The following is a 113331-nucleotide window of genomic DNA, read 5'->3' as shown; positions in this document are numbered from 1 at the left end:
GAGGTGTTTTTGTACGTTGCCAAAAATTTTTCTAAAATTCATCGAGAAAACTGTCACGAACTCGCTGCTTATCTCGTTAGTTGTAGTAGAAGCCGTGCTTACGATATGCTTCGCAAGCAGCGAGAAGAACCGCTGGAAGAAGTCCCGGACGCACCAGATGATGCCCCGGTGCCGGATGATGCAGCAGTCAGCACCGATAACATCCAACACCTGACAGAACTGATCGGACAGATGAAGCCGATGTATCGTGATCCGCTGCGCCTTTTGGCAATGGGCTGCACCAACAGGGAGATTGCCGAATCGCTTGGACTGACGGATGAAGTGGTTCGGATGCGGCTTTTCCGTGGAAGAAAACTATTGTGGAAGGAGCTAAACAGCCATGAGTGAGCGGACAGAAGTTTCTTTTGACGCTGCATTGATGATGGCACTCCGTGCAGATGCACAAAAAGAACTGGACGAACTGCCAACTCCAGCACAGCTTAAGGAACGCTACCCGGACACGTCCCGATGGGATGCTCGCCTGAAAGCGGCATTGCATAAACGCCGCCGGTGCTGAAGCGAGTGCTTGTTGCGGCCCTGACGCTGATAATTCTGACCTTCGGTGCGCTTGCAGTAAGTGCAGACTTCCGCAAGGCGGTCTATACGATGATTCAGAAGTTCCTGCCCATTGAGATGCAGCTGACGTATCAAGTGGACGGCGAACCGTTGGAACGATTACCGGATGGATACAGCGATCATTATGTGCCGGACGGCTTTGAAATGGACGATGCGCAGAAATTTGAACGAGCAGAAAACTTTTTACATGTTTACTCGTCAAAAGAAACAGAGGAAAGCTACACTGTCCGTTGTTCAATTATCCAGCCGGGGCAGCAGTCCCTATTTGATAATGAGCATACAGTGTACGAAACCGTAAAGGTCGGAGAAGCAGATGCAACTTTGGGAACGAGTGCAAGCGAAAACGGAGACGCCGTTTATATTTTAAGCTGGGAGCGAGGAGGCGTTTCAAACACGATTATGGGAAACACCTCCCGAGATGAGATTATGAGAATTGCTGAAAACGTATTTTAATATGAGACACCATGCTGTTTGTTGAAATTGACAAATAGCATGGTGCTTTTTTGTATAAGCATACAAACATAACAATAAGCAGAAATTTTTTCAAAAAAGTTGTCACAAACACAAGGCAAACTACGTTGACTAATATATGAAGTAGGCACATGGGTATACGACACTGTTACTCAATGGTTTGCTGAACGAGCAGAACAAGCTTATGAAGATGCAAAAAATACTGGAGAACCAACAGATAAACATTCAACGCAAAGTACTTCTGAAGGCTCTTCTCTGCCTAAAACCGGAACCCCGTATTCGTCTAAGGATTCTCGAAGATAGTGAAGGTGTGAAGCAAAGAAGATATTACGATAAGAATGGAAATGCGGATATGGATATTGATTATCGCCACGGGGGAACAGGCCATACGTTTCCCCATAGACATGATTGGAACAATGGCGTACGAGGGCCTGCATATTAAGGAGAACAACTGTGAACAACGTACCGTTTAAGATGATTATTGAGGATTTAAATTGTGGACGCGAAATAGAGTTTGCTTATCATGGAAAGAAATATTCAATTACAAACAGTGAAGGCTATTGGAATTTTTGCTGTGACACTGACGGAATCATTATTGAAAGACTTTGCCCTTTCAATGATAAAACAAAACTTATAGAACGCGTTTCTAACCTAAATGTTGAGGGGGTTCTGCTTTCAACAATTTTTGATAAAGCAAAATATGACGCACAATCGCTTTGCATCTTATAAATTTTGCTTTTGATTCTAAATTATGAGAGGGTGATTCCGGTGCAGAAAAATAGAACACATATTTCAAAAATAAAGATGAAAGGAAAGGGTTGAAAATGGATTTTCTTAAGCAAAAAGGGCCATTAGCAAGAGACTTCTGCAACACGTTGATTTACATTATTTCGTTAGTGTCATTAAAGCCTGCAAGCCTTCAGAGTGTGTTGACAGAACTTCAATGGAATGGGATGTGGTTCTTTTCTCTGGCATTTTTCGCTGTCATCTTTATGGAAATGCTGTCCGATTTTTTGCTGGTTACAGATCGCTGCACTGCATGGAAAGCATTAAATGGAAATGTCAGCGAAGCCGAATTTCACAATCTTCAGCAGATTGTCCTATGCGAAAATCAGAAAGTTTCCATTGAGAAGAAACTTGCAAGTACGATACTACTGGTTCTGATGATATGTGCAACTGCTGCATTTGTGTGGTTTACCTTTTGGTATAAGGTTTTGTTATGAAAGAGATAATTATTATACCACATATTGGAATTGGACAATTAAAATTAGGCATGACGTCAGATGAGCTAGAAAATGCTCTTCTAGAAATGAAGAAACATTGGTCGAATTCTTCTGATGAAGCAATGCAAATGGAATGTTGTGCGGAAACCGATGACCCTAATTTGATAACCGGACGATATATGGATAACGCTTCGTTCTTTCTTGTGCAGTACCGGAACGGAAAAGCTACTGAAATCGGCATCCAGCGTGATTTGTCTAAAGTGGCATCAATAAAATTGTTCGGGATGGATATGTTTAATACAGCTGCCGAGTGTATTATTGATAGCTTAATGAAAAAGGACAACGTTATTTGCAACGAAAAGGACTTGCAACTGGGAACGGAATATTTTTTTCCCGAAATTGGAGTCCGACTCTGGAGAGAGCGAGCATTTCATCCCAAATTGTTGAAAGACCCGTTATACATGGAAGAAATGCAGGCGGTATTAGAAGACGAATATCAGTATCAGTATTTTCAGATGGTTACCATAATAGGTTGAACTACTAACTAACCATGAGCCCTCTATTTGTAACAACTGCAAGTAGAAGGCTCTTGGTTTACTTTGGATATTTTAATTAAAAGTCAGTATTTCAGTCTGCCATGGTCACAACCGAGTGAGAGATAATGCTCAATCTCACCACCTAGCACTAGCTGGGCATACTCCAAAGATTTATTCTAACGAATGAATATTTTGCGCTTTGAACAATTTGACGATTGACATATTGTGCAATATGGAGAATTTCAAATGTCACTTAGTTCTCGATTGACTTGTAATGCAGAAAGCATTACAATAAATTCGAGGTGATAACCATGGAAAAAACGATGATGCTGAACGTCAGGGTCAGCCCCAGCGTCAAACAGCAAGCCGAGGATGTGCTGAAGCAGCTTGGCATCCCAATGGCAACAGCCATTGATATGTACCTGCGCCAGATCACCCTGACTGGCGGCATTCCCTTCTCACTGTCTTTGCCGAAAGCTCCTGCGGCTCTGAACGCTGACACCATGACCGATGATCAGCTTCATGCAGCCTTGCAGGTAGGCATTAAGGAAATTCAGAACGGTGATACCGTGGATGCCGCAAGCGCATTCGCCCAGTTCAGGGAACAGCACAGATGAAACAGTATGATGTGAAAATTTCCCGGATGGCACTCAGCGATATGGAGCAGATCTACAGCTACATTGCCGACCGTCTGTTGGAATCTGACACCGCAATGCGACAGTATGACCGCATTGCAGAAGCAATCCAGTCGCTGAACATCCTGCCGGAACGCTGTGCGCTAGTGGAAAGCGAGCCGGAGCGCACCCAAGGGCTGCGGCAGATGCTGGTGGACAACTACTCGGTGTTCTACATCGTGAGCGAGGATGCGGTGTCGGTAGCCCGTGTGCTGTACAGTGCATCCGACCTTGTGCGCCGCCTGCGGAGAATGAAGTGAAAGGGGTGTTTGCATGACCGCCGTGATTTATGCTCGCTATTCCAGCGATAACCAGCGCGAAGAATCCATCGAAGGTCAGATTCGCGAGTGTACGGCCTACGCCGAAAAGAACGGCATTACCGTGGTCAAGCACTACATTGACCGCGCCCTTTCCGCCAAAACCGATAACCGCCCGGACTTCCAGCAGATGATCAAGGACAGCGAGAAACGGTTGTTTGACATTGTGCTGGTCTGGAAGCTTGACCGTTTTGCCCGAAACCGCTATGATTCGGCCCACTATGAGTATCAGCTGGAACGAAATCATGTCAAGCTGGTATCTGCCACGGAGCCTATCTCTGACAGCCCTGCAGGTATCATGGTCAAGAGCATGCTCACCGGCATGGCTGAATACTACTCGGCAGAGCTTTCTGAAAAAGTTGTGCGCGGCATGACCGAGAATGTTCTGAAGGGAAAGTACAACGGCGGCACGATTCCCATTGGTTTTAAGGTGGATGAGGAGAAGTTCTTTCAAGTCGACCCGCTGAAAGCTCCCTTTGTGGTAGAAGCCTTTCAGCGGTACAACGATGGCGCAACTATGAAAGAACTGATGAACTGGCTGAACGACAGTGGCGTGACCACCAACCGCAACCAGAAGTTTACCTACAACAGCATTCAGAAGCTGTTGACGAACAAACGGTACATCGGTGAAAACCGCTTCAAGGACATTGTGATGCCCGACAGCATTCCGGCCATCGTGGACAAGGACTTGTTTGAAGAAGTGCAGCAAAAAATCAAGAAGAACAGCCGCGCTCCTGCCCGCCACAAGGCCGAGGACGATTACTTGCTCACCACCAAGCTGTTCTGCGGAATGTGCGGCGCCATGATGTTCGGCGAGTGCGGCACGGGTCGGAACAAAGTCGTTCATCATTATTATAAGTGCGCCACCGCGAAGCGTTTCAAGACCTGCAAGAAAAAGACCGTCCGTAAAGAGTGGCTGGAAGATTTGGTCGTGGCTGAAACCATGAAGCTGATTCAGGACGATGCCGTGATTGATGCCATCGTTGCGGAAGTGATGGAGTTGCAGGATCAGGAAAACACCACTCTCCCTTTGCTGGAAAAGCAGATGCGCGAGGTAGAGAACGGCATTGAAAATATGCTGAACGCCATTCAAGCAGGTGTGCTGACCAACTCCACCAAATTACGTTTGGAAAAGCTGGAAGCCCAGCAGAAAGAGCTTGAGGTTCGGATTGCCGAAGAAAAAATCGCTCGGCCACGGTTGAGCGAAAATCAGGTTCGTTTCTGGCTGATCCGGTTCCGCAAGCTCGACCCGAACGTGAAAAGCCACCGGGAAACGCTTATCAACACGTTCGTGAATGCTGTTTATCTCTATGATGAAAAAGTTTTGATTACATTCAACTACAAAGACGGCACAAAAACCATCGCTTTCGATGAGATCGCCGCCAAAGATGCCCCAGAGGGCAATGGTTCGGATTTGGGTTGCTTCGCTCCACCAAAAAACCTCAACGTATGAAAGTACGCTGAGGTTTTTGTTTTACTGCAAAGTCAGACTCACTGGGCGGGTGGATTCGAACAACAGCGGAGCCGACCGCCGCCTGCGGCGGAAACAGGGAGGCGAGGCTGGGGCAGCGCTCCGCTTTTTCAAAGCCCTGCCAAGGGGCTGCAGAAAAAGCGGCAAGCGCAACTCGTAAGGCCCGCCGAATAGTCCGGCGGGCAAAAAAGCCCCTGCGGGGCTTTTTTAGATGCGCGGCTCGCGATATCCACCCGCGCCCACCAAAAAGACCAGCGTAGAAAATACGCTGGTTTTTTGTTTTATCCGGTATCTCAAGTTTCACTCTCAAGGGTGGATTCGAACAGCTGCGGCGACGTCGCTGAAGACGGCGCAAAAACAGCCCAGTGCAACAGCGACGACCGCTGCCAGCGGCAGAAGCAGGGAGGAGCTGTTGGGGCTGCGGCCAGCAGGATGCGCGTGCCGCCCAAGGCACGACACAGCCGCTGGGAGCCGCGACCCGGGTTCCTTTTTATTCTGCGCGGCTCGCGGCGTCCACCCTGCCAAACGCTCTTTCACCGCCTTCTCCTGAAAAATGCGCAAACAAAAACCACCGTCCGGGTGGATGGTGGTTCGGTAATCGCGTAAGAGACAGGCTTCACCTTGAAACGGGCGGGACGTCGGCGGGGTCAGCGGGCAAGAGCCTGCTGGATCTTGGCAAAATCCTCCAACGTGAGAGCCTCCGGGCGGATGCGGGCGTCAAACCCCGCAGCTTCAATGGCGGCAGTCACGGCGTCCTTGGGCATCCCCAGACCACTGGCAATGGCGTTGGCGGCGGTCTTGCGGCGCTGACCAAAGGCGGCACGCACCAGTGCAAAGTAGCCTTCTTCATCCTCCACCTGCACGGCGGGCTGCGGACGGATTTCCATGCGCACCACAGCGCTGGTCACTTTGGGTGCCGGGTAAAAGCTGCCGGGCGCAGCAGTGAACATCATTTTGGAGGTTGCGTAGTAGCTTACGGCGCAGCTGATGGCGCTGGAGGCCCGGGTACCGGGCGCAGCAGCCAGACGGTCTGCGGCTTCCTTCTGCACCATAACGGTCAGGCTCTCGATGGGCAGACGATCGCCCAGCAGCTTCATGACGATGGGGCTGGTGATGTAATACGGCAGGTTGGCGCACACCGCCACCGGCATTCCGGGAAACTCTTCTGCAATGAGCGCCTTCAGGTCCACTTTCAGTACATCCTGTAATACCAGCTTGAAATTGTCCACTCCGGCCATCGTTTCGGCCAGTAACGGCGGCAGGCGTTCGTCCACCTCGATGGACACCACCTTGGCAGCACGCTTTGCCAGTTCCCGGGTCAGCACGCCGATGCCGGGGCCGATCTCAATGACGCCATAGCGCCGGTCTACGCCGCTGGCATCCACGATCTTGGGCGGCAGACCCGGGTTGATGATAAAATTCTGTCCAAAACCCTTGGAGAGTGCAAAATCATATTTTTCGCACAGGGCACGGATCACCGAGAGGTCGGTCAGTTCGGGCATAGATTCCATCCTTTTTCAATAGTACGATTTGAATGCCCTCCGCGTCGCTTTGGGCATATTCAGCGGAAATATTATTATAATATGGCAACCCAGCCAGACCCGCAGGTCTGGCTGGGTTGCATTTTCACGAGAAGGGGTCGGTACGGTAAACGAGAGCGCTGCGGGGCGCTCCAAAACGCTTTTCCACGTGAGGAGTCGGTACGGCATGCGGCATCACCGCGCCCTACGAGCGCGCTCAAAAGCCGTTTCAAGAAAGGAACATGCGTACGGCAAACAGCACTGCAATAAACCGGGTTACTTTTTTACAAGAAGAAGCTCATGCAGCATTTCTGCCGGTTTTACCTTTTATTCCGCACTGGATGCAGCTTCACTGCTTGTTTCCGCTTGGGCAGAAGAAGCCGTTTCCTCAGAGGACGTGTTCTCCTGCTCAGCAGCGACGCTGTCCGCAGATTCGGATGCAGCCGCCGAGGAAGCCGCGTCGTTGACACCGCCCAGAGTCGTGGTACCGCTCAGCTGCTGTGCTGCGCTGACCGCACGCTGGATCTGCGGGTCGGTCTCCGGGGTGTAATCATAGAAATTAGTGGTCTCTTCTGCAGTCAGAGCCTTTTCCACATCCACACTCAGACCGGTGCCGTCAAAGCAGGAGCCGTCACCACAGATGAGCTTTGCCACCGTGATGCTCACCGCACTGCCATCCGAAAGGCGCTGGGGGCTGCTCTGGATGGTGCCCTTGCCCATGGTGGTGGTGCCCACCAGACGTGCACCGTTCATGGTGTGCAGGCTGGCGGCAAACAGCTCTGCTGCGCTGGCGGTGTTCCCATTCACCAGACAGACGATGGGCAGGTCTACCCTGCTCTCGTTATCACTGCTGCCAATGATCGTGCGGTTGCCGTTCTTATCCTCAGCATAAGCCACCGTGCCCTCCGGAGCGATCAGGTCGATGCAGCTGACGGCATCATCCAGCACGCCGCCGCCGTTGTCGCGCAGGTCGAACACAAAGCTCTGCGCCCCGCTGGCGGTCAGGGAACGAATGGCATAATCCAGTTCACTGGGCGTGCTGCCGTCGAACTGGCGGATCCTGATGTAGCCCACGCTGTCCAGCATCTGGTAATCCACGGTGGTGCTGGTATAGCCGGAGTGGGTCAGGTCTGCCGTTTTGGAGGCCGCTTCGCTGTTGAGCCATGTCACATTGACGGTCGTACCGGCCTCGCCCTGCAGGCGGGCCTGCACAGCGTCCACGCCGGAAAGGCTCTTCACCTCGGTGCCGTCAATGGCGGTGATGTAGTCCCCTGCCACGATGCCGGCCTCCTGTGCAGGCGAGTCCTCGTAGACCTTGGTCACCTTTGCGTAGCCGGTCTGGTCGATGCCCAGCTCCACGCCAATGCCCATCACCTTGCCGCTCTGCTGATTCATCAGCTCCGTGTAAGCAATGGCGCTGTAGTAGCGGGCGTACTTGTCGCCCGTGCCCAGCAGGTAGCCAGCCGTCAGGCGGTCATACAGCACCGTTTCGTCGATGGGATAGTAGTCGTTGCTGCGCACATAGCGGTCCACCTCGGCCACCTTGTTGTACATGCTCTCCTTTTCCTTCACGCTGCTGACGGTGCTGTCAAACAGCCGCATGGCGATCAGCATGGTGATGGAAAAGGTCACGGTCATAGCCAGGATCACAATGGTGACGGCCATGCCTACAGAGATCTTACGGTTCATGCCTTGCTCCCTCCTGTCAGAACAGCAGCATCATCAGCACACTGCCCAGCAGCGAAAGTGCAAACACGCCTGCCAGCAAAAGGCAGCCGATGCGCAGCAAACGCTTATGTTTTTGTTCGTTCATAGAATACCAGACTCCTTATAAATACACTCAGTTGTGCGGGAACGGGATATAACCACGCGGATTGACCGCATTGGCCTTTTTGCCGCCCTTCCAGACCTCCAGATGCAGGTGGTTGCCGGTAGAGTTGCCGGTAGAGCCAACGTAGCCGATCAGCTCGCCCTGCTTGACATACTTGCCTACGCTGGTGGCGACCGACCTCATGTGGCCATACAGGGTGCTGTAGGCATTGCCGTCCGACATGCTGCCGTGATAGATGATGACATAGTTGCCATAGCCGCCGCTGGACCAGCCTGCCACCTGCACATAGCCGCTGGCGGCTGCGTAGATGGGCGTACCGCCCGGGGCCGCCAGATCGATGCCGGCATGCAGCCTGTTGACGCCGGACACCGGATTCTTACGCCAGCCGTACTCGCTGGAAACGCGGGTATAGCTCTTCAGCGGGCAGGCAAAGCCGGTAAAGCTCAGCTGCGGCTTACTGGATGCAGCCGCTGCGATCGACTTCTGGATCTCTTTTTTGACCGCCTCATAGTTCAGCTCGTCCGATTCAATGGCCGCCTGCGCTGCCTTCTGGGCCTTCTGGGCGTCCTGTGCAGAGAGCTGTGCCGCAGAGATGCTGCTGTTCAGCTCGCTCTGCTTGGCCTTCATCTGGTAGTTCTGGGTATCCAGCTCTGCCTTCTGGCCCTTCAGCTCCTTGCGCTGGGCTTCCAGCTCCACCTTATCTGCTTCCAGAGCGCTCTTGGCGGCCTTCATATTGTCCATGATCTCGGTATCTTTGATGGAGATATCCTGCATGACCTCGTTGAAGGTCAGCAGCTCATACAGGTCGTTCACCGCGCTCAGCATGGCCACACTGCCGCCATCGCGCAGCTCCTGCATCGCCGCCATGTGCTTTTTGAAATCGTCCCACTGGCCGTCGATCTCGGTCTGCTTCTGGGTGATCTCCGCTTCCTTGGCGCTGATCTTCTGCTCGGTCTGGCCGATGCTGTTCTGCACCGCCGCGATCTGGGTGCTCAGCACACCGATCTGAGACTGAATGACGCCCACGCGCTCCTTCAGTTCACTTTCCAGCGCCTTTGCCGCAGTTTCCTTTTTCTTTGCGTCCGAAAGCTCCTTTTTGTGCTGGTCAATGGATTTGGAAAGGCTGTTCAGCTTGTTCTGCAGGCTGGCCATACTGGTGGCTGCCGTAGCCGGGTGAAAGCTTACGCTTGCCACAAGGCACGCGGCTGCCAGACACAGGCTGACGCCCCGCAGCAGCTTACTGCGGGCAGGCTCCGGCCGGGCATGGCGCGGCGTGTAGCCGGGCAGTTGAAGCCGGAAGGGCTTTGCATGAAGTGCTTTTTTCATGTGCGGCTCCTTTCCATCATACATTCAAGTGTTTGCGGATGGAGAACATGCTGCCCAGACCACCCACAACAGCACCGCCGATGAGGCTGTACGGGATGATAGTGGACCAGACGGCGCTCACCGGCACAAGGGCCTGACCCATGATCATTTCCCATACGCCGCCCAGACCATCGGAGGCCTGCACCATATAGGAGTAGCCGCCCAGACTGATCGCTGCAGTGAGTGCACCGGAGATCAGACCCATGGCCAGACCCTCCACAAAGAAGGGCAGGGTGACAAGGCTGTTGGTGGCGCCCACATACTTCATGATCTCGATCTCGCGGCGGCGGGCAAACACGCTCAGGCGGATGGTGCTGCCCACGGTGATGATGCTGACCACCATCAGCACCAGCACGATACCGCGGCCCACTTTGGTAACAGAGCGTTGCACCTGCACAAAGACGTTGGTCATTTCCACCGGAGCGGTCACGCTGTATACGCCTTGTATGGCCTGCATCTTCTTGCTCATTTCCTCCATCTGGCTCAGGTCTGCGATGGAGACGCGGTAGTTTGCCTTGAAGGGGTTGTCATTTTCAAACTCGTCCCACAGGGAGGAGTAATCTTCCATGTAATTGCGGTAGGTGTTCAGCACGTCCTGCTTGGAGACGAACTGCACATTGGTCACGCCGGGCATGGCAGACAGCTTTTCGCCCACAGCCTGAGCGGTGGCATCATCGCACTCCGGGTCCAGATAGACCACGGTCTCGTTCTGGCTGCCCAGATAGTTGACCATGCTGTCCACGTTCACCTCTGCAAGGCTTGCAAAGGTGTTCAGGGTCATACAGACGCTGAGGGACAGGATGCACACACAGGTCATGGCCCAGTGCTTGCCCAGATTGCACACGCCGCGCCGGACCAGGAAAAAGAAGGTAGAAGGTCTCATCATACGGTGGCCGCCTCCTTTTCTGCAGTGTTTTTCGGTTCCAGCTCGGTCTCAAACAGGCGCTCCCGGCGCTCTGCCCGCTCCCGGATGGCTTCCTTATCGGCAGGCACGTCCGAAATGATGCGGCCCTTTTTCAGGGTAACGACCCGCTGATGGAACTGACGCACCAGCTCGTGTTCGTGGGTGACGACCACAACGGTGATGCCCATTTCGCTCACCCGCTCCAGCAGTTCCATCATTTCCAGACTCAGCTCCGGGTCAATGTTACCGGTGGGCTCGTCCGCAATGACCAGCTTGGGGCCGTGGGCAAGTGCACGGGCCACAGCCACGCGCTGCTGTTCGCCGCCGGAAAGGGTGTCCGGGTAAGCCTTGGCCTTATCCTCCAGATGCACCAGTTCCAGCATGTACTCCACACGGTCACGGATCTCCTTGCGCTTGACATTGGTGACGTGCATGGCAAAAGCGATGTTCTCGTACACAGTCATGGTGGGGATCAGGCGGAAATCCTGAAAGATAATGCCCATCTGACGGCGCAGATACGGCACCTGATGGCGGCGCAGCCGGGCAACATCCTTGCCCAGCACAGTCACCTTGCCTTCGCTGGGCAGCTCCTCGCGCAGCAACAGCTTGAGCAGGGTGGATTTGCCTGCGCCGGAATGGCCCAGCAGGAACACGAACTCGCCATCGTCCACATGGAGGCTGATGTCGTCCAGTGCAAGCGGTCCGCCCCGTTTATATTCCTTGGAAACGTGTTCTAAATCGATCATAGGGTAATATTAGCTCCTGACATTAAAATCTGTTTTCACAGCAAAAAGAACCGGCCAGCATCGGTTGCGAGCGGCCGGTTCTGCACCGCAGGCAGAGCCTGCAGCCTATTAGTATTTGGCCGGATTGTTGGACAGGTACTTTTTGACCATCAATGCTACCTTGAAGACGATAGCATCGTCGAACTCACGCAGATCCAGGCCAGTCAGCTTTTTGATCTTTTCCAGACGATACACCAGCGTGTTGCGGTGCACGAACAGGCCGCGGCTGGTTTCCGACACATTCAGGTTGTTCTCAAAGAAGCGCTGGATGGTGAACAGGGTCTCCTGATCCAGGCTCTCGATGCTGCCCTGCTTGAACACCTCACGCAGGAACATCTCGCACACGGTGGTGGGCAGCTGATAGATCAGGCGTGCAATGCCCAGATTATCGTAGCGGATGATCTGCTTTTCGGTGTCGAACACCTTGCTCACTTCCATGGCGATCTGTGCTTCCTTGAAGGAGGTAGCCAGATCCTTCACGTTGGAAATGGGGGTGCCGATGCCCACCACAGCCTTGATGTAGTGCTCGCCGGACAGGGTATCCACGATGCTGGCAGCCAGCTTTTCCATATCCGTGCGGTCGATGCCCTTGCGGATCTCCTTCACCAGCACCGTATCCGTCTCACTGATGTTGAACACAAAGTCCTTCTGCTTATCCGGGAACAGGCTGCTGACCACATCATAGGCGGAGATGTCGCCGCCGGAAGTCACGCGCACGATGAACACCACGCGGGAAACATCGGTGGCAAAGTGCAGCTCACGGGCCTTGGCATAGATATCGCCGGGCAGGATATTATCCAGCACCACATTCTTGATGAAGTTGGACTTATCGAACTTCTCATCGTGGTACTGCTTGATGCTCTGCAGGCTGATGGACAGCATGGCGGCAAACTGACCAGCCGTCTCGTCCACGCCCTCCACGAACACTGCATAATCGTTATGCTTGGCGCTGGAGAACTGCTGATAGGTGTAGCCATCGCGCACGAAGCGGTCCCCCGCCGTCAGGCGCTCTGCCATGAAGCCCTCGCGCACCTCGCCGATCAGGTTCAGCTCCGAGCAGGAAATGACAGCGCCGGTCTCATCCACCACGCCGACCACCCGGTTGATCGCATCTTTCATCTGGTAGATCACGCTTTGAAATACTCTATTGGCCATAATGGATACCCCTTTTCCTCGTTTGTGCAAACCGCAGCGGCAGCCGGTCGTGATTTTCAACAATTTAGCTGCATTACATTTTATATTTTACACAAAAGAATTTACTTTTGCAACATATTTCAACAAAAAAGATAGTTTTTTCTTGTGAATATTATCTCTCAGGGGTTTTTCAAGCCAAAAAAGTGCCTTTTTGCGTGGTTCTGGCCTCTATTTTACCGGCAAAATGTGTTGCTTTTTTGAAATCCGGGTGAAAAGCGCACCCTCTCAGATGGTAATTTTTGACACTTCTTCGGCAGAAAGCTCCCGCCACTGCCCCGGTGCAAGGGCTGCATCCAGCGCAAGGCCGCCGATGGCGTCCCGGTGCAGGCCGTTCACGCCTGCGCCGTACACGCCGAACATCCGCTTGATCTGGTGGTAGACCCCCTGCCGCAGCACCACCCGCACGGTCAGGCCGTCGGCAGAAAGGGCCGTGACCTCCGCAGGCGAAAGCGCTGTGCCGTCCGCCAGCGTGACCCCGGCGGCAAAGCCGGTGCGCATCTCCTCGGTCAGCGGCGTGTCCAGCACCACAGTGTAGGTCTTGGAGACGTGGCGCTTTGGAGCAAGGATCTCGTGGGCAAAGGTGCCGTCATCGGTCAGCAGCACAAAGCCGGTGCTGGTCTTGTCCAGCCGCCCCGCCGGAAACAGCTGCCGCCGCGGGTAGGCGTCCCCCACCAGATCCACCACGGTGGTGTCCCGCTTGTCCGTGGAAGCGCTCACCACCCCCTCGGGCTTGTTGAGCATCAGGTACACAAACTGCTGGTAATTCAGGGCTTTGCCGTCCACGGCCACCGTATCGGTTTCCCTGAGCTGGGTGTCCCCTTTTTTGCAGACAGCACCGTTCACCTGCACCCGCCCTTTGGAAAGCAGCGCCTTGGCCTCGCTGCGGGTGCACTGGGCCGTCTCGGCTAAGTATTTATCCAATCGCATACGCGGTTCTCCTTTGTTGATGATGCTCCCAGTGTAGCATGACAGCGGATTTTTCTCAAGGGGGACAGGCATCAAAAAAGGCCGCCGCAGATGCGGCGACCCTTTAAATTTTTTCCTGAAAACAGGAACGGGGAACGGCATCTGAACCGTTCCCCATCGAGTGGCATCCGGCAGGCGTGGCGTTCTCCTGCATCTCTCAGAGCAAAAGCTCTTGTCGTTACCATCGGCGTGTGGCTGCCACGAAATTGACCACCTCAGATGCTCTCTTATCCTATGTACAGGATATCACATTTATTCTTTTTTTGTAAAGTGTATCACCCTGCCGAAGCAGTCACTGAAAACGTTTTTTGCTGATTTTCCACATCGTGATGATCGAGTTTTTATACTCTTTCGGATCACTCGACACCTTCAGCCGCAAAATCACCTCTGCTTCGAACTCCGGCGTTTCGATCTGTTTTAAAACCAGCGCTGTATGCGGGCGATTCGCACGCAGAATATAATCGGCTCCTGTAAAATCCGTGGGATATGCTCTGCAAGACGTTCAAAGTCGCCCGGATGGCCTTCTTCAATGTGCAGAATCTGCTGCTCGGTAATAATGACTTCATCCGTCACCAAGTCTTCTTCGACCACACGATAAAGTTCCCGGTCGATTTTGCAAATAAAATTCACGTCCTGCCTCACACCTGTCCGATTTTATGGAATGAGTATAGCATATCCAGACGTTTTTTCATAGATTTTTGTATTAAAAATAGAGAGAGGCCAATTAGCCTCTCTCTATTTTTAATACGCATGACAGCTTTACATTTACACGCTCAGGGATGCGTGCTGCTCCACGGCATCGGGGTTGGCATCGAAGATGGGCTTGAGCACATTGGCGATGAACTCCTCCACCTGCTGCGGTGCACGGCCCACAAAGTTTTCCGGCACAAGGCCCGCCACGATCTCCTCGCGGGTCAGGCCAAAGGCGGGGTCGGCAGCGATGCGCTCCACCATATCGTTGGGCAGGCCCTCTTCCTTGACCTGCTTGCCGGCGGCGATGGCGTGCTGACGCAGGCGCTCGTGCAGCTCCTGACGGTTGCCGCCCTTTTCCACAGCCTGCATCATGATGTTCTCGCTGGCCATGAAGGGCAGCTCTGCCATCAGACGGCTGCGCACCACCTTGGGGTACACCACGATGCCATCGGTGACGTTGAGCATGATGTTCAGAATGGCATCGGTGGCAAGGAAGCCCTCAGCCATGGCGACACGCTTGTTGGCGCTGTCGTCCAGCGTGCGCTCAAACCACTGGGTGCCGGTGGTAAAGCTGGGGTTCAGCACATCCACCATCAGGTAGCGGCTCAGCGCGCAGATGCGCTCGCAGCGCATGGGGTTGCGCTTGTAGGGCATGGCGGAAGAACCGATCTGGTTCTTTTCAAACGGCTCTTCCATCTCCTTGAAGTTGGCCAGCAGGCGCAGGTCGGTGGCGAACTTCATGCAGCTCTGGCCAATGCCGGCCAGAGCATTCAGGATGAAGGCGTCCACCTTGCGGCTGTAGGTCTGGCCGGACACGGGGATGACCGCATCGGGCGCAAAGCCCATCTCCCTGGCGATGGAAGCATCCACGGCGCGGATCTTATCGGCGTCGCCCTTGAACAGCTCCATAAAGGAAGCCTGCGTGCCGGTGGTGCCCTTGACGCCGCGCAGCTGCAGAACGGCAAGACGGTGGTCGATCTCCTGCAGATCCATCACCAGCTCGTTGGCCCACAGGGTGGCGCGCTTGCCCACAGTGGTGGGCTGAGCGGGCTGGCAGTGAGTGTAGGCCATGCAGGGCATGTCCTTGTATTCCTCGGCGAAGCGGCCCAGCTTTGCCAGCACACCGATCAGTTTTTTGCGCACCAGCTCCAGACCCTGACGCATCACGATGATGTCGGTGTTGTCGCCCACGTAGCAGCTGGTGGCACCCAGATGGATGATGCCGGCAGCCTTGGGGCACTGCTGGCCGTAGGCGTAAACATGGCTCATCACGTCGTGGCGCACCAGCTTTTCGCGCTCAATGGCCACTTCATAGTTGATATCGTTCACATGGGCTTCCAGCTCGGCCACCATATCGGGGGTGATGTTGGTCAGGCCCTGCTCCATTTCGGCCCGGGCCAGCGCCACCCACAGGCGGCGCCATGTGCGGAACTTGTTGTCGTCCGAGAAGATATACTGCATCTCGTCCGAGGAATAGCGGGTGGAAAAGGGGCTGATATAACGATCATGCTGAGACATTGGTTATTTCCTCCTGAAAATAACCCTCTCAGTCTCGCTTTGCTCGCCAGCTCCCCCGAGGGGGGAGCTTTTTGCGCTCTGCCGGTCAGCACCGGAAAACCTCCCCCCTTTTCGGGGGAGGTGGCACGCCGCAGGCGTGACGGAGAGGGTTTTTTCTCTATTCTACCATCAAATCTTGAAATAGTCCACGCCGCCCTCAAAGATCGGCTGATATTTGTCACCGGTAACGTTCTTGTACAGGTACTCGCCGCTGCGCTCCGAGTGGCCCATCTTGCCGAACACACGGCCATCCGGGCTGGTGATGCCTTCGATTGCCAGCACAGAACCGTTGGGGTTATAGCTCTGATCCATGGTGGGATCGCCCTCGATGTCCACATACTGGGTGGCGATCTGGCCGTTCTTCATGAGGGTGTCCAGCACTTCCTGCGGAGCCACGAAACGGCCCTCGCCATGGCTGATGGCAACGGTGAACTGTTCGCCCACCTCGCACTTGGAGAGCCACGGGCTGCCGGTGGATGCAATGCGGGTGCGCACCAGCATGCTCTGGTGGCGGCCAATGGTGTTGAAGGTCAGGGTGGGGTCATAGGGAGTGATGGGGCGGATATCGCCGTAGGGGACCAGACCCAGCTTGATGAGAGCCTGGAAGCCGTTGCAGATGCCCAGCATCAGGCCGTCGCGCTGCTGCAGCAGACGGCGCACCGCCTCGGTGACCTCCGGATTGCGGAAGAAGGAAGCAATGAACTTTGCACTGCCGTCCGGCTCGTCGCCGCCGGAGAAGCCGCCGGGCAGCATGACGATCTGGCTGTTATCGATGGCCTTGACCAGTGCCTTGCAGCTCTCGGCCACGTCGGCGGGGGTCAGGTTGCGGATGACCAGGATCTCCGGGTCGGCACCGGCGCGGGCAAAGGCCTTGGCGGTGTCGTACTCGCAGTTGGTGCCCGGGAACACCGGAATGATGACCTTGGGCTTTGCCACGCCGATCTTGGGTGCGGCGGGTGCGGTCAGGCTGCCGTTGATCTTTTCCACGGTGGGGCCTGCCTTGCGGTAGGGGTACACCGGCTCCAGCTTGCCTTCCCAGATCTCCTGCAGCTGGGCCATATCCAGCTTTTCGCCGCAGGCTTCAAAGACGTATTCCTTGGTGGTCTCGCCCAGGATCTCACCGGCGGGAGAATCGGACACCATTTCCAGAACGATGGAGCCGTACATGGGCTGGAACATCTCATGGGTGGTCTTATCCGCACGCATCTTGAAGCCAATGTGGTTGCCAAGGCCCATCTTGAACAGAGCCTCGGCAATGCCGCCGTAGCCCACAGAACAGGCGGATGCCACCATACCCTCTTCGATCATGTCCTCCACCATCTTGTAGTTGGCCTTCAGGGAGAAGAAGTTGGGGCAGCCGGTCTCGGGGTCGATGATGGGCCGTACCAGCACCACCGTGCTCTCCGGCTTCTTGAATTCGGTGGACACCACCTTGTTTGCCTTGCCGATGGCGGTGGCGAAGGAGACCAGCGTGGGAGGCACATCCAGCTTTTCAAAGGAGCCGGACATGCTGTCCTTGCCGCCGATGGATGCAATGCCCAGACCCATCTGGGCATCCAGTGCACCCAGCAAAGCGGCCAGCGGCTTGCCCCAGCGCTCCGGGGCGGTGCCCAGACGCTCGAAATATTCCTGGAAGGTGAGGTAAGCATCCTCATAGCGGAAGCCGGAGGCCACCAGCTTGGTAACGCTCTCGATGACAGCCATCTGAGCGCCCTTGTACTGGTCTGCGCTCATCAGGAAGGGGTTGAAGCCCCATGCCATGCCGGAGCAGGTGCTGGTCTCGCCGTCCACCGGCAGCTTTGCCACCATGGCGTTCTGCGGGGTCAGCTGATAGGCACCGCCAAAGGGCATGAGCACGGTGGCGGCACCAATGGTGGAGTCGAACCGCTCAGACAGGCCCTTCTTGCTGCAGATGTTCAAATCGCCCACCATGTTCTTCATCTTCTGGCTGAAGGTCAGGCCCTCCCACTGGGGCTGCCAGACCGTGGCCTTTTCCACATGGACCTTCTGGTGCTTCTCGGCACCGTTGGAGTTCAGGAACTCGCGGCTGATGTTCACAATGGACATGCCGTTCCACACCATGTTCAGGCGGGGCTCAGCCGTCACCTTTGCCACAGGAGTGGCCTCAAGGTTCTCTTCGTTGGCGAGGGCAATGAACTTGTCCACGTCCTCGGGGGCCAGCGCCACAGCCATGCGCTCCTGGCTCTCGCTGATGGCCAGCTCGGTGCCGTCCAGACCCTCGTACTTCTTGGTGACCTTGTTCAGGTCGATGTACAGGCCGTCGGCCAGCTCACCGATGGCAACGGACACACCGCCTGCACCAAAGTCGTTGCAGCGCTTGATCATCCTGCAGGCATCCTCGCGGCGGAACAGGCGCTGCAGCTTGCGCTCGATGGGAGCATTGCCCTTCTGCACCTCGGCACCGCAGTGCTCAAGGCTGTCCAGCTTGTGGGCCTTGGAGGAGCCGGTAGCACCGCCCACACCATCACGGCCGGTGCGGCCGCCCAGCAGAACGATGACATCGCCGGGGGCGGGGCACTCGCGGCGGACGTGAGAAGCGGGGGTAGCGCCTACAACGGCACCGATCTCCATGCGCTTTGCCACATAGCCGGGGTGGTAGATCTCATCCACCTGACCGGTAGCAAGACCGATCTGGTTGCCGTAGGAGGAATAACCGGCGGCAGCCGTGGTCACCAGCTTGCGCTGGGGCAGCTTACCGGGCAACGTCTCACTGACCGGCTTGAGCGGGTCGCCTGCGCCGGTAACGCGCATGGCCTGATAGACGTAGCTGCGGCCGGACAGCGGGTCACGGATGGCACCGCCGATGCAGGTAGCCGCACCGCCGAAGGGCTCGATCTCGGTGGGGTGGTTGTGGGTCTCGTTCTTGAACAGGAACAGCCAGTCCTCGTCCTTGCCGTTCACATCGCACTTGATCTTGACGGTGCAGGCGTTGATCTCGTCGGACTCGTCCAGATTTTTCAGGATGCCCTGCTTCTTCAGCTCCTTGGCGCCGATGGTGGCAAGATCCATCATGCAGCGGGGCTTGTTCTCCCGGCCCAGATCGGCGCGCATGGCCATGTAGCGGTCAAAGGCCTTCTGCACCACGGCATCGTCGATCTGCACATCGTCCAGAATGGTGCCGAAGGTGGTGTGGCGGCAGTGATCGGACCAGTAGGTGTCGATCATCTTGATCTCGGTGATGGTGGGGTCGCGGTGCTCCGAGCGGAAATACTTCTGGCAGAACTCGATATCGCCAAGGTCCATGGCAAGGCCGTTGTCCGCAATGAACTTTTTCAGCTGCTCTTCGTCCAGCTGGTTGAAGCCCTCCAGCACCTTGACCGGGGCGGGCACGGGGTACTCCATTTTCAGGGTCTGCTTGGTGTCCAGCGAAGCCTCGCGGGCCTCCACCGGGTTGATGACGTATTTCTTGATCTCGGCCACCTGCTCGTCGGTCAGGGCACCCTCCAGCAGATAGACGCGGGCAGAGCGCACCAGCGGGCGCTCGCCCTGACTGATGAGCTGGATGCACTCGGCAGCAGAGTCGGCGCGCTGGTCGAACTGGCCGGGCAGATATTCCACCGCAAAGGACACGCCGTCGCTGGCGGGCAGCTCGGCATAGGTATTATCCACCGGCGGCTCGCTGAACACGGTGTCTGCGCACTGGTTGAACAGCTCTTCGTCGATGCCTTCCACGTCGTAACGGTTCAGCAGACGCAGGCCGGACAGTTCCTTGATGCCCAGCAGGCTGGTGAGCTCATTTTTCAGGCCGGTGGCTTCCACATCGAAGCCGGGCTTCTTTTCCACATAAATACGATAGACCATTGGGTAGGTTCCCCCTTTGTATTCTTTGAACCGACCCTCTCAGTCACGGCTTACGCCGTGCCAGCTCCCCCGAAAGGGGGAGCTTTTTCTGCTGGCGGAAAGTACCGCGTTCGATGGAAAGCATCGGCTTGCCCATTTTCCCGCATAAAGATCCCCCTTCGGGGGAGCTGTCGCCGCCAGGCGACTGAGAGGGTTTTCTTTCTTACTGCTTCTCTGCCAGTGCCTTCAATGCGCGCAGGCCGATATCGCTGCGCTTGTGCAGCTTTTCAAAGCTGATCTTCTCTGCTGCCTCATAGGCATGGCTCAACGCATTGGTCAGGCGCGGGCCGGTGGCGGTGACACCCAGCACACGGCCACCGGCCGTGACAAGGGTGCCATCCTCGGTGATGGCAGTGCCGGAGTGGTAGACCGTCACATTCTCTTCGCCGGGCAGCTGACCGTCCACAAGGCCGGTGATGGGCTTACCCTTCTCGTAAGCCACCGGGTAGCCGCCGGAAGCCAGAATGACGCAGGCGGCAGCGCCGTCCGAGAACTTGACCTCCTCGTTTTCCAGCGTGCCGTTGGTGCAGGCCTGCATGATGTGCAGCAGGTCGCCTTCCAGCAGGGGCAGCACCACCTGCGTCTCCGGGTCACCAAAGCGGCAGTTGTACTCGATGACCTTGGGGCCGTCCGGGGTGAGCATCAGGCCGAAGTACAGGCAGCCCTTGAAGGGGCAGCCCTCGGCGTTCATGGCCTTGATGGTGGGCAGGAAAATTTTCTCCATGCACTCGGCAGCCACTTCCGGGGTGTAATAGGGGTTGGGAGCAATGGTGCCCATGCCGCCGGTATTCAGGCCGGTGTCGTGGTCGTTGGCGCGCTTGTGGTCCATGCTGGACACCATGGGCTTGACCACCTTGCCGTCCGTAAAGCTCAGCACGCTGACCTCGGGGCCGGTGAGGAACTCCTCCACCACCACATGGTTGCCGGAAGCGCCGAACTTCTTGTCCAGCATGATCTCCTTGACGCCCTCGGCGGCCTGCTGCTCGTTTTCGCAGATCAGCACGCCCTTGCCCAGTGCCAGACCGTCGGCCTTGATGACCACCGGGTACTTGCCCTCGGCGCGGATATAGTCCATGACCTTTGCAGGGTCATCGAAAGCCTCGTACTTTGCGGTGGGGATGCCGTACTTCTTCATCAGGTCCTTGGAGAACACCTTGGAGGCCTCAATGCGGGCTGCAGCTTTGTCCGGGCCAAAGGCCGGGATGCCCACAGCAGCCAGCGCGTCCACCATGCCGAGGGCCAGAGGGTCGTCCTGCGCCACCACAACGTAATCGAACTTTTCTTCTACGGCAAAGCCCACCATGGTATCCACATCGGTAGACTTGATGTTTTTGCACTTTGCGTCATAGCTGATGCCGCCGTTGCCGGGTGCACACCAGATCTCGCCGCAGTCAGGGCTCTTTTTCAGTGCCTTGATGATGGCGTGCTCGCGGCCGCCGCCGCCCACTACCAGAATTTTTTCAGCCATATCATTCACCTTCCCGTTTTTGAATGTCCCTCTCAGTCATTGCTGCGCAATGCCAGCTCCCCCGAAGGGGGGAGCTTTTTTCTGCTGACGGCAGGTACTGCGTTTAACGAAATGCGTATTTCTGTCCGTTTTCTCGCATAAAGCTCCCTCCTCGGGGGAGCTGTCGCCATCAGGCGACTGAGAGGGTTCGTTCTTTTCCCTTAGTGATGGAACAGCCGCAGGCCGCAGAAGGCCATTGCGATGCCGTACTTGTTGCAGGTGTCGATGACCTGCTGGTCACGGATGGAGCCGCCGGGCTGCACGATGGCAGTGACGCCGGAGCGGCGGGCGCGCTCGATGTTGTCGCCGAAGGGGAAGAATGCATCCGAGCCAAGGCACACACCGGTCACCTTGCTGAGATATGCCTTCTTTTCCTCTGCGGTCAGGGGCGCGGGCTGCTCGGTGAAGGTCTCTGCCCAGACGTCATCACCGATGACATCCTCCGGCGTATCGCCGATGTAAACATCAATGGCGTTGTCGCGGTTGGGCTTTGCCACATCATCGCGGAAGGGCAGGTTGAGTACCTTGTCCATGTGGCGCAGCTGCCAGTTGTCGGCCTTCTGGCCTGCCAGACGGGTGCAGTGGATGCGGCTCTGCTGGCCTGCGCCCACACCGATGGTCTGACCATGATAGGTGTAGCACACGCTGTTGGACTGGGTGTACTTCAGGGTGATGAGGGCAATGACCAAATCACGCTTCTGTTCCTCGGTCACGTCCTTGTTCTCGGTGACCCAGTTGTTCAGCATGGTGTCGGCGTTGATGACCAGCTCGTTGCGGCCCTGCTCAAAGGTGATGCCGTACACCTGCTTATGCTCGATGGGAGCGGGCTTGTAGGCGGGGTCGATGGCAACCACGTTGTAGTTGCCCTTCTTCTTGCCGGACAGGATGGCCAGTGCCTCCGGCTCGTAGCCCGGGGCAATGATGCCATCGGACACCTCGTGCTGGATCAGCTTTGCGGTGGGCACATCGCAGATGTCGGACAGGGCGATCCAGTCGCCAAAGGAGGACATGCGGTCGGCACCGCGTGCACGGGCGTAGGCATTTGCCAGCGGAGACAGCTCCATATCCGGGGCAATGTGGTACATTTTGCGCTCCACATCGGTGAGCGGCAGGCCCAGAGCCGCGCCCGCCGGGGAAACGTGCTTGAAGGAAGCTGCTGCGGGCAGACCGCAGGCAGCTTTCAGCTCCTTGACCAGCTGGATGGAGTTGAGGGCATCCAGAAAATTGATGTAGCCGGGCTTGCCGTTCAGCACGGTCACCGGCAGGTCAGAACCATCTTCCATATAAATGCGGCTGGGCTTCTGGTTGGGGTTGCAGCCGTACTTCAGTGCCAGTTCGTTCATTGGTGCATCCTCCTTATATCCTAAAGGTTTACTCTTATTCTTCCTCAGCGTCAAGCTTTTTGAGCAGTTCCAGCTCCTCGGGCAGCAGCTCCGGCTCCTCGGGGTCGTCCAGATCGCTGCACACCGGGTCATATTTATTAAAGATCATATCGCCGCTCTCGCCGGTTTCCAGATCGATGACCCGGGCAAACAGGCTCACCTTGTTGTCCAGATTCAGGCTGCTCCACAGATCGTGGGCAAAATCGCCGATGGTGCGGGGGCAGGCAAAGCGCAGCGGCTCACCCTCAAAGCTGGGGATGGGGTTGCCGTTGTGCTTGTAGGTGCTGATGAAATGGCCTTCGCCTGCAACAGGCTGGGGGTAATCAAAGAAATAGCGCTGCACGCTGTCGCCATTGCCATCCGCAGACTTAAGAATGCTCATCTGGTAGCTGCCGTCGGCATACACCACAGCGGAGATGCGGGGGGTATAGTTGGGGCCGTCCGGCTCAAAGGTGCGGGTGCGCAGGGCATCGGCAAAGCTCTTGCCCTGACTCATCAGGTCATAGATGGTGTCGGTCTGGTCGCCGTTGGTCACGATATGGGTCTTGCCCAGCGTCAGCACCGGATTGTAAATGATCAGGCTGGGGTCCTCCAGCTTTGCGGGGTCCGCTGCGATGGTGCAGATGCCGCCGCGCTCGGGCACGGGGTCAAACACGCGGTTGCGGCTGTTCTCGCTGCGGCCCATGATAAAGTAGCCAATGAACATCTGTCGGCCATCCGGAGCCATTGCCACAGCAATGCCGCGGCCGGGGTACTCGTTGGATGCCAGATACTCGTTCAGGTTGATCTTTTCCATTGTTGTTCTCCTATTTTAACCCTCTCAGGCTCGCATTCGCTCGCCAGCTCCCCCGAGGGGGGAGCTTTTTGCGTTGCCATCAAATGCGTAAAACCTCCACCTTCGGGGGAGGTGGCACGCCGCAGGCGTGACGGAAAGGGTTCTTTTACTCCACTTCACCGTTACAGATCATAGCCACCGCCTTGGGCAGCAGCTTCCATTCGGCCTGCTCCATCACACGCTTCTGCAGCACCTCGGGGGTGTCGCCGGGCAGGATGTCCACGGCCTTCTGCAGCAGGATGGGCCCGCCGTCGCACTCTTCGTTCACGAAGTGGACGGTGGCACCGGTCACCTTGCAGCCCCGGGCCAGAGCCGCCTCATGCGGACGCAGGCCGTACATGCCAGGCCCGCAGAAAGACGGGATGAGTGCCGGGTGCACATTCAGGATGCGGCGGGGATACGCTTCAATGACACTGGGCCCCAGCACGGACAGAAAGCCTGCCAGCACCACCAGATCGATGTTGTGGTCTTTCAACGTTTTCAGCAGAGCTGCGTCGAAATCCTCACTGTTTTCGTAATCCTTGCGGCGCACCACGCAGCCTTCCACACCGGCCTTTGCGGCCCGTTCCAGCGCATAGACACCGGGCTTGGAGGCCACCACGAGGGTGATCCTGCCGTTGGGGTTCTCGCCCCGGGCTTCGCTGTCCAGCAGAGCCTGCAGGTTGGTGCCGCCGCCGGAGACTAAAACTGCAATGTTCAGCACAGCTCCACGCCCTCACCTTCTGCAATGACGCCCAGACGGTAAGCTTCCGGCTCGCCGTTTGCGTGCAGGATCTCCAGTGCCTTGTCGGCCTGCTCTGCGGGGACGGTAAGCACCATGCCCACGCCCATGTTGAAGGTGTTGAACATGTCATGCTCGGAGATGTTGCCGGTCTTCTGCATCAGCTGGAACAGCGCCGGGGTACGGACATCCGCCTTGTTGATGCGTGCGCAGCAGCCCTTTTTCAGGCTGCGGGGGATGTTCTCATAGAAGCCGCCGCCGGTGATGTGGGAAATGCCCTTCACATCCACCTCTTCCAGCACCTTGAGCACAGGCTTTACGTAGATCTTGGTGGGGGCCAGCAGGGCCTCGCCGAGGGTCTTGCCGCCCAGCTCTTCCGGCTTGGTGTGCAGCACATCGGGATTTGCGTCAATGTCAAAGATCTTGCGCACCAGCGAGAAACCGTTGGAATGCACTCCGGTGGAAGGCAGTGCGATGATCACATCACCGGCTGCCATGGTCTCGTTGCTCAGGATCTTTTCCTTATCCACAACGCCCACGGTGAAGCCGGCCAGATCGTACTCCTCCTCCGGCATCATGCCCGGGTGCTCGGCAGTCTCGCCGCCCACCAGAGAGCAGTCGGCCTGCACGCAGCCCTCGGCAACGCCCTTGACGATCTCGGCGATCTTCTCGGGAATGTTGCGGCCGCAGGCGATGTAATCCAGGAACACCAGCGGCTTTGCACCGGCGCAGATCACATCGTTGACGCACATGGCCACGCAGTCGATGCCGATGGTATCGTGCCTGTCCATGATCATGGCGATCTTCAGCTTGGTGCCCACGCCATCGGTGCCGGAGATCAGCACCGGGTGCTTATAACCGGTGCAGTCCAGCTCGAACAGACCACCAAAGCCGCCCAAGCCTCCGATGCAATGCTCGTTCATGGTACGGGCCACATACTGCTTCATCAGTTCAACGGAGCGGTAGCCTGCGGTGATGTCCACACCGGCGGCTGCGTAGCTTTCAGAATAGCTCTTTTCCATGGTCTTACTCTCCTAATTTTTTCTCGTCCTTGGGACGGTCGTTCAGGTGGCGTTCGTGAATATCGGTGGAAAGCACCTCGTCCGGCCTTACGGCGTATTCGCCGGTAAAGCAGGCGGTGCAGAATCCGCATTTTGCGTTTTTGGCCAGCTGTACCACATGCTCGGTGGACAGATAGCCCAGTGTATCGGCCCCGATGACCTCATTGATCTGCTCCACGGTGCGGCCTGTGGCCACCAGCAGCTTCTGGTCCGGGATATCGGTGCCGAAGTAGCAGGGGTACTTGAACGGCGGGGCCGACACCATAAAGTGCACCTCGGCGGCACCGGCGTCCCGCAGCAGCTTGATGATGCGGGCAGAGGTGGTGCCGCGCACGATGGAGTCATCCACCAGCACCACCCGCTTGCCCTTGACCGTGCTGGAAACGACGTTCAGCTTGATGCGCACGCTGTTCTCGCGCTGCTTCTGGCTGCCCTGAATGAAGGTGCGGCCGATGTATTTGTTCTTGATAAAGCCGATGCCATAGGGGATGCCGCTCTCCTGCGAGTAGCCGAGCGCTGCATCCAGACCGGAATCCGGCACGCCGATGACCACGTCCGCTTCCACGGGGTGTTCCTGTGCAAGGAACCGGCCTGCCTGCTTGCGGGCCTCGTGCACCGAGCTGCCCTCGATGATGCTGTCCGGGCGGGAGAAATAGATGAACTCGAACACGCACATCTGGGTGTCCGGGTGTCCGCAGTGATCCTTGATGCTGCGCAGCTCACCGGTTTTTGCGTCTGCCACCACGATCTCGCCGGGCTCCACGTCCCGCAGCAGGGTGGCACCGGCAGCGTCCAGTGCACAGCTCTCGCTGGCAAACACGTAGCCGCCGCCGGGCAGAGTACCGATGCACAGGGGCCGGTAGCCGCGGGGATCACGCACTGCAATGAGCTTGGTGGCCGACATGATCACCAGACTGTAAGCACCCTCCAGCACATCCATCGTCTTGCTGATGGCGGTCTCGATGCTGCCCATGCGCAGGCGGTTGCGGGTGACGAGGTAGCAGATGACCTCGGTGTCCGAGGAGCCGTGGAAGATGGCACCCTCGTTTTCCAGCTGGCGGCGCAGTTCAATGGCATTGGTCAGGTTGCCGTTGTGGCACAGGGCCATGGTGCCGCGGCCGTGCCGGACGATCATGGGCTGTGCATTGGCCCGCACACGGCTGCCTGCCGTAGCGTAGCGCACATGACCGGTGGCCATGTGCGCACTGGGGTTTGCCAGACTTGCCAGCACTGCCGGGGTGAACACCTCGTTCACAAGGCCGAGGTCGCGGTGGCCGACAATGACACCGTCATCGTTCACAGCGATGCCGCAGCTCTCCTGACCACGGTGCTGCAGAGCATACAGGGCCGAGTAGGCGGCAGCGGCCACATCCTCGGTACCGGCACGGTCATAGATGCCGAAAACACCGCATTCTTCGTGCAGTGGATATGAAAAATCAGACATTGGTTCTCCTTTTTCGCTCTGAAACCCTCTCAGTCATTGCTCCGCAATGCCAGCTCCCCCGAGGGGGGAGCTTTTATACCGCTTTCCCGTCAGATGGCGTAAGACCTCGCCCTTCGGGAGAGGTGGCACGCCGCAGGCGTGACGGAGAGGGTCCGCGTCTTACAGCTCGTTCAGTTCGTTCTGCAGCTTTTCCTCTTTGGCGGCAATCTGTGCAGCCATGGCGGTGCGCTCTGCGGCCAGCTTTTCAGCCAGAGCGTCATCGCTCAAAGCCAGAATTTCCGCTGCCAGCCATGCGGCGTTCTTGGCACCGTTCAAAGCCACCGTTGCCACCGGAATGCCGCTGGGCATCTGGACCGTGGCAAGCAGTGCATCCAGACCATCCATGGCACCACCCTTCATGGGAATGCCGATCACCGGCAGGGTGGTGTTGGCCGCAAAGGCACCGGCCAGATGGGCCGCCATGCCTGCCGCGCACAGGATCACGCCAAAGCCCTCAGCGCGTGCGTTCTTTGCAAACTCTGCCGCCTCGGCAGGGGTGCGGTGCGCCGAAAGGATGTGGGCCTCAAACGGGATCTCCAGCGCCTTGAGCTGAGCGCAGGCTCCCTTCACCACCGGCCAGTCACTGTCCGAACCCATGATCACAGCCACTTTACGAACCATATCCAAACCTCTCTTTCTTGATCCCGACAAACAAAAAAGGCTGTGGTACCCCCGTACCACCGCCTTTATTTCTGCATACGCTTTTCCCACACGCCGCACAAAGCTGCACGATGCCCCTGACTTGCATGAATGTTGTTCTGACTCATGAGACCGGCCAGCATCTTCATCATTGAAGTTTTCCTCCGCAACTCTTTGTGCCTGCGTTTTTTCAGGGACGGCAAAAGCCCTTTCTGCGGGCCATCCGTCCCTGTACTACATACAGTTTACGGCAAAAGAAACGCTTTGAAAAGGGCGTTTCCATAAATTCTACCTTGTGTTTTCATGCCGCCAAAAAACTTTCAAAAGTTTTGTGCAGTTTCGACATTGTTTTTCTTTCTAAGTATGACTTATAGTTTAGGTATATTTTAGGTAAAGAAGCGCTCCGGCTTTTTGAGGAAAAAGACCGACTTTTAAGCGTCCTCGTCCTCTCAGAAAATGATCTTTGCAGTTGCTGCCCGCGCTGCGCGGATAAGGTCTGCCGGGGCACAGCACACCTGTGTGCCGATGCGGCCGCCGGAGACATATACCTTTTGCTGTGTCAGCACTCTCTCGTCAAACACGGTCTTGTACTGTTTTTTCATGCCCACCGGGCTGCAGCCGCCGCGCACATAGCCGGTGACCTTGTTGATATCGGCCACATGGATCATCGCCACGCTCTTTTCGCCCACACTGCGGGCGGCGGCCTTCAGATCCAGCTCCGCTGCCACCGGAATGACGAAGACGAAATAGTTTTTGCTGGCTCCCTGCGTTACCAGCGTTTTGTACACGCATGCCGGATCCTCGCCCATGCTGGCTGCCACGGTCACGCCGTCCACAGCCACGCCCTCTTCGTGGGCGTACTCGTGGGCGGTGTAGGGTACCTTTTCACGTTCCAGAATGCGCATGGCATTGGTTTTTGCTTCTTTTCCCATATTTGAATCCCCTTTGCTTGTATTGAACCCTCTCAGGCCGCTTCGCGTCCAGCTCCCCCGAAAAGGGGGAGCTTATGCGCGGTAACTGGCTGATCCTCTTTCACCGTGAAGCAATGCCCCATGGAAAGCAGTAAAAAGCTCGCCCTTCGGGAGCAACAACAACGACCGCCGCCAGTGGCGGATACAGGGAGTTGTTGTTGGGGCAGCAGCCAGCAAAGCACGAGTGCATTTTTGCACGAAGTGATTGCTGGGAGCCGCAACCCGGCAAGTGTCATTGCGCAGCAATGACTGAGAGGGTTCTTTTTTATTCTACCACTTTCTCCATAAAATTTCAAAATTTCTCTTGACTTCAGTTTCCTGAAGTGATATCATAGCGTCACACACTTCAGAGCACTGAAGTTTGGCAATGCAAGCTGCGGCAAAGGAGCCGGTCTCCCTCGCCGTTCACACGATAAGGCAAAGGAGACAAAAACCATGATCATCGTATTGAAACAGGATGCACCCGAAGTACAGGTACGCGAGTTCTGCCACGAACTGCAGGATATGGGCCTGCAGATCAACGACTCCAAGGGCAGCGAGAGCCACATTCTGGGCCTGATCGGCGACACCAAGGCCGTGGCCGAAAGCTGGGTGCTGGCAAACCCGGTAGTGGAGACCTGCCGCCGGGTGACGGAGCCCTACAAAAAGGCCAACCGCAAGTTCCATCCGGATGACAGCGTCATCGATGTGGACGGCGTCAAGATCGGCGGCGGAAACTTTGCGGTCATTGCAGGCCCCTGCAGCATCGAGAGCGAGGAGCAGATCACCTACTGCGCACAGCGGGTCAAAGCCGCCGGTGCTTCCCTGCTGCGCGGCGGCGCGTTCAAGCCCCGCACCTCTCCGTACTCCTTCCAGGGGATGCGCAGCGAGGGTCTGGACCTGCTCAAACTGGCACGCCGTGCCACCGGCTCCCCCATCGTCACCGAGATCATGAACACCGAGCACCTGCCGCTGTTCGAGAACGTGGACCTCATTCAGGTGGGTGCCCGCAACATGCAGAACTTTGAGCTGCTCAAGGCCGTCGGCCGTCAGAAGAAGCCGGTGCTGCTCAAGCGCGGCCTTGCCAACACGCTGGAAGAGTTCGTGATGAGCGCCGAGTACATCATGGCCGAGGGCAACGAGAACGTCATCCTCTGCGAGCGCGGCATCCGCACCTTTGAGACCAGCATGCGCAACACCCTCGACCTTGCCGGTGTGGTGATGCTGCACAAGATGACCCACCTGCCCGTTGTCGTGGACCCCAGCCACGCCTGCGGTCACGCATGGATGGTGCCGGAGCTGGCAAAGGCAGCCGTCGCCGCCGGTGCCGACGGCCTGATGATCGAGGTGCACAACAACCCCGCCAAGGCCAAGTGCGACGGCGCTCAGAGCCTGACCCCGGATCAGTTCGACGAGCTGATGCAGTTCGTGAGCAAAGAGGTGGAGTTCTTCGGCAAGAAGATGAACTGACACGCTGAAAGCCGGTCGGCAGACGGGCCACGATTTTCTGAATACAGATCCAAAATGGATGCTTCCCTGCATTGAGCGGGAGGCATCCATTTTTCGATAAAAATATTTATAATGTGTAACCGGATCTCCGTACCGTTGCAATCATCTCCCTGTAAAATCCATGTGATTTTACAGAGCGGACCGTACAAATCACTTGCGGGCCCGGACCAGAAGCAGATGGAGCTTCCGGCTCAGATCTGCCAGACACCACGCGATCGCCATGCCGCTTGCAATGCCGAGGGCGGCCAGAAAAGTCTGCTCCCCAAAGTGCTCTGCCGCCCGCAGATCGCTGGAGACCACCGCATTCATGCAGTAGTAAAGCGTGCTGCCGGGGATGAGGGGAATGGCCGACGTGATGAAAAACGGCGTGGAAGGCGCATTGCAGCACCGGGCAAGGATCTCGGCATAGAGGGCGGCACAAAAACCGGCCAGCAGATTTGCAAGAAAGACGCTGCTCAGCGCATGATCGGCCAGCAGGTAGGCCAGCCACGCCAGAAACCCGCCCACAGCGGCGGCAGGCAGGTAGCGCCGGTTCAGGTTGAAGATCAGCCCGAAGCCGACAGAGCCCAAAGCTGCGCTGAGCAGCTGCGATAAGACCTGCATCATGCGATCCCTCCCATCAGCCAGATGGCCGCCATCATGCCCAGTGCAAGGACTGCGGCCATCAGAATGGCCTCCACCAGCCGCAGAGAGCCGGAAATGATATCGCCAAGCAGGATATCCCGGATGGAATTTGTCAGCATGATGCCGGGGATCAGCAGCATGATGATGCCAATGAGGATCTTGTCTGCGTGGAGCTGCGGCCCGATGCGGCAGAACAGCAGGGTGGAAATGCCGCAGCAAAATGAGGCGATGAACTGAAATTCCACGCCGTTCATGCAGAACGGTGCAAGGCAGCGCTCCATCCAGAAGACCAGCACTGCAATGACGCCGGCCAGCAGGCCGTCCCACAGGCTGCCCCCAAAGAACACGGCAAAGCTGGAAGCGGCCAGCACGCTGCCCGCCAGCCGGAACCGGGGGTCTGCACGCTTGGCAAGGATGGCGTCCAGCTGCCTTTGAAATTCCTCCACAGAGGGCGGTGCCGCGCAGATCCGGCGGCTGAGTGCATTGAGCTCTTCCAGCATGAGCAGATCGTTCCCGGACGCATGGCGCAGACGGCGTGTCTGGGTCTGCGGCGGGAGCTGCGGCATTGTCAGGGTGACAACGATGCTGGATGTGATGACGAACACATTGACCTCCTGCGCGCCGTATGCGGCTGCGATGCGGTTCAAGGTGTCTTCTACGCGGAAAACCTCGGCCCCGCTGTTCTGCAGTGCTTCTCCCATTTTGATCAGAATGCAGAGAAAGCGGCTGACTTCTGCTTCTCCCATGAAATATCCCCTTTTCGGCTTTGTCTTTTGCCCCTATTATAATGGTTCTGCGGGATGGAAACAAGGGTGGTAGGGATGCCTGCACGGAAATCCGCTTTTGCAGCCTGAGCCGGAGCTAAAGCCTTCCCCTTTCCCGGCGTCTTGACAAGCCCTTTTCTTCTGGTTACAATACGGAAAAGAGTCCGCAGACCGTCTCTTTGCAAATTTCAGCCGTCGGCTCCGGGAAAGGAACTTCGTCATGGAACCAAAAACCAAACAATATCTGCTCGTAACTGTTGTGGGCGTAACGCTTTTTGTTGCACTGCTGCGGCTTTCCACCGTGCTGGCCTTTGCGGCAGAGCTCGTGGATCTGATCCTGCCCATTCTGGCAGGCGGCATTCTGGCACTTTTTATCAACGTGCCCATGAGTGGGCTGGAAAAGCGGCTGAAACGTCTGTTCCGCAAGGCCAGAAAGCAGCCGTCGGATAAAGCCATCCACCTTATCAGCTTTTCCATCACGCTGCTGGGCGTTGTGCTGGTGCTGGTGCTGGCTCTCACTCTGCTGATCCCGGAGCTTGTGCAGTCCTTCCACAGTCTCTATCTGCAGATCGAGGCAAACATTCCCCGCTGGACCGCCTATCTGAGTGCGCAGAATGCCGACACGGGCTGGCTGATGAGTTGGCTGGAAGGCATCAACTGGGAGCAGCTGCTGCACAAGATCACTGCCGGCATTGATACCGTGCTGATCAATGCGGTAAGCGCCGTATCTGCCACGGTGAACATTGCGGTGACAGCCTCCTTTGCCCTGATCATCTCCATCTATATGTCCCTTGGCTCGGAAAGTCTCTGCCGACACGCCCGCACGCTGGTGTGCGCCTATCTGAAGCCGAACCACGCCGCCGGGCTGCTGAAGTTCTGCAGGGCGTTCCGCCAGTCTTTCGCAAACTTTCTTACCGGACAATGCAGCGAGGCGGTGATCCTCGGCGTCCTCATGACCCTTGCGTTTTCCGTTTTCCGGATCCCCTACGGCAGTCTTGTGGGAATGCTGACCGCCATCTGCGCCATCATCCCCTACGTCGGCGCGCTGATCTCCTGCGTGGTCAGCGTGTTCCTTGTGCTTTTGGTGGACCCTGTGCTGGCGGTGCGCTGCCTCATCGTTTATCTTGCCGTGCAGTTCATTGAAAACCAGTTCATCTATCCCCGCGTGGTGGGCAAGTCCGTGGGGCTTTCTCCCCTTTACACCCTTGTTGCCGCCATGATCGGCGGCAAGCTCTTTGGCATCATCGGCATCATCTTCTTCATCCCCCTGACTGCGGTGATCCTCGAGCTTGTGAAGGAGGACGCCTGCCGCCGCCTGCGTGCAAAAGAAGAGCGGCAATAAAACCAGCAGCCCCGGAAAGCATCTGAAAGCGCTTTCCGGGGCCGTTTTATTCTTTTCCGGGGGTGCCCCCGGCAGCATTCACTTGAAATATTGGGGGAAGGACTTCCGGATGGTGGCCAGATTTTCGGTATACCGCTGCATATGCCGGGCGGCAATGGTGCGGGCAGCGGCGGTATCCTTTGCCTCGATGGCCTTCAGCAGGCTGGTGTGGTCATCCAAAATTGCTTCTGCCGGACGGCAGCGGAAGCTGAGCATCGTGGTGCGGTCGAAATGAGGGGCCAGATTTTCCACCAGCTCATACCAGTAAGGGCAGCCGCACAGCTCATACAGCATCTTGTGGAACTCCTTATCCAGTGCAAAGATCTTTTCCTCCTGCGCCCGCTGAATGTACATCTGCCACAGCGCCACATTCTCCCACAGACGGTCGAGCTCCTGTTTGGTCAGCATTTCGCAGGCCATCCCCGCCAGCTCTGTTTCCAGCACCGCCCGGAGATGCCGGACCTCTTCCACCAGCCCGGCGTCGATGAGGGAGACATAGGTGCCGATTTTGGGCCGGATCTCGATCAGCCGCCGCTGCGCCAGCTCCAGCTCTGCTTCCCGGAAGGGGGTGCGGCTGACCCCCAGCTGCTCGCACAGCTCCGGCTCGTTGAGTTTTTCTCCGGGTTCCAGACGGGTGTTGACGATGTTATCGATCAGCACCCGCAGGACAAAATTTTTAGCAGATTCCTGCTCTCTGCGTTCTGAGATGGTGATCATGGAAATGCTCCTTCTATCCGTTTGCGGTCTGCTCAGGGTGTATCTGAAAACAAAGAAAATGGCGAGTATTCCGCAGTCACAGGCACCAAGGCTTTTTTACGCAAAACTCGGCTGTGGCTGCAAAAACAGGCTGGGTTTTCGACTTTTCAGCTGCACGCAAGGGGCGCAGCCTGTTCACAGTATAGCACAAACCGCTTCGGCTTGTCCCGTTTTTTGCAGAAAATGCAGCAAAAAGCAAAGCATACAGGGCACCTTTTTTGCTGCCGGAGCAGATCATGGACTTTTTAAAGCTGGAACAGGTCGATCCGCACGGCCATGGCAAGGCCATAATGGACCACAACAGCCACCTGATCATGGATGGTGGTGCTCAGCGGCCCGGATAAGATGCAGGAAAGATTTCCGCTTTTGCCTTGACTTTTCCTCTGTTTTCTGTTTTAATGCATTCGATAAAAGGGAGTAAAGGGTCGTTTTCCGTTTTGTGATCCGGAAAACGGCTGCATGGCAGCGTCATCACGGCAAAATGCCCGATGTCATGTGTTCGCTTGAGACTTTTGTCACAGACAAGGTACTGTGGCAGAGGTCTCTTTTTTCTTGCCGCTGTACCGGAGCACAAGGAGGCAAAGAAAAAGCATGAACTTTCTGAACACATTCGCAAGTCTGTTTTCCAACTTTGGAAACCTGACATGGCAGATGGTGGTGATGTGGGCCATCGGCGCGCTGCTCATTTACCTTGCCATCGCCAAAAAAATGGAGCCGAGCCTGCTTTTACCCATGGGCTTTGGTGCCATTCTGGTCAATCTGCCCCTGTCGGGTGCCATCACGCAGGGCGATACGGTAGGCCCAATTTCCGCTCTGTTTGATGCGGGCATGTCCAACGAGCTGTTCCCGCTGCTGCTCTTCATCGGCATTGGTGCCATGATCGATTTTGGCCCGCTGCTGGAAAAGCCGTGGCTGATGCTCTTTGGTGCGGCGGCACAGTTCGGTATCTTTTTTACCCTGTTTCTGGCGGGCTTCTTCTTTGACCTGAAGGATGCCGCCTCCATTGCTGTCATCGGTGCAGCGGACGGCCCCACTGCCATCTTTGTGGCAAACACCCTCAACTCCCAGTATCTCGGTGCCATCATGGTGGCAGCCTACAGCTACATGGCCCTGGTGCCCATCGTGCAGCCGCCCGTTATCCGGCTGCTGACCACCAAAAAGGAGCGCCTCATCCGGATGCCTTATGAAAAAGGCAGCGTTTCCCAGCTGACCAAGATCCTGTTTCCCATCGTCGTGACCATCATTGCGGGCATGGTCGCCCCTGCCAGTGTGGCGCTGGTGGGCTTTTTGATGTTCGGCAACCTGCTGCGGGAGTGCGGTGTGCTGAACGTGCTCAGCGAGACCGCACAGAATGTGCTGGCAAACCTGATCACCATCGTGCTGGGCCTGACCGTTGCCGGGCAGATGACCGCAGACAAGTTCGTCCGGCCCGACACGCTGCTGATCCTTGCACTGGGTCTGGTGGCCTTCGTCTTTGATACCGCAGGCGGCGTGCTGTTTGCAAAGCTGCTGAATCTGTTCCTGCCCGAAGGCAAAAAGCTGAACCCGATGATCGGTGCCGCCGGCATCTCGGCCTTCCCCATGAGCGGCCGTGTCGTCAACAAGATGGGTCTGGAAGAGGACAGCCAGAATTTCCTGCTGATGTATTCCATCAGCGTCAATGTTTCGGGGCAGATCGCATCCGTCATTGCAGGCGGTCTCATCCTGACCCTGATGACTTAACGGAGGTGTACTTATGCTTCATCTTTCTTCGTGGATGGTCACCCTGCCGATGATGCTCATCGGAATGGTCGGCATCATCCTCGTCATCGGCATCATCGTTCTGTCCGTGATGCTGCTGAACCGGCTTACCAGCCGGAAATGATTTTTCCTTTTACCGTTTGACTGAACAAAAAAGTCCGGGCCTGTTTCCGATCAGAGAAAGGCCCGGGCTTTTCGTTTGCTCTGGTTTGTGGTATACTATAGTGTATTTTGAAATCACCCTTTAAAAAGAGGTATCATTATGAAAGCACATATCGCACGCAACCAGAACGCCGGTGTGCCGCTGGCGCTGGGCTGGAATCTCTCCAATGCTGACCGCGGCAAGCTGGAGGGCATGGCCCCCGCCTTTGGCATGAAGCTGCTGCCCGTGTCCCCTGCGGATGCCGGCAAGACCGTCGCCCAGCTGCTGGGCGAGGTGGAGACCAGAACCGCCCGCACGCTGGTGCTGGAACCGGGTGCCTATCCCCCGGCACTGGTGCTGGCAAACTTCAAGGATAAGGATGTGGACACCCTGCTGGACCTGATGAAGCAGGCACAGGTGAACATCCCGCTCAAGGCCGTGGTCACTCCCTCCAACCGCAGCTGGGTGTTCGGTGACCTGCTGGCCCATCTGCAGGAGGAGCACGCCGCCGTTACCGCCGCAAAGGAGAACCAGACCCTATGAAGACCCGCGCAAACCGTTTGGTCAGCATGCTGCTGGCCGGTGCGCTCTGCCTGAGCCTGCTGGCCGCTTGTGCCCCCAAAAAGAAGGAGCTGACCCGCTACTCCACCGTTTTTTACGATGTGTTCGACACCGTAACGCAGGTGATCGCCTACTGTGAGAGCGAAGAGGTGTTCAAGACCCAGATGGACGCTCTGCACGCAGACCTTGTCACCTACAATCAGTTGTACGACATCTACAACGATTACCCCGGTGTGACCAACGTGAAGACCATCAACGACAACGCCGGCAAGGCCCCCGTGGAGGTGGATGACCGCATCCTTTCCATGCTGGAGCTGGCCGACCAGATGTACGCCACCACCAACGGCAAGCTGAACATCGCCATGGGCAGCGTGCTGAACATCTGGCACAACTACCGCGAAGCGGCCGAGGCCACCGAGACCGATGCGGACAACAAGCTGCCCGGTATGGACGAGCTGGAAGCTGCCGCCCAGCACTGCGACATCAACAATGTCATCATCGACGAGGACGCCAAGACCGTCTATCTGGCCGACCCGGACATGCGGCTGGACGTGGGCAGCGTGGGCAAGGGCTATGCCGTGGAAATGGTATGTCAGGCAGCCGAGGCCCGCGGCCTGACCAGCGCTCTGGTGAGCGTGGGCGGCAATCTGCGTGCCATCGGCACAAAGCCGGACGGCAGCCAGTGGACCGGCGGTGTAGAAAACCCGTGGAACGCTTCCGACCTGTACACCGCCAGTTCCATGCTGAGCGGTGCCATCAACATGAGCGATATGGCCCTTGTGACCAGCGGCGACTACCAGCGCTACTTTGTGGTGGACGGCCAGCGCTATCACCACCTGATCGACCCGGACACCCTGTTCCCTTCCACCTACTTCAATGGCGTGACCGTGCTGTGCAGCGACTCCGGTCTGGCCGACTGCCTGACCACCGGCCTGTTCTGCCAGCCGCTGGAGGACGGGCTGAAGATCGTGGAAAGTCTGGACGGCGTGGAAGCTATGTGGTGCACACCGGATCAGCAGATCATTACCTCCTCCGGCTGGGATGCCCATTTGAAAAACTAAAAGCATTTCGACAAAAAGAAAAGCACTGCAATGCAGTGCTTTTCTTTTTGCTTCAAAATTCGGTCGGCGCGTAATAGCTGGGAATGGACGCCGTTTTCTGGGCGCTTGCCTGCTGGCGCAGCGCCGAGCGGGTCACCTCTGCCCAGGAATACTGGGTCATATACTCGCCCCGGTAGGAGTTGATGGCCGAGCGGTCCCCCTTCAGGAAGTTGTAATAATCGCAGTCCACCTTGCCCGTATCGATGGCCAGCGTGCTGCGGCCGCGGATGAGCAGGCCGGTAACGCCTGCATCTTCCAGCGCATGGCTCAGGTCAAAGATTAGGTTGCGCAGATGGCTGTGCAGGGATGCGGTATCGGGCTTATCCTCCCACAGCACCGCCAGCATTTCACCGTTGGTACAGGTGGCACCGTTGCGGTCCACCAGATAGGCCAGCAGCTCTTTGCTCTTGCTGCGCTTGAAGGCCAGTGTGCGCCCATTGACAAAGATCTCAAAATTGCCGAAGCATTGGATCTTGACGCCTGTCGGACCATCCTCCGGCGGATAGCGCAGATGCTTCAGCACATTCTTGATATCATCCTCGTTTGCGGGCTTGAGCAGAAAGCCGCTGACAAAGATCTGCAGCGCTTCCAGCGCATGTTCCGGATGCTCTGTCACCACAATGATGTTGCAGCGCGGCTGCAGCTTCTGGATCATGCGCGCCAAACCAAGCCCGTTCATGCCGGGCATTTCCAGATTCAGGAAGGCAGCATCCATAGGCCCCTGACGCATCCAAGTCAATGCGTCTTCGGTGGTCATGGCGCTGATATAATCACAGTCGGGTGCAACACGGCACAGGATGCGGACCAGCGAGTTGATCGCAAGCTGTCCGTCATCGACGACCAATATCTTCATTTAACAACACCCCCGCAAGCTTACGTTCAAAACGCTCCCCTTTGTTCAGTTTAACACGTCACCCGCTGATTCGCAAGTTATTTTTGCACAAAAAAACGGAAACCTTATCTTAATTACGAAAAAGCACCTCTTCCGTGCCGTTTGTCCGCAAAACCACTGACCGAAAGAGGTGTCTGAGCCGGATCTTATTTCCGGCAGCGCAGGCAATTATACAAGATATTCCGTGCCGTCCATCCCTGTCAATTTTTGTGCCGTAGTTTCTCCCACATGGCTGCACAGCTGCGCGTAGGCCTGCCGCATCCGGGTCGGGCGGGAGGTGCAGTTGTGTGCATCGGAAGAGACCGCGTCCACCAGCCCAGCCTTGACCCAGTGCTCCAGCCGCATCCGCTGCCAGAAGCCGCTGTCCAGCACAGCCGAGCAGTTGATCTGGCAGCGCAGCCGGTACTGCTCATGCAGGCGGGCCAGCAGGCCGTGCTGCGCAAGGCAGGGATACCGCTCAATGTGAGCCACCAGAATGCGGTAACCCGCACCCGTGATCTCCTGCAGAGCTGTTTCCAGCTCCTTTGCCGTTATGTTCGGCACAAATTCCAGCAGCACCCAGCCGGTATCTCCCAAGGTCAGCAGCTGGCGCTGGACTGCCGCATATCCCGCCGCAGGGGTATACAGCAGCTCAGAGCCGTGCTCCAGCTTCAGGTCGTAGCCTTTTTGTGTGCAGTATGCGCGGGCCAGAGCCAGATGCCGGTCATAGACTTCCTGTGGAAAGCGTTCCATGCCCGGCGTACTGTGGGAGGTAGCAAACAGGTGCCGCACACCGTCTGCTGCCGCTGCATCCAGCATGGCATACATTTCTTCTCTGGTCTGTGCACCATCGTCCACGCCGTAGACGAAGTGCGCATGATAATCCGTAAAGCCGCTCATTCCTTTTCCGCTTCGTGGCTCCGCTTATAATACTTTTTGTAATAGCCGTACTTTCCATACTTTGAGTAGGATTTGTAGTACTTGCGGCCCATATAGTTGTCGTAGTCCACCTGATTGAGCACCGTGCCCAGAATGGGGCAGCCGGTCTGCTCGATCTGCTGCTTCACGTCCAGCAGCTCCTGACGGCTCACATCGTTGTAGTTCACTGCGATCAGGGTGCCATCACATGCCTTGGCGATCTCCGCCGCATCGATGACCACGCCCACCGGGGGTGCGTCCACAATGACGTAATCTGCCATTTTGGCCAGCATATCCAGCAGTTCGGCAAAATGGCTGTTGGTCAGCAGCGCCAGCGGGTTGGGCACATCGCGGCCCACCGGCACCATGATCGCGTTGGGGATGTCGGTCTGGTAGATGACCTCATCCATGCCCACCATACCGACCAGAAAATGGGAAAGGCCCTTGCCGTCGCTGCGGTCATCCTCATATTTCAGGCCGTAGTCACTGTTGATCGTGCTGCGGCGCAGGTCTGCGTCCACCAGCGCCACCTTGAGGCCGCGCTGTGCCAGCGTGCGCATCAGGTTCATGGACAGATAGCTCTTGCCCTCTGCAGCATGGCAGCTGGTAATCATGATCTTTTTGACATTCGCACCTGCAAAGGAGAGGTTGGTGCTCAGGGTGTTAAAGGCTTCATTTCCCGCATAATCCAGAGTCGGAAATTTTGTGATCTTCAGCTGTTTCATGCTTTCCTCCCGGAGCTGCCGCCCACACGGCGGCGGACATCATCGGCAAACCGCTTGGTGCGGCGCTTGAACTCGCTTTTCTCTTTCGGCTGTTCGCCAGCATCGGCCAGCGGGATCGATGCCAGCACGACCATACCGGTATACTTGCGGATATCATCGGCAGACTTGTAGGTATCGTCCAGCATGGTCCGCAGCACCACCACGGCGCAGGCCAGCACAAAGCCCACTACAAAGCCCATCAAGATGTTCTTGGCCTTGTTGGGGCTGAACGGATTCTCCGGCACACGCGCAGAAGACATCAGGGTAGGCTCGTCCGTCTTCATCTTTTCCGAGATGTACTTTGCGCCCACGTCCGCATACTCGTTTGCGATCGCTGCCGCTTCTTCCGGGTCCGGGTTCGTGACCGTGATATCCAGCATACGGGTGTCGCTGGTGTTGGTGACAGACAGCATACTGGCCATATCGGTGTAGGTGTAATCCAAATCCAGATTGCTGATGACCTTTTCGTGGACTTCCCACATTTCAAAGACCTTGATGTAATCGCTGGTCAGCTCGCTGCCGACCTGCAGGTCGGAGAAGTTCAGCACCGAATCATTGCGGCTGACCACATAGATGGTGGCCGTTGCCTTGTACATCGGCGTTACCAGAAAAAACGTATAAAGCGCCATCAGTACGGCACCCACCACAGCCGTGGCTGCAATGAGCGTCCAGTGGGCCAGCAGGCCCATGAACAGTTCCAGAAGATCAATGGTGTCTTCTCCCTGTTCCGGCTGTACCGCTAAAGCTGTGCGCTCCTTCACAAAAGTATCTTGCTGCACGATTTCACTCCTTATAACCTTATAATACTGCCGCCCATGCGGCCCGGGCGTTGTGCCCTTTCCTCTATTTCTCTAAATCCTATACGCCAAAAATGCGGCGTTCCCTTTTTCATCAGGGAGCACCGCAAATGATGCAGTCTGCTAATTACTTTGCGGTAGCAACAGAAGCAGTTGCCTTGCCAGCCTGAATGTCTGCCATGGTCACGCTATCCAGCACAACCTTGACAACACGCCGGGTCACAGGTTTACCATTGACGGTGGAAGTCTGCTCAACAACGGTACCAACCACAGGCAGAGTCATAACGTTGCCATTCGCAGTGACGACCTTGACCGTAACGACAACCTGAGTGCCTGCCTTGGGCAGAGCTGCAAAGTGGAGGTAAGCGGCAACATCGCCCATGCTAGCCACATAACCGGTAACCTCCAGCTCCTTGATCTCGCTGATGGTCACATTGCTGCCCAGAATGCGGGTAATTTCAGAATGGGCATCTGCACCCAGATAAGCCTGCACGCTGCCTGCTGCCTTCAGAGCTTCCTCTTCCGCGTCAGAAACAGTGGTGGTCTTTAACTCGATGTTCATGCCCTCAGAAGAAGAACCGGTGGCCTCAAAGGTAATCTTGCCGGCATCCTTATCTGCGCTGGTCGGGCTTGCAGGAGCAGTCTCTGCTGCAAAAGCAGTGGCTGCAACCATACTTACGGCCAGAACCACAGAAACTGCAACACCAACGACCTTTTTCATTTTCATATGACTCTTCCTTTCAAACTTTCATACCCTTTCCCCGAGAGTACCTCTATCTAAATGTGCAACACACACATTTATTCAACCTGTTCATAGAAAAGCTGCAATACAGCCTGCTGCAGGCTTGCAGCATCCGGATAGAACTCCATAAAGCCATCGGCACCGATCTCATGGGTGCCTTCCGGCTTGATTGTATCCATCCGCTCATAATCCTTTGCCGCCCACACTTCATTTGCCAGCTGGCCGCGCGGGATGTTCGTATAGAGATACGGTTCCATTGCGTCGTAAGCCGTGAGCACAAAGTTCTGGTTCTGCTTTACTTCAGCATCCAGCTGTGTGGCAAGCTTCTGGATATACTGTTCCTGCCGGGCCATGCGGGCCTCATTGGTGCCAACGCCGATGCTGCGGCGGGTACGGACAAAGGTCTCTGCCTGGTCGCCATGCAGCGTCAGGGTCGTGCCCTTGGTCATAGCCGGATCGATGGCGGAGAAATCATCCTCCAGCGTAACGGTAATGCCGCCCGCCAAGTCATTCAGTGTTGAAATGCCATCCAGGCCCATGGAAAGATACTGATCGACCGTCTGTCCGCCCAGCAGATTTTCCACAGCTTCCACTGTGACCTCGCAGCTGGTCTGGCGTCCATCGCCAAAGCCATAGCCCACACAGATCTGCTGCTCCACCGGCTCATACCGGTCCCCCATAACGCCCAGCACTGTCACCGGCGTGATCGTGTCACGGTCGATCTGCAGCTGCTGCACCGTCTTGTTGTTGCTGTCCAGCACGATCAACCGGAGGAAATCCGCCTGACCGGCCTGCCGGTATGCATAGGACTCCTGCGTTTCATGATCCACGCCCATTACAAGAATGGTCGTAAGTCCGTCACGCTTTTTGTAGGTATGGCCGTTCAGTTCCACGATCTCCTGCTCTGCCTGCGGCAGCTCGGTCCGGGTCTCCGGTTTCCGGCTGCGTTTTTCCAGCCAGCTGCCGCCTGCAAAAAGCAGCAAAGCCGCCAGCACCAGCACAGCCAGCGCCGCAGCAGCAGCGCGATATTGTTTTTTTGTGTTCAAAAAGGTACGCTTCCCCTCTTTCCCTCGGAATATGATCCTGCCGGAAAATATTCCACGGCCTATTATAGCGTCACAACCGTGCAACTGTCAATGCATTTTTCGCTATTTTAGCTGTTATATCAATTTTTTTCACCCTTATTTTTCTTTGAAATCAAGAAGGAAACCCGGCAGAGCTGCACTTTAAAAGAATACAGAAACGCGCTATACTAAAAGCAAAAACAGTTAGTGGAGGAATGCTTTATGAATCCGACTCTGCGAAGGGATGCAGATGCCATCATCCGCTCCAGCCTGAACGCCGTTCTCCCGGACGAAGCCGTGCGCCGTGCGTTGAAAGCCTTTGCGCCGAGGGGCGGCAGAGTGCTGCTGGTGGCAGCGGGCAAGGCGGCCTGGCAGATGGCACACGCTGCGGTGGAAGCACTGGGCCGTGTGGACGGCGGTGTGGTGGTGACCAAATACGGCCACGTAAAGGGTGAGATCCCGGGCGTGACCTGCTGTGAAGCAGGCCATCCGGTCCCGGACGAGAACAGCTTTGCTGCCACCGAAAAGGCGCTGACCCTTGTGCAGGGCCTGACGGCAGAGGATACCGTGCTGTTCCTGCTCTCCGGCGGCGGCAGCGCATTGTTCGAGCGGCCGCTGCTGCCCGGGGAAGAGCTGCAGGACATCACAAGCCAGCTTCTCGCCAGCGGGGCCGATATCGTGGAAATGAACACCATCCGCAAGCGGCTTTCCGCTGTCAAGGGCGGACGGTTTGCGCAGGCCTGTGCCCCAGCAGAGGTGTTCAGCATCGTGCTCAGTGACATCCTCGGCGACCCGCTGGACATGATCGCCAGCGGCCCGGCGGTGCCGGACACCTCCACCTGCGCACAGGCCCTTGCCATTGCGGAAAAGTACCATTTAAACCTGTCGGAACAGGCAAAGACGCTGCTGCAGCAGGAAACGCCCAAAGCGCTGGACAACGTGACCACCCGGATCACCGGCAGTGTGCGGGAGCTGTGCACTGCTGCGGCCAATGCCTGCCGGGAATTGGGCTATGAGCCCATCCTACTGACCGATCAGCTTTGCTGTGAGGCCCGGGAAGCGGGCAGCTTTCTTGGCTCCATCGTCCGCACTCACACGGGGCACGGGAAAAAGCTGGCCTATATCGCAGGCGGCGAGACGGTCGTCCACCTGACCGGCAGGGGCCTCGGCGGGCGGAATCAGGAGCTGGCGCTTGCGGCAGCTCCCGCCATTGCAGGGCGGAACGCAGCAGTGTTCTCGGTGGGCAGCGACGGCACCGATGGCCCCACCGATGCTGCAGGCGGCTATGTGGACGGCGAGACCCTTGCTGCGCTGGCTGAAAAAGGCTGGAACGTGTTTGACACCCTGCAGCACAACGATGCCTATCACGCCCTCCGGGCTGTGGAGGGGCTCATCATGACCGGGGCCACCGGCACGAACGTCAACGATGTGGCCGTGGCATTGCTCCGGGACTGAGAAGCCGGTTTTATAAACATTGTACCCCGCCTGAAGGGATTTTGGCCTCCGGGGCTTGACAGCAAAAGTTCAAAGTGATATGATTTTGATATCACAAAGAAACGTTTTCAAGCCCTGATAAGAAGGAGACCATTATGGAAGAGAAAATTCTGCAGACCAAAAAGAACGGCATGGTCATGCTGCTGCTCACCCTGCTGGGTTATGTGGTGTTCACGGCACTGTTCGTGTACAGCCTGATCCTGCTGGACACCAGCCTGTTCCCGGGCATTCTGCTCATGGCGCTGTCCATCCTGTACTGGGTGGCGGGCATTTTCCTGTTCTGCGGCCTGAAGGTGCTCAAACCGCAGGAAGCACTGGTGCTCACCCTCTTCGGCGATTACATCGGCACCTTAAAGGGGCAGGGCTTTTACTGGGTGAATCCGTTCTGCACCGCAGTCAACCCTGCGGCGGGCACGAAGCTCAGCCAGAGCGGCGACGTGAACAGCGGCGAAACCGGCATGGCGGCCCTGCTCAAGGCAGGTAACAGCAGTGCCCAGACCGCAGAATCTACCAGCAAGAAGATCTCGCTCAAAATGATGACCCTCAACAACTCCCGCCAGAAGATCAACGACTGTCTGGGCAACCCGGTGGAGATCGGCATTGCGGTCATCTGGCGGGTCACCGACACCGCAAAGGCCGTGTTCAATGTGGACAACTATAAGGAATACCTCTCCCTGCAGTGCGACAGCGCCCTGCGCAACGTGGTGCGCGTTTACCCTTATGATGTAGCCCCCAATGTGGACACCACCGGCGACGGCGTAGCCGATGAGGGCAGTCTGCGCGGTTCCTCGGAGGTGGTAGCCGCCCGCATCCGGGACGAGATCCAGAAGAATGTTGAGCAGGCCGGCATCGAAGTGGTGGAGGCCCGCATCACCTATCTGGCCTATGCGCCGGAGATCGCAGCCGTGATGCTGCAGCGCCAGCAGGCAAGCGCCATCATCGACGCCCGCAAGATGATCGTGGACGGCGCCGTGGGCATGGTGGAAATGGCCCTGGATCGCCTGAGCGAAAACAAGGTGGTGGAGCTGGACGACGAACGCAAGGCGGCGATGGTCTCCAATCTGCTGGTGGTGCTGTGCGGCAACCGTGACGCACAGCCCATTGTGAACAGCGGCAGCCTGTACTGATGGCAGAGCCCAAGAAGCAGGTGCCCCTGCGCCTGAACGCGAAGCTCTACGACGCCCTTGCCGCCTGGGCAGAGGATGACTTCCGCTCGGTGAACGGGCAGATCGAGTATCTGCTCACCGAGTGCGTGCGTCAGCGCAAAAAGAACGGGAAGTACGTCTCGGATCAGATCGACGTCCCGCCCGAACTCGACATCAAGTGATAGCATAATTTGGCCCGATGGGCCGCTGCAAACAGCTCCATACAAAAAATGAGACAGGCTTCCCCGAACACAAGGGGCTGCCTGTCTCATTTTTGCTGTAAGTGATCGTGAGCGAAAATCATCAATGCTCTGCCCAGTCGCAGCTTCGGCCAACAGCCTTGTGCCAGCCGGCCAGCAGGCGGGTGCGTTCGGCCTCGTCCATCTGCGGGGCAAAGGTCATGTTGCAGTGCCACAGGCTGCGGATCTCGTCCCGGTCCTTCCACACACCGGTGGCAAGGCCCGCCAGATAGGCTGCGCCCAGAGCGGTCGTCTCCCGGATGGCCGGGCGCAGCACGGTCTTATTCAGGATGTCGGCTTGGAACTGCATCAGGAACTGGTCACGGGAGGCGCCGCCATCCACCTTCAGCGAGGTGATGGGCACGCCGATGTCCTTTTCCATGGCCGCCACAAGATCGGCGCTCTGGTAGGCGATGGATTCCTCCGCCGCGCGGATGATATGGTTTTGGGTGGTACCGCGGGTGATGCCCACGATGGCACCGCGGGCGTACATATCCCAGTACGGTGCACCCAGACCGGTAAAGGCGGGCACGATGTAAACGCCGCCGTTGTCCGGCACCTTCTGGGCGTAGTATTCCGCGTCGCGGCTTTCCTGGATCATGCGCAGACCGTCGCGCACCCACTGGATCACAGCACCACCCACAAAGACGCTGCCCTCCAGCGCATACTCCACCCTGCCGTTCAGGCTGATGGCAATGGTAGAGATCAGGCCGTTCCGGCTGCGGCAGATGGTATCGCCGGTGTTCATCAGCAAAAAGCAGCCGGTGCCGTAGGTGTTCTTGGCCTCCCCCTTGCCAAAGCAGCTCTGCCCGAACAGTGCAGCCTGCTGGTCACCGGCAATGCCGGCCACCGGGATCTGCACACCGCACAGGTCGGTGGTACCGTAGACCTCGCTGGAATCGGTCACGCGGGGCAGAATGCAGCGCGGGATATCCAGCGCTTTGAGCAGAGTGTCGTCCCAGTCCAGCGTGCGGATGTTATACAGCATGGTGCGGCTGGCGTTGGTGCGGTCGGTGACGTGCACTCTGCCGCCGGTCAGCTTCCAGACCAGCCATGTGTCCACAGTGCCGAACAGGATCTCCCCTGCCTCGGCCCGCTCCCGCGCACCGGGCACATTGTCCAAGATCCACTTGATCTTCGTTGCGGAGAAATAGGCATCGGGCATCAGGCCGGTGTTCTCCCGGATGTAGTCTGCCATGCCGGGCTGCTGCAGCAGTTCATCCACCAGCGGTGCCGTGCGGCGGCACTGCCAGACGATGGCGTTATAGATGGGGCGGCCGGTGGCCTTTTCCCACAGGATGGTGGTCTCCCGCTGGTTGGTGATGCCAATGGCGGCAATGTCGTGGACATCGACGCCGCTCTGGGCCACCACCTCGTTCATGACTCCATACTGGGTGGACCAGATCTCCATGGGGTTGTGCTCCACCCAGCCCTGCTGCGGATAGATCTGCTCAAACTCGCGCTGCTGCACCGCAATGATATTCTGCTCATTGTCGAACAGGATGGCACGGCTGCTGGTGGTTCCCTGATCCAGCGCCAGAACATATTTTGTACTCATGCTTTTGCTACCTCCGTATCGTTTCAGGAGTGTGTATTACAGATTTCGCGTCGCCACAATGTCCACGCCGGTGCCGCACACGTCGGCCAGCACCACCTGCCCAGTGCGGACGGGTGCGTGCAGAGTGACGCGGTCCAGCGCAGCCATGACCTCGGTCATCTTCTCTTTGGGCACAGCCTGCGCAGTCTTTACCGGGCAGCGCGGGTACATCCCGCCCTCCACCCGCACGGTGCTGGTGAGGATGCGGGTGGGGTGGGTCAGTTCCTCCCTGCCGTAGGCGGCACCGTTGGGGCAGGCGTTTCCCGTTACATTATAATCATTTTCCGGGTCCACCTGCAAGTGGCAGCCGCAGGGACAGCAGATGCAAATAACTTCTTTGATACGGCTCATTCTGCAATAACCTCCTCTACCGCGACGGTCAGAGGGCCGTCCGCTTTTTCCAGCAGGACTTTTGGCAGGGTGATGTGCTCCATCTCACCGGGTGCCATGCGCTGGCGCTTGAACCGGGCCAGCTGCCTGCCGCCGCAGGTCACGGTGATCTGGCTGGGGCCGTAGTTCTGCCGCACGCGGAAGGAGATATTCACGCTCCTGTCCACATCGGCGGGGCGCACCCGCTGCGGCACGGTGTAGCCCACGCCATTGCCCGGGACAAGGTCAAGCACAACCGTATCGGAGGCTTCGCCCTTCAAAACATAGGCCGCCGCAGAAGCACCGGCAAGGTCGCTTTCGCCCGAAACGAAGTCCACCAGATCATGCACATGCACCACGTTGCCGCAGGCGAACACACCGGGGATACCGGTCTCCATATTCTCGTAGACCACAGCGCCCTTGGTGTGGGGGTCCATGGGGATGCCTGCCTGCCGGGTCAGCTCATTTTCCGGGATCAGGCCGACGCTGAGCAGGATGGTATCCACATCAAATTCCATTTCGGTGCCCGGGATGGGGCGGCGGTTCTCGTCCACCTTGGCAACGATGGCCTTTTCTACGCGGGCCTTGCCCTGAATATCCACGATGGTGTGGGACAGATACAGAGGGATGTCGAAGTCCTGCAGGCACTGCACGATGTTGCGGGTCAGGCCGCCGGAATACGGCATGACCTCCACGCAGGCCAGCACTTTGGCCCCTTCCAGCGTCATGCGGCGGGCCATGATCAGGCCAATGTCGCCGCTGCCGAGGATGAGCACCCGCTTGCCTACCAGATAGCCCTCCATGTTGACATAGCGCTGGGCAGCACCGGCGGTGTAGATGCCGGCGGGGCGGGTGCCCGGGATGCCGATCGCACCGCGGGTGCGTTCCCGGCAGCCCATGCAGAGAATCACGCTTCTTGCCTCCAGGATCTGATAGCCCTTTTCCCGGCTGACACAGTGGATCTTTTTGTCCGGGGTGACCTCCAGCACCATGGTGCCCAGCTCCACCCGCACGCCGGTGGATTGCAGCAGTTCAATGCAGCGTCCGGCATACTCCGGGCCGGTGAGCTGCTCCCCAAAGCGGTGCAGACCAAAGCCATTGTGGATGCACTGGTTCAGGATGCCGCCCAGTTCGTTATCCCGCTCCAAAATCAGAATATCGCGCAGGCCGTGCTGCCATGCGCTGTAAGCTGCGGCAAGGCCTGCCGGGCCGCCGCCGACGATGACCAGATCAATCATGGTGATTTTCCTCCTGCTTGGTTTCGCACAGTAAGACGTTGGTACCGGCTTTATCCTGCAGTACGTCCAGCGGGCTGATGCCCAGCGTTTTGCTGATCAGCTCCAGCACCCGCGGCCCGCAGAAGCCGCCCTGACAGCGGCCCATACCGGCACCGCAGCGGCGCTTGACGCCGTCGATGGTGGTGGCGGGGATCTCTTCCCGCAGGGCGTCCAGAATTTCGCCCTCGGTGATCGTCTCGCAGCGGCAGACCACGCGGCCGTATGCGGGATCTTCCGCAATGAGCCGGGCCTTTTCTTCCGGCGAACACTCCTTAAAGCGCACTCTGGTGCGGCCGTCCCTGTAGTCTGTCTTGGCGGCGGGCAGGTCGCCGTGGGCCTTCAGGATCTTGGTAACTTCCTTTGCGACAGCCGGGGCGCTGGACAGGCCGGGCGATTTCATACCCGCCAGATCAATGAAACCGGGCGCGCCCTCTGCTTCGCCGATAACGAAGTCGCCCGTGTCCACATTGGCGCGGACACCCGCAAAGTTGCGGATGGACTCCCCGAACCGGATGCTCGGCACGCTGCGGCGGGCTGCGGCGCTGACAAAAGCCAGACCGGCAGCGGTGCAGGCGGTGTTGTCGCCCTCTACCCGAACGGCGTCCGGGCCGACGAGCAGGTTGCCGTGGACGGTGGGGGCCACCAGAACGCCCTTGCCGTTTTCGTTGGGACACTGGAAGATGACGTGGTGCACACGGCTGCCCTCGGATTTGTCCAGCAGGTAGTATTCGCCGCGGGTGGGCTGGATGGTAAATTTGTGGGGCGCAGCCATATCGTGCACGGCCTGTGCCGAGATGCCTGCCGCATTGATGATGTAGCGGGTCTCCACGATGCCATCGGGCGTTGTCAGTGCCCATCCGTCGGCAGTCTTTTCAATGTGGGTCACAGGGCAGCTGCGGTGCAGCTCCACACCGTTGCGCACGGCTACTTCTGCCATGGCCAGTGCAAAGTCCCACGGGCTGACGATGGCGGCGCTGGGCGCATACAGCGCGCCAACCACATTGGGGGCCAGATTCGGCTCCATGGCAAGCGTTTCCTCTGCGGAAAGCAGCCGGATACCCGGCACGCCGTTGGCGATGCCGTTCTCATACAGTTTCTGCAGGTGGGGCAGCTCCTCCGGGCTGAGGGCCAGCACCAGACTGCCGCACTGATGGTACGGCACATCCAGACGGGCACAGATCTCCTTGGCCAGTGCAGAGCCCTCCACATTGAGCCGCGCCATCTGGGTGCCCGGCTCGGGATCGTATCCGGCGTGCAGAATAGCACTGTTGGCCTTGGTCGTGCAGTCTGCCACATCGTTTTCCGCCTCAAAGACCGCGGTCTGCAGCCGGTAGTGTGACAGCTCGTAGGCACTTGCTGCGCCGATGACGCCGCAGCCGATGATCGCTACATCCAGCATAAATACCTCCTGATCGCTCTGTTTTCCGAACAAAAGAAAAAGAGCAGAGCAAACAAAAGGGTTTTGCTTTCCCTCTTGTTTGTTCTGCTCGATTCTCTGAACAAACTTTTATTGTCTTTATAATAACGCAGTCCGCACAAGATGTCAAGGCATTTGTTCAAAAATAATAGTTATATCAGACGAAAGCGCTCGATCTGCAGGCTGCGGCACCACGCAACGTGTCGCAGCCATTTCTTGCTTTTATAATACCATGAACAAGGTTCCTGCGGCAATGAGCGCACAGCCGATCAGACTTTTGGCCGTGAACGGCTCATGCAGGATGAAAAATGCCAGTGCCAGCGTGATGACCACGCTCAGTTTATCGATAGGGACCACCTTGGACGCTGCACCGATCTGCAGCGCGTGATAGTAGCACAGCCAGCTTGCACCCGTGGCAAGGCCGGATAGGATCAGGAACAGCCAGCTTTTGTGAGAAATGTCCCCGATGCCGGTCTGTGTTCCCGTCAGAAACACCATGCCCCAGCTCATCAGGAGCACAACTGCAGTGCGAATGGCCGTGGCAAGCGTGGAATTTACTCCGTCAATGCCGATCTTCGCAAGAATAGAAGTCAATGCGGCAAATACCGCTGACCCCAACGCAAAAACAAACCACATACTGCTTCCTCCTGTTTTTCTCAACTCTACCACCATTTCAGGTCTATTTCAAGTAAAAGTGTTTGGGATAGCGGTGCAGGAGCATTCCGTTCAGCGGCCTTTCGGCGGGGCGTTTTCGTCCGGGGCGCTGCCGCTGCCGGAGTTCAGGATCGCCACGAACTGCTGCAGCTGCTTGAGGGAGCTGACACCCAGTTTGTCGTAGATGTTCTTGTTGTGGAAGCGCAGGGTGCTGTCCTTGATATCCAGCTGCTGCGCGATCTCCCGGGTGCGCAGCCCGGCGGCGTAGCCGTCAAAGATGCGGCGTTCGGTCTTGGTCAGGGTGGGGATGCCCGCCACAAAGGTCTGGAAGGCATCGGGCACCGACTCGTTGCGGCACACGTCCGCCAGCCGGGACAGCTCGGTCTGCATCTGCTGGCGTTCCAGCTGCAGCTCGTCCATCCGCCGCCGGGACTCCCGCCGGTCCTCCTCGAACTGCCGGAACGCAGGCGAGAGGATGCGCCGGTGGAAGTTCATGCAGCAGAACACCACGAAAAAGGCGATGAACAGGCCGATGAGCAGCATCTGCAGATTGCCGGAAAAGACCAGTCTCCGGTAGTCTGCCATGGGGATGCACACCGCCAGCCGGTAGGACTGGCTCTCGCTCAGGCGGCACAGCTGGGAGATGCCCGCATAGGCGCTGTCGGGGCCGGTCAACTGGGTCAGCCCGCCGCCCATGCTGCGCAGCACCAGCGTGTTCCGAGGGGCATGGTAGTAGCCGCCGGTGGTGCCGCTGCTGAGGGCGGCATCGGCGGCAAGGCCGTCCCCCGCCGGGGCCAGCAGGCAGCTCAGCCGGTCAAAGCCGGTGGGCTGGGCAAAGTTCTGCTTGAAGTAGCTCTCTCTGATCTCAAAGCCGCACAGCCCGTACATCGTGCCGTCCCGCCCCCGCAGGGGCAGCAAAAACAGCTGCACCTCCTCCGAGGTGCCGGGCAGCTCGAACCGCTCGGTCAGCGTGTAGGACTGGTACAGCGGGGCGCTTCCGGGGGTCATCCAGCGGTCGTAGTCCGGGAACTGGTCGGTCTGGAACTCCATGCGCCACTTGCGGTGGGGCATCACGCTGTGGGCCTTGCCCACCTCCGCACTGCCCCGGTACAGCAGCAGGGGCACGGTGGGGGTGTCGGCACCGCTTTTCTGCACATACAGCCCGGCGCGGGAATGCTCTGCCCCCTCCATGCGGGTGTTGACGGTGGCATCCAGCAGCACAAAAGCGCCGGAACAGCCGGTCTGGCGCAGACGGCGGCACAGCGGCTCGATCATTTCCTCCTCCAGCGCGTTCAGCACCTCGGGGGAGTCGTTCAGCTGGGCAAAGGACATCTGCCGCAGGGCAAGCTCCTTGTCCACCTCTGCGCTCATGTCCTCGGACAGGTTCACGCCCATGACCGCCAGCTGTTCAAAATAGCGCTCCATATCGTTCTGGAACACCGAAAACTGGATCTGCAGACTGCGGCTGATGTCCTTTTTGGTGTTGTGCAGGCTGGCAAACAGGAACAGCGCCGCACCAAAGGTCAACACCAGCAGCACTACCAGCAGCAGGCAGGCCCACAGCAGCCGGCTGCTCATGGGGCTTTGGCGGATCTTTTCACGGTGCCGGTCAACAAAGTGCATCAAAGTCCCTCCTTTCCGGCTGAGCGGCAGGCTCAGGCATTGTCACACAGCAGCTGCCATGTTTCCTCGGCAAGGGCTTCCAGCGTTTCGCCGTCCGCAAGGCGCTGGGGGTAGTCCTTCTGGCGCTGGCGCAGGCTGTCGTACAAGGCTTTGGCCTTGGCGTGGTACCCCACGATGCCCGGTTCGGGCAGGGGGGTGTTCTGGATGCGCATTTCGTTGTAGACGTCGTACAGCCGCTGATAGCTCTGCTGCTCAAAGGGATAGTCCGCAATGGCGTCAAAGGCGGCGCTGGACACCGGCATGTAGCCGGTATCGGCGGCAAATTCCAGATTGCGCTGCTGTTCGGTGAGCCAGCGCAGGAACACGGCGGCGGCTTCGGCCTTCTGGTCGGTGGTCTTGAAGGCGCACAGGCCCACACCGGCCTGCGGCATCAGGGGCGTGGCGGTGCCTGCGGCGTGGGGCAAAGGAGCCAGCAGCAGGTCGGTGGGTTCGGTGGTGTTGTCCGGGTAGGTGACGAAATCATTGTAATAAAGGATGGCCGCAGAGCTGCCAAGGCCCGCCAGCGTCTCGCCGGTCATCACCTGCGTGTTGGAGTACAGGTCCGAGATCAGAATATCGCCCTGCACCAGCGCCCGGGCAAACTCCATCCACGAGGCGCGGAAGGTCTCGTTGGTCAGATCGTACCAGCTGCCCTTGTACAGCTCTGCGCTGCCCTGCTCCAGCGCGTTCAGCTCCACCAGACGCAGGGGGTAGTCCAGCGCGCAGAAGGGCTTGCCCTGGGACCACTGCCGGTAGGCACCCGCCATTTCAAAAAAGCCGTCCCATGTGGCAAGGGTGGAAAGCTGCGCCCCGGTGTCCGCCGCAAACCGGGCGTACTGGGAGCCGTTCAAAAAGATGAGCTGGGTGGATTTGGACACCGGGAACACCACCTGCCGCCCGTCAATGATGCCGTCCTGCACAAAGCCGGGCACATAGGCCGCCATGTCCTCGGCGGTGAACCAGTCGTTCCAGTCCACAAGGTTCTCAATGCCCAGACCGCTTGCGTCCGCGGGGTGGGCCGAGAACAGGTCCGGCAGGTCCAGCGCGCCGGGCTTGCCGGCCTTGGCGTCCTGCAGCTGGCCGCCGATGGCGGCACTGTTGGTCATGTTGGTCACGTTGAGCAGGATGCCCTTCTCCCTGCCCACCGTGTCGTTGAACTCGGTCAGCAGGCGGTTCATGGGCGAGTCGGCCTGTTCGCCGTACACATGCCAGATGCTGAGCATGGTGGGGTCCTTGGGAGAGAGCAGGGTCTTGCTGCCGCCGCAGCCCGCAAGTGCCAGACCGGGGACGAGCGCCGCAAGCTTTAAAAATGTCCTTCGTTCCATTTATCATGACTCCTTTCCGCACATTGCAGCCAGAGGGGGGAAACCGGCACAGGCAGGGCTGCAGCTGCCTGTTTTTTTGGGGGAACTGCCCCAAAATCCCCCCAATTTTGGGCTTTTTGGGGGGATTTTTTGAGGGGGAAGCCCCAAAACCCCCAAAATTTTTTTGGAATTGCCCCCCAAAAACGGCTTTTCTGAGGGGGCAATTTTTTCCCGGGTATGGTACAGTACAACCAGAAAAAGTCCTGCGCCGGTGCAGAAAGCCTGTCGCTGTGCACAAAACGTGTCAACAGGCATCTGTGGATTCTATTCATAAGGATAGCATAAGATGGAGCGGACTGCAAGTGCAGAGAGTACCCGACTACGGAAATCAATTTTCCGCATGAAGGCTTCCCCCGGTCGGGGGAAGCTGTCACCGTAGGTGACTGATGAGGGCGCAGGACAGCAGCGTTTTACCCTAAATACCCCTCATCCGGCGCTACGCGCCACCTTCCCCCCAAGGGGTGAAGGCTTTCGCTCCGGGTCAAGCTACAAAAGTTGATTTTCGTAACACCCAAACCAGAGCCCCCTAAAAAGCAGGGGGACAAACAGAAAGGAGCACCCCCATGAAAGAGATGAACCGACGCGAATTCCTCACCCTTACCGGCGCAGCCGTTGTGGCGCTCTCGCTGGCAGGCTGCGGCGGGCCCTCCGCACCCGCAGCACCCACCGGCAAGGAAGCCGAGCTGGTGGCAGCCATCAACAAGGTCTGGAAGGAAAAGTACGAGGCAAAGGCGGTTGACCATGAGCAGCTGATCCTCAATCAGGATGCGGTGGGCGTCATAAGGGCTTACGGGCTTATTCTTGAAAAGGCCAACGAGACAACGCATCAGCTGACAGCCGAGGACGGTGAGATGTTTTCGAAGGGATACCTTGAGTTTGCGGAGAAAATGCAAAAGTATGGCGGCGAGGACAGTTTGGCAGGTACTGCCGGCAGCCTCTATCAGTCTCACAATGATGTGGTGACTCTGGAGGATGCGTATTCTTGCGAGGATACTGCCGTTCGGGCTTTTGTAGAGAAACTGCTGAACAGCAATCCTAATAGCCCCAAGGCAGAGTACATCAGCATCTACTGCCCGGTGGTTCAGGGCAAGACTTACATGACCGCTGTTATGTTCCGAAATAACAAGCCATAAGATAACAAGCCCCCCCTGTTTGCCCCGGGCACGGAAGCCTCACAGCGTGCCCGGGGGCTTTATAAGAAGAAAGGAGCACCCCCATGAAAGAGATGAACCGACGCGAATTCCTCACCCTTACCGGCGCAGCCGTTGTGGCGCTCTCACTGGCAGGCTGCGGCGGGCCCTCCGCACCTCCCGCACCTCCCGCAGTGCCCACCGGCAAGGAAGCCGAGCTGCTGACAGCTATCAACAAGGTCTGGAAGGAAAAGTTTAATGCAAATCTGGTTGACCATGAGCAGCTGACCCTCAATCAGGAAGCGCAGGGAGCCATAAAAATCCAAGGAGGAATCTTCGAGGACGCAAAAGAATCGGTGCATACGCTGACAATGGATGACATAAAGAAACTGGGTGATATTACAGCGTGGGAATACACAATGAAGCAAAAGTATGAACTTGGAGGAGCTGCCGGAGTCTCTGAACCGACTGGCGAGGAAGAAAATATGGAGATATCCTTGACGTATAAGTATTCCTGCGAGGATGCGGTGGTTCAGAAATTTGTGGATAAAATCCTGGAGTATAGTCTCAGCCGGAAGGCAGAGTTCATCAGCATCTACTGCCCGGTGGTTCAGAGCAATACCTACATGATCGCTACCGTGTTCTGGAACAAAACGGCATAAGATAACAAGACATCAAAACATCCCCCTGTTTGCCCCGGGCACACTCCCCCTGTGTCCGGGGCTTTATAGAAAGGAGCACCCCCCATGAAAGAGATGAACCGACGCGAATTCCTCACCCTTACCGGCGCAGCCGTTGTGGCGCTCTCGCTGGCAGGCTGCGGCGGTGCCCCCAGCGCACCGACGCCCTCCAATGACATCAGAGTCCAGCAGGCACTGGACGCCCTCAATCAGTTCCGCAGGGACAAGGGTCTGACGGAGCTGGTCTATGAGAAGGATCTGGAAGAACTTACCGACCTTCTCATCAGCCCCTTTGTAAAGGAGGGGAATCCGGTCGTTGACGCAACAAAGTTCGAAAACGATGTAAAGGTAAAGGAAGCGGAGATCAAACAGACGCTGTTTAACAAGGGGTATCCCATCTATGATCGCTATTTTACTGCGGGCCTTGGATCGATTGGACCGAAAGGAACGAACAAATTGGAGACCTTGAAATACCCCACCAACGAGGCGCAGGGACAGAAGTGGCTGACTTATATGTCGGAAGGCATCAACATGGCGGTAGACAACCCACACTGCTTTGCCATGTCGGTGCGCAGCATCGGCGGTGAGGATTACTTCATCGCACTGGTGGTGGGCGAAAAGGTCTCCCATTGATCTTTGGAAATTTCCCGGCCCCGGGCACTGCCCATCCTCCTGTGTGCCCGGGGCTTTGTAAGTGAAAGGAGACAGCCATGAAACACAAATGTTTTGCTGCTGTGGTTCTGGCTGCGGCGCTGCTGCTGACCGGCTGCGGCGGCGCAGCTGCCCCCGCGGCCCCCGCAGGCTCCGGCGCAGCTTCCCAAAGCGCCGCAGCCGCAGCGGTGCAGACGGCGCAAAAGGAGCGCATCACCGACCAGTGGAGCCTTGAAAAGACGGTGCGGGGCGAGATGATCGGCGTGATGAAGCTGAGCATCCATGTGCCGCAGCTTGTGTGCGACAGCCCGGACGCCGCTGCTCTCAACGAGGAACTTGCCGCTATGTATGCGGCGGAATACAAGGATTATGAAAGCTACCCGGACGCTGAGGTGCCGCAGGGCGAAGAGTGCTCACAGACCGAGATCAACTGGGACGCCTACTGGTACGGCGACTGCGTCAGTCTGGTGATGCGCAGCCACGATTACGACGAAGCACCGTGGTATTACAGCGGGTGGTGCTTCGATTTTGCCACCGGCAGGCAGATCACCACAGCCGAGATGCTGCAGCACATGGGTCTGGACCCGGACGAAGTACAGGCGCAGGTGCAGCGGCAGGCCATGCAAACCTTTGACCGGGAGATGGCGCAGGGCGCGTATTACGAGGGCCTGCGCAGCGGCGGGAACCTGTCGGAAATGCGGATGGGCACGCTGGAATACAATGAACTGGAAAACCTGTGTCTGCTGCTGCCCCAGCAGGACCGGCTGGTGCTCCGGGGCAAGTACTGCTCCGAGACCGACTGGGGCTGGCAGCAGCTGGATGTGGAGATCCCGCTGACCTCCGCCGCCCCCGCCGATACCCCGGTGCTGACCGCCACCTACGACGGTGTGCAGGTGCAGCTGAAGGGAACGCAGGGCACCATCACCCTGAGCCCCGCGCCAAAGACCGACCAATGGGGCGACATTGGCATCCGGGTGGAACAGACGCGCACCTACCCCATCCTTGGCGCTTACAATGAATATGTGGACGTGTGCATCGGGGAGCAGGAGGACGGCTTCTTCCGCCCGGTGGTCTATCTGCTGACCAAAGACGGCGTGGTGGAGTACGTGGACGTGCTGCGCTGCCTGCTGTTCGGGGATGCCATGATCTGTCAGGACCCCATCTACTTTGCCAACAACGGTGTGGCGCTGGAACTCTGCGGCAGCGAGGTGAACCTGCGCCGGAAGGACGGCTCTGTGCTGGAGCTGGCTCCCCTGTCGGCAGAGTGGAGCGCGCAGGAGATCCCCTATTCCGTCACCGGCTCCTACAACTACACCTCTGAAACCGGCTGGAACTGGCTGGATCTGGGCAGCGACGGCAGCGTTCAGCTGGGCGTGCAGGACAACAGCCGCATCTATCGGGGCGACGCCGCGTATCTGGGCGTGGTGCCCGAGGGCGTGGTGCTGGGCATCTCTGCCGACGAGACCGAAGCCGGGCAGACGTCAATCGAGTTTGTGGCAGCGGTCAAGACCGACCTGTACTACGAGACCCTGAGCGTTACCATGATCGCCGGGCAAAACCCCTTTGCCGAGGGCGAGACCCAGCTGCAGATGACCCGCAGCTACGGCTGAGAACACAGGAGAAGAACCATGAAACACAAACGCCTTGCCGCTGCGGTGCTGGCGGCTCTCTGGCTGACCGGCTGCGGCGGCGCGGCGGCTCCCGCTGCCCCCGCAGGCTCCGGCGCAGCTTCCCAAAGCACCGCAGACACGGCGGTGCAGACAGCACAAAAAGACCGCATTACCGAGCAGTTCACACTGGAAAAGACCATCCAGCGGTACGAGTGGGGCAGCGCACAGAAGCTGACTGTCCATGTGCCGCAGCTGGTGTGCGACGGCCCGGACGCTGCTTATCTCAACGATGAGCTTGCCGCCATGTATGCGGCAGACTTCCGACAGTACGAGGACAGCCCGGAGATCGAGCCCCAGCAGGACGAGGGGAGCCCGGATACTTATATCAATTGGGACGCCTACTGGTACGGCGACTGCGTAAGCCTTGTGATGTTCCGCTACGACGGCGGCTCCGACCCGGGGTATTCCCGGGGCTGGTGCTTCGATTTTGCCACCGGAAAGCAGGTCTCCGTGGCGGAAATGCTGCAGCGCATGGGGCTGGACCCGGATGCCGTGCAGCAGCAGATGCTGCGCGGGGCCATGCAGACCTTTGACCGGCGCATGGCGCAGGGCGGCTACTACGAGGGCCTGCGCAGCGGCGGCAATCTGGCAAGCATGCGGATGAACACGCTGGAAAACAACCAGCTGGATGACCTGTGCCTGCTGCTGCCGGAGCAGGACCGGCTGGTGCTCCGGGGCGGGTGCAGCTCCCCCGCCGGGTCGGGCTGGCGGCAGCTGGATGTGGAGATCCCGCTGCAGGCTGCTGACCCGCAGCCGCAGACGGTGCTGACCGATACCTACGGCAGCGCTTCGGTGCAGCTGGAAGGAACGCAGGGCACCATCACCCTCCGCCGCACGCCGGAGACCGCCGCATGGGACGCGGATTACGGCATCCGGCTGGAACAGGACCGCACCTACCCCATCCTTGGCATCTATAATGAGTATGTGGATGTGTGCATCGGAGAAATCGGCGCATCCTTCCACCCGGTGGTCTATCTGCTGACGAAGGACGGCGTGGTGGAATATGTGGACGTGCTGCGCTGCCTTATATCCGGAAATGTTCTGGTCTGTCAGGACCCCATCTATATTGCAAACAACGGCGTGGCGCTGGAACGCAGCGGCAAAGAGGTAATTCTGCATCAGGAGGATGGCTCTGTGCTGGAACTTGCTCCCCTGACGGAAGAGTGGAACGCGCAGGAGATCCCCTCGGAGGCTGTCGGTGCCTTCAACGACATGTCTGACAACCAGTTTGACTGGATGGACGTGGAAAGCAATGGTTGCGTCCAGATGGGCGTGCAGGACAACAACGTTTTCTATCAGGGCTACGCCGACTATCTGGGCGTGGTGCCGGAGGGCATGGTGCTGGGCGTCTCTACCAGCGAGACGGCAGACGGGATGCCGGGCATCACCTTTGTGGCGGCGGTGAAGTACGACCTGTACAACGAGACCCTGAACCTTACCATGATCGACGGGCAAAACCCCTTTGCCGAGGGAAAGACCCAGCTGCAGCTGATCCGCTGCCCGGATCCCTGACCCCGGCGCAGCTGAGCCCGCAGACAAGGAGGTGCAAGATGAAACACATCGCTCTCTGCGGCGCGCTGGCCGTTTTGCTGGCGGCGCTGCTGGCGGGCTGCGGAGCAAAGACCGCGGCCTCTGCCCGCCCGGCTGGCAGCCGGGAACTGAAATCGACCCCGCCGGATTCCATGCACGCCACCGCGGCGATCACCGAGCAGTACACCCTTGAAAAGGTGGTGCAGGCAGAGAACGGCGGCACCGTCCGGCTGAACATCCACCTGCCCCGGCTGGAAAGCGACAGCGCCGACGCCGCCCGCATCAACGCCGAGATCGCCCAGCTCTACGAATACGATGTGCAAGAGTACGCCGACTGCCCGGAGGCAGCCGACCCGGACGTGTGGGACATCTGCATTGAGATGAACTGGAACGCCAGCTGGTACGGCGACTGCGTCAGCCTTGTGGTCAGCAGCTGTTACGGCGGTACCGATGCACCCTTCTATCAGGGCTGGTGCTTCGACTTTGAAAGCGGAAACCAGCTCACCGCCACCCAGCTGCTGGAGCGTATGGGGGCAGACCCCGCCGCGCTGGAAGAGGCGCTTTACCGCGACGTGAAGCGCCGGGATGAGCTGGACCGCCAGACCGCCATCGAGAGAGGAATGCTGCCCACCGGCAGCCTGAAAGAGGGAAACACCGCATGGTGGACTTCGCTGGACGAGCTGCCTTTTTCGCTGGACGGCAAGGGGAACGTTTCCTTTGTGGTCAGGCGGTCCAGCGCAGCGCAGGAGCAGTATACAGACGACAAAGTGACCATCCCACTGGATGCACAGCCGCTGCCGCAGGACTGGGAGCAGCAGGTGCTGGCCGAGTGGATGGCAGTCACGGCGGTGACGCAGGGTGAAAGCTATGCCCCCGCCGACCGCAACGAAAGCTTTACCCTGCGGCTGGAAAAGGCCGAGATCACCGGCACGGTGACCGTCTCCTTCATCCGGGAAACATACGTCAGCCCGCAGATCCAGTCCGCTGCCGAGACCCGTACCGGAGAGCTGAATGCCGGCGCTGTGACCGGCTGGGACGGGGAAAAAAGTCAGGGCTGGAACCTGAAATGTCTCAGCGAGGACGGCAGAAGCCGCTGGACCATCTCCATGATGGAGGACGGTTCGCTGCGGATGCAGTCCACCGGCCCCAAAAAGGGCAGTGAGGTCTGGTACGTTTTTCAACGCACCGAGGCATGGGACGACATCGGCTACACCGCCATCCCCCGCAGGCTGTGGGGCACTTACCGCGCCGGAGACGAGGCCGCAAAGGGCATCCGCTGGATGACCTTCCTGCCGGACGGCAGCTGCTGCATGAGCGTGGAATGGGACGGGTGGAGCGGCATCCTCACCGGCACCGCCGAGGGAACACAGGGCCGCACCGAGGACGGCACCGAGCTGTACTTCACGCTGACCGACCAGAACGGCAGACCCTGCGAGTTCTGGGCCATTTTGCTGAACGATGACGGCAGCCCCAGCGGCTGCAGCCTGAAATACCGCGCCGGAGAAGTGCTGTTTGACCGGGACACGCGTCCCGTTTACTGGAAAAACGACTTCCCGGATCTAACCCTTGTACCGTGACCAAAACCGGAAACCGTGCGATAACAGAAAGTTATCGTTTGCACAAATAAAACATACAGGAGGAAATTACTATGGGTCTTATCAAAGCAGGTATGGGCGCACTGGGCGGAACCCTTGCAGACCAGTGGAAGGAATTTTTCTACTGCGATTCTCTGGACAAAGATGTGCTGATGGTCAAGGGCCAGAAGCGCACCTCCCGCCGCAGCTCCAACAACGGCGAGGACAACATCATCACCAACGGCAGCGGCATCGCCGTGGCAGACGGACAGTGTATGCTCATTGTGGAGCAGGGCCGTGTGGTGGAGGTGTGCGCCGAACCGGGCGAATTCACCTTTGACGCATCCACTGAGCCCAGCGTGTTCACCGGCAACTTCGGCGACAGTCTGGCAGCTACCTTCCAGACCGTAGCCAAGCGCTTTACCTACGGCGGCGACACCGGCAAGGACCAGCGGGTGTACTACATCAACACCAAGGAGCTGGGCGAGATCCTGTACGGCACTGCCACCCCCATCCCCTTCCGGGTGGTGGTCAGCGAGGAGCGGGGCTACAAGCTCTCGGTCAATCTGCGGTGCAACGGCAGCTTCACCTGCCGCATCTGCGACCCGCTGCTGTTCTACACCAACGTGTGCAGCAACGTCTCTACCCAGTATGACGCATCCGAGATCGCACCCCGGCTGAAGAGCGAACTGATGAACGCCCTGCAGCCTGCGCTGGCTACTCTTTCTGCCAACAAGGTGCAGTATTACGAGATCCCCGCCCACACGCTGGAGATCTCGGACGCCCTCAACGAGCAGCTGTCGAATGTCTGGCGCAAAAAGCGCGGCATTGAAGTGTTCTCCTTCAACATCAACTCCCTGTCCATCCCGGAGGAGCAGCAGAAGAAGATCACCGAGTGGGAAGAGAACGCCATGACCACCGATCCCACCACCGCTGCCGCCCGTCTGGTGGGTGGTCAGATCGATGCCATGAAGACCGCCGCCGGCAACACCGCCGGTGCCATGACCGGCTTTATGGGCATGGGCATGGCAGCCGGTGCAGGCGGTATGGGCGGCATGAGCGCCCAGAACCTGTTCGCCATGGGCCAGCAGGCCCGTCCGGACAGCGTGGACGCGCCCCAGCAGGTCAGCCGTCCCGCACCCGCCCCGGCGGACAGCTGGAAGTGCAGCTGCGGCGCCACCGTTACCGGCAAATTCTGCCCGGAATGCGGCAGCAAAAAGCCGGAGCCGAAGCCCGCTGCGGACAGCTGGACCTGCAGCTGCGGTGCCACCGTCACCGGCAAGTTCTGCCCGGAGTGCGGCAAGCCCCGCCCGGCGGCAGCAGAAGGCTGGACTTGCAGCTGCGGCGCGGTGAACAAGGGCCGCTTCTGCTCCGAGTGCGGCAAACCCAAGCCCGCCGGTACGCCCAAGTATAAGTGCGACAAGTGCGGCTGGGAGCCGGAAGACCCCGCCCACCCGCCCAAGTTCTGCCCGGAGTGCGGCGACCCCTTTGACGACAGCGACCAGACCTGACAAATACAGAGCAATGAAAGGAGCATACCATGATGGGATTCTTTTCCAACCTGTTCGCAAAACAGAACTGTGCCGTCTGCGGCAAGGAGTGCGGCACCCTGCACCGCTCCAAGCTCCGGGATGGACAGTTCCTCTGCGATGACTGCGGCAACAAGTGCTCCAAATATATCCGGCTCAGCGAGCTGACGCTGGACGAGGCCAAGGAGCACATGGAGTATATGGCCCGGATGAAGCGGGTATTCGACGAGGTGTTCAACAAGACCGAGTTCCGGGTCAACGCATACCCCTCCACTCCATCGCAAATGGGGCTGGTGTTCTGCGATGAGCTGGGCATGCTGTACATCGACGACCGCACCGGCGGCCGGGGCAAGATGCCGGAGCTGATCCGCTACGACCAGATCGCCAGCTATGAGGAGTATCTGGACGAGACCCCCGCCAAGGAGCCGGGCCAGGAACCCACCCTCAACGGCGGCGGCCTGAAGCTGAAGCTGGTGCAGCCCCGCAGCATCACCGAGGCCCAGACCCAGCGGGGCATGCATCCCCACCCCTACATCAAGCAGGAGCTGGTCATCTGCTTCAGCAAGCGGGACCGGCGGGAGATCGGCTATGCCCACATCGCACGTCAGCATCTGGACCACATCTTCGGGGTCCACGATAATGAGACCAGCATGTTCGGCCGCCGGATGTCCAAGGCCGAGGAACGGGAACTGAAGGGCCAGATGGGCATGATCGGTGCCATGGGTGCCGTGGCATCTGCCGCCATGAAGGGCGGGCAGCTCTCTGAGCAGGAAAAGGCCCGCTTTGTGGAGAACATCAATCTGGCAAACGACGCCCAGACCGGCGGCATGGCATTGTACAGCCGCCGTGCTGACGAAGCCTTTGCAAAGGTGCAGTGACTGAAAAAGGAGGAACGGATATGAAAAAGATCCAGCGCAGAGATTTCCTCAAGGCCATGGGCCTTACCACCGCCGCCCTCGGGCTGACCGCCTGCGGCGGCTCCGGTGCTGCCAGCGCATCCAGCGTTTCCAGCGCACCGGCTTCCAGCAGCAGTGCCCCGTCCGCTTCGGCACAACCGGAAGCAGCAGAGGACAAAGCCGCCCCTGCAGGGCCCCCTGTGACCCAGTTCCAGACCGGGGAACTGACCATCGGCGACTACACCTTCAAGGCACAGTACATTCCCTTTGACGTCCGCCGCGAGGTATGCGGTGCCTATCATTTGATCCAAGCGGACAGCTACCGGGGCAATTACTTCTTCAGCTTCTACAACGAGGACGATGAAGAGCAGTCTGCCAAGATCTTCGAGTATGCCATCAAGGACGACCGGCTGACCCCGGTGGAAGAGTACAACATTGACGGCAGCAACGCCCTCAGCATCGACCGCAATGGCATCCTGTACGCCATGGACAACTTTGATGTCTACTGCTACGATCTGAACAGCAGCGACCCGGAGGAGTCCAGCGACGCACTGGACTACTCGGGCAGCTGCTATTCCTCCAAGGATCGGGATCTGACCGTAATCTACTGGACCGACTCCGCACCGGTGCTGGTGCAGGACGGCGAGTACACTGAGCTGACGCTGGAGGGCGATAACGAGATCGGCCCCTTCTACAGCATGTCCTCCCTGAACCTCAGCGGGGACGAGCTGCTGACGGTGGGCGAGCTGGAATCCAGCGGCGATGATTACTTTGCTGCCTTTGATCTGGACGGCAATGAGCTGGCCCGCAGCTCGCAGCCGGTGGGCAGCTTTAACGCCGTGATGATGAAGCGCCCCAACGGCTATCTGCTGGACACGGGCTATGTGTGGGAGCTGTACGGGCCGGACGGCACTTTTTTGGAAAAGTCCCTCCCCGTGGGTGAGCGCGAGACCCTGTGCCAGCTGTGCGGCGACTTCTGCACCTTTGATGTTTTCCTGCCGCTGGAAGAAAACGCTTTCCTGGCAGTGGGCCACCACGGCAAAGCCACCGAGCCGGACGAACCGGTGGTGTTCCGCATCACTACGGATTTCTGAGCCGACCGCTTCGGCGGGAAGACCAACGCAAAAACAGCGGGGCCGGGGAAAAGCCCCCGACCCCCTTTGAAACAACAGGAGGAAACGCTATGGCAGGAATGCTGGAATACAAGTGCCCCTGCTGCGATGGCGCCATCCAGTTTGACAGCGCCACCCAGAAAATGAAATGCCCCTACTGCGACACCGAGTTCGATGTGGATACCCTCAAGGGCTACGACGAGGAGCTGAAGGACGAAAAGCCCAGCGAGATGGAGTGGACCACCCCCGGCGGCAGCTGGGCAGAAGGAGAGACCGCCGGTCTGCATACTTACAGCTGCAAGAGCTGCGGCGGCGAGATCGTGGGCGACGACACCATGGCCGCGTCCGCCTGCCCGTTCTGCGGCAACCCCATCGTCCTCACCGGACAGTTTGCCGGGACGCTGCGGCCCGACCTCATCATCCCCTTCAAGCTGGACAAAAAGGCCGCCAAGGCAAAGCTGCAGGAACATCTCAAGGGCAAGACCCTGCTGCCCCGGGTGTTCCGCAGCCAGAACCACATCGACGAGATCAAGGGCGTGTATGTGCCCTTCTGGCTCTTCGACAGCGATGCCGACGCTCAGCTGCGCTTTACCGCCACCCGGACCCGCAGCTGGTCGGACAGCAAATACGACTATACCGAGACCAACTACTACTCCGTCCGGCGGGACGGCACTTTGGGCTTTGACGCGGTGCCGGTGGACGGCTCGTCCAAGATCGAGGACGACCTGATGGAGTCCATCGAGCCCTTTGCCATGCAGGACGCCATCCCCTTCCAGACCGCCTATCTGGCGGGCTATGTGGCGGACAAATACGATGTGAGCGCCGAGGACAGCATCGAGCGGGCCAACAAGCGCATCCGCCGCTCCACCGAGGAGACGTTCCAGCAGACCGTTACCGGCTACGATTCGGTCAAGGTGGAAAACAGCAGCATCCAGCTGCACGGCGGCAAGGCAAAGTATGCGCTGTTCCCGGTCTGGCTGCTGAGCACCAGCTGGCGGGGCGAAAACTATCTGTTTGCCATGAACGGTCAGACCGGCAAATTCGTGGGTGACCTGCCCGTGGACAAGGGCGCTGCCCGCAAGTGGATGCTGGGCCTTACGGCTGCTCTTTCCGCCGCATCCTACGGCGTGATGTGGCTGCTGTGGCTGGCACGGATCCTGTAAAGGAGGGACGAACGATGAAAAAGACTTCCAACCGACTGCACTCCCTCTTTGCGGCGCTGGCAGCACTGATTCTTGCGGCGGCGCTGGCTGTTCCGGCTTTTGCGGTGGAGGGCGGCTTTGCCGACCTGTACTACCGCATGTTCGACGACGCTGAGGTGCTGACCGAGGACGAGGACAACGAGCTGGAGGACGCACTGGAAGAACTGAGCCTGCGCCAGAGCTTCGATGTGACCATTGCCACCATCGAGTCGATGGAAAGCGTTGGTGCCGACAGCATGGAGCAGTTTGCCGATGATCTGTATGACTACTGCCAGTACGGCTACGGCCCCGATATGGACGGCGTGCTGCTGCTGGTGAGCGTAGGCGACCGCAAGTGGCATATCTCCACCTGCGGCTACGGCATCACCGCCTTTACGGACGCCGGCATCCAGTACCTTGGCGAGCAGATGACCCCCTTCATGGCCGATGGAGACTACGCCGGTGCATTCCGCACCTTTGTCCAGTGGTCGGATACCTACATTGACGCTGCCCGGGCGGGCCACCCCTATGACGTGAATAACCTGCCCCGGGAGCCGCTGTCTCTCATGTACCTGTTCCTTGCGCTGGGCATCGGCCTTGTGCTGGCATGGGTCGTCGTCAGCGTAATGAAAAGCCAGCTGCGCAGCGTGGCGTTCCAGGAGAACGCCGCCAGCTATGTGCGGGAGGGCAGCATGAACCTGACCAACAGCCGGGAGCTGTTCCTGTACCGGGACGTGCATCGCACCGAGCATGTGGAGACGAAGGACTCCGACAGCTCCGGCGGCAGTTCCACCCACACCTCCTCCAGCGGCACGACCCACGGCGGCGGAGGCGGTTCGTTCTGAAAGGAGCATGTTTATGAACCCTTATCTTTCGGAAAAAGCCCGGGGCGAGATTCCCCGTTTTCTCAAATGGCTGCGGAACGCAGGGCTTGCCTTCTGCGTGTTCTGCTCTTTTGGCGGGTTGTATACCCTCTGCCTGGACCTGCAGGCCAAGGACACCTCCCACGTGGGAGGCTATGTGCTCTGGATCGTGGTGGGGGCCGTGCCCCTGGCGCGGTTTGCCCGCGGGGAGGCCCGCCGCTACCACGCAAGGACCATCGCCCGGCGGTTGGAGAGCTACTCCGGGCCGGAAGTGCCCCTGCGGTGGCTGTACAACAGCGTCGGCATGGATGCAAAGGACCTTGCATGGTATTTTGAAAACGGCTATTTCGCAAACCTCAGTCTGGACTTGGACCAAAAGGTGGTCCGCAAACGGACCGTGCCCCGCCACGATCCAAAACGGGGCTGAACCCTCACAGCTGAAACAGAAAGGAGCATTCTCATGGGACTTTTTGATAAGATGAAGCAGGCCACGGCTGCCACCGGCGGCAACCAGACCGTCACCTTTACCTTTCAGGCTCTGCCGGAAAGCCTTGCCCAGATGCAGGCGCTGCCGGAAGCAAGCCTTGACACCCCCTTCAAGACTGCGGCCCTCACCGTCTGTGCGCTGTGCGCCTACGGCGCCGACAAGAACATCGGAAAGGAGATGCTCAACTGGCTGCGCGGCCCCCGTCCGCTGAACGGGCAGGATATCTCCTTTTTGAACGACCGCTTCCGGGACGGCAAAAGCTACATCCCCTTCTCCTACTTTGTGGGTGCATCGCCGGAAAACGGCTATACCCCCCGCCAGCCCTTCACCCTGCTGGTGGGCAGCAACCACACCTCCAACGTGGAGGAGGGCTATTGCAAGCTGTTCATCCCCTGCGGCGGTGCCGATGATCCCCGCCCCATCAAGCTGCGCCGCAAGGGCAATGGGCAGTGGTTTCTGTGGGAGCAGTACCTGATGACCGGCATCCGCGTCCCCACGTCTGCCGACCCGTGGGCGTAAGATGAAGAGCCTGACCATGAAGCTGTTTGCCGCCCTGCTGGCGCTGACCCTGAGCCTTGCGGGCTGCGGGCCGGTGGACGGCGACCCCATCCGCTCCGGCGCGGCAGCTTCGGACAGCGCTTCCCGGCCGGACGCTGTGACCGTGGCGCAGCTGCGGCAGCAGGCCGAACAGAACGGCAGCCTTGCCGCAGTGCTCTATCTGGGCAGCGTCCCGGAGCGCACCGCCGATGTGGACGCTGCGCTGGACAGCCTGCAGGAACAGCCGTGGCAGTTTGTTGCGGACATCCCGGCAGACCACCGGGTCGCAGCGCCGGGCGGCGGGCGGGAGCTGTACTGCATCTTTGCTGTGCGCAGGCAGGATACGCTTTTTGTCTACGAAAAGCAGGACCCCCAGTACCCACACCAGACAGGCAGAGAGCTGTATTGCGGGCGGGATGGTCAACCCGTGCTGCTGCTGTGCAACGACACCCCGGACACCCCCGACACCACGGCGGTGGTCTACTGCACCACCGGCCGCGCGCTGGACTGGTCGCCCCGGCTTTCTGCCGGGACCAGCAGCCCGGAGCCGGTGGAGGGCGTAGACGATTTTTCCCAACACCCAACGCCCGGCGCTGCCTCCTGAGGTGCGCCCCGGCAGGGCATGAGAAAGGAGAACTTATGAAAAACCTGAAGCTTCTGGCCGCCCTGCTGGCGCTGACCATCGGCCTTGCAGGCTGCGGCGGGTCGTCCAAAGGCAGCAGCACCCCCAGTTCCAAGCCCGAAAAGATGCTGGACGGAGATAATATGATCGCCCCCAACACCAAAAAGCAGGAGTACACCGAGCCGGAGGACGTGACCTACATGCGCCTGCTGGCTGGGGAGGACGAATACCGCGCCTGTGTGCTGTATCTGGGCGGCTCTTACGAGATCACCACCGATGTGCAGAAGGTGCTGGACAGCCAGACCGACCTGCGGGAGCTGTGGGGCTTCGTCTACGACATCCCGCAGGATCACTGGGTCGTGGCACCGGACGGCGGGTGCGATTTGTACTGCATCTTCCCGCAGGACCCGGATGCCACCCTGTTCGTCTACGAGACGAGCCTGACAGACGATGCCGAAAACCCGCTCCAGCGCGGCAAGCAGCTTTATTACAGTGAGGACGGCCAGCCCATCCTGCTGCTGTGCAACATCAGCGATATCGCCCCCAACACCGAGGTGGAGCTGTACCCCAGCACCGGCGAAGAGCTGGTATTCAGCCCCTTCCTTTCCGGCGAGAACGGCCATGTGGTGGAAGCCGAGGGCGTGTGCGACTTTACCATCTACCCGGAGGGGGACGACTGGGAAACCACCACCAGTCCGTGGTCGCTGGAAGGCAACTGGCTGGAGATCGCCCGCGACACTGACGAGGGCTATTCTGAGACCGACCCGGCAGACGCCGACCGGATGTGCTTTTTGCCCACCGACGCCGAGACCGAGGGCGACCAGCTGCCCCTGACCGCCAGCTACATCACCCCCTACCCGGAGCTGAACGTGGAGGAAGCCGACCTGTTCTATCAGGAGGGCACCCCGGAGGTGCCCTTCCAGACCAATCAGGAGTGGTACGCGACCTTTACCGGGGAGGACGGCTCCCGCTACGCTGTCACGCTGGAGGACGAGGATACCCTTGCCCTCAAGGTCTATCTGGACGGCAAAGAGAGCTACCTGAGCCTTGTCAACACCGTCTACTTTGCACGGCAGGAGGCCATGGGTTGACCGACGCGCACACCAACACCGGGAGGAATGCACCATGAAACACACCAAAAAGATCACCATCCTCCACTCCAATGATCTGCACGGAGACTTTCTGGCAGAGCAGGTGGACGAAAAACTGGTGGGCGGCGTCTCCATGCTGTCCGGCTACATCGAAAAGGTGCGGGCCGAAGAGCCCAACACCATCTACGCCATTGCGGGCGATATGTTCCGCGGCTCGGTCATCGATTCGGAGTACAAGGGCCTTTCCACCATTGAGATCATGAACGCCCTTGCCCCGGACATCGTCACCATCGGCAACCACGAGGTGGACTACGGCATCGCGCATCTGCTGTTCATCGAAAAATGCGCCCGGTTCCCCATCATCAACGCCAACCTCTACATCAAAAACACCCCCACACGGCTGTTCACTCCCTACAAGATCCTGCGGGTGGACGGAATGAACATCCTGTTCATCGGCATCATCACCCAGGACGTCATCAACCAGACCAAGTCCGAGTCGCTGGTGGGGTCCTTTGTGGACACTGCTGCCGCCGCTGCCGAGGTGGGCAAGATCTGCAATGCCCACAACAGCATCGACATCGATTTTACCGTGCTGCTGACCCACATCGGCTTTGAGGAGGACCGCCATCTGGCCCGTCAGCTGGACCCGGCGTGGGGGGTGGACCTGATCATCGGCGGCCACAGCCACACCTATCTGGAACATGCCGTGGAGGAAAACGGCGTGGTCATTGCGCAGGCGGGCACCGGCACCGACCAGATCGGACGCTTTGACATCATCGTGGACACCGACAGCAACTGCATCGATTCCTACACATGGCACACGGTGCCCATCTGCGCCGACACCTGCCCCCGCAACCCCGCCATGGAGCAGGTGCTGCACCGCTTCACCAGTCAGGTGGACGAAAAGTATAGCCACATCGTAGGGCGCTTCCGCCGGGAGCTGACCCACCCGGAGCGCACCCGGGAGACCGAGCTGGGCAACCTGTTTGCGGATATCTTCACCCGCAGCCTTGGCATCGATATTATGCTCATCGGCTCCGGCAGCATCCGGGCCGAGAAGCTTGGCCCCATCGTCACCTACGGCGACCTCATCGAGGGCTTCCCCTACGACGACGGCGTGTTCATGTTCAAGGTGACCGGACAGCAGCTGCGGCAGATGCTGCGCTACATGCTGCGGGAGGAAGCCTACGCCGGACACACCGAGTTCTACCAGCTGCCCTCCACCCTGCGGCTGCGCTACGACCGCACCAAAGGCGACTTTGACTACTTTACCTACTGCGGCAAAGAGGTGGGCAAGGAGATCGGCGACGATGCCCTGTTCACCGTGGAGCTGCAAAACTACCACTTCAAAAACATCGAGAGCTTTTTCAACATCTCCTACGATACCATCTGCAAGCTCCAGAAGCCCCGCAGCGTGGCAACCTCCTGTCAGGATATCCTGATGGAGTATTTCCGGGAGCACGAGATGCTGGATGCCGCCGTGGACGGCAGAATGACCATTCTGGCCCCGGACGGCACTGCCCGGTGAAAGCACAAGCATAAAAAGCATCCGCAGCGCTCTGCACATGGGCCAAGACAGCCCGTCAGTGCCGCTGCGGATGCTTTTTTGCCGGCTGCAGTTCCTCTGCGAACCGGCCCCCTGACGCAGGCTGGAAGAGCAATGACATAACAAACACAGCCCCGCTTTGGCGAAGGAGAAGCCAAAGCGGGGCTGTATTCAATGAAGGAGAAATGAAGGGAATATCAGGTTACAGATTCAGTTCAAACTGTTCCACCGTAACAGTTGCCTTGCCATCGGCGGCAAAGGTGATGCCGTCGGCAGACTGGGGGGTGTAGATCCATGCAGTCATGGTCTGCTCGCCGTCGTTGGCGAAAACTTCGATGCTGTTTTTATCCAGCAGGATGCGGAGCTTGAGCGCACCGTTCTGGCTGCGTACCTTGCAGCTGCGGCGGTGTACGATGTCGGCACGGGAACCGGCATAGCTGCGATCCAGCGTCAGCTCGGAAGTGTAGGGGTCGTAGGTCAGGCTGGTGTGGTGGTCTGCATCAGCAGCCAGCTTCAGGGTAAAGGAGCGGTATTCGCCGGGCTGCACCGTGACGGTCAGGTCGGCCACACGACCCTTGATGCCTTCCAGAGAGGTTTCGCCTTGCACCGTCACATTTTCGTAAAAGGTTCGCTTGCCGTGGGCTGCATCCAGCTCCCGCACCGGGGCCTGAACAATGCGCCCGTCCTTGATGTGCAGCTCCCGGGGGCAGATGGTCTGCCCGAACCACTTGCAGCCCTTGGGCTTATCCTCGGTGTCCGACCAGGTCTGCAGCCATGCGGTCATAAGCCGGCGGCCATCCGGGGCAAGGGTGGTCTGGGTGGCGTAGAAGTCGATGCCGCCGTCCATCAACTGCACGTTTTCCCTGGTGAAGGTGTGGGTGGCTTGGTCGTAGCTGCCGATGAAGGCAATCACGTTGTGACCGTTGTGGAACTCGCCCTTGGGCAGCATCTCCATGGGGCCGAGCATCAGGATCTGCTTGCCGTCCAGCGGGAAGAAGTCCGGGCACTCCCACATTTTGCCGTACTGATTGTTGCAGCGTTCCAGCACCGTGACAAAGTGCCAGTCGAAGCCGTCCTTGCTCTGGAACAGTGCCGCTGCGCCGCTGCCGTCCTCGGCCAGGCAGACGGTGACGGCAGAGTAGGTGCCGTCGGCCTCACGCCAGATCTTGGGGTCCCGGAAGTCGAACTTGCTGAAGCCTTCCGGCAGGTCTTTCTGGGTCAGCACCGGGTTGCAGGCAGGCTTTTCGTAGTTCAGTCCATCACCGATGGCGATGCTCTGGGTCTGGATGTCCCGCATCTCCCCATTGGGCTGCTTTTCTGCCACCACACTGGTGTACATCAGCAGCTGTTTGCCATCGTCCATCTCGGTGGCAGAACCGGAGAAGCAGCCGGGACCGTTGTCCGCCGGGGAATCCGGGGCAAGCGCACAGGGCAGATACTCCCAGTGCAGCAGGTCGGTGCTGACGGCGTGACCCCAGTGCATGGGCGCCCACCGCACATCATAGGGGTTATACTGATAGAACTGGTGATACTTCCCTTTATAATAAGAGAAACCGTTTGGGTCGTTCAGCCAGCCCACATAGGGGGTCATATGGTAGGCAGGGCGTTCCTCCGGGGAGATCGCTGCGCCATGCTCGGCCTCGTAGGCACGGGCTTTTTGTAAAGTCAAATCGTTCATGGAATCCTCCAAAGGAAAGAATTCTTATGCGTAGTAAGCATCCAGATATTTCTGCATAATGCCCAGATAGTCGGACAGGCCGTAGTCTTCCAGCTTGCTCAGATATTCGTTCCACTCTGCATCCGTAGTGCCGTTCATGATCCAGTCGGCCTTCTGCGTATTCATGTAGGTCTGCAGATCTGCCTGCAGGTTAGAGACCTGCTCGGTGTCCTCGCTGCTCATAAAGACATTGGGATAGACATAATCGTTGTTCATATCCGGGGTGTAGATCTCCTTGATCCAGTCCAGACGATACTGTGCATCGTCCGGGCAGGTAACGTATACACCATAGTAATCATCCAGAACCGCCAGAGGTCCGCTGACACACTGCGCTTCACGGACTTCCACGGGAGAAGCATCGCCCAGAGGAGCGTGCTTCAGCATGGGCTCGCCCTTATCGTTGGTGGACAGTTCAAAGATGTTAAAGCCTTCCGCATCGCCGTAAGTACCCCAGTTGTTCTGCGGAGACTGGAGGGGTGCGTACATCTGATCCAGCCATGCGCAAACCAGTGCAGGATTCGTCGCCTTTGCGGTGACAACGCATCTGCCGCGGGCAAAGCCGCTGGTGAAAGAACCGTTCTGCGGAGTGATATTGCGGGTATCGGCGGTCAGGGCAGGCAGCGGCTCCCAGTCGGTCAGGTTGTCAATGTTAGCAACATCCCAGCTGAAGCAGACACCATAGCGGCCAGCCTTGCCCTTGGAAACATAGGTGGACCACTCCTGCGTGAAGCACTCCGGGTCGATGAGCTTCTCGGTATACAGCTTGTGCAGCCAGTCCAGACCATCACGGTAGCCCTGCTGGGTGGCGGCACAGATAACTTTCCGGTCGTTGGTAACGGCGATATGACGGTCCTTGTCTGCATCGCCGTAGCCTTCGCCAAAGCCATTGATGAGGATGCTGGGGTCCTGATCGCCGTTGTTGACGATGCAGGACATGGGGATGATGTCGCCGTCAATGCCATACTCTGCCTTGATAGAAGCGGCGTTATCACGGAATGCCATCAGCACCTGCTCAAACTCGTCCACCGTGGTGGGCATCGACAGACCGAGGAAGTTCAGCCACTTGGTATTGATGAAGCTCATGTTGCCAATGGTCTGGATGGCGGTCTTTTCCGAGCCGAGCTGCTCGATCCAGGGCAGTGCCCAGATGTGGCCATCGCTGTCGGTGCACATGGTGCGGTACTCCGGGTACTTCTCAAAGACCTTCTGGAGATAAGGCATATTGTTGTCAATGTAGTCTTCCAGATTGAGGATGACACCCTGATCTGCGTAGCGCAGCAGATTGCTGTCGGTAAAATCAGCAGTAAAAACAAAATCCGTCAGGGTGTTGGGGTTGGACATATTCAGGGTGATCTTATCGCTCCACTGGTCGGACTGGATGGCGGTCCAGTCGATGTGCACATTGGTCTGCTCTTCCAGACGCTTGAAGATGGTGCGGTTGTTCGGTTCGGGTTCGCTGCCCACAGGGAAGCTGGTCATACCGGTAAAGGTGACCTTTTCGGACAGCGGAAATGTAACGGCACCGGTCACGTCCACAGCTGCGGCAGCAGAATCGCCGCTGCCGGTGGACTTGCCACCGCCACAGGCAGACAGAGCAGCGGCAGAGCCCGCCAGAGCGCAGACCTTGAGGAAGTTGCGGCGAGAGATCAGCTTTTTCATGGTATTTTCTCCTTTTTCATGTTTCTTTTTTCGTGTAACAGATGAGCGTACCTGCTTATAAAATTCTGGAATATCCTCAGCCCTTAATGGAACCAGCCATGATGCCGGCATCAAAGTACTTCTGGAAGAAGGGATACATCACCAGCAGCGGCAGGCTGGAAATAATAATGGTTGCATATTTGAGCAGTTCTGCCATCTTGGCACGTTCGGCAGTGCTCTGGATATCTGCGATCATGCCGGATTCCGGCTGGCTCTGGATCAGGATGGAACGCAGCACCAGCTGCAGCGGCTGCTTCGATGCGCTGTTCAGGTAGATCATGGCGTCAAAGTAGCTGTTCCACATGGCCACGAACTGCCACAGGGCCAGAACTGCCACCACCGGCATACAGACGGGCAGCAGGATCTTGAAGAAGTAAAGCATCTCGCTGGCTCCATCCACATCCGCAGCTTCGCGCAGCTCACGCGGGACGCCTTGATAATAGGTACGGGCAATAATCATGTTCCACACGCTGAATGCTCCCGGCAGAATGACCGCCCACATGGAATCCAGCAGACCCAGATTGTTGATGAGCAGGTAGGTGGGGATCAGACCGCCGCTGAAAAACATCGTGATCACAAACAAGGTGTTGAAGATCTTTTTGCCTTTGAAGTCCGGCAGCGACATAGGATAAGCGGCAAGCATCGTCACAGCTACCGAGATGATGGTGAAGATGATCGAGTAAAGCACCGCGTTCCTGAAGCCGACCCAGATCTGCTTGTCCGAAACGACACGCTGGTAAGCATCCAGACTCCACTTGCTGAAATCAAAGGAGATGCCCTTGTTTTGCAGCGTGACCGGGTCCATAAAGGACGCGATGACGATGTAGATCATCGGAACGATGATCGCCAGCAGGAACAAGCCCAGAAGTGCGTAGCCGCAGTACAGGATGATCTTATCTTGTTTGGTGTAGAGGGCCATTTTTGATTTTTTCTGTTTTGCCATGGTAAACCCCTCCTTACAAGCCCTTGCCATCGTTCATTTTGGCAACGATCTTGTTCACTGCGATCAGCAGGATGACGTTGACAATGGTGTTGAACAGACCGACTGCCGTGGAAAAGCTGTAATCGCCGTCCAACAGGCCCTTTTTATAAACGTACGTTGCAATGATCTCGGCAGTGTTCAGGTTCAGGTCAGTTTGCAGGGCATAGGCTTTTTCAAAACCGATGCTCATGATGTTGCCTGCCTGCAGGATAAACTGAATCACGACCATATCCTTAATGGCGGGCCACTCCACCGTCATGATCTGCTGGATCAGGTTTGCGCCGTCGATCATCGCAGCTTCCTTCAGATCTTTGCTGGCGTTAGAAAGGGATGCGGTGTACATGATGGATGCCCAGCCGGCACCCTGCCAGATGCCGCTGATAATGTAGATGGGGCGGAATGCTTCCGGCAGCGTCATGAAGTTGATGCTGGTGTGAAGCAGGCCGTTCACCGGACCGGTGACACTCAGCAGCACTCGGACGATACCGCACAGCACGATGACCGAGATGAAGTTGGGCATATACAGCACCAGCTGCACTTTCTGCTTGATCTTCTTGCTCTCGATACGGTTGAGCAGGAATGCCAGCAGGATGGGGATCGGGAAGCCCCACAGCAGACCGTAGACGCTCAGCTTCAGGGTGTTGATCAGATAACGCTGGAAGTCCGGCGAGGACATGAAGCGGGTAAAGTTTTTGAAGCCTACCCACTCGCTGCCCCAGATGCCCTTGAAGGGATTGTACTTCTGGAACGCGATCAGCACACCGCCCATGGGAGCGTACTTGAACACCAGCGTCAGTGCCACGGCAGGCAGCAGGAACAACAGGTAAAGCTGCCAATGCCGTTTGATGTAGACCCATGTGTTGTGCAGCTTGCGTTCTGCCGTCAGCACAGCCGTTTCCGGCGAGGCCGTCTTTGCTTTCATGAATCATTCTCCTCCTTTTGATTTGTGTTTTACATTTGCACCTTTGAATTTTACATTTTTTCGCTTCTATTGTGCAAATGTAAACTTCTGTAATTCATTTATACCACTCAAGAAAGCGAATGTCAACGATAATTCATGGTATACATCAAAAATTATTGTGAATTTGTACAGATGCACAAATTCAAAAGTGCGCTAATATGCAAAATGATGATTTGCATTTTTGCATTTGACTAATTTGTGCATTTGCACTATACTGGAGTCGCAAAGAATAAGATCCGTCACCAGACTTTACCTATAAAAGAAAAAGCACCCGCTCCTATTTATAAAGAAAGAGGATGACTTATGGCAACCAAAGTCACCATTCAGGATATTGCAAACGAACTGCAGCTTTCCCGCAACACAGTTTCAAAGGCCATCAACAACACCGGTGTGCTGGCAGATGCCACACGGGAGAAGATCCTGCGCAAAGCCGCCGAAATGGGCTATAAGCAGTTCGCCTATCTGCCGCTGTTTCAGGAAGACGCTGCAAAAACAGCAGAGCCTTCCATTCTGCCAAGTGACAAACGGGAGATCGCCATGCTGACGACCCGGTTTCTGAGCAGCTCTCACTTTTCCTCCATGATGCTGGATCGTTTCCAGTCGGAAATCGACCATCTGCACAGCGGCATGACCATTCATCGCATTTCTCCCATAGAGCTGAAAGAGAAAAAACTTCCATCTTCTCTCGACATCCAGTGCACAGCCGGCATCATCTGCATTGAAGTATTCGACTATGACTACGCACAGATGCTGTGCGATCTGGATGTTCCGCTGCTGTTTGTAGACACCCCTGTGATGGATATGCGTCCGCCCCTTAAAGCCGACCGCCTTTATATGGAAAACCGCATTGAGATCCAGAATGCAGTGGCCCACATGGTCCAGCGCGGCAAAAAACGCATCAGCTTTGCGGGGGATAAAAACCACTGTCAGTCCTTCTTTGAGCGTTATATGGCTTATAAGGATGCAGTGGAGTACTTTGGTCTGACAGAAGGCCTGAGCACCTGTGCGATGCCATCTGGACAGCAGAACTATCCGGTATCCCTGTACGAAACCATACGTCGGTTCAAAACGATGCCGGATGCCTTTGTCTGCGCCAATGACTTTGTTGCCATGGATCTGGTCAAGGCATTGAATGAGCTGGGGTATTCGGTTCCCGATGATATCTGGGTCTGCGGCTTCGATGACAGTCAGGAGGCTTCCTACTTTGCCCCCCGTCTGACTTCGATCCATATCCATGGACAGATCATGGGCTACACCGCTGCCAATCTGCTTATGACCCGCATCGAAGAGCCATCGCTGAACTATCGCACCGTCTATACGGAAACCAACCTGATCCTGCGCGAATCCACAGGAGATTGAGCGAAAGGAGAACCCCCCCCATGCGTGACCTGTGCAATACGGACAAGCCGCTGTTTGCTGTGCTGACGAAATTGACTTACAGTGCTTACCTGAACATCTTATGGCTCGTGTGCAGCCTGCCCATCGTTACCATAGGGGCTTCTACGACCGCATTGTTCTACGTCACGCTCAAAATGGCGGAAGATCGGGACGATGGTCTGACCCGGATGTTTTTTAAGGCGTTCCGGGAAAATTTTAAGCCCGCCACAAAACTCTGGCTGATCCTGCTGGCAGTCGGCAGTTTCCTGGCTGTGGATGGCTTTGTGCTGCGCCGAATGTGGAGCGAAAACATTTTCTGGACGCTGCTCACTGCAGTGCTTATTGGTGCGGCAATTCTGTACGGCATCGTTCTGCTGTATGCCTTTCCTCTGCTGGCACGGTTTGAAAACACCACCTTCGGCATCCTGAAAACAGCGTTTCTCGTGGGTGTCCGGTATCTGTTTTGCACCCTGCTGATGGCGGCGATCTATGGCATCATGGGGTACGTCATTGTGTTTGTGTTCACGCCTGCATTCCTGCTGGGCATGGGCCTGTGCGCCATGCTCTGCTCCTTTCTGATGCTTCGGATCCTCTATCTGATCGGTGGAGACCCTGATGCAGTACACGAGGAATACGACCATGACAAAAACTGACCGGGATACGCTCCGTTCCCTCCATGGGCGCAAAAAGTGGGAGCACATCTGGGCATATTACAAGCTGCCCATTGCGATCGTGCTCATTGTCGTCTATATCCTCGGCTATGCAGCCTACCGTCATGTGACGAAAAAAGAGGATGTGCTTTACCTTGGTCTGGTAAATATCACTGCCGGGTCCGATCTGACGGAACAGCTTACCACCGGCTTTGCCGAGGCGCAGGGTCTGACCAAAAAGCAACAGGTCGATCTGCTGTCCGGCTTGCTGCTCAGCGAAAGCGAACATGCAGAGGAGCAGTATGTATATGCTTCGGAGATGAAGCTGCTGGGTGCAGTCAGTGCCCAGCGGTTAGATGTTGTTCTGATGGACGAATATGCACGGGATCGACTGTTGGCAGAGGATTATTTTCTCGATCTGCGGACACTGGATGCGTCTTTCCATGAACTGTCGGGTTTGAACGCCGGTGGGACCGTGCTGGATATTTCGGACACGCCGTTTGTCAGGCAGGCAGGTTTTTCTGGCAAGGTCTATCTTGGGGTAGTGCAGAATGCACCGCACCCGGAGCGTGCAGCCGCTTACATTCATTATCTGTTCCAGCGGTGACCGTTGGGTTTTAGCTTATAGGATAAAAATAAGGAGAAAACGCATGGACATTTTAACGATTGGTGAAGTTTTGATCGACCTGACCCAGACCGGCAAAGATGAGCGCGGCATTCCTCAGTTTGCCGCAAATCCCGGCGGTGCACCGGCCAATCTGGCTGTGGCAGCTGCCCGGCTGGGCGCACAGACCGCCTTTATCGGCAAGGTGGGTGCGGATGCTTTTGGCCGCTACCTGAAAGAGGTTCTGGCAGAAAACAAGGTGGATGTTTCCGGCATGGCGGTGGATGCAGACCACCCCACCACCATGGCGGTGGTCTCGGTGGATGCCACCGGCGAGCGGGATTTCAGCTTCTACCGCAGCGCCAACGCTGACGTGATGCTGTGCAAAGAGGACATTTCGGACGAGGCTCTGAAAGCTGCCAAAATCGTCCACTTCGGCTCTGTCAGCCTGACCGCTGACCCCTCCCGCACTGCCACGCTGGACGCTGCTGCCCGTGCCAAAAAGCTGGGTGCTACCATCACCTACGACCCCAATTACCGTGCAAACCTCTGGAAGAACAAAGAGGATGCCATTGCTCAGATGAAAGCACCCCTGCCGCTGGTGGATATTCTGAAAGTGTCCGATGAAGAGCTGCCCCTGCTCACCGGCACCACCGACTGCGAAAGCGGCACAGCCCAGCTTGCCCAGAACGGCATCCGGCTGATCTTCGTCACCTTGGGTGCAAACGGCGTATTCTACCGCTTTGGGGACAAGACCGGCCATGTGGCGGGCGTTCCTTGCAAGGTGGGCGACACCAACGGCGCAGGCGACACCTTCTTTGGGGCGGCTCTGTCCAAGCTCTGCAAGGAGGAGCTGGACACCCTGACGGTGGACAAGCTGGAAAGCATTCTGGCCTTTGCCAACAAAGCGGCCAGCATCACCACCAGCCGGCATGGTGCCATCCCTGCCATGCCCACCCTTGCAGAAGTGGAGGGCTGAACCATGGCAGCAAAACAGGAATTTGAGTCCCGATTCGCCAAGCACAAGGACGAGCTGGAATGGCTGTTTATGGAACTGTACCACAACCGGGAAGGTCTGGAAGTTCTGGAGCGGGAGATGGCAGAAGCCTACAACGCCCGCAGTGCTGAGCTGAAAGCACTGGACAAGGCACGCACTGCCGACCCGGAGTGGTACAAGCGTGGCAATATGTTCGGCATGACCATGTACACCGACCTCTTTGCCGGAAATCTGAAAGAGCTGGCAAAGAAGCTGCCCTACCTCAAGGAGCAGAAGCTGACCTATCTGCACCTGATGCCCCTGCTGCAGATGCCCCATCCCCACAACGACGGCGGCTATGCGGTGGAGGATTTTGACACCGTAGACCCGGCCCTTGGCACTAACAAGGATCTGGAAAACCTGACCCGGGAGCTGCGGAAAGCCGGCATCAGCCTGTGTCTGGATTTTGTGATGAACCACACCGCCAGCACCCACCGCTGGGCGATGGCGGCAAAGGCAGGAGACCCGTGGTTTCAGGCCTATTACCACCTCTACGAGGACCGCACCATCCCCGACCAGTACGAGCAGACGGTGCCGCAGGTGTTCCCCAACACCGCACCCGGCAACTTTACATGGTGTGAGGAGATGCACAAGTGGGTGCTGACCACCTTCCACGACTACCAGTGGGATCTGAACTACGCAAACCCGGCGGTGTTCGTGGACATGACCAAGAGCATCCTGCATCTGGCAAATCTGGGCGTAGAGGTGTTCCGCATTGATGCAGTGCCTTATATCTGGAAGCAGCTGGGCACCACCTGCCGCAATCTGCCGCAGGTGCACACCATCGTGCGGATGCTCCGCATGGTATTGGAATGCGTCTGCCCGGCGGTCATCCTCAAGGGCGAGGTGGTCATGGCACCCAAGGAGCTTGCCGCCTACTTCGGTACCCCGGAAAAGCCGGAATGCCATATGCTCTACAACGTGTCCACCATGGTCAACCTGTGGGGTGCCCTTGCCAGCCGGGATACCCGGCTGCTGAAAGCCCAGCTGGATGCCCTCCACGCCCTGCCGGACAACTGCTGGTTCGTGAACTATCTGCGCTGCCACGATGACATCGGCTGGGGTCTGGATGAAGCCGTGGAGAAGCGGCTGGGCATCGACCCGCAGAAGCACAAGGAATACCTGTACCACTTCTATGAGGGCAATTTCCCCGGCAGCTGGGCAAAGGGTGAGCTGTACAATTACGACCCTGCCACCGGCGATGCCCGGAGCTGCGGTACCACCGCCAGCCTGTGCGGCGTGGAGCAGGCACTGGAAAAAGGCGATAAAACCGCACTGGACTATGCGGTGAAGCGTGACCTTTTGCTGCACACCGCCATGGCGTTTTTGCAGGGCTTCCCCATGCTGAACTGCGGCGATGAGATTGCACAACTCAATGGCTGGGACTACAAAAACGACCCCGACCGTGTGGAGGACAGCCGCAATCTGCATCGCAGCAAATTCAACTGGGAAGATGCCAAGCAGCGCACCCAAAAGGGCACACTGCAAAACCAGCTGTGGCAGGGCATGGAGCAGCTGCGCCAAATGCGTGCAGACCCCTGCTTTGCCCCGGATGCGTGGGTGACCACATGGGACAGCCACAACCCCGGCGTGCTGGCACTGGTACGCAAGCGCGGCGAGGAAACGCTGGTGGGACTGTTCAACTTTACCGAGTACCCGGCAGGGGCAAGTCTGGACGCTCTGGGCGGCAAGTATAAGACCGCCGATGGCAAGTCGGTCTGGTTGGCGGATGTGGAGCTGAATCCCTATCAGGCACTGCTGGTAAAAAACAAATAAGCAAAACGATCCCACCTGGCTCTCTCTTTTTGCCAAAGTTTTCATTGCGTTTTCTTGCACCCTGCCGAAAGTGACGTGTTCTCAAAAGTTCGCGTTTGCGTAGCGCAGCGAAGCAATGAAAGCCCCAGTGGGGCTTTTAAGCGACAGAACGGTCTTGCGCAGCAAGATGGAGGGGCCTCGCCCCGACAAGTTCACCTGATACCAATGCCGGGATCGCATTGGGCTGTACCACATCCCGCAAACGCAATTCGCCGATGTACCGGCGATTACTCAGCATCCGCTGAATCGTGTTGTAGGACATCTCCCCGCCCATCGAATTTTTGATGTTGTGCGCCTTTAACCAATCCCGCAGGTCAGTCATGGTCGCACCGTCCGCATACTTCTGGAACGTCTGCTCCACATACGGAGCCAACAACGGGTCGGGCTGGTAATGCCGGGTCTCATCGATCATGTAGCCGAACGGAATCGTGCCACCATTATAAATGCCCTTGAGAGCGTTCTCGGTCATGCCGCGCACGACCTTTTCAGACAGGTCAGCCGAGTAGTATTCGGCGTAACCTTCCAGCACCGATTCCAGAATAATGCCCTCCGGGCCAGCCGAAATGACTTCCGTTGCCGATACCAGTTTCACGCCGTTTCGCTTCAGCTGAGTCTTGTACCGGGCACTGTCGTAGCGGTTTCGGGCAAAGCGGTCGAGCTTCCAGACAATGATGATGTCAAAGATGCCACGCTCACTGTCCTTGATCATCTGCTGGAACTGCGGGCGGTTATCGGTCTTGGCGGAGATGGCACGGTCAATGTAATGCTTCACCACCGTGAAGCCGTTCTTTTCCGCATAGGCGGTGCATTCCCGGATCTGACCTTCAATGGATTCTTCGCGCTGACTATCAGTAGAATAGCGGGCATAGATCACGGCGGTCATGGCAGGCACCTCCCATTTATACATCATTGAACGGTGGAGCGTTCTTTCAAAACAGTGTTTCGTATAATGTATATACCACAGTTTTTAACTGAATGCAAGACTTTTTCCCAAATAAAAGCTGCTCTCATTCTCAGATCGTCCAGTTCTGGCATGCCGACTGCAGATCCACCATGTGGGCATACAGTCCCTTCCGGGCGTACAGCTCTGCCGGGCTGCCCTGCTCGGCCACGATGCCGCCCGACAGCACCACCACCTGATCCGCACCGGCTACGGTGCGCATCCGGTGGGCGATGATGAGGACGGTTTTGTTTTTTATGAGCCGGGATAGAGCCTCCTGAATCGCCGTTTCGTTCTCAACATCCAGACTTGCGGTGGCCTCGTCCAGCAGGATGATGGGCGCATCCTTCAGGAAGGCGCGGGCGATGGAAATGCGCTGCCGCTCACCGCCGGAAAGAGTGCAGCCGTTCTCGCCGATGTTGGTGTTCCACTTGTCCGGCAGCTTTTCGACAAATTCATCACAGTTTGCCAGTTTTGCCGCCGCCAGAACCTCTTCGTCCGTTGCACCTTTGCGGCCCAGACGGATGTTTTCGAGAATCGTGTTGTCAAACAGCGTCACATCCTGAAAAACGATGGAATACAGGCTCATGAGCTTTTCCGGGTCAATTTTGGAAATATCCATGCCGCCCACGGTAATACAGCCCTTCTGATTGTCCCAGAATCGAGCGGCCAGACGGGAAACGGTAGTTTTACCGCCGCCAGAGGGTCCGACCAGTGCAGTGACCTCGCCTTGCTTTGCCGTAAAGGAAACGTCTTTCAGCACTGTCTCACCGGAGTTGTAGGCAAAACCCACATGATCAAACACGATGTCGCAGCCCTGATTGGTCATCGTTTCGCTGCCGGTCTGGACTGGGTATTCCAGAATCTCATTCATCCGGCCCACGTTGGTGCGCATGGCAATGACGGCTGCCAGATTCTGCAAAGCGCCCTGCATAGGATCGTACATCCGGGAAGCTGCCATCAGGAAAAGAAACAGCGTTAGTACATCAATGCTGCCATTGACCAGCAAGGCCGATCCAGTCAGCGCAACCGAAGAAATGCCAAGTTTCAGAACCATGCTTGCCGAAGATACAAACAGGGCGGTTTCCAGTTCTGCCGCAACGGATTGTTTTTCCACCGCACGAATCTTTTTGGAAAGGCCGGAAAGATAGCCTTGTTCCGCATTGCTCGCTTTCAGATCCCGGAGCGTTTCAATGTACTCTTGGATCCCATCGGCGCAGTCCATCTTGACCGCCATCGTTCTGGCCTGAATGCGATCTTGCACCCGATAGCTGCCAAGCACGATGGCGATGGACACCGGGATGACCCACAGAGCTGCCAGTGCCATCCGCCAGTCGAACGCAAACAGGCTCAGCGCAATGATCACGGTGGAGATCAAGGAACCGAACAGGCCGGGAATAAAGTGAGAGCAGGTCTTTTCCAAAACCTCACAGTCCGACATGATGGTACTGGTCAGATCGGCCAGATCTCGTTTGCCAAAGAAAGACAGTGGCAGCTTACGCAGACGTTCTGCGAGAGCCAGACGGCGGATACCGCTTTCTTTATAGGTCGTAAAATAGGTTCCGTTGTACTGGAACCATGTTGTCAGGAGAATCAGCCCGAAGCAGACGATACAGCCCAGCAGATAAAAAACGGCTTTGCCGGAAGTTGTGCCATTCAGCAGGTCTTTTACCAAAAAATACAGCAGACAGGTGGGCAGCATGAACGCCATGTTCTGGAACGCACAGGCCAGAACGCCCTTCACCAGACCCTTTGCGCCCTCCGGGGAACTGGCTGTGGCGTGTTGAATTTTTTCGATCATTCCTTACCCCTCCTTTGCGACCTTCCACTGCACCGACGCCTGATAATCCTGCCACATCCGGGCAAACAGGCCGTTCTGCGCACACAACTCGTCCTTTGTGCCGGACTCCGCAATTTGCCCATCCTGCACCACATAGATGCAGTCGGCGCTGGCGACGGTGGACAGGCGGTGTGCGATCATAATGACCGTTTTGCCCTTGGCAAGCTGCGCAAATGCAGCCTGCACTCTGGCTTCATTGTCCGGGTCGGCAAAAGCGGTGGCCTCGTCAAGCAGCAGGATGGGCGCATTTTTCAGCATGGCGCGGGCAATGGCAATGCGCTGCTGCTCGCCGCCGGACAGATACACGCCTTTTGTGCCAATGACGGTATGGATGCCCTCCGGGAACTTTTCCACGATATCCATGCACTGTGCAGCTTTCAGCGCCGCCAGCACCTCGGCTTCGGTGGCCTGCGCTCTGCCCAGCCGGACGTTGTCCAGAATGCTGCCCTTGAGCAGGCGGCTGTTCTGGAACACAAAGGAGATGGTGTCCATCAACTCTTCCTTGGGGATGTCCCGCACATCCGCTCCGCCCACCCGGACGCTGCCGCTCTGCACATCAAAGAACCGGCAAATCAGGTTTGCCAGTGTGGATTTGCCGCCGCCGGAGGGGCCAACGAAAGCCACCATCTGACCCGGCTGAATTTTCAGCGAAACGCCCTTGATAACATCCGTTTTGCCATCATAGCTGAAATGCACATCCTTCAGGGACACAGAGGCATCTTTCGGATGCCGCGGATGATCGTTTTCTGGCACAGGTTCCGCATCCAGAACCGAATCCACACGAGCCAACGCATCTGCCACAACGAGTTCATTTTCGCTCATGTACATGATGCGGGTCAGGGTCAGGGAGATTACCGGGGTAATGATGATGTAGAACAGCAGGTTCAGCAGAAATTCCGAAGTCACACCGTTCCGGGTGAACAGAAGCCCACCTACAATCAAGAAAGCAAACACACCGTTGATTGCGGCAGTATAGAGCATCATCGGCATCCGCAGCTCTTTGGTGTAGGCAATGACCCACTTTTCGTACTCATCAATGGTCGCTTTGAATTTTTTGAACGAAAAGACGGATTGCCCGAAGGTCTTGACTACCGGGATGCCGCGGACATACTCCACGGCCTCGTTAGACATTGATTCCAACGCATTACCGTATTGCCGCATTTTGTCTGCCATCCGCCTTCCTGTCATGGCGGACATGATGACGAAGCCCAGTGCCACCGGAACGAGACTCAGCAGACCCAGCCGCCAGTCGAACACAAGCAAAAGAACCAACAGACCTATGGGTGTTGCCATTGCATTATATTTGTCCGGCAGCTGATGGGCGAGAAATGTCTCCGCTGCGCCAGTACTCTCGTGGATGATCTTGCGCAGCTTACCGCTGCCAAACGTCTCCGTAAAGCCCAGCGGCAGTGTGGCAAGGTGTTCGGAAACCTCCAGCCGCAGATTGGTCGCCACCCGGAACGCCGACAGATGGGAGCACATCAGTGCCGCAATGTAAATGAGGTAAGCCAGCACCGCAAACAGCACTGCCATCCAGCCGTAATGGGGGATGTTCACCGCCTGCGCATAGTCCGGCGCGGCGTTCAACACATCCCGCAGGATCTTCCAGATGTACACAAAAGGCACCAGCGCCACCAGCGCACTGACCGCAGACAGCACCCACGAAGCGTAGGTGAAATATCGGTAGTTCCCGGCGTAGCCCATCAGCCGGGAAAGATCGGACTGTTTTTTCACGGAAAGACCTCCTTCAAATCAGATTGCGGCAAAAATGTGCTGTGGTATTTCAACTCCACAGCACATTCTGCGTTTTAACCCGCCAGATTTTCGGTGCAGAACAGCTCAATGCAGTTGTCGATCATCGTCTGGTCACAGTCGGTGGAAATGCCGGAGGCCAGCCAGTAAGCATATTCGCCTGTATCGTACTGGCTCAGAGCTTCTGCATCCGAACCATAGCGAAACTCAATATGGTAAGTTTCCGCACTGGTGTCCGGCGCAAGGAAGAAGTAGGTGAACTCGCCGGAATCGGCATCATCGCTTTGAAACTCATACAGCCCACGCACAGGCTCCATGCCAATGTAGTGATAGGTATGGGAGAACAGCACATTGCCGTCCTTATCGGTGCCGGAAATGGTAGAAGTTTCACCATCGAAGGTCAAGATCGCAAGGCTATTGGTAAAGCCGCAGAAATAGGCTCCGCCGCCGTTGGCATACGCTTTGACTGCATCTTCGCCGTAAACATCACCTGTCACCATAGAGGACAGCTTCTCAAAAGCAGCTTCGGCATTGTCCTCGCCCACGAGAGCGGTACAATCATCCAGCCATGTCTGCTTATATTCGTCCGCCAGAATCACCGGCCACAGTTCCTGATAGCTGCCCGTTAGGTCGTTCAGCAACTGTGCAGCGGCAGCTTCGTTTTCATCCACAGCAGAAGAGGCGGTCTCTTCTACGGAAGAAACAGTGCTTTCTGCGGCAGAACTTGCAGAAACGGGAACAGAGCTCGCCGTGCCGCTGCTGCAGCCAACCAGAAGAGGAGCAGACAGAGCTAGCACAGCAGCTGCACTCAGAATTCTTTTCATCAAACGCATTATCAATTTCCTCCACAAAATCAGAATATCGGCGTTAGTTTCAACTAATCGCGATACTGATTTTACTGGAACCGGACTTTCTGCGCAAGAACCAAATCGACAGAATCTATCCAATCGGACGCATCTTCCGATACTCCGTAGGCGTCATGCCGGCTGCTTCCCGAAATGCAGAAGAAAACTTATTCGGATTTTCGTACCCGACCCGATGGGCGATTTCAGCAACCGTGCAATCGGTTTCGAGTAGTAGCTTCTGTGCCAGCTGCAGCCGGTACTCTTTCTGATACGCATAGACCGAGCTTCCGTAAATGCCTTTGAAACAGCTTTTTAATGCCGTAGGCGAAAGGCCGACCTCCTGTGCAAGCTGTTCGATTGTACGGCGAACTGTCAGTTCCTGCGTGAGAAGAGCCGCAGCCTGCTTCACACACTCCACCTGATGCTGATTGAAATACTCTGTCTGCTGCACATCTTCCCTGTTTTTCAGCCGGGTCAGAATATGCAGCAACTCCAGCACTTTCAGCCGAAGATAGCCAGTGTCCGGCACAGAATGCGCTGTGTAAAGCTCTGAAAAAATATGGGCAATGGTCGGTTCTGACCGCAGGATACAGCAGCGGTTTTCCGTGCAGATGTACCGCCGTATGACATCAAGGTCTACGCCGTACCATTCCATTTGTTTCCGCATTTCCGGCGAAATCGCATCCAGATCCAGTAGGATGGTGATGCCGTGGTAGTGCCGCAGCGGAAAGCAGGAGGACGACTTTTTGCGCGCCGCTGCACACACCGCAAAATCCCCTGCTGCCAGATAGCAGCAGCTATTTGCCCCAAAACTGCACTCGTAACGCCCCACGCGGCAGTGGTTGATCTCAATGACATTCCGCATTGGTGCCGTGGCTTCCTCAAAGAATGCAAGGTGCATATCGTTATAATACAGCTCTGCACCCAAAAACAGTGGACAGATAATCATACTCCCAGTTCCTGTCTCATTGGAAAATTTCACGGTGTGAGGCATTTCAGTCGAGGTCGTTTCTTCTATGGAAAGATCAAAAAGTGATTTATGCATAGCCATTCTCTTTTCCTGAAGATTCGCTTTTTCTTACTGATTCGCAGACGTGAACTGTCAAATTCCATTTCTCTGCAAAAATGTTTCCATCAAATCAAGATACCGTTCCGCCTGAACGATAAAGCCCACATGACCGCCCGGAACTGTGCGGATCTCCGCATCCAGTTTCCGGAACAGATCTGCGAACCGTTTCTGATCTTCCTTTTTGAAAATGTCATTTTCCGGGAGGAGGATCAGTATCCTCCCCCGCAGATATTCAAAATCATTTGCTTGGAAAGGCGGGTAATCCTTCAGCATATATACACACCGGAAGCTATGGATGCACTTTCTGCAAAAAACACAGACAATTCAGCAATCGCTGTCAGCCTGCGAGGTGCGCAGAGTGCTTTTTCTCATACACCGCAGCCGCGATGCACCAGCGGATGAACTGCTTTGATTCTTCTTTCTTCATTTTCTTCGCTTCCTGTTCGTAATCATAATAGCCAAAAGCGTTCCATCTCCGACACAAGCAGTGCCGGATGATTGATGATCTCGCCATGGCCGAAACCGGGGAAACAGCGGACGATCAGGCTCGGATATGCCGTCCGCAGCCGCTGGATGGCCTTTTTCATGTGCCCTTCTTTTTCTCCGTACCAACAGGCGACCTTTGCATCGGGCTGTACCAAAAAGTCCGTTCGATAGAGATAAAGTCCTGCCTCCCAAGTGGCCCGGACGGATTCCAAACTGATATGATCCGGGATACGGCGGAGCATAGTCTGCATTCCCTGCTCCGTCTGCCCCATAAAGCGCAGTGCCCATGCAGGCATATACTTTTCGTGTGCCGTTCGATATTGCTTTTGCGGCATGACCTTCAAAATCAGTCGATTCAGCACTCCGAAATCCAGATACTCCGGCCCGCTGAGGATCATCCGATCGATCTGAACGGTTGGGGAAGCCTTCAGAAAAACAGCCGGTCCGCAGCCCAGCGACTCTGCAAAAAGCAGATCCAGCCGTCCGTCAAGCTCTTTCTCAATATAACCGGCCAACTTGTCCGCCTGATTCTGGGCGGTCGTGTAGGTTGTTTTGCCTGTTCCGTCAAAGCCATCGAAGCTGACGGCATACACGCAGAATTTTCTTTCCAGCAGCGGGATCAGATCCTCAAACTGCCGCCAGCACATAAGATTTCCGTGCAGCAGCATCATGGTCTTTCCCTCTATATTGCCGAATCGTTTGATCTCCATGCCAATATGCCTCCCCGCTATTATCGGACCTTCATGCAAAAATCGCAGCGGTCATTACCGCGCCCAAGCGTCATGGTTCTCTCCCAGATCAGCTTCGGATGCAGCCCGGTATAGCTGATGTCGTCGCTGTCGCAAAAGCAGCGGCACAGCTCCGGGCAGCCGTATTCTGCGCAGGTGTCGTGATAGGGACACTTCATCATATCCACACGCCAGACGCCGTTGCCGGTCTGCAGTTCTTTTGGGGCAAAGCCCGCCGCCGGGCCGAAAATGCTCCGGGTGGATTTGACGAAAACGCCGGGAACAAGGCGGTAAAGCCCCGGTATGTGCAGCAGGGCGGCAATCTGTTTGTGGCTCGTTCTCGCCAACCGCTCCACATAGCCGTGAACGGTTTGCAGTGCTTCTTCTTTCGGCATGACCCGCTGCAAGGTTTCGTAGGCCGCAATGCCCGGCAATATCTGCCGCTTGAGGTGGTATTGCTTTTCCTTGCTTGCACCCGCGTTTTCAGCCAGCAGCGCATTCAGGCGCATATCAAAAGCGGCGTTCAGTTGCTTTGCCTGCGCGGGAAAGCGTTGCGCCGCAGTCTCCCGAAAGTCACGGGAAAGATAGGTTTCCTTCCTCTTCATCGTCCGTTACCCTTTCTTTTTATACCCGCAGTCGCAGTAGGGTCCGCCGGAAGCAAGGGTATACTGCCGCACAAAATTTGTCACACCGCCCGCTTCGCTCATGGTGTAGTCCAGATGGCACAAAGCAGGGGTCAGGTCATACAGCCCCAGCTCCTTCATCAGCACACAGATGCCGCACTTGGTAAAGCGTCCCTCGTAGCCGCTGCCATCCGGGTATTCGTAAAATTCCATGTTCCACGAGTAGGGGTTGCGGTCGGCGGCTTTCAGAGCAGCGGTGGCCTTCATGGCGGCAATATCCTTTGCGGTATATTTGCTTTTTCCGCTCTTGCGGCAGAACCACTGCATGGGTGCAGTCATCATGGATCTTGCATAGTAATCCGTCATCCTGTCCACCTCCGGGCGCTGCGGCATGGAGAGAACGAACGCACCAATCATGGCGCAGTTGATAAGATTCATTTTGAAACGGTCGGCTTTTTCAAACTCCGGCAGCCTGCGAATGATCTGCCGGTATTGCGGCTTTGCCTTTTTCGTGATGGCTCTTGCGGTGGTTGCATCATAGCCCAGCACCGCGGTCAGCTGCTTTTGAAAGGAACCGGCAAACAGCATCCACATCCCAAAGGGCATCCCGGTATACTTCATTGCAGATACCTCCCGGCTTCCGCTTCCAGTGCCTGCCATACCGGGTAGGCTGCGCCGTTCGCATCGAAAAATTTCTTGAGATCCCGGTTCAGCGCACTCATTTCGTCGATGGCGTTCATGGCATGGTCGGAGGCGCAGAGTTTCCCCAGCGAGGTGGCACACATCAGCTTGAAAAAGCGCAGGCAGGTCTTGCGGTATTTCTCCCCTTCAAAGTCTGCATCCTCCTTGGGCAGAATGGTGTGCCCGGCATCCCGGATGGCGCGGTATCCCTCGATGTTGGCATCCAGCACACGGTTCAGGTACGCGGTATCGCCCCGGAGCTTTTTCAGGTCGCCGTCTGTCTTATAGCAGGCGAAGGCCGCCGGCATCACAAACGCAGCATGGCAAAGCAGATAGTCCTCCATGTTCGGCTCGTAAACAACCTTATATTTTGTGCCGTGGAAGATGCGCCCGATCAACTGTTTATTGGAGATTGCACCCGGCAGCTGTCCGATGGTGATCTTTTTCAGGTCGATGGAGACCACCCGGTCAGCCTCCCGATGCCCCGCAGAAAGCGCAAAGGCAAACAGGACGTTCTTCCCCGGCAGCGCCGCCGCCAGCGCCCTCGCCTGCACATTGTTCCCCACAAAAACGATGTTCTTCGTCCGGTTCGCCCGCAGCGTGTCCAGAGCGGAATCCAGCTGTGTATAGCGTAGGACCACAAAGATCACATCGTACATTGCATCCGGTGCAAGTTCAGTCACCACCGGAATGTGGCTGACCGAGGTGCGGAGCGAAAATTTGTCCTTGATCCGCAGGCCGTTCTGCTTGATCTCCGCAGCCCAGTTTCCCCGCGCAAGCAGAGTGACATTCTTTCCGGCGCGCAGCAGATTTCTTGCTAAATTGCACCCCAGAACGCCTGCACCATATACCAGAATTTTCATAGCTTGCCCCCAAATCTGATCTTCACGATCTGCATTTTCATCCCGTTGTCCCCGACCCTTGCAAGAAACCGGAAAAAGCCGCTGACAGAAGGGTCTTTCCGATCACTGTACTGTCATCATTTCCGCCAGTACCGCCGCTATGACTGCCATGCCCACCGTGCCGAACAGCCACTTTTTCTGTTTGTCTTTTGCGGTGATGTAGGGCTTCAGATCCTCTGTTCCGGGGATCGTCCATGCGTTCGTGTGCCCCACCCAATAGCCATCAACCAACAGGCGGTCCATGAGATTCATAACGGACAAGATAACGAGTAACTGCCAGAAACCCTGAACAAAGCCCTTTGCACCGTTTATCCCATAGACACAGACCAGCACATAGGCGATGTAGCCGGGAATGCATACCGCTTTGAAAATCAAAGCATTTCGCTTTATTTTTTCGCGTGTTGTAAGTCCCAGCTTCACGCACCGCTGCTGCACCGCCGGGCTGTAAAGATGCACCATCCCAACAGCCCCTTTCCAGATGCCCACAGCACAGACAAGAACCAGCAAAGCCCCCAGCCCAAGACCTTCCAGAATCACCTGTAAAAGCATTACTTATTCCTCCTGTATCCGTTTTCATCCCGGTATTCGGGATGTTCCTTTACGTATGGATCCTTATCGCCGCAGATGGTATAGTCGCATCGGCAGCCGTCCACGCAGGTGGTCGTCCGCACGAGCTTGGCATGGAGCAGTTCCATGGACGCATAGTCCACATTGCACAGGGCAGGCATAATGTCCGCAAATCCGAACCGCTTGGCAAATTCCGCCGCCGGACACGCCGTAAATTCATAATAGATGGGCTTGCTGTTTTCGTAAGGCGTAACATCCATCTCGTAATCATGCCATGTGTCACAGTGCTTTTGGGCAGTGCTGAATGCCCGATACATCAGCTTTTTCCAGAATGGCTTGTTGATGTCAACGAAGCGCAGCTTCCGGAAGGACGGCAGGATCAGATTTTCTTCTATCTCTTCCATTTCGCGGAATGTGACCACATCCCGGCACACATCGTAAAAGCACATGATGGCGATGCAGTCGTAGGTGCCGCCTACGCCGTTGTGAAAATTCTTTTTACCGCCGAGGTCGGTGCGCCACTTGGAAAGAAGCTCTGCGTATCTCAGCTGCACCTGCTCCCAGACCGCCTCACGCTCCACCTCCGGATAGTGTAGAGTGATTTTCGCCAGAATTTCCTTTTTGCAGGGTTTGGAATATAGCACATGGCAGCTACGGTCAATTTGTAATTCGCTGTCCTTCATCTTCCCACGCCTTTCAGAAAACCGCTCTTTGCATTTTCTTCGGTGTCGTCCGATTCGTCGTAGGCATCATACAGTGCATTGGGGTCGTGGACTCTTTTTCTGAAAGGCGAGCACAGTTCATTTTTGTGCGCAAAGGCAAAATCCATATTGTCCGTCCAGCCGGTGTGACCGGTAATGAACAGCGGCTGCAGCCCGCGTTTTTTCAGCTTTTTCTCCAGCAAAGCCAAAGACTTCACCGCCAGCTTGTTGTCCTCTGCCAGCGCAGAAATAAAGCTGTATCCGCCGTCCGCGCCAAACCACAGCGTGTCGCCGGTAAAAAGGTACTTATCGTCAATGAGGTAGACCATATGTCCCCATGTATGACCGGGAACCAGAAAGCACTCGATCCTGATGCCGTCAATGTCAAGTACCTGCCCATCGTGCAGCAGTACCTTTTCGTTGTTGATCGTGACCTGCGGCAATTTATAGAGATGATAGATGACTTTTCGCCGCACCTCGCCGGTGAGATACCGGTTCTCGATCTCGCCGATGTACAGCTTCGCATTCCGGAACAGCCCCGGACTGTCTGCTTCCACCGCACCCACATGGTCGGTGTCCTGATGGGTGATAAGGATATGGTGTATCGACTTCGGATCAATCCCAAGCCAGCTCATTTTTTCGGCAAGGCGGTCGTAGTTATATCCCGCATCGACCATAATGGTCGTATCGCCTTTGCGGTAGAAGAAGATGTTCGCCACCCATTCGCGCACGCAGGCAACATTCTCGTCGATCCAGCCGGTGTTCAAAGGCTTGAAGATTTCCTTGCCCCGGTACATCCAGCTCATTGCTTTTCTTTGAAACTCCGTTGCTTTTTTCGACATGATTACACCTCATTTCTGTGCTGTGATGCACAGCCAGCCCTTTTTATTTTTGTGGCTTTGAATCTGACAAAATTCTGCTTGTTCCAGATACTCTTTCAGTGCAGTGTCCGTATAGATGGTCATGCCATCGATGATCTGCGTCCATTTGTCGTCTTTTGTTGTTTCGCCGTTTGCTTCATTGCAGATGAAAAAGACCCCGCCGGGCTTCAGCTCTCGATAAACCTCTCTGAAATTCTGCGCAAGTTCCGGCCAGAAATAGACCGTTTCAAAGGCGGTCACCACATCAAACTGCTCCGCTTCAAACGGCAGTTCTGCCACACTTGCCTGTTGCACGGTACACCGTCCTGCCGCAATGGCTCTGGCATTGACCTTTCGCGTTTTTTCCACGCTGACAGCTGAGTAGTCGATGCCCTGCACCTTGCCGTTGGGGCACAGTTTCAGCAGTGTCTTAATGTTCGCTCCACCGCCGCAGCCGCAGTCCAGCACCATGGCATCCGGGGCAGGCTTTAAAAAGCGCAGCCCCCATTCTGCCATTGCGCTGTGTCCAAAGTTCATCATAGCAACCATGATCTTCCCGCCAAAGCCTACGGGCTTTCGGGTGTTTTCAAAAAAGGACATATCACACCTCCGATTTCACACATTCCGTATAGGTCAGCGGAAAAGAGGCCTTTAGAACGACACTATTTCGTACTGCCCAGCCGTTCTGATGCAGGAAACTCAGGTATTCCTCATTCGTCCACTTGCTGTGAAGCGGAAAGCCTGCCAGCTTCATGAAAAAGGCTTTGACCTTGCCGGGAAATGAGTTTTCTGCGTGAGTAAAGGTGGGCGCGATCAGCACACCGTCATCCTTCAACACCCGTTTGATTTCTCGCAGTGATTTTTCTGGCTGCGGCACGATGTGCAGTGCGTTAGATACGATTACCACATCGAATGATTTGCTCGAGTATGGCAGAGAAAACATATCCTGCACGGAAAAATGCAGTTTCGCAGAGTAATTCCCCCGCTTGGCCTCTGTAATCATTTCCGGAGAGGCATCCGTCGCCTCGATGTGTGCCGTTGCTTTTACGATGTGCTTGGCGATCAGCCCTGTTCCGGTAGCCAACTCCAGCACCGTTTTGTCTTTCACGACCGGACAGATCAGCTCATACATTTTTTCGTATACTATCCTGTCTTTTCGCATAAAGCAGTCATACAGACCTGCATTTCTGTCCCAGAAATTCTTGCGTGCTCGCATTGCTGTCTCTCCTTTTATAGTTAGATTTATCTAACCACCACGCGCACCGATAAGTTAGATTTAGCTAACTTCCAACCCTATAAAAAGCCGCTTCTCAACGGTCCTTCTGCCAAAATAATACGCCCTGCCGTCTCCTCTGTCAAGAAGTTTAGGCATTTTCGGAGATTCCGAAAGAGATTTCGCTTTCGGGAGCCCCCAACCGTTACCCCAGTGCCACATCCAGCACCATCATCACGCTGAAGCCCACCACGAAATGTACCGTGCCAACGTTGGAGTGCTGTCCCTGCGACATTTCCGGGATCAGTTCCTCCACCACCACATACAGCATGGCTCCGGCAAAAAGGTCAAGGGCTTTGCGGTACTATAAGCTCGGCGAGACTCCTGCCTACTACATTACCGCATGGTACAACCTGTTGAGCGGCAAGTGGGAGTTTGGCAAAGTCCACGCCACCGAGACTACCGTGGAGGGTGTTACTGTGGAGCTGACCACCAATGGCCGCCACGCGAATTACGAGATGAAGCTCTCCGGTTTTGATCTGGACACCAGCGCCAACAAGGTCTACGGCGTAGTGCTGACCACCGCCGATGGCAGCGAGTATGGCCTGCATCATGTGACCAATATCTGGCGCGGCACCGAGCTGGGCTTCAATACGGACGAGACCTATCTTGCCTCCATGCCCATGTTCAGGATGGGGTCGGAAACGCCGTAGTTGCGGGTGATGAGTACCAACACTTTATCGTCTGGTCTCAGGGTAGCCAATAGAGCTTTGCCTTGTTTTTCCACGGCGGCGGTATGGCGGCGCACCGCCATGGCACTACTGAGCAGAGCTTTGGCACAAAACGGTTTCGGGATTCCTAAAATTTTGCTCAGTCCCAGCATTGCAGATGCCATAGCTTCCTGCCCAAAATCGAGATCGAATACCGGGCTGAGCAGAGTGATGCCCTTGCTCTCAATGTCCAGAGCTTTGGCAATGGATGCGGCTGCCGTCTGCATATAGACGCAGCCGTAGTTGTGTTTCACACGGCTCTTTTCGTGCTTCATCGTGTGGATGGTGGGCAAGAAGATGTAGTCTACTTTTTGGTCGATGAGCTGCTGCATATGGCCGTAAATAAGTTTGACCGGGTAGCAGGTCTCCCCTTGTGCGGTCTGCTGAGCCAGCCGGATCGTTTCCTCACTGGTGGGGTCAGTCAGGACGACATTGAAGCCCAACGAGGTAAAGAAGGCATTTGCCATCGGGAAGAATTTGTGGATCATCAACGCAAAAGGCACACCTACGGTCTTTTTACGTGGGTCACGTTTGCCAGTGTAACCCTCCAAAAGCAGTTTGTCTGCCTGCTTGTAGAAGTCAATATTCTTCTGAATCTCCGCACTGCGGCTGTCCTCTGCGTCCTTTGCCGGGCTGTCAAATCCCACAAATCGGCTGGGTGCGTCGCCCACAGCTTCATGTGCCAGCAAAGCCGCGCCATACGCACCACTGATGGAAAAGACCGGGCTGACCTGTACGCGGTCGCCGTATGCGGATTGGAATGCCGCCACAATGCCGGGGTTGTAATCGACACCGCCCTGCAAAACGATGTGCTGCCCCACAGGTTTAGAACCAACAACTTTATGCAGATAGTTCTGTACGATGGAGTGACAAAGGCCTGCGGCAATATCCGCCCGTGAAATACCTTCAGCGGAAGCGGACGCAATGGCCGTTTCGATAAACACCGTGCACCGTTCTCCCAAGGATGCCGGATGTTCAGAGGATAAGGCTAATGGACCAAACTCCGCCAGTGGGATGCCCATACGGGCAGCTTGTTCTTCCACAAAAGAACCGGTACCGGCAGCGCAGATCTTGTTCATCTGAAAATCCACAACTTCACCGTTCTGGATGCTGATGTATTTGCTATCCTGTCCGCCGATTTCAAACACGGTATCGACTTCCGGCACCCAAATGAGCAGCTCCCTTGGCTTGCGCAGTGATCTCATCCCGGACAGCATCTGCTCCGATGCGTTTGCCGATGCGCTCTCGTCCTGAACCGGTCACACCGACTGCGGTGAATCGGATATCACCAAACCGCTGACGAATACTTGCAAGGCCTTTGCGGACAGCTCCTTCCGGGTCACCTGCGGTGCGCAGATATTGAAAGTCTACCAGTTCACCGTCTGCACCGACCAGAACAAGATCGGTACTGGTAGAACCGATGTCGATGCCCAATGCGCAGCCACTTTCTGGAATGATCTTGGTAGCGTTTGGCTCCGCAAGGCTCGTGCCGGAGCGCAGTTCCAGTTTGGGCAATGTTCCGACCATGTGGTGTGTTGTTAGTGTACGGTCCAGAGAATCATTCAGTTGACGTAACGTGAACGAGCCGGATGCTTTGAGTGCAGCACCAAGAGCCGCTTCATATCGGGCAAACTCCGGAACGATGAGTTCTTTCTCACTCAACCCGAATATATCCCGGATGGCTCGGATCACGCCTGCATTGCAGGTAACACCACCGCAGAATACCACAGGTTTACAGATCGGCAGCCGCCGCACGATGGTCACCTTATAGTTCCGAATCATGGCATAACACAACCCCAACAGGATATCCGGCGTGGAAACGCCTTCCTGCTGGCGGTGGATGATATCTGTTTTGGCAAAGACCGCACACCGACCGGAAAGGCGCGGAACACTCTGTGCCTGCTCTACCAGCGAAGAGTAATCTCCCAGCCTGCAGCCCACGCGAGACATTTGGTCTTCAAAGAACGAACCTGTACCGCCCGCGCAGTGTTCGTTGACTGAAAACTGAGGTGCGCGGCTCTGCAAGTCCGTGATGAATCGCGCGCCCTGACTGCCAATTTCAATGACCGAACCCACCTGCGGAATGATCCAGCGCACACCCTCGACGATAGCTGGGATATCGCCTAAAGAGGGAATGGCTGAATCTTGCTCCAGCAGAGCCTCCGTGTTGCTTCCGGTCACACAGAGTGAAAACGGAGTATCCATCGCCAGCTCCAACGTGGAAAGACCTTTTTTCAGGCAGACAAAAGGGTTGCCGTGATGCACCGCCATCCACTGCTTTTCAATTTCTTGATTTTTCAACAGCACCAACTTGACCGTTGATGTACCGATATCTATTCCCAACGAAAGCATTGTGTCACTCCTTCGATATCAACCCTGAACGTTATAGGGTTTGACATTTCAAACTTTATACCGTATAATAATGATGCCTTTTAATTAGACATCTCTAACCAAGAGTTTAACACAACTACCTCGGAGTGTCCGTTGTTATGGCAACGGCAAAGTAAATTTTAAGATGGAGCAATATTATTCAATTTTACAGCAATGCGGCATGTTCAACGGCATCCAGCCACGAAAATATAGGGAAGTCCTTAGTTGCTTGAATGCGACTGTCCGTGAATATCCTCGTGGTGCGCACATCGTCGAGCTGGGTGAGCAGAGCCACAATACGGGTGTTCTGCTGGATGGCACGATGGAAGAATTTTTGTATGATGAAAATGGCAATCAAATCAGCGTCTGCCGTTTTTGTCCCGGAGAAGTATTTGGTGCAGAACTGGCCTGTACTGGCTGGACGGCAAGTCCGGTCTGTCTGCGTGCCAGTTCGGACTGTACCGTAATGCTGCTGGATTTCAGCGCATTGATGTCACAGAAGACGCTGACCTGTCCCTGCCGGATGCAAGTCACAGCAAATCTTATGCAGGATATGGCGCAGCAGCTTCTCTTTTTTAACACCAAAGTGCGTATTTTAGCACAAAAACGGCTTCGAGATCGTCTGAAGATTTATCTTCAAACCTTGACACCCGATGAAAAAGGCTGTTACAGTCTGCCCTACACCCGGACAGAACTGGCAGATTTCCTCTGTGTGGACCGCAGTGCTCTTTCCCGTGAGCTGTGCCGGATGCGCGATGAGAGGATCCTTGATTTTTCCGGTGCAAAGATTCACCTGTTGAACCCAACGTTTTTGTATGGTTGGAACTGACAGCACTTCTAAATCTATGAAAAAATTGTCTGCCGAATATTTTTGTTCGACAGACAATTACTTTTTAATCTTCTAGTGTACGACTACCGGACACATTCTTCAAATATTCCTTCGGGTCGCCGTTCAGAATCAAATCCGCATAGCCCAGTGGGTCATTGTAGATAAGGTAGTCCAGTTCTGTCTGCTGCGCCATGGTCACATCCAGTGCATCCTCAACCCCGGTACAGTCAATGGAAATTTTTCTCCCATCCCGGAGCAGCAGTTCCACGCAGCCAGTGTCCATGTTGAACTTGCAGGCTCTTGCATCATACTTCATAATCGTGTCCTTTCCGCCTTACGGCACTCTCACAGTGGTCTGTCGTGCTTTCTTATGATAAGGTCTAGGACGTTTTTCGATGGAATCAAGGGATTCGTTCTGTTTTCCAAAGAAAACAAAAAATCCGAACCTTTCTCCTATTGGAAAAAAGTTCGGATTTTGTTGTTGTGGTGCACCTCCAGGGACTCGAACCCTGGGCCCACTGATTAAGAGTCAGTTGCTCTACCAACTGAGCTAGAGGTGCATATGGTGACCCGTACCGGAATCGAACCGATGTTAAAGGCGTGAGAGGCCTCTGTCTTAACCGCTTGACCAACGGGCCATATAAAAGTCGGCGACTACCTATTTTCACACGCCGTTTCCAGCGAACTATCTTCGGCACAAGTGAGCTTAACTTCTGTGTTCGGAATGGGAACAGGTGGAACCTCACCGTCATCGACACCGACCGGTCTGACTGGCCTAGTATAACATATCTGTTGTACTTTGTCCAGTGTTTCTTAGAAGGACGTGCCTTCAAAACTGAATAATCACTGCTGACATTTTTTCGTTGACTCTTGAGAGTCTCAAGCGAATTGTGGTCAAGCCCTCGACCTATTAGTACACGCTTGCTGAATGGATCGCTCCACTTACACATCGTGCCTATCAACCTTGTAGTCTTCAAGGGGTCTTACTTGTTTGAAACAATGGGATATCTTATCTTTGGGTCGGCTTCACGCTTAGATGCTTTCAGCGTTTATCCGATCCGTACATAGTTGCCCAGCTATGCTCTTGGCAGAACAACTGGTGCGCCAGAGGTACGTCCGCTCCGGTCCTCTCGTACTAGGAACAGCTCCCATCAAATATCCTGCGCCCACGACAGATAGGGACCGAACTGTCTCACGACGTTCTGAACCCAGCTCGCGTACCGCTTTAATTGGCGAACAGCCAAACCCTTGGGACCGAATACAGCCCCAGGATGCGATGAGCCGACATCGAGGTGCCAAACCTCCCCGTCGATGTGGACTCTTGGGGGAGATCAGCCTGTTATCCCCAGGGTAACTTTTATCCGTTGAGCGATGGCATTTCCACTCACATACCACCGGATCACTAACTCCAACTTTCGTTACTGCTCGACCCGTCAGTCTCGCAGTTAGGCTCGCTTCTGCGTTTGCACTCTTTTGCTTGATTTCCGTTCAAGCTGAGCGAACCTTTGAACGCCTCCGTTACTCTTTAGGAGGCGACCGCCCCAGTCAAACTGCCCACCTAACAATGTCCCCCGCCTTGATTCAAAGGCGCAGGTTAGAATTCCAATATCGCAAGGATGGTATCCCAACGGCCACTCCACAAGCGCCAAAGCACCTGCTTCCCAGTGTCCCATCTATCCTGTGCATGCAACATCGAAACCCAATATTAGGCTACAGTAAAGCTCCATGGGGTCTTTCCGTCTTGTCGCGGGTAACCGGCATCTTCACCGGTACTACAATTTCGCCGGGCGGGCTGTTGAGACAGTGCCCAAATCATTACGCCTTTCATGCGGGTCAGAACTTACCTGACAAGGAATTTCGCTACCTTAGGACCGTTATAGTTACGGCCGCCGTTCACTGGGGCTTCGATTCAATGCTTGCACATCTCCTCTTAACCTTCCAGCACCGGGCAGGCGTCAGCTCGTATACGTCATCTTTCGATTTAGCACAAACCTGTGTTTTTGGTAAACAGTTGCTTGGGCCGATTCTCTGCGGCTGCATTGCTGCAGCACCCCTTCTCCCGAAGTTACGGGGTCAATTTGCCGAGTTCCTTAACAACCCTTCTCCCGTTGGCCTTAGAATCTTCTTCCTACCTACCTGTGTCGGTTTGCGGTACGGGCACCGCAGAAATACACACAGCTTTTCTCGCCATCTTCCATCCCGGACTTCGGTACTAATTTCCCTCGATCGCTACCGGAACCAACACCCGGCTCCGAGACTTCATATGTGTCCCTGTGTTTAACTCTTTTGGTGGTGACGGAATCTCTACCGTCTGTGCATCGGCTACGCCGTTAGGCCTCACCTTAGCTCCCGACTAACCTGGAGCGGACGAACCTTCCTCCAGAAACCTGAGGCTTTCGGCCATGCAGATTCTCACTGCATTCGCGCTACTCATTCCGGCATTCTCACTTCTATACACTCCACAGCCGCTTGCGCTACTGTTTCACCGCGTATACAACGCTCCCCTACCCAATCCATTGCTGGATTGCCTAAGCTTCGGTGTCAGGTTTAGCCCCGTTAAATTCTCCGCGCAAAGACGCTCGACCAGTGAGCTATTACGCACTCTTTGAATGAGTGGCTGCTTCTGAGCCAACATCCTGGTTGTCTGCGTATCTTCACATCGTTTTCCACTTAACCTGACTTTGGGACCTTAGCTGTAGATCTGGGCTGTTTCCCTTTTGACAATGACATTTATCTGACACTGTCTGACTCCCAAGCATCAATACTCTGGCATTCTGAGTTTGATAAGCTTCGCTAACCTCTCGGCCGCTAGGCTATTCAGTGCTTTACCTCCAGGTATCTAACTTGAGGCTAGTCCTAAAACTATTTCGGGGAGAACCAGCTATCTCCGGGTTCGATTGGAATTTCTCCGCTACCCACAGTTCATCCGCCGCCTTTTCAACGGAGGTCGGTTCGGTCCTCCATGGAATTTTACTTCCACTTCAACCTGACCATGGGTAGGTCACCCGGTTTCGGGCCCATTATATGCAACTTAACGCCCTTTTCAAACTCGCTTTCGCTTCGGCTCCAGACCTTAAGTCCTTAACCTTGCTGCATACAATCGCTCGCCGGACCGTTCTACAAAAAGTACCCTATCACGCTTTGACGCGCTCTAGGTGCTTGTAGGCACAGGGTTTCAGGTTCTTTTTCACTCCCCTCCCGGGGTGCTTTTCACCTTTCCTTCACAGTACTATACGCTATCGGTCACTGGGTAGTATTTAGGGTTGGAGGGTGGTCCCCCCGTATTCCGACCAGGTTTCACGTGTCTGGCCGTACTCTGGAATTCGCTCGGCTCTTGTCGTTTTCACCTACGTGGTTCTCACACTCTCTGACCGGCCTTCCCATGCCGTTCGGTTAACAACTTAAGTCCTAAAAGCAGTCCGTACCCCGAAAGTATTTCTACTCTCGGTTTGCCCTCTTCCGCGTTCGCTCGCCACTACTTACGGAATCTCGTTTGATGTCTCTTCCTCGCCCTACTTAGATGTTTCAGTTCAGGCGGTTCCCCCGATATACCTATTTTGAAGTTCAGTATAACGTACCTGAGTATGAACCCAGGTGAGTTTCCTCATTCAGAAATCTCCGGATCAATGCTTATTTGCAGCTCCCCGAAGCTTATCGCAGCTTATCACGTCTTTCATCGGCTCCCAGTGCCAAGGCATTCGCCCTGCGCCCTTGTTCGCTTGACCTTTCAAACGTTCTTTCAAGAACATTTGGTATCCTCTTGATTCTCTCTTGCCAACGAAGATTATTGTTACCCTTCCTTTTGAAATTGCAATATTTCTTAAAAAAGAACTTACTATAATCTTTGTTTCGCAGTTATTATTCAGTTTTCAAGGTACGTCTTGGTGATGTTGCTCAAAGCCCGGTCTCCCGGAACTTTGATTTCCATCACATGGTGGGCCAAAATGGACTCGAACCATCGACCTCACGATTATCAGTCGTGTGCTCTAGCCAGCTGAGCTATTGGCCCATGTGGTGGAGATTAAGGGAATCGAACCCTTGACCCCCTGCTTGCAAAGCAGGTGCTCTCCCAGCTGAGCTAAACCCCCACATTAGGAATTGAGTTCCCTTTTCAGGGCCCTCAAAATCGAACAATATCTACTCTGCTTGTTTGTTACCTGTCCAAGGACTGTCCATCTTTTGATGTTCTGTCCTTGCCTGACTCCTTAGAAAGGAGGTGATCCAGCCGCAGGTTCTCCTACGGCTACCTTGTTACGACTTCACCCCAATCACCAGTTTTACCTTCGGCGGCGTCCTCCTTGCGGTTAGACTACCGACTTCGGGTCCCCCCGGCTCTCATGGTGTGACGGGCGGTGTGTACAAGGCCCGGGAACGTATTCACCGTGGCATGCTGATCCACGATTACTAGCAATTCCGACTTCGTGCAGGCGAGTTGCAGCCTGCAGTCCGAACTGGGACGTTGTTTCTGAGTTTTGCTCCACCTCGCGGTCTTGCTTCTCTTTGTTTAACGCCATTGTAGTACGTGTGTAGCCCAAGTCATAAAGGGCATGATGATTTGACGTCATCCCCACCTTCCTCCGTTTTGTCAACGGCAGTCTGGCCAGAGTCCTCTTGCGTAGTAACTGACCATAAGGGTTGCGCTCGTTGCGGGACTTAACCCAACATCTCACGACACGAGCTGACGACAACCATGCACCACCTGTCTCCTTGCTCCGAAGAGAAATACTGTTTCCAGCATCGTCAAGGGATGTCAAGACTTGGTAAGGTTCTTCGCGTTGCGTCGAATTAAACCACATACTCCACTGCTTGTGCGGGCCCCCGTCAATTCCTTTGAGTTTCAACCTTGCGGTCGTACTCCCCAGGTGGATTACTTATTGTGTTAACTGCGGCACTGAAGGGGTCAATCCTCCAACACCTAGTAATCATCGTTTACGGTGTGGACTACCAGGGTATCTAATCCTGTTTGCTACCCACACTTTCGAGCCTCAGCGTCAGTTGGTGCCCAGTAGGCCGCCTTCGCCACTGGTGTTCCTCCCGATATCTACGCATTCCACCGCTACACCGGGAATTCCGCCTACCTCTGCACTACTCAAGAAAAACAGTTTTGAAAGCAGTTTATGGGTTGAGCCCATAGATTTCACTTCCAACTTGTCTTCCCGCCTGCGCTCCCTTTACACCCAGTAATTCCGGACAACGCTTGTGACCTACGTTTTACCGCGGCTGCTGGCACGTAGTTAGCCGTCACTTCCTTGTTGGGTACCGTCATTATCTTCCCCAACAACAGGAGTTTACAATCCGAAGACCTTCTTCCTCCACGCGGCGTCGCTGCATCAGGGTTTCCCCCATTGTGCAATATTCCCCACTGCTGCCTCCCGTAGGAGTCTGGGCCGTGTCTCAGTCCCAATGTGGCCGTTCAACCTCTCAGTCCGGCTACCGATCGTTGCCTTGGTGGGCCGTTACCTCACCAACTAGCTAATCGGACGCGAGGCCATCTCAAAGCGGATTGCTCCTTTTCCCTCTGCTCGATGCCGAGCCGTGGGCTTATGCGGTATTAGCAGTCGTTTCCAACTGTTGTCCCCCTCTTTGAGGCAGGTTCCTCACGCGTTACTCACCCGTTCGCCACTCGCTCGAGAAAGCAAGCTTTCTCTCGCTCGTTCGACTTGCATGTGTTAGGCGCGCCGCCAGCGTTCGTCCTGAGCCAGGATCAAACTCTTTATAAATGATATTTATCACTTTTAAAGTGTTAAATCTTGTTCGCTCAGCACGCAATCGCTTGCGTCCTGTGTGAATTACTTTTGGAATTGTTTTAAGTGTTTTTCCAAACACATAAAGGTTCCTTACAAGTTTTTCGATATTGTTCAATTTTCAAGGTCCTGTGCGCCTCAGCCTTGCGGCTGATAGCTTATTTATTTTATCACTTTCGTGATAAGTTGTCAAGCACTTTTTTGAATCATTTTTGAGTTTCTTGTCGAAGCTCATCGATTCTTTACGTTAGGACGTCTGTTCTGAACTGTTTCATTCTGTCAGACGTCCGCCTGACAGTAATGTATTCTAGCACAGCCCTTTACAAAAAGCAAGCTTTTTCTTCATATTTTTTTGAAAAATCCGACTTTTTACATTTTGCCCAGTTTTTTCCTTTCAATCTGGAAATTATGACACCTAATCTTCCAAAAGGCGGCGCCGGAGCAGGGATAATATCCTGCGTTCCCGCCGGGAGATCTGCACCTGCGTGGTATGCAGCACCTTCGCGGTCTCGCTCTGGGTCTTGTTCCCATAAAAGCGCAGCCGGATCAGCTGCTGATCCTGTTCCGGCAGAGCCCTGAGCACCTCTTCCAGACTGATACGCTCGGCCAGTGCTTCTTCCGGAGAATCCACCGGGATATCCAGCTGTCGGTCTCCATCCTCTGTATTTTCCGGGGTCAGGCTCATGGCAGGCTGTGCCGCCTGAATGGCAAGGGTGATGTTCTCCACCGGTTCATCCAGTTCTTCTGCCAGCTGTGAGAGAGTCGGTTCTGTGCCGCAGAGCTTCATGTGATGTTCCCGTGCCGCCTGCACCCGCATGCCAAGTTCCTTGAGAGACCGGCTCACCTTGACGGTGCCGCCGTCCCGGAACAGCTTTTTGATCTCGCCCAGGATCACCGGCACCGCATAGGTGGAAAAGCAGACGCCGCGGTTCTCGTCGAAGTGATCGCAGGCTTTGACAAGACCCATGCATCCGGCACTGTACAGATCATCGTATTCCATGCCGCGCCCACGGAAGCGCCCCGCGCAGGCGTGTACCAGTCCAAGGTTCTGTTCAATGAATGCGTCCCTCCGGGTCTTATCCGATACCATGCTTCTGCCCGCCTTTCCTGTTTATGTATCATTCCCGCTGGGCCAGACGCTTGATGAGCAGCACCTTTGTTCCTTTGCCGGGTCTGGATGTCACCTTGACCTTATCCATAAAGCTCTGCATCACCGCAAAGCCCAGCCCGGAGCGTTCCTCCGGGTTGCCGGTGGTGAACAGCGGTTCCATGGCCTGCGGGATATCCGGGATGCCCACTCCCTTGTCCGACACCGTGATATGCACCTCCCGGCCGGGATAGACCGCGATGCTCATGACCACCGGCCCGATGTGATCCGGGTAGGCATGGACGATGCAGTTGGTCACCGCTTCGGACACTGCCGTTTTGATGTCGGCCAGCTGCGGCACGGTGGGGTCGTACCGGGCAAGAAAGGCTGCCGCAGCGCCCCGGGCGTAGCTTTCGTTCACGCTGAGGGAGTCGAACTGGAGCTTTGTCGTATTTTCCGCTTTCATAGAGTCATTCCTCCTTCTGTTCTGTGTCCGTACAGGGGATGCGGGCCAGCTGCAGAACCTTTGCCAGCTGGGACGGCGTGTGCTGCACCCGCAGGGCCGTGCCCAGCGTGCGGGCAATTCGCTGACGGCCCAGGATCAGCCCCACGCCGGATGAATCCATAAATCCCACCCCGCCAAAGTCCAGGATCATGGTCTGCGGGGTACGGCTGACCAGCGCATCATCCAGCTGGATGCGCAGGCTCTGCGCTGCATCGTGGTCGATCTCGCCTGCAAGATAGGCGTAAAGCACTTCGCCCGCCGGGCTGAAGCTTACCGTTGCCATGGTTTGTCCATCTCCTTTGCAAAATAAAAGATCCCGTACACATAGTTCCAGTGTACGGGATCCTTCGTTTATTTTTTAGGGAAGCGTGTCGGCTCAGCTGTTTGCCAGCAGTTCGGCAGCTTCCAGTGCGGCAGACTCACTGCCGCAGACCAGCAGACCGCGGCGGGTGTTGGCATGCGCCAGTCTGACCGCTTCGGCCAGACTGGCACACAGCTCCGCATCAAAGTGATACTTTGCCTTCTCGGTCAGACGCTCGGTAAGAGCAGTATCCGTGCCCTGCGGCGTGACGAGATACACCTTATCAAAGGGATTCTCGCTCATGCCGGGCATGGTGGACTTATCCTTCTTCTGTTCCTCCGGGGTCAGGCCGGTCTCCAGCGCGGAGAAGAATGCTTCGGCACCTTCCTCTTCGGTCAGGCCGATGATGGCACTCATATGGCGCACCTTGGCCATGTTGAGCACCCGCAGCAGAGCTGCCGCCTGCTGCGGGGTGCGGCAGGCGTCCAGAATGACCAGCGGGCGCTGCGAGACCACCCGGATGCTGCTGCGGTTCTCCACCGCCGCCAGACCCTCCAGAATGGCTTCATCTGTAATGTCGAAGTCCTTGCGGCAGAGCGCCAGCGAAAGCTCCACAGCCACAGCGGCGTTGCCTGCCGCGTGACGGCCCAGAAAGGCCAGCGGCACAGTGTACCCGCCGTAGTCCACCTTGCTGGCAAACTTTTCTGCTTCCAGAAAGGTGATATCCTCCGGGTCCGGCACCACCAGCTCACAGCCGCACTTTCCTGCGGCTACAATGAGCTCGCTCAGCACTGCCTTAGGCTGCTCCGGCGCGGTGACGCAGATGCTGCCCTTGCGCATGACGCCTGCCGCCAGTGCGGCAAGGCGCTCCACCGAACGGCTCACGCCGTCCGGACCGACCGAGGTGACGGCGCACACCGGCATACCGGGCAGCGCTTCGGCAAGGCCCGCATCCGGCAGCTCCACCACGGCCAGCGTGCAGCCCGCTGCGCCAAAGCAGTTGGCCGCTGCTGCCAGCTCTGCTGCGTCCCGGGGCAGAGCCTCGGCGGCGGAAAGGGCTTCTGCCGTCAAGGCCAGCAGGCCCTCGTCCACCGGAGCATCATCGATGCAGATGCGCTCCGACAGCGGGCGGGAACCCGCATGATACAGACCCGCATGGATGCCCTGTGCGTGCAGGATGGCCGCCAGCAGGCGGGCCACCACAGTCTTGCCCGCCGTGCCCGCCACACCCACAAACTGCACCTTCTGCACCGGCGCGGTGAACGCGGTGCGCAGCTGTTCGGTGGAGGCAAAGCCGTCCGGCAGGGCGGCAAAATACTGATTTGCCTGTTCGATGGTCATTGGTTACTCCTTATTACGATGATGAAACAGCAGCCCGCACAACGCCATGAGCACCAGCGCTGCAAGGATGCCTGCCAGCACACCGGCAGAGTCCAGCCACACATCCGTGACCTGACTGCTGCGGCCCGGCGAGTAGATCTGGATGGTCTCATCGGCCAGTGCGGTGAGCACGCCGCCCAGCAGCGGCACGCTGATGTGCCAGATGTAGTTCCGGGTGTACACCCGCATGCACAGCATGAGCAGGAAGCCTTCCAGCGTATACTCGCAGAAATGCGCCAGCTTGCGCACGATGTGATCCGTCAGGCGCTGGGCAAGGGCCGGATGGCCCAGACGGCGCAGCACTCCCTGCAGCAGGGCAAGCACCCGGCCGCTGGAGCCCTGAGAGACCTCGCCGATCTTCATGGAATTGGAAAAGATGAACACGATGCAGCCAAGGAGGGCAAGAGTAAAGAGCACCCGCCCTGCAGCGACCCACGGAAAAGCGCGCTGTGCGCTGCTATGACGACCCCCGCTCAAATCAGCCCAGAGCCTTGATGCTCTGTTCAATGTTGGCGAGCTTGTCCTGACTCTTGGCGTATTTATTGCGGATATCCTCCACCAGTGCCGCCGGAGCACGCTCCACAAACTTGGGGTTGTTCAGCTGGTTTGCGAACATGGCCATTTCCTTTTCGGCCTTGGCCTTTTCCTTGTTCAGACGTGCCAGCTCCTTGTCGCGGTCGATGAGCTCCATCATGGGGATGAAGCCGCGTGCAGCGTGGGTGGACACCTGCACCATGCCGTCGGTGCTGCCCTCATACTTCTCGGTAAAGGTCACATCGGTGGCAAAGGCGAACTTTGCCAGATAGACCTGTGCCTTCTGGAAGGGTGCTGCATCGGCAGTCTCGATGATCATGCTGGTCTTTTTGGCGGGGTGGACATTCATCTCGGTGCGCATGGTACGCACGGCCTTGATGTAGTCCATGACCTTTTCAAAGGCTTCCTCTTCGTCGGCCCAGTTGTGAGCTTCATCGAAGGTGGGCCAGCTCTGGGTCATGATGGTCTCGGCAGAGCCGGGCAGAGCCTGATACAGCTCCTCGGTGATGAAGGGCATGAAGGGATGCAGCAGCTTGAGGGCCTTATCCAGCACATACACCAGCACGCGGCGGGCAGTGTCGGCCTGCTGTGCGTTGCCGGAATTCAGGCGGGGCTTTGCGATCTCGATGAACCAGTCGCAGTAGACGTCCCAGATGAAGCTGTTGATCTTGGCAGCGGCCAGACCCATCTCATAGTGGTCGAGGTTGTCGGTCATGGCACCGGCCACCTGATTCAGCTTGGTGAGCACCCACTTGTCGCTCATGTCCAGCATCTCCTCGCTGGGCAGGCCCGGCTCAAAGTCCTCGGGCAGGTTCATCAGCACAAAGCGGGTAGCGTTCCACAGCTTATTGGCAAAGTTGCGGGCAGCCTCCACCTTCTTTTCGATATAGCGCATGTCGTTACCCGGGGTGGAGCCGTCCACCAGCATAAAGCGCAGGGCGTCTGCGCCGTACTGGGCAATGACCTCCAGCGGGTCGATGCCGTTGCCAAGGCTCTTGGACATCTTGCGGCCCTGACTGTCGCGCACGATGCCGTGGATGCAGACGGTGCTGAAGGGTGCCTTGCCGGTGTAGGCAAGACCGGAGAAGATCATGCGGCTGACCCAGAAGCCGATGATGTCGTAGCCGGTGACGAGGGTGTTGGTGGGATAGAAATACTTGAGGTCTTCGCTCTCCTCATTGGGCCAGCCCAGCGTGCTGAAGGGCCACAGAGCGGAGGAGAACCAGGTATCCAGCGTATCGGGGTCCTGGGTCAGCTTTGCGCTGCCGCACTTGGGGCAGGCGCAGGGAGCAGACTTTGCCACCACGGTCTCGCCGCAGTCGTCGCAGTACCATGCCGGGATCTGATGGCCCCACCACAGCTGACGGCTGATGCACCAGTCGCGGGTGTTCTTCATCCAGTTCATATAGTTCTTGGTGAAGCGCTCGGGCACAAACTTGATCTCGCCCTTTTCCACGCTCTCGATGGCGGGCTTTGCCAGCGGCTCCATCTTGACGAACCACTGCTTGGACACCATGGGCTCGATGGTGGAGTGGCAGCGGTAGCAGGTACCCACCTCGTGCTTGAGGGGCTCGATCTCCTTCAGGAAGCCGCCTGCTTCCAGATCGGCCAGAATGGCCTTGCGGGCCTCGAGGGTGGTCATGCCGGCGTACTTGCCGCAGTCCAGCACCTCAGGCTCGTTGATGGTGTTCTTGCCGGCGGCGAACAGAGCATCGGCAGCAGCCTTGTCGGCAGCGCCGGTCATGTGACCGTCATAGGTGAACACACGCACGATGGGCAGGTTGTGGCGCAGGCCCACCTCAAAGTCGTTGGGGTCGTGGGCGGGGGTGATCTTGACCACACCGGTGCCCTTGGTCATGTCGGCGTGCTCATCGCAGACAATGGGGATCTCCTTGTTCAGCAGGGGCAGCACCACATGGCAGCCGTGCAGATGGGCATAGCGGGGGTCGTCACCGTTGATGGCAACAGCGGTATCGCCCAGCATGGTCTCGGGACGGGTGGTAGCCAGCTCCAGCATCTCGCCGGTCTCCTTGACCGGATACAGCAGGTGCCAGAAGCTGCCATCCTTCTCCTCGTACTCCACCTCGGCGTCAGAAATGGAGGTGTTGCAGTGGGGGCACCAGTTGACCATGCGGTTGCCGCGGTAGATCAGGCCCTTGTCGTACAGACGCACGAACACTTCCTTGACGGCCTCAGAGCAGCCCTCGTCCATGGTAAAGCGCTCGCGCTCCCAGTCGCAGCTGCTGCCCAGCTTCTTCAGCTGGCTGACGATGCGGTTGCCGAACTTGGTCTTCCATGCCCATGCACGGTCCAGAAAACCATCGCGGCCCACCATCTCCTTGGTCAGGCCCTCGGCACGCATGGCCTCCACCACCTTGGCCTCGGTGGCAATCGAGGCGTGGTCGGTGCCGGGCACCCACAGGGCGGCATAGCCCTGCATCCGCTTGGTGCGGATGAGGATATCCTGCATGGTGTTATCCACCGCATGGCCCATGTGCAGCTGACCGGTGACGTTCGGGGGCGGCATGACGATGGTGTAGGGTTTCTTGTCGGGGTCTGCCTTCGTGTGGAAGTAGCCGCCGTCCAGCCAGAACTGGTAGATGCGGTCTTCCACCTGGCTGGGATCGTACTGTTTTGCAAGTTCTTTCATAGGGTCCTCCCAGTAAAAAATGATGAAGTGGGACGAAAAAAAGCCGTCCCACGGAACGTTCCATGGGACGGCTGTAATAACCGCGGTACCACCCAAATTGCGCAGAGCATCCTGCGCCCCTTGATGCCCCGGTAACGTGGGACAGCTCCGAGAGCGGCTTGCTCTTCAGCTCACCGCTCCTGCTCCAAAGTGACAGCACACCGCCCGACCGTACCGGATTCGCAGCATTCTCCGGCTCTCTGAACGGCAAATGCAGTGCACACTCTTCTTCAACGCATTTATAAAAAGAATATAGCGTTTTTTGTGCGATTTGTCAATTACTTTTTTCTTTACAAGAATTTGTCCTGCTGCATCTTACGGTTTGGGCCTTATTCGTGAAAACGCGTTTGGAGTGGCCCGCAGGCCACGACAAACGCAAATATAAAAAATATTTTTCCGCTGAAGATGCAACGACGACGACCGCTGCCTGTGGCAGAAACAGAGAGGAGTTGTTGGGGCCGTGGCCAGCAGAATGCAAGGCCCGCTCAAGGGCCGTAGCATACGCTGGGAGCCACAACCCGTCCCAGAGCGAACGCGTCGGCCATTTTAATCTGCAATTCCTTCCTCTTTCAGCCGGGCAATGAGCCGCTCCATCAGGGCGATGCGGTTGAAGGGGGTCATCAGGTAGAAGCCGTCTGCATAGGGCGCTGCGGCCTGTGCAGCCTTTACCGAGACTTCCAGTCCCAGCTCTTCGCCCTGCGCACGGTCCAGCCCGGCAAAGCGCTCGATGATCTCAGCGTCCACATGGATGCCGTTGACCTCGTTCTCCATAAAGATGGCGTTGCGCTGGCTCACCACCGGCATGATACCCGCCAGGATCTTTGCCCTGCTGCCCAGCGCTTCCCGGGTCTTTTTCAGGTTTTCCACCGCCTGTGCCGAGAGCACCGGCTGGGTGAGGAAGCCGCTCATGCCATTCTCCAGCTTTTCCTGTGCACGGCGCAGCTCCACATCAAAGTTGCGGGCGTTCAGGTTCAGCGCACCGAACACGGTGAGGGGCGAGGGCATTTCCCGACCCTCGCCTGCCAGCGAGACGATGTACTGCGCCAGCTTGCGGGAGTTGAACTGGTACACGTTCTTCACCTCGTCCCGCTCTGCGGTGGGGATGGGGTCGCCGGTGATGGCCAGCACCTCCCGCACGCCCTCGGCATACAGGCCCAGCAGCAGGGCCTTGGTGGCGTTCAGGTTGCGGTCGCGGCAGGTCATGTGGGGCAGCACGTTCAGCCCCAGCTCCCGGTGCACCCGGCAGGCCACCAGCGAGGAATCCATCCGTGCCCGGGCAATGGGGCAGTCTGCAATGGTCAAAAGATCGGCTCCGGCAGCCTGCAGGCGGCGGGCCCCCTCCAGATAGTCCGTCAGGTCGGCGTCCTTGGGGGAGTCCAGCTCAATGGCAATCACCTTTTTGCCCGCGTTCAGCTTGCGCAGAAAGGCATCGTCCGTTTCCACTTTCGGCTTTACGGCAGCGGGTACCGGCGCTGCCGCTGCCTCCGGCAGCTGCTCCGGCAGCGCATCCAGCGCCGTGCGCAGGGCCGCAATGTGGGCGGGCGTAGTGCCGCAGCAGCCGCCCAGAATGCGCACACCCTCGGCAGCAAGGCCGACCAGCTCCCGGGCAAAATATTCCGGCCTGCCCTGATACTGTACCCGGGTGCGGGTGACCACCGGGTAGCCCGCATTGGGCATGACAGACAGGGGCAGCTCTGTTCTGCCCAGCTGCTGCACCAGTGTGCGCATGGCACCGGGAGCAGAAACACAGTTCAGGCCCACGGCATCCACTGCACCGCAGGCGGTCATGTTGCGCACCAGCTGGGTGCAGTGCCGTCCCTCACGGGTGTAACCGTCCGGCAGCACCGCAAAAGACACCAGCACAAAGGCGTCCGGCACTGCTTCTTTGATCTGCTTCGCGGCTTCGGCCACACCGGCGTCGCTGCTCAGCGTCTCAAACAAAAAGTTCTTTGCACCCAATGCGGCAAACCGCTCGGCAAGGGCCGTATAGATCTGTGCCGCCGGGAGCGATTCCGTATCCGGGGCCGGACCAAGATCGGCAAACACGGCAGCGCCGGTCTTTGCAGCGGCCTGTGCGGCCAGCCTCCATCCCTCGTCTGTCAGGGCCTCCCACAACGGATTTCCCGCCGCCGCCATCCGCGGCAGACCAAAGGTGTTGGTCTTGATGGCATCGGCGCCTGCTTCCAGATACGCACCATGCACGGCCAGAACTCCTTCCGGGTCCAGCAGGTTCGCCTGCTCACACTCCTGCCCGGGCTTTGCTTTATAATAGGTGCCCATGCCGCCATCGAACAGCAGCGGACGCTTTTTCAAGATCTCACGCACATCACTCATGGAGCGTTCTCCTTTTCCCACAAAAACACTTGGCTTTTAGTTTAATGCACAAAAGCAGTCTGGTCAAGCGTTTTTTCGCGGCGGCGCTTGCAGGAACGCCAAATTTGTGCTATCCTATGCATACTTTATA

At 57.0% G+C, this 113331-nt stretch carries 106 protein-coding genes, 4 tRNA genes, 3 rRNA genes, 3 pseudogenes and 1 other annotated feature (1 of these 117 running past the window's edge); of the genes and pseudogenes, 43 read left to right on the top strand and 73 right to left on the bottom strand.

Annotation, left to right across the window (positions count from 1 at the left end):
- The 7 genes from ACKXF9_RS07080 to ACKXF9_RS07050 all read left to right on the top strand — a co-directional run.
- Positions 1–387, top strand: partial view of an RNA polymerase sigma factor gene (locus ACKXF9_RS07080; protein ID WP_097785869.1) — the 3' portion only. Its footprint begins 144 nt before the window's first position; 387 of the gene's 531 nt are visible here — the last part of the coding sequence; the start codon falls outside the window, past its left edge; the stop codon is at positions 385–387.
- A complete protein-coding gene (locus ACKXF9_RS07075) occupies positions 380–556 on the top strand; it encodes a hypothetical protein (protein ID WP_418265689.1) in 177 nt (58 codons plus the stop codon). The genes ACKXF9_RS07080 and ACKXF9_RS07075 overlap by 8 nt, the downstream gene beginning before the upstream one ends.
- Positions 550–1068, top strand: a complete 519-nt coding sequence (locus ACKXF9_RS07070) for a DUF4367 domain-containing protein (protein WP_418265688.1) — start codon at positions 550–552, stop codon at positions 1066–1068. The genes ACKXF9_RS07075 and ACKXF9_RS07070 overlap by 7 nt, the downstream gene beginning before the upstream one ends.
- Positions 1069–1270: 202 nt before the next feature.
- On the top strand, positions 1271–1528 hold the full coding sequence (locus ACKXF9_RS07065; RefSeq protein ID WP_418265687.1) for a hypothetical protein: 258 nt from the start codon (positions 1271–1273) through the stop codon (positions 1526–1528).
- Between the two features lie 11 nt (positions 1529–1539).
- Positions 1540–1815: a hypothetical protein gene (locus tag ACKXF9_RS07060; RefSeq protein ID WP_143405954.1), complete on the top strand. Its 276-nt coding sequence runs from the start codon at positions 1540–1542 to the stop codon at positions 1813–1815.
- Positions 1816–1910: 95 nt separating this feature from the next.
- Positions 1911–2309 carry a hypothetical protein gene (locus tag ACKXF9_RS07055; RefSeq protein WP_294649020.1) on the top strand — a complete coding sequence of 133 codons (399 nt, stop codon included), beginning with the start codon at positions 1911–1913 and terminating at the stop codon, positions 2307–2309.
- Positions 2306–2845 (top strand): hypothetical protein, encoded by a 540-nt coding sequence (locus ACKXF9_RS07050; protein WP_129872948.1) that lies wholly within the window; start codon positions 2306–2308, stop codon positions 2843–2845. The genes ACKXF9_RS07055 and ACKXF9_RS07050 overlap by 4 nt, the downstream gene beginning before the upstream one ends.
- An 83-nt stretch (positions 2846–2928) precedes the next feature.
- On the opposite strand, the pseudogene ACKXF9_RS07045 reads toward ACKXF9_RS07050, so the two are convergent.
- Positions 2929–3021 (bottom strand): annotated as a pseudogene (locus tag ACKXF9_RS07045) (DUF6061 family protein); the annotation flags it as partial.
- A 135-nt stretch (positions 3022–3156) separates the two neighbouring features.
- On the opposite strand from ACKXF9_RS07045, the gene ACKXF9_RS07040 reads away from it, so the two are divergent.
- Genes ACKXF9_RS07040 through ACKXF9_RS07030 form a run of 3 tightly spaced genes read left to right on the top strand, consistent with a single transcriptional unit; the run spans position 3157 to position 5289 of the window.
- Complete coding sequence (locus ACKXF9_RS07040) at positions 3157–3462, top strand: type II toxin-antitoxin system RelB/DinJ family antitoxin (protein WP_097781600.1); 306 nt, start codon at positions 3157–3159, stop codon at positions 3460–3462.
- Positions 3459–3779, top strand: coding sequence for a type II toxin-antitoxin system RelE/ParE family toxin (locus tag ACKXF9_RS07035; protein ID WP_055187107.1), 321 nt, complete (start codon positions 3459–3461; stop codon positions 3777–3779). The genes ACKXF9_RS07040 and ACKXF9_RS07035 overlap by 4 nt, the downstream gene beginning before the upstream one ends.
- Positions 3780–3792: 13 nt before the next feature.
- Entirely contained in the window at positions 3793–5289 is a 1497-nt protein-coding gene (locus ACKXF9_RS07030) for a recombinase family protein (RefSeq protein WP_418265686.1), read from the top strand.
- Positions 5290–5954: 665 nt separating this feature from the next.
- Here ACKXF9_RS07030 and rsmA read toward each other — a convergent pair.
- From rsmA to ybaK, 18 genes are all read right to left on the bottom strand, one after another.
- The gene (rsmA, locus tag ACKXF9_RS07025) at positions 5955–6809 is read right to left on the bottom strand and encodes a 16S rRNA (adenine(1518)-N(6)/adenine(1519)-N(6))-dimethyltransferase RsmA (protein ID WP_339396039.1); all 855 of its coding nucleotides are present in this window, start codon (positions 6807–6809) and stop codon (positions 5955–5957) included.
- A gap of 345 nt (positions 6810–7154) precedes the next feature.
- A complete protein-coding gene (locus tag ACKXF9_RS07020; protein ID WP_418265685.1) occupies positions 7155–8516 on the bottom strand; it encodes a S41 family peptidase in 1362 nt (453 codons plus the stop codon).
- A gap of 151 nt (positions 8517–8667) precedes the next feature.
- Positions 8668–9984 (bottom strand): murein hydrolase activator EnvC family protein, encoded by a 1317-nt coding sequence (locus ACKXF9_RS07015; RefSeq protein ID WP_418265684.1) that lies wholly within the window; start codon positions 9982–9984, stop codon positions 8668–8670.
- Positions 9985–10000: 16 nt separating this feature from the next.
- The gene (locus tag ACKXF9_RS07010) at positions 10001–10909 is read right to left on the bottom strand and encodes a cell division protein FtsX (RefSeq protein ID WP_418265683.1); all 909 of its coding nucleotides are present in this window, start codon (positions 10907–10909) and stop codon (positions 10001–10003) included.
- Positions 10906–11673, bottom strand: coding sequence for a cell division ATP-binding protein FtsE (ftsE, locus tag ACKXF9_RS07005; protein WP_249238294.1), 768 nt, complete (start codon positions 11671–11673; stop codon positions 10906–10908). The genes ACKXF9_RS07010 and ftsE overlap by 4 nt, the downstream gene beginning before the upstream one ends.
- A gap of 108 nt (positions 11674–11781) precedes the next feature.
- Positions 11782–12867, bottom strand: a complete 1086-nt coding sequence (locus ACKXF9_RS07000) for a PucR family transcriptional regulator (protein WP_005944450.1) — start codon at positions 12865–12867, stop codon at positions 11782–11784.
- Between the two features lie 264 nt (positions 12868–13131).
- Positions 13132–13833: a pseudouridine synthase gene (locus tag ACKXF9_RS06995; protein ID WP_249238293.1), complete on the bottom strand. Its 702-nt coding sequence runs from the start codon at positions 13831–13833 to the stop codon at positions 13132–13134.
- Positions 13834–14289: 456 nt separating this feature from the next.
- Entirely contained in the window at positions 14290–14463 is a 174-nt protein-coding gene (locus tag ACKXF9_RS06990) for a hypothetical protein (protein ID WP_348583914.1), read from the bottom strand.
- Positions 14464–14637: 174 nt separating this feature from the next.
- Positions 14638–16083, bottom strand: a complete 1446-nt coding sequence (gene purB / locus ACKXF9_RS06985; RefSeq protein WP_418265682.1) for an adenylosuccinate lyase — start codon at positions 16081–16083, stop codon at positions 14638–14640.
- A 168-nt stretch (positions 16084–16251) separates the two neighbouring features.
- On the bottom strand, positions 16252–19944 hold the full coding sequence (locus ACKXF9_RS06980; RefSeq protein WP_418265681.1) for a phosphoribosylformylglycinamidine synthase: 3693 nt from the start codon (positions 19942–19944) through the stop codon (positions 16252–16254).
- A gap of 202 nt (positions 19945–20146) precedes the next feature.
- Entirely contained in the window at positions 20147–21451 is a 1305-nt protein-coding gene (gene purD / locus ACKXF9_RS06975) for a phosphoribosylamine--glycine ligase (RefSeq protein WP_339396047.1), read from the bottom strand.
- 200 nt (positions 21452–21651) lie between these two features.
- On the bottom strand, positions 21652–22833 hold the full coding sequence (locus ACKXF9_RS06970) for a phosphoribosylaminoimidazolecarboxamide formyltransferase (RefSeq protein WP_249238289.1): 1182 nt from the start codon (positions 22831–22833) through the stop codon (positions 21652–21654).
- A 34-nt stretch (positions 22834–22867) separates the two neighbouring features.
- Positions 22868–23668 (bottom strand): IMP cyclohydrolase, encoded by an 801-nt coding sequence (locus ACKXF9_RS06965; protein ID WP_339396048.1) that lies wholly within the window; start codon positions 23666–23668, stop codon positions 22868–22870.
- Between the two features lie 145 nt (positions 23669–23813).
- Positions 23814–24410 carry a phosphoribosylglycinamide formyltransferase gene (purN, locus tag ACKXF9_RS06960; protein ID WP_339396049.1) on the bottom strand — a complete coding sequence of 199 codons (597 nt, stop codon included), beginning with the start codon at positions 24408–24410 and terminating at the stop codon, positions 23814–23816.
- Positions 24404–25450: a phosphoribosylformylglycinamidine cyclo-ligase gene (gene purM / locus ACKXF9_RS06955; protein WP_348583921.1), complete on the bottom strand. Its 1047-nt coding sequence runs from the start codon at positions 25448–25450 to the stop codon at positions 24404–24406. The genes purN and purM overlap by 7 nt, the downstream gene beginning before the upstream one ends.
- 4 nt (positions 25451–25454) lie before the next feature.
- Positions 25455–26933, bottom strand: a complete 1479-nt coding sequence (purF, locus tag ACKXF9_RS06950) for an amidophosphoribosyltransferase (RefSeq protein ID WP_418265680.1) — start codon at positions 26931–26933, stop codon at positions 25455–25457.
- Between the two features lie 159 nt (positions 26934–27092).
- Entirely contained in the window at positions 27093–27593 is a 501-nt protein-coding gene (gene purE / locus ACKXF9_RS06945) for a 5-(carboxyamino)imidazole ribonucleotide mutase (RefSeq protein ID WP_418265679.1), read from the bottom strand.
- A 467-nt stretch (positions 27594–28060) separates the two neighbouring features.
- Positions 28061–28543: a Cys-tRNA(Pro) deacylase gene (gene ybaK, locus ACKXF9_RS06940; RefSeq protein ID WP_418265678.1), complete on the bottom strand. Its 483-nt coding sequence runs from the start codon at positions 28541–28543 to the stop codon at positions 28061–28063.
- Between the two features lie 474 nt (positions 28544–29017).
- Between ybaK and aroF the strand changes: the two genes are divergently transcribed.
- On the top strand, positions 29018–30031 hold the full coding sequence (gene aroF, locus ACKXF9_RS06935) for a 3-deoxy-7-phosphoheptulonate synthase (RefSeq protein WP_249238282.1): 1014 nt from the start codon (positions 29018–29020) through the stop codon (positions 30029–30031).
- A 189-nt stretch (positions 30032–30220) separates the two neighbouring features.
- Here the strand turns inward: aroF and ACKXF9_RS06930 are convergent, their stop codons facing one another.
- Together ACKXF9_RS06930 and ACKXF9_RS06925 are read right to left on the bottom strand one after the other, a co-directional pair.
- Positions 30221–30676 carry a threonine/serine exporter family protein gene (locus tag ACKXF9_RS06930; RefSeq protein ID WP_418265677.1) on the bottom strand — a complete coding sequence of 152 codons (456 nt, stop codon included), beginning with the start codon at positions 30674–30676 and terminating at the stop codon, positions 30221–30223.
- Complete coding sequence (locus tag ACKXF9_RS06925; protein ID WP_418265676.1) at positions 30673–31440, bottom strand: threonine/serine exporter family protein; 768 nt, start codon at positions 31438–31440, stop codon at positions 30673–30675. The genes ACKXF9_RS06930 and ACKXF9_RS06925 overlap by 4 nt, the downstream gene beginning before the upstream one ends.
- Positions 31441–31678: 238 nt before the next feature.
- Between ACKXF9_RS06925 and ACKXF9_RS06920 the strand changes: the two genes are divergently transcribed.
- Positions 31679–32800 (top strand): AI-2E family transporter, encoded by a 1122-nt coding sequence (locus tag ACKXF9_RS06920; RefSeq protein WP_418265675.1) that lies wholly within the window; start codon positions 31679–31681, stop codon positions 32798–32800.
- A gap of 78 nt (positions 32801–32878) precedes the next feature.
- On the opposite strand, the gene ACKXF9_RS06915 is transcribed toward ACKXF9_RS06920, so the two are convergent.
- Positions 32879–33556, bottom strand: a complete 678-nt coding sequence (locus ACKXF9_RS06915) for a GntR family transcriptional regulator (RefSeq protein WP_339396056.1) — start codon at positions 33554–33556, stop codon at positions 32879–32881.
- Between the two features lie 257 nt (positions 33557–33813).
- On the opposite strand from ACKXF9_RS06915, the gene ACKXF9_RS06910 reads away from it, so the two are divergent.
- The 5 genes from ACKXF9_RS06910 (at position 33814) to ACKXF9_RS06890 (ending at position 37099) form a co-directional block, all read left to right on the top strand.
- Positions 33814–33939, top strand: coding sequence for a hypothetical protein (locus tag ACKXF9_RS06910; RefSeq protein ID WP_418265674.1), 126 nt, complete (start codon positions 33814–33816; stop codon positions 33937–33939).
- Positions 33940–34186: 247 nt separating this feature from the next.
- Complete coding sequence (locus ACKXF9_RS06905) at positions 34187–35317, top strand: sodium ion-translocating decarboxylase subunit beta (RefSeq protein ID WP_418265673.1); 1131 nt, start codon at positions 34187–34189, stop codon at positions 35315–35317.
- Between the two features lie 13 nt (positions 35318–35330).
- Complete coding sequence (locus ACKXF9_RS06900; protein ID WP_249238275.1) at positions 35331–35459, top strand: oxaloacetate decarboxylase; 129 nt, start codon at positions 35331–35333, stop codon at positions 35457–35459.
- 138 nt (positions 35460–35597) lie between these two features.
- On the top strand, positions 35598–36020 hold the full coding sequence (locus tag ACKXF9_RS06895; protein WP_249238274.1) for a DUF3783 domain-containing protein: 423 nt from the start codon (positions 35598–35600) through the stop codon (positions 36018–36020).
- Positions 36017–37099: an FAD:protein FMN transferase gene (locus ACKXF9_RS06890; RefSeq protein WP_418265672.1), complete on the top strand. Its 1083-nt coding sequence runs from the start codon at positions 36017–36019 to the stop codon at positions 37097–37099. The genes ACKXF9_RS06895 and ACKXF9_RS06890 overlap by 4 nt, the downstream gene beginning before the upstream one ends.
- Positions 37100–37151: 52 nt before the next feature.
- On the opposite strand, the gene ACKXF9_RS06885 is transcribed toward ACKXF9_RS06890, so the two are convergent.
- The 6 genes from ACKXF9_RS06885 to ACKXF9_RS06860 all read right to left on the bottom strand — a co-directional run bounded on the left by ACKXF9_RS06885 (position 37152) and on the right by ACKXF9_RS06860 (position 42276).
- Positions 37152–37991, bottom strand: a complete 840-nt coding sequence (locus tag ACKXF9_RS06885; protein WP_418265671.1) for a response regulator — start codon at positions 37989–37991, stop codon at positions 37152–37154.
- Between the two features lie 207 nt (positions 37992–38198).
- Positions 38199–38909 carry a CpsB/CapC family capsule biosynthesis tyrosine phosphatase gene (locus ACKXF9_RS06880; RefSeq protein ID WP_418265670.1) on the bottom strand — a complete coding sequence of 237 codons (711 nt, stop codon included), beginning with the start codon at positions 38907–38909 and terminating at the stop codon, positions 38199–38201.
- A complete protein-coding gene (locus ACKXF9_RS06875) occupies positions 38906–39652 on the bottom strand; it encodes a CpsD/CapB family tyrosine-protein kinase (protein ID WP_418265669.1) in 747 nt (248 codons plus the stop codon). Before ACKXF9_RS06875 ends, ACKXF9_RS06880 begins: the two co-directional genes overlap by 4 nt.
- Positions 39649–40470, bottom strand: coding sequence for a YveK family protein (locus tag ACKXF9_RS06870; RefSeq protein ID WP_418265668.1), 822 nt, complete (start codon positions 40468–40470; stop codon positions 39649–39651). Before ACKXF9_RS06870 ends, ACKXF9_RS06875 begins: the two co-directional genes overlap by 4 nt.
- A gap of 145 nt (positions 40471–40615) precedes the next feature.
- Complete coding sequence (locus tag ACKXF9_RS06865) at positions 40616–41215, bottom strand: hypothetical protein (RefSeq protein ID WP_418265667.1); 600 nt, start codon at positions 41213–41215, stop codon at positions 40616–40618.
- 71 nt (positions 41216–41286) lie between these two features.
- Positions 41287–42276, bottom strand: coding sequence for an LCP family protein (locus ACKXF9_RS06860; RefSeq protein ID WP_418265666.1), 990 nt, complete (start codon positions 42274–42276; stop codon positions 41287–41289).
- A 240-nt stretch (positions 42277–42516) separates the two neighbouring features.
- Here ACKXF9_RS06860 and ACKXF9_RS06855 point away from each other — a divergent pair, with 240 nt between their 5' ends.
- The 3 genes from ACKXF9_RS06855 (at position 42517) to ACKXF9_RS06845 (ending at position 45115) form a co-directional block, all read left to right on the top strand.
- Positions 42517–43749, top strand: coding sequence for a glycerate kinase type-2 family protein (locus tag ACKXF9_RS06855; protein WP_418265665.1), 1233 nt, complete (start codon positions 42517–42519; stop codon positions 43747–43749).
- 134 nt (positions 43750–43883) lie between these two features.
- The gene (locus ACKXF9_RS06850; RefSeq protein WP_249238265.1) at positions 43884–44915 is read left to right on the top strand and encodes an SPFH domain-containing protein; all 1032 of its coding nucleotides are present in this window, start codon (positions 43884–43886) and stop codon (positions 44913–44915) included.
- Positions 44915–45115 carry a PTS ascorbate transporter subunit IIC gene (locus ACKXF9_RS06845; protein WP_005940562.1) on the top strand — a complete coding sequence of 67 codons (201 nt, stop codon included), beginning with the start codon at positions 44915–44917 and terminating at the stop codon, positions 45113–45115. The genes ACKXF9_RS06850 and ACKXF9_RS06845 overlap by 1 nt, the downstream gene beginning before the upstream one ends.
- A gap of 121 nt (positions 45116–45236) precedes the next feature.
- Here ACKXF9_RS06845 and glpK read toward each other — a convergent pair whose 3' ends face one another.
- The 7 genes from glpK to ACKXF9_RS06810 all read right to left on the bottom strand — a co-directional run bounded on the left by glpK (position 45237) and on the right by ACKXF9_RS06810 (position 53473).
- Positions 45237–46730, bottom strand: coding sequence for a glycerol kinase GlpK (gene glpK / locus ACKXF9_RS06840; protein WP_418265664.1), 1494 nt, complete (start codon positions 46728–46730; stop codon positions 45237–45239).
- Positions 46731–46766: 36 nt separating this feature from the next.
- Entirely contained in the window at positions 46767–47120 is a 354-nt protein-coding gene (locus tag ACKXF9_RS06835; RefSeq protein WP_418265663.1) for a DUF1667 domain-containing protein, read from the bottom strand.
- A complete protein-coding gene (locus ACKXF9_RS06830) occupies positions 47117–48376 on the bottom strand; it encodes an NAD(P)/FAD-dependent oxidoreductase (protein WP_418265662.1) in 1260 nt (419 codons plus the stop codon). The genes ACKXF9_RS06835 and ACKXF9_RS06830 overlap by 4 nt, the downstream gene beginning before the upstream one ends.
- Positions 48369–49814 carry an NAD(P)/FAD-dependent oxidoreductase gene (locus ACKXF9_RS06825; protein ID WP_418265661.1) on the bottom strand — a complete coding sequence of 482 codons (1446 nt, stop codon included), beginning with the start codon at positions 49812–49814 and terminating at the stop codon, positions 48369–48371. The genes ACKXF9_RS06830 and ACKXF9_RS06825 overlap by 8 nt, the downstream gene beginning before the upstream one ends.
- 240 nt (positions 49815–50054) lie before the next feature.
- Positions 50055–50468, bottom strand: coding sequence for an EamA family transporter (locus ACKXF9_RS06820; RefSeq protein WP_207685977.1), 414 nt, complete (start codon positions 50466–50468; stop codon positions 50055–50057).
- Between the two features lie 90 nt (positions 50469–50558).
- Positions 50559–52109 carry a helix-turn-helix transcriptional regulator gene (locus ACKXF9_RS06815; protein WP_418265660.1) on the bottom strand — a complete coding sequence of 517 codons (1551 nt, stop codon included), beginning with the start codon at positions 52107–52109 and terminating at the stop codon, positions 50559–50561.
- A 32-nt stretch (positions 52110–52141) separates the two neighbouring features.
- Positions 52142–53473: an ABC transporter substrate-binding protein gene (locus tag ACKXF9_RS06810; protein ID WP_418265659.1), complete on the bottom strand. Its 1332-nt coding sequence runs from the start codon at positions 53471–53473 to the stop codon at positions 52142–52144.
- A gap of 602 nt (positions 53474–54075) precedes the next feature.
- On the opposite strand from ACKXF9_RS06810, the gene ACKXF9_RS06805 reads away from it, so the two are divergent.
- From ACKXF9_RS06805 to ACKXF9_RS06730, 16 genes are all read left to right on the top strand, one after another.
- On the top strand, positions 54076–54645 hold the full coding sequence (locus ACKXF9_RS06805; protein ID WP_418265658.1) for a twin-arginine translocation signal domain-containing protein: 570 nt from the start codon (positions 54076–54078) through the stop codon (positions 54643–54645).
- Positions 54646–54728: 83 nt separating this feature from the next.
- Positions 54729–55304, top strand: coding sequence for a twin-arginine translocation signal domain-containing protein (locus tag ACKXF9_RS06800; protein WP_418265657.1), 576 nt, complete (start codon positions 54729–54731; stop codon positions 55302–55304).
- An 84-nt stretch (positions 55305–55388) separates the two neighbouring features.
- Positions 55389–55955, top strand: a complete 567-nt coding sequence (locus ACKXF9_RS06795; protein ID WP_418265656.1) for a twin-arginine translocation signal domain-containing protein — start codon at positions 55389–55391, stop codon at positions 55953–55955.
- Positions 55956–56032: 77 nt separating this feature from the next.
- Complete coding sequence (locus ACKXF9_RS06790; protein WP_418265655.1) at positions 56033–57583, top strand: acid-shock protein; 1551 nt, start codon at positions 56033–56035, stop codon at positions 57581–57583.
- Between the two features lie 18 nt (positions 57584–57601).
- A complete protein-coding gene (locus ACKXF9_RS06785) occupies positions 57602–59155 on the top strand; it encodes an acid-shock protein (protein WP_418265654.1) in 1554 nt (517 codons plus the stop codon).
- A gap of 38 nt (positions 59156–59193) precedes the next feature.
- Entirely contained in the window at positions 59194–60750 is a 1557-nt protein-coding gene (locus ACKXF9_RS06780) for a hypothetical protein (RefSeq protein ID WP_418265653.1), read from the top strand.
- A 71-nt stretch (positions 60751–60821) separates the two neighbouring features.
- Complete coding sequence (locus tag ACKXF9_RS06775; protein ID WP_418265652.1) at positions 60822–62258, top strand: SPFH domain-containing protein; 1437 nt, start codon at positions 60822–60824, stop codon at positions 62256–62258.
- A gap of 29 nt (positions 62259–62287) precedes the next feature.
- Positions 62288–63154: a DUF4428 domain-containing protein gene (locus ACKXF9_RS06770; protein ID WP_418265651.1), complete on the top strand. Its 867-nt coding sequence runs from the start codon at positions 62288–62290 to the stop codon at positions 63152–63154.
- A gap of 20 nt (positions 63155–63174) precedes the next feature.
- Complete coding sequence (locus ACKXF9_RS06765; protein ID WP_418265650.1) at positions 63175–64266, top strand: twin-arginine translocation signal domain-containing protein; 1092 nt, start codon at positions 63175–63177, stop codon at positions 64264–64266.
- Positions 64267–64355: 89 nt separating this feature from the next.
- Positions 64356–65447, top strand: coding sequence for a hypothetical protein (locus tag ACKXF9_RS06760; RefSeq protein ID WP_418265649.1), 1092 nt, complete (start codon positions 64356–64358; stop codon positions 65445–65447).
- 14 nt (positions 65448–65461) lie between these two features.
- On the top strand, positions 65462–66310 hold the full coding sequence (locus ACKXF9_RS06755; protein ID WP_418265648.1) for a TPM domain-containing protein: 849 nt from the start codon (positions 65462–65464) through the stop codon (positions 66308–66310).
- 13 nt (positions 66311–66323) lie between these two features.
- Complete coding sequence (locus ACKXF9_RS06750) at positions 66324–66755, top strand: hypothetical protein (RefSeq protein WP_418265647.1); 432 nt, start codon at positions 66324–66326, stop codon at positions 66753–66755.
- 33 nt (positions 66756–66788) lie between these two features.
- Positions 66789–67334, top strand: coding sequence for a DUF6935 domain-containing protein (locus ACKXF9_RS06745; RefSeq protein ID WP_418265646.1), 546 nt, complete (start codon positions 66789–66791; stop codon positions 67332–67334).
- A 16-nt stretch (positions 67335–67350) separates the two neighbouring features.
- Entirely contained in the window at positions 67351–67956 is a 606-nt protein-coding gene (locus tag ACKXF9_RS06740; RefSeq protein ID WP_418265645.1) for a gamma-glutamyltranspeptidase, read from the top strand.
- A gap of 35 nt (positions 67957–67991) precedes the next feature.
- Positions 67992–69065: a hypothetical protein gene (locus tag ACKXF9_RS06735; RefSeq protein WP_418265644.1), complete on the top strand. Its 1074-nt coding sequence runs from the start codon at positions 67992–67994 to the stop codon at positions 69063–69065.
- Between the two features lie 34 nt (positions 69066–69099).
- Positions 69100–70593: a bifunctional metallophosphatase/5'-nucleotidase gene (locus ACKXF9_RS06730; RefSeq protein WP_418265643.1), complete on the top strand. Its 1494-nt coding sequence runs from the start codon at positions 69100–69102 to the stop codon at positions 70591–70593.
- Positions 70594–70813: 220 nt separating this feature from the next.
- Here the strand turns inward: ACKXF9_RS06730 and ACKXF9_RS06725 are convergent, their stop codons facing one another.
- From ACKXF9_RS06725 to ACKXF9_RS06710, 4 genes are all read right to left on the bottom strand, one after another.
- Entirely contained in the window at positions 70814–72289 is a 1476-nt protein-coding gene (locus ACKXF9_RS06725) for a glycoside hydrolase family 32 protein (protein WP_418265642.1), read from the bottom strand.
- A gap of 24 nt (positions 72290–72313) precedes the next feature.
- Complete coding sequence (locus ACKXF9_RS06720; RefSeq protein WP_418265641.1) at positions 72314–73987, bottom strand: extracellular solute-binding protein; 1674 nt, start codon at positions 73985–73987, stop codon at positions 72314–72316.
- A gap of 76 nt (positions 73988–74063) precedes the next feature.
- On the bottom strand, positions 74064–74999 hold the full coding sequence (locus ACKXF9_RS06715) for a carbohydrate ABC transporter permease (RefSeq protein ID WP_418265640.1): 936 nt from the start codon (positions 74997–74999) through the stop codon (positions 74064–74066).
- Complete coding sequence (locus ACKXF9_RS06710; protein ID WP_097781457.1) at positions 74983–75930, bottom strand: ABC transporter permease; 948 nt, start codon at positions 75928–75930, stop codon at positions 74983–74985. The genes ACKXF9_RS06715 and ACKXF9_RS06710 overlap by 17 nt, the downstream gene beginning before the upstream one ends.
- A gap of 342 nt (positions 75931–76272) precedes the next feature.
- Between ACKXF9_RS06710 and ACKXF9_RS06705 the strand changes: the two genes are divergently transcribed.
- Genes ACKXF9_RS06705 through ACKXF9_RS06685 form a run of 5 tightly spaced genes read left to right on the top strand, consistent with a single transcriptional unit; the run spans position 76273 to position 81412 of the window.
- Complete coding sequence (locus ACKXF9_RS06705; RefSeq protein ID WP_339396093.1) at positions 76273–77328, top strand: LacI family DNA-binding transcriptional regulator; 1056 nt, start codon at positions 76273–76275, stop codon at positions 77326–77328.
- Positions 77329–77348: 20 nt separating this feature from the next.
- Positions 77349–77999, top strand: a complete 651-nt coding sequence (locus ACKXF9_RS06700) for a YesL family protein (protein WP_418265639.1) — start codon at positions 77349–77351, stop codon at positions 77997–77999.
- Complete coding sequence (locus ACKXF9_RS06695; RefSeq protein WP_418265638.1) at positions 77986–78603, top strand: hypothetical protein; 618 nt, start codon at positions 77986–77988, stop codon at positions 78601–78603. The genes ACKXF9_RS06700 and ACKXF9_RS06695 overlap by 14 nt, the downstream gene beginning before the upstream one ends.
- A gap of 43 nt (positions 78604–78646) precedes the next feature.
- Positions 78647–79579 carry a carbohydrate kinase family protein gene (locus ACKXF9_RS06690; protein WP_418265637.1) on the top strand — a complete coding sequence of 311 codons (933 nt, stop codon included), beginning with the start codon at positions 78647–78649 and terminating at the stop codon, positions 79577–79579.
- 3 nt (positions 79580–79582) lie between these two features.
- Positions 79583–81412, top strand: coding sequence for an amylosucrase (locus ACKXF9_RS06685; RefSeq protein ID WP_418265636.1), 1830 nt, complete (start codon positions 79583–79585; stop codon positions 81410–81412).
- A gap of 187 nt (positions 81413–81599) precedes the next feature.
- Here ACKXF9_RS06685 and ACKXF9_RS06680 read toward each other — a convergent pair.
- From ACKXF9_RS06680 to ACKXF9_RS06600, 17 genes and pseudogenes are all read right to left on the bottom strand, one after another.
- Positions 81600–82334 (bottom strand): annotated as a pseudogene (locus ACKXF9_RS06680) (recombinase family protein); the annotation flags it as partial.
- Between the two features lie 130 nt (positions 82335–82464).
- On the bottom strand, positions 82465–84192 hold the full coding sequence (locus ACKXF9_RS06675) for an ABC transporter ATP-binding protein (RefSeq protein ID WP_418265635.1): 1728 nt from the start codon (positions 84190–84192) through the stop codon (positions 82465–82467).
- A 3-nt stretch (positions 84193–84195) separates the two neighbouring features.
- Entirely contained in the window at positions 84196–85965 is a 1770-nt protein-coding gene (locus tag ACKXF9_RS06670; RefSeq protein ID WP_418265634.1) for an ABC transporter ATP-binding protein, read from the bottom strand.
- A 74-nt stretch (positions 85966–86039) separates the two neighbouring features.
- Positions 86040–86807 carry a hypothetical protein gene (locus ACKXF9_RS06665; protein WP_418265633.1) on the bottom strand — a complete coding sequence of 256 codons (768 nt, stop codon included), beginning with the start codon at positions 86805–86807 and terminating at the stop codon, positions 86040–86042.
- A gap of 115 nt (positions 86808–86922) precedes the next feature.
- A complete protein-coding gene (locus ACKXF9_RS06660) occupies positions 86923–87777 on the bottom strand; it encodes a helix-turn-helix domain-containing protein (RefSeq protein ID WP_418265632.1) in 855 nt (284 codons plus the stop codon).
- Positions 87778–87930: 153 nt separating this feature from the next.
- A complete protein-coding gene (locus tag ACKXF9_RS06655; protein WP_005927518.1) occupies positions 87931–88170 on the bottom strand; it encodes an alpha/beta fold hydrolase in 240 nt (79 codons plus the stop codon).
- A gap of 176 nt (positions 88171–88346) precedes the next feature.
- Positions 88347–89093 carry an alpha/beta fold hydrolase gene (locus ACKXF9_RS06650; RefSeq protein WP_418265631.1) on the bottom strand — a complete coding sequence of 249 codons (747 nt, stop codon included), beginning with the start codon at positions 89091–89093 and terminating at the stop codon, positions 88347–88349.
- 20 nt (positions 89094–89113) lie between these two features.
- Complete coding sequence (locus ACKXF9_RS06645) at positions 89114–89716, bottom strand: L-2-amino-thiazoline-4-carboxylic acid hydrolase (protein ID WP_418265630.1); 603 nt, start codon at positions 89714–89716, stop codon at positions 89114–89116.
- Between the two features lie 6 nt (positions 89717–89722).
- Positions 89723–90355 carry an L-2-amino-thiazoline-4-carboxylic acid hydrolase gene (locus tag ACKXF9_RS06640; protein WP_418265629.1) on the bottom strand — a complete coding sequence of 211 codons (633 nt, stop codon included), beginning with the start codon at positions 90353–90355 and terminating at the stop codon, positions 89723–89725.
- Positions 90352–91278, bottom strand: coding sequence for a ketopantoate reductase family protein (locus ACKXF9_RS06635; RefSeq protein ID WP_418265628.1), 927 nt, complete (start codon positions 91276–91278; stop codon positions 90352–90354). Before ACKXF9_RS06635 ends, ACKXF9_RS06640 begins: the two co-directional genes overlap by 4 nt.
- Positions 91275–91388: pseudogene (locus ACKXF9_RS06630) on the bottom strand (class I SAM-dependent methyltransferase); the annotation flags it as partial. The pseudogene ACKXF9_RS06630 and the gene ACKXF9_RS06635, both read right to left, overlap by 4 nt.
- The gene (locus tag ACKXF9_RS06625; RefSeq protein ID WP_418265627.1) at positions 91381–91866 is read right to left on the bottom strand and encodes a hypothetical protein; all 486 of its coding nucleotides are present in this window, start codon (positions 91864–91866) and stop codon (positions 91381–91383) included. The pseudogene ACKXF9_RS06630 and the gene ACKXF9_RS06625, both read right to left, overlap by 8 nt.
- Positions 91866–92567 (bottom strand): L-2-amino-thiazoline-4-carboxylic acid hydrolase, encoded by a 702-nt coding sequence (locus ACKXF9_RS06620; RefSeq protein ID WP_348801092.1) that lies wholly within the window; start codon positions 92565–92567, stop codon positions 91866–91868. Before ACKXF9_RS06620 ends, ACKXF9_RS06625 begins: the two co-directional genes overlap by 1 nt.
- Entirely contained in the window at positions 92564–93427 is an 864-nt protein-coding gene (locus ACKXF9_RS06615; protein ID WP_097774491.1) for an MBL fold metallo-hydrolase, read from the bottom strand. The genes ACKXF9_RS06620 and ACKXF9_RS06615 overlap by 4 nt, the downstream gene beginning before the upstream one ends.
- Before the next feature lie 9 nt (positions 93428–93436).
- A complete protein-coding gene (locus tag ACKXF9_RS06610; protein WP_097774490.1) occupies positions 93437–94045 on the bottom strand; it encodes a class I SAM-dependent methyltransferase in 609 nt (202 codons plus the stop codon).
- Position 94046: 1 nt separating this feature from the next.
- Positions 94047–94661: a class I SAM-dependent methyltransferase gene (locus ACKXF9_RS06605; protein WP_005927487.1), complete on the bottom strand. Its 615-nt coding sequence runs from the start codon at positions 94659–94661 to the stop codon at positions 94047–94049.
- Between the two features lie 202 nt (positions 94662–94863).
- Positions 94864–94989, bottom strand: coding sequence for a hypothetical protein (locus ACKXF9_RS06600; protein ID WP_275539404.1), 126 nt, complete (start codon positions 94987–94989; stop codon positions 94864–94866).
- 25 nt (positions 94990–95014) lie between these two features.
- Between ACKXF9_RS06600 and ACKXF9_RS06595 the strand changes: the two genes are divergently transcribed.
- Complete coding sequence (locus ACKXF9_RS06595; RefSeq protein ID WP_418265626.1) at positions 95015–95371, top strand: hypothetical protein; 357 nt, start codon at positions 95015–95017, stop codon at positions 95369–95371.
- On the opposite strand, the gene ACKXF9_RS06590 is transcribed toward ACKXF9_RS06595, so the two are convergent.
- Positions 95323–96633: an acyl-CoA dehydratase activase-related protein gene (locus ACKXF9_RS06590; RefSeq protein ID WP_418265625.1), complete on the bottom strand. Its 1311-nt coding sequence runs from the start codon at positions 96631–96633 to the stop codon at positions 95323–95325. The two genes, ACKXF9_RS06595 and ACKXF9_RS06590, sit on opposite strands and share 49 nt — an antisense overlap.
- On the bottom strand, positions 96569–97780 hold the full coding sequence (locus tag ACKXF9_RS06585; protein ID WP_418265624.1) for a BadF/BadG/BcrA/BcrD ATPase family protein: 1212 nt from the start codon (positions 97778–97780) through the stop codon (positions 96569–96571). Before ACKXF9_RS06585 ends, ACKXF9_RS06590 begins: the two co-directional genes overlap by 65 nt.
- A gap of 163 nt (positions 97781–97943) precedes the next feature.
- On the opposite strand from ACKXF9_RS06585, the gene ACKXF9_RS06580 reads away from it, so the two are divergent.
- Positions 97944–98627, top strand: a complete 684-nt coding sequence (locus ACKXF9_RS06580) for a Crp/Fnr family transcriptional regulator (protein ID WP_249233588.1) — start codon at positions 97944–97946, stop codon at positions 98625–98627.
- A 64-nt stretch (positions 98628–98691) separates the two neighbouring features.
- Here the strand turns inward: ACKXF9_RS06580 and ACKXF9_RS06575 are convergent, their stop codons facing one another.
- The 15 genes from ACKXF9_RS06575 to ACKXF9_RS06505 form a co-directional block, all read right to left on the bottom strand.
- Positions 98692–98943 (bottom strand): DUF6061 family protein, encoded by a 252-nt coding sequence (locus ACKXF9_RS06575; RefSeq protein WP_418265623.1) that lies wholly within the window; start codon positions 98941–98943, stop codon positions 98692–98694.
- Between the two features lie 168 nt (positions 98944–99111).
- Positions 99112–99187, bottom strand: a tRNA-Lys gene (locus tag ACKXF9_RS06570).
- Positions 99188–99190: 3 nt separating this feature from the next.
- Positions 99191–99265 (bottom strand) — tRNA-Glu (locus tag ACKXF9_RS06565).
- A 7-nt stretch (positions 99266–99272) separates the two neighbouring features.
- A 5S ribosomal RNA gene (gene rrf / locus ACKXF9_RS06560) occupies positions 99273–99389 on the bottom strand.
- Between the two features lie 128 nt (positions 99390–99517).
- A 23S ribosomal RNA gene (locus tag ACKXF9_RS06555) occupies positions 99518–102352 on the bottom strand.
- Positions 102353–102559: 207 nt separating this feature from the next.
- A tRNA-Ile gene (locus ACKXF9_RS06550) sits at positions 102560–102636 on the bottom strand.
- Between the two features lie 3 nt (positions 102637–102639).
- Positions 102640–102715, bottom strand: a tRNA-Ala gene (locus tag ACKXF9_RS06545).
- Between the two features lie 121 nt (positions 102716–102836).
- A 16S ribosomal RNA gene (locus ACKXF9_RS06540) occupies positions 102837–104347 on the bottom strand.
- The 16S, 23S and 5S rRNA genes sit together here with 4 tRNA genes alongside, the layout of an rRNA operon.
- A gap of 439 nt (positions 104348–104786) precedes the next feature.
- Entirely contained in the window at positions 104787–105461 is a 675-nt protein-coding gene (locus ACKXF9_RS06535) for a sigma-70 family RNA polymerase sigma factor (RefSeq protein ID WP_249238206.1), read from the bottom strand.
- A gap of 28 nt (positions 105462–105489) precedes the next feature.
- The gene (gene spoIIAB, locus ACKXF9_RS06530; RefSeq protein WP_339395299.1) at positions 105490–105924 is read right to left on the bottom strand and encodes an anti-sigma F factor; all 435 of its coding nucleotides are present in this window, start codon (positions 105922–105924) and stop codon (positions 105490–105492) included.
- A gap of 4 nt (positions 105925–105928) precedes the next feature.
- A complete protein-coding gene (locus ACKXF9_RS06525) occupies positions 105929–106246 on the bottom strand; it encodes an STAS domain-containing protein (protein WP_418265622.1) in 318 nt (105 codons plus the stop codon).
- A 93-nt stretch (positions 106247–106339) separates the two neighbouring features.
- Positions 106340–107605, bottom strand: a complete 1266-nt coding sequence (locus tag ACKXF9_RS06520; protein ID WP_418265621.1) for a folylpolyglutamate synthase — start codon at positions 107603–107605, stop codon at positions 106340–106342.
- A 3-nt stretch (positions 107606–107608) separates the two neighbouring features.
- Positions 107609–108121 (bottom strand): VanZ family protein, encoded by a 513-nt coding sequence (locus tag ACKXF9_RS06515; RefSeq protein ID WP_339395301.1) that lies wholly within the window; start codon positions 108119–108121, stop codon positions 107609–107611.
- Between the two features lies 1 nt (position 108122).
- Positions 108123–110828: a valine--tRNA ligase gene (locus tag ACKXF9_RS06510; protein ID WP_418265620.1), complete on the bottom strand. Its 2706-nt coding sequence runs from the start codon at positions 110826–110828 to the stop codon at positions 108123–108125.
- A gap of 60 nt (positions 110829–110888) precedes the next feature.
- Positions 110889–111110: a binding site (T-box leader), on the bottom strand.
- 303 nt (positions 111111–111413) lie between these two features.
- Positions 111414–113201, bottom strand: coding sequence for a bifunctional homocysteine S-methyltransferase/methylenetetrahydrofolate reductase (locus tag ACKXF9_RS06505; protein WP_418265619.1), 1788 nt, complete (start codon positions 113199–113201; stop codon positions 111414–111416).
- Between the last annotated feature and the right edge of the window lie 130 nt (positions 113202–113331).

It is taken from the genome of Faecalibacterium sp. 9 (assembly GCF_048320955.1).
Classification (GTDB): Bacteria; Bacillota; Clostridia; order Oscillospirales; family Ruminococcaceae; genus Faecalibacterium; species Faecalibacterium wellingii.
This window is presented reverse-complemented; position numbering and strand designations above follow the sequence as displayed.

What these genes read in the sequence shown, in the direction of transcription:
- ACKXF9_RS07075 (WP_418265689.1), top strand. Translation starts at nt 380, where the DNA reads ATGAGTGAGCGGACAGAAGTTTCTTTTGACGCTGCATTGATGATGGCA.
- ACKXF9_RS07065 (WP_418265687.1), top strand. Translation starts at nt 1,271, where the DNA reads ATGAAGATGCAAAAAATACTGGAGAACCAACAGATAAACATTCAACGC.
- ACKXF9_RS07055 (WP_294649020.1), top strand. Translation starts at nt 1,911, where the DNA reads ATGGATTTTCTTAAGCAAAAAGGGCCATTAGCAAGAGACTTCTGCAAC.
- ACKXF9_RS07050 (WP_129872948.1), top strand. Translation starts at nt 2,306, where the DNA reads ATGAAAGAGATAATTATTATACCACATATTGGAATTGGACAATTAAAA.
- ACKXF9_RS07040 (WP_097781600.1), top strand. Translation starts at nt 3,157, where the DNA reads ATGGAAAAAACGATGATGCTGAACGTCAGGGTCAGCCCCAGCGTCAAA.
- ACKXF9_RS07035 (WP_055187107.1), top strand. Translation starts at nt 3,459, where the DNA reads ATGAAACAGTATGATGTGAAAATTTCCCGGATGGCACTCAGCGATATG.
- ACKXF9_RS07030 (WP_418265686.1), top strand. Translation starts at nt 3,793, where the DNA reads ATGACCGCCGTGATTTATGCTCGCTATTCCAGCGATAACCAGCGCGAA.
- rsmA (WP_339396039.1), bottom strand. Translation starts at nt 6,809, where the DNA reads ATGCCCGAACTGACCGACCTCTCGGTGATCCGTGCCCTGTGCGAAAAA.
- ACKXF9_RS07020 (WP_418265685.1), bottom strand. Translation starts at nt 8,516, where the DNA reads ATGAACCGTAAGATCTCTGTAGGCATGGCCGTCACCATTGTGATCCTG.
- ACKXF9_RS07015 (WP_418265684.1), bottom strand. Translation starts at nt 9,984, where the DNA reads ATGAAAAAAGCACTTCATGCAAAGCCCTTCCGGCTTCAACTGCCCGGC.
- ACKXF9_RS07010 (WP_418265683.1), bottom strand. Translation starts at nt 10,909, where the DNA reads ATGATGAGACCTTCTACCTTCTTTTTCCTGGTCCGGCGCGGCGTGTGC.
- ftsE (WP_249238294.1), bottom strand. Translation starts at nt 11,673, where the DNA reads ATGATCGATTTAGAACACGTTTCCAAGGAATATAAACGGGGCGGACCG.
- ACKXF9_RS07000 (WP_005944450.1), bottom strand. Translation starts at nt 12,867, where the DNA reads ATGGCCAATAGAGTATTTCAAAGCGTGATCTACCAGATGAAAGATGCG.
- ACKXF9_RS06995 (WP_249238293.1), bottom strand. Translation starts at nt 13,833, where the DNA reads ATGCGATTGGATAAATACTTAGCCGAGACGGCCCAGTGCACCCGCAGC.
- purB (WP_418265682.1), bottom strand. Translation starts at nt 16,083, where the DNA reads ATGTCTCAGCATGATCGTTATATCAGCCCCTTTTCCACCCGCTATTCC.
- ACKXF9_RS06980 (WP_418265681.1), bottom strand. Translation starts at nt 19,944, where the DNA reads ATGGTCTATCGTATTTATGTGGAAAAGAAGCCCGGCTTCGATGTGGAA.
- purD (WP_339396047.1), bottom strand. Translation starts at nt 21,451, where the DNA reads ATGGCTGAAAAAATTCTGGTAGTGGGCGGCGGCGGCCGCGAGCACGCC.
- ACKXF9_RS06970 (WP_249238289.1), bottom strand. Translation starts at nt 22,833, where the DNA reads ATGAACGAACTGGCACTGAAGTACGGCTGCAACCCCAACCAGAAGCCC.
- ACKXF9_RS06965 (WP_339396048.1), bottom strand. Translation starts at nt 23,668, where the DNA reads ATGGAAAAGATCAACCTGAACGAGTATCTGGCATCCAACGAGTACCCC.
- purM (WP_348583921.1), bottom strand. Translation starts at nt 25,450, where the DNA reads ATGGAAAAGAGCTATTCTGAAAGCTACGCAGCCGCCGGTGTGGACATC.
- purF (WP_418265680.1), bottom strand. Translation starts at nt 26,933, where the DNA reads ATGTCTGATTTTTCATATCCACTGCACGAAGAATGCGGTGTTTTCGGC.
- purE (WP_418265679.1), bottom strand. Translation starts at nt 27,593, where the DNA reads ATGGTTCGTAAAGTGGCTGTGATCATGGGTTCGGACAGTGACTGGCCG.
- ybaK (WP_418265678.1), bottom strand. Translation starts at nt 28,543, where the DNA reads ATGGGAAAAGAAGCAAAAACCAATGCCATGCGCATTCTGGAACGTGAA.
- aroF (WP_249238282.1), top strand. Translation starts at nt 29,018, where the DNA reads ATGATCATCGTATTGAAACAGGATGCACCCGAAGTACAGGTACGCGAG.
- ACKXF9_RS06930 (WP_418265677.1), bottom strand. Translation starts at nt 30,676, where the DNA reads ATGATGCAGGTCTTATCGCAGCTGCTCAGCGCAGCTTTGGGCTCTGTC.
- ACKXF9_RS06925 (WP_418265676.1), bottom strand. Translation starts at nt 31,440, where the DNA reads ATGGGAGAAGCAGAAGTCAGCCGCTTTCTCTGCATTCTGATCAAAATG.
- ACKXF9_RS06920 (WP_418265675.1), top strand. Translation starts at nt 31,679, where the DNA reads ATGGAACCAAAAACCAAACAATATCTGCTCGTAACTGTTGTGGGCGTA.
- ACKXF9_RS06915 (WP_339396056.1), bottom strand. Translation starts at nt 33,556, where the DNA reads ATGATCACCATCTCAGAACGCAGAGAGCAGGAATCTGCTAAAAATTTT.
- ACKXF9_RS06905 (WP_418265673.1), top strand. Translation starts at nt 34,187, where the DNA reads ATGAACTTTCTGAACACATTCGCAAGTCTGTTTTCCAACTTTGGAAAC.
- ACKXF9_RS06900 (WP_249238275.1), top strand. Translation starts at nt 35,331, where the DNA reads ATGCTTCATCTTTCTTCGTGGATGGTCACCCTGCCGATGATGCTCATC.
- ACKXF9_RS06895 (WP_249238274.1), top strand. Translation starts at nt 35,598, where the DNA reads ATGAAAGCACATATCGCACGCAACCAGAACGCCGGTGTGCCGCTGGCG.
- ACKXF9_RS06890 (WP_418265672.1), top strand. Translation starts at nt 36,017, where the DNA reads ATGAAGACCCGCGCAAACCGTTTGGTCAGCATGCTGCTGGCCGGTGCG.
- ACKXF9_RS06885 (WP_418265671.1), bottom strand. Translation starts at nt 37,991, where the DNA reads ATGAAGATATTGGTCGTCGATGACGGACAGCTTGCGATCAACTCGCTG.
- ACKXF9_RS06880 (WP_418265670.1), bottom strand. Translation starts at nt 38,909, where the DNA reads ATGAGCGGCTTTACGGATTATCATGCGCACTTCGTCTACGGCGTGGAC.
- ACKXF9_RS06875 (WP_418265669.1), bottom strand. Translation starts at nt 39,652, where the DNA reads ATGAAACAGCTGAAGATCACAAAATTTCCGACTCTGGATTATGCGGGA.
- ACKXF9_RS06865 (WP_418265667.1), bottom strand. Translation starts at nt 41,215, where the DNA reads ATGAAAATGAAAAAGGTCGTTGGTGTTGCAGTTTCTGTGGTTCTGGCC.
- ACKXF9_RS06855 (WP_418265665.1), top strand. Translation starts at nt 42,517, where the DNA reads ATGAATCCGACTCTGCGAAGGGATGCAGATGCCATCATCCGCTCCAGC.
- ACKXF9_RS06850 (WP_249238265.1), top strand. Translation starts at nt 43,884, where the DNA reads ATGGAAGAGAAAATTCTGCAGACCAAAAAGAACGGCATGGTCATGCTG.
- ACKXF9_RS06845 (WP_005940562.1), top strand. Translation starts at nt 44,915, where the DNA reads ATGGCAGAGCCCAAGAAGCAGGTGCCCCTGCGCCTGAACGCGAAGCTC.
- glpK (WP_418265664.1), bottom strand. Translation starts at nt 46,730, where the DNA reads ATGAGTACAAAATATGTTCTGGCGCTGGATCAGGGAACCACCAGCAGC.
- ACKXF9_RS06835 (WP_418265663.1), bottom strand. Translation starts at nt 47,120, where the DNA reads ATGAGCCGTATCAAAGAAGTTATTTGCATCTGCTGTCCCTGCGGCTGC.
- ACKXF9_RS06830 (WP_418265662.1), bottom strand. Translation starts at nt 48,376, where the DNA reads ATGATTGATCTGGTCATCGTCGGCGGCGGCCCGGCAGGCCTTGCCGCA.
- ACKXF9_RS06825 (WP_418265661.1), bottom strand. Translation starts at nt 49,814, where the DNA reads ATGCTGGATGTAGCGATCATCGGCTGCGGCGTCATCGGCGCAGCAAGT.
- ACKXF9_RS06820 (WP_207685977.1), bottom strand. Translation starts at nt 50,468, where the DNA reads ATGTGGTTTGTTTTTGCGTTGGGGTCAGCGGTATTTGCCGCATTGACT.
- ACKXF9_RS06815 (WP_418265660.1), bottom strand. Translation starts at nt 52,109, where the DNA reads ATGCACTTTGTTGACCGGCACCGTGAAAAGATCCGCCAAAGCCCCATG.
- ACKXF9_RS06810 (WP_418265659.1), bottom strand. Translation starts at nt 53,473, where the DNA reads ATGGAACGAAGGACATTTTTAAAGCTTGCGGCGCTCGTCCCCGGTCTG.
- ACKXF9_RS06805 (WP_418265658.1), top strand. Translation starts at nt 54,076, where the DNA reads ATGAAAGAGATGAACCGACGCGAATTCCTCACCCTTACCGGCGCAGCC.
- ACKXF9_RS06800 (WP_418265657.1), top strand. Translation starts at nt 54,729, where the DNA reads ATGAAAGAGATGAACCGACGCGAATTCCTCACCCTTACCGGCGCAGCC.
- ACKXF9_RS06795 (WP_418265656.1), top strand. Translation starts at nt 55,389, where the DNA reads ATGAAAGAGATGAACCGACGCGAATTCCTCACCCTTACCGGCGCAGCC.
- ACKXF9_RS06790 (WP_418265655.1), top strand. Translation starts at nt 56,033, where the DNA reads ATGAAACACAAATGTTTTGCTGCTGTGGTTCTGGCTGCGGCGCTGCTG.
- ACKXF9_RS06785 (WP_418265654.1), top strand. Translation starts at nt 57,602, where the DNA reads ATGAAACACAAACGCCTTGCCGCTGCGGTGCTGGCGGCTCTCTGGCTG.
- ACKXF9_RS06780 (WP_418265653.1), top strand. Translation starts at nt 59,194, where the DNA reads ATGAAACACATCGCTCTCTGCGGCGCGCTGGCCGTTTTGCTGGCGGCG.
- ACKXF9_RS06775 (WP_418265652.1), top strand. Translation starts at nt 60,822, where the DNA reads ATGGGTCTTATCAAAGCAGGTATGGGCGCACTGGGCGGAACCCTTGCA.
- ACKXF9_RS06770 (WP_418265651.1), top strand. Translation starts at nt 62,288, where the DNA reads ATGATGGGATTCTTTTCCAACCTGTTCGCAAAACAGAACTGTGCCGTC.
- ACKXF9_RS06765 (WP_418265650.1), top strand. Translation starts at nt 63,175, where the DNA reads ATGAAAAAGATCCAGCGCAGAGATTTCCTCAAGGCCATGGGCCTTACC.
- ACKXF9_RS06760 (WP_418265649.1), top strand. Translation starts at nt 64,356, where the DNA reads ATGGCAGGAATGCTGGAATACAAGTGCCCCTGCTGCGATGGCGCCATC.
- ACKXF9_RS06755 (WP_418265648.1), top strand. Translation starts at nt 65,462, where the DNA reads ATGAAAAAGACTTCCAACCGACTGCACTCCCTCTTTGCGGCGCTGGCA.
- ACKXF9_RS06750 (WP_418265647.1), top strand. Translation starts at nt 66,324, where the DNA reads ATGAACCCTTATCTTTCGGAAAAAGCCCGGGGCGAGATTCCCCGTTTT.
- ACKXF9_RS06745 (WP_418265646.1), top strand. Translation starts at nt 66,789, where the DNA reads ATGGGACTTTTTGATAAGATGAAGCAGGCCACGGCTGCCACCGGCGGC.
- ACKXF9_RS06740 (WP_418265645.1), top strand. Translation starts at nt 67,351, where the DNA reads ATGAAGCTGTTTGCCGCCCTGCTGGCGCTGACCCTGAGCCTTGCGGGC.
- ACKXF9_RS06735 (WP_418265644.1), top strand. Translation starts at nt 67,992, where the DNA reads ATGAAAAACCTGAAGCTTCTGGCCGCCCTGCTGGCGCTGACCATCGGC.
- ACKXF9_RS06730 (WP_418265643.1), top strand. Translation starts at nt 69,100, where the DNA reads ATGAAACACACCAAAAAGATCACCATCCTCCACTCCAATGATCTGCAC.
- ACKXF9_RS06725 (WP_418265642.1), bottom strand. Translation starts at nt 72,289, where the DNA reads ATGAACGATTTGACTTTACAAAAAGCCCGTGCCTACGAGGCCGAGCAT.
- ACKXF9_RS06720 (WP_418265641.1), bottom strand. Translation starts at nt 73,987, where the DNA reads ATGAAAAAGCTGATCTCTCGCCGCAACTTCCTCAAGGTCTGCGCTCTG.
- ACKXF9_RS06715 (WP_418265640.1), bottom strand. Translation starts at nt 74,999, where the DNA reads ATGGCAAGGGCTTGTAAGGAGGGGTTTACCATGGCAAAACAGAAAAAA.
- ACKXF9_RS06710 (WP_097781457.1), bottom strand. Translation starts at nt 75,930, where the DNA reads ATGAAAGCAAAGACGGCCTCGCCGGAAACGGCTGTGCTGACGGCAGAA.
- ACKXF9_RS06705 (WP_339396093.1), top strand. Translation starts at nt 76,273, where the DNA reads ATGGCAACCAAAGTCACCATTCAGGATATTGCAAACGAACTGCAGCTT.
- ACKXF9_RS06700 (WP_418265639.1), top strand. Translation starts at nt 77,349, where the DNA reads ATGCGTGACCTGTGCAATACGGACAAGCCGCTGTTTGCTGTGCTGACG.
- ACKXF9_RS06695 (WP_418265638.1), top strand. Translation starts at nt 77,986, where the DNA reads ATGACAAAAACTGACCGGGATACGCTCCGTTCCCTCCATGGGCGCAAA.
- ACKXF9_RS06690 (WP_418265637.1), top strand. Translation starts at nt 78,647, where the DNA reads ATGGACATTTTAACGATTGGTGAAGTTTTGATCGACCTGACCCAGACC.
- ACKXF9_RS06685 (WP_418265636.1), top strand. Translation starts at nt 79,583, where the DNA reads ATGGCAGCAAAACAGGAATTTGAGTCCCGATTCGCCAAGCACAAGGAC.
- ACKXF9_RS06675 (WP_418265635.1), bottom strand. Translation starts at nt 84,192, where the DNA reads ATGATCGAAAAAATTCAACACGCCACAGCCAGTTCCCCGGAGGGCGCA.
- ACKXF9_RS06665 (WP_418265633.1), bottom strand. Translation starts at nt 86,807, where the DNA reads ATGAAAAGAATTCTGAGTGCAGCTGCTGTGCTAGCTCTGTCTGCTCCT.
- ACKXF9_RS06660 (WP_418265632.1), bottom strand. Translation starts at nt 87,777, where the DNA reads ATGATTATCTGTCCACTGTTTTTGGGTGCAGAGCTGTATTATAACGAT.
- ACKXF9_RS06655 (WP_005927518.1), bottom strand. Translation starts at nt 88,170, where the DNA reads ATGCTGAAGGATTACCCGCCTTTCCAAGCAAATGATTTTGAATATCTG.
- ACKXF9_RS06650 (WP_418265631.1), bottom strand. Translation starts at nt 89,093, where the DNA reads ATGGAGATCAAACGATTCGGCAATATAGAGGGAAAGACCATGATGCTG.
- ACKXF9_RS06645 (WP_418265630.1), bottom strand. Translation starts at nt 89,716, where the DNA reads ATGAAGAGGAAGGAAACCTATCTTTCCCGTGACTTTCGGGAGACTGCG.
- ACKXF9_RS06640 (WP_418265629.1), bottom strand. Translation starts at nt 90,355, where the DNA reads ATGAAGTATACCGGGATGCCCTTTGGGATGTGGATGCTGTTTGCCGGT.
- ACKXF9_RS06635 (WP_418265628.1), bottom strand. Translation starts at nt 91,278, where the DNA reads ATGAAAATTCTGGTATATGGTGCAGGCGTTCTGGGGTGCAATTTAGCA.
- ACKXF9_RS06625 (WP_418265627.1), bottom strand. Translation starts at nt 91,866, where the DNA reads ATGCTTTTACAGGTGATTCTGGAAGGTCTTGGGCTGGGGGCTTTGCTG.
- ACKXF9_RS06620 (WP_348801092.1), bottom strand. Translation starts at nt 92,567, where the DNA reads ATGAAGGACAGCGAATTACAAATTGACCGTAGCTGCCATGTGCTATAT.
- ACKXF9_RS06615 (WP_097774491.1), bottom strand. Translation starts at nt 93,427, where the DNA reads ATGTCGAAAAAAGCAACGGAGTTTCAAAGAAAAGCAATGAGCTGGATG.
- ACKXF9_RS06610 (WP_097774490.1), bottom strand. Translation starts at nt 94,045, where the DNA reads ATGTCCTTTTTTGAAAACACCCGAAAGCCCGTAGGCTTTGGCGGGAAG.
- ACKXF9_RS06605 (WP_005927487.1), bottom strand. Translation starts at nt 94,661, where the DNA reads ATGCGAGCACGCAAGAATTTCTGGGACAGAAATGCAGGTCTGTATGAC.
- ACKXF9_RS06600 (WP_275539404.1), bottom strand. Translation starts at nt 94,989, where the DNA reads ATGCTGTATGTGGTGGTGGAGGAACTGATCCCGGAAATGTCGCAGGGA.
- ACKXF9_RS06590 (WP_418265625.1), bottom strand. Translation starts at nt 96,633, where the DNA reads ATGAGATCACTGCGCAAGCCAAGGGAGCTGCTCATTTGGGTGCCGGAA.
- ACKXF9_RS06585 (WP_418265624.1), bottom strand. Translation starts at nt 97,780, where the DNA reads ATGCTTTCGTTGGGAATAGATATCGGTACATCAACGGTCAAGTTGGTG.
- ACKXF9_RS06580 (WP_249233588.1), top strand. Translation starts at nt 97,944, where the DNA reads ATGGAGCAATATTATTCAATTTTACAGCAATGCGGCATGTTCAACGGC.
- ACKXF9_RS06575 (WP_418265623.1), bottom strand. Translation starts at nt 98,943, where the DNA reads ATGAAGTATGATGCAAGAGCCTGCAAGTTCAACATGGACACTGGCTGC.
- ACKXF9_RS06535 (WP_249238206.1), bottom strand. Translation starts at nt 105,461, where the DNA reads ATGGTATCGGATAAGACCCGGAGGGACGCATTCATTGAACAGAACCTT.
- spoIIAB (WP_339395299.1), bottom strand. Translation starts at nt 105,924, where the DNA reads ATGAAAGCGGAAAATACGACAAAGCTCCAGTTCGACTCCCTCAGCGTG.
- ACKXF9_RS06525 (WP_418265622.1), bottom strand. Translation starts at nt 106,246, where the DNA reads ATGGCAACGGTAAGCTTCAGCCCGGCGGGCGAAGTGCTTTACGCCTAT.
- ACKXF9_RS06520 (WP_418265621.1), bottom strand. Translation starts at nt 107,605, where the DNA reads ATGACCATCGAACAGGCAAATCAGTATTTTGCCGCCCTGCCGGACGGC.
- ACKXF9_RS06510 (WP_418265620.1), bottom strand. Translation starts at nt 110,828, where the DNA reads ATGAAAGAACTTGCAAAACAGTACGATCCCAGCCAGGTGGAAGACCGC.
- ACKXF9_RS06505 (WP_418265619.1), bottom strand. Translation starts at nt 113,201, where the DNA reads ATGAGTGATGTGCGTGAGATCTTGAAAAAGCGTCCGCTGCTGTTCGAT.